Here is a 96,383-nt window from a genome sequence, read left to right as displayed (position 1 = left end):
TGGGCGGTCGAAAAGTATGGCGACCGCCTTCAGGCATCTTCAACGCTAAAGTCCTGCCATTTCTATGCAATGGCCTTATGCATGGCTATCATGCCTGCCTCATTGTGAGGCGAGACTTGCATGCTGACGTTGTTGAAACTTCTAAAAGATGGTCGATTCCACTCCGGGGAAGCGCTTGGTGCTGCCCTGGGTGTCAGTCGCAGTGCTGTATGGAAGCAGCTTCAGCATCTCGAGGCGGAATTGAATCTACCTATTCATAAGGTCCGCGGCAGGGGGTATCAGTTGGCTTCGCCTCTGGTGTTGTTAAGCGCCGATGAAATTGCTCGGCATGTGCCGGTTCCTGCATGGCCTGTTCGTATCTTTGACTCCATTGACTCTACCAATGCCGAAGCATTGCGCCTAATCGAGGCGGGTCGCGCCGCGCCGTTTCTCGTGCTTTCAGAGCAGCAAACTGCCGGCCGGGGAAGGCGAGGGCGAAAGTGGGTCAGTCCTTTCGCTCAAAACGTCTACTACAGTCTCGTGCTGCGGATCGATGGCGGTATGCGCCAGTTGGAGGGCTTAAGCCTGGTAGTCGGATTGGCGGTTCTGCAGGCCCTGAGGGATGCGGGTGTTCGTAATGCCGGGTTGAAGTGGCCAAATGATGTATTGGTAGGGCAGAAAAAGATCGCCGGGATTCTCCTGGAGCTGGTTGGGGATCCTGCCGATGTGTGCCATGTCGTCCTTGGTATCGGCATTAACGTGAATATGCAGAAGGCGGATGAGGTTGATCAGCAATGGACTTCTCTCCAGTTGGAGGGTGGCAGTGCTGTTGATCGTAACTACCTGGTAGCGCGCCTGAGCGCACAATTGCAGGCTTATCTTGAGCGTCACCAGGCATCTGGCTTTTCCGCTATCCAGGGTGAATGGGAGCAGAACCATTTATGGCAGGGACGGCCTGTATCGCTCATTGCCGGCGTGAATCAGGTTGACGGAGTGGTAGTGGGGATCGACGGGCATGGTGCGCTACGGTTAAGCGTGGGTGGTGTTGAAAAAGTATATAGCGGTGGTGAGTTAAGCCTGAGGCTGCGTGATGATTCTTGAGCTCGACTGTGGGAATAGCTTTATAAAATGGCGAGTGCTTGAGTCGGATAGGGCGCGCATCTTTGCAGAGGGTGTCGTTGGGTCGGATGCCTCTCTGATCGATAGCCTGTTCGCGCTCACGGGGCTTGCGTTAAAGGATTGTCGTTTGGTGAGTGTTCGTGCCTCGGATGAGACGAATCAACTGGTCGCTACCCTGGTAGAAGCGTTTGGCGTCAAAGTTTTCTGTGCTGCCTCAGCAAGGCAGATGGGCGGGGTGCGGAACGGGTATGAAGACTTTGAGCGCCTGGGCCTGGATCGTTGGCTCGCTATGTTGGGTGGTTTTCAGTTGGCGTCGGGCGCGTGCCTGGTGCTCGATTTTGGCACCGCAGCGACCGCGGACTTTATTTCCGCGGACGGCGAGCATCTCGGAGGCTTTATTTGTCCCGGTATGCCGCTTATGCGTAACCAGTTACGAACGCATACCCGCAAAATACGCTATGACGATATTGCTGCTGAGCGTGCCCTTGAGGCCCTGTCTCCGGGCCGTACAACTGTAGAGGCGGTAGAGCGCGGCTGTACGCTTATGCTGAGAGGGTTTGTGCTCACTCAGTTGGAGTTGGCTCGTAGCTATTGGGGCGCCGACTTCACCGTCTTCCTTACCGGTGGAGATGCCGAGCTGGTGGCGGATGCGGTGCCTCACGGAAGGCTCGTCCCTGATCTGGTTTTTGTTGGCCTGGCGATGGCTTGCCCTTTGTCCTGAGGTTTTTATGCGTTGGCTGTTTCTGCTTTTGCTGGTCCTCAATGTCTTCTATTACATCTGGCATCAGCAGGAAGCCCCGTTGAGGGCTAAAGATGTCACGCCTTTGGCGCTCTACCGTGGTTCTCAGCAAGATATTCGGCTGTTAAGCGAGTCGGCTGATGCCATGGTGCGGCGAGACAGGGCAAAAGCTCCCGAGGCGCAGGCGGCGTGCCTGTACATCGGCGGCCTGACTGATCAAAAAGAGGTTCAGTCCGTTGAGCAGCGCCTCACAAGCCTGGATATCAAGGTCAAGCTGCAATCTCTGAACCTGCCGGACGCTTCGGGATACTGGCTGCGAGTAGCCCCAGAAAGCCGGCGTCTGGCCGATGATCTGCCCTTCGAAAACCTTGCTAATGAATTCAATGAGTTAAAACATAAAATAATGCCGTGCGAAGGCATTGCAACCTTCGAATAGTTTGCATAGAATGGCGCCCGCTTCGCAGTGAAGACCTCTTGGGTCGACAGGGTGAAGCGAAGGTCAACGCAGCTAACCTCATATTTTTTAATGAGAAAATGCTTGACAGAAGGCTGGCATGATGTAGAATGCCGGCTCGCTTAGGAGGGGTTCCCGAGCGGCCAAAGGGATCAGACTGTAAATCTGACGTCTACGACTTCGAAGGTTCGAATCCTTCCCCCTCCACCATTTTAGCGTGAGCTGCAAGCTCCGCGGGTATAGTTTAGTGGTAGAACCTCAGCCTTCCAAGCTGATGATGCGGGTTCGATTCCCGCTACCCGCTCCAAGTTTGCAGGTTGTGCAAGTTGTTTCGCTCTTGTAGCTCAGTTGGTAGAGCACACCCTTGGTAAGGGTGAGGTCAGCGGTTCAAATCCGCTCAAGAGCTCCATATAACAAGGCAGATATGAAAATATCTGCCTTTGTTTTAACAGCTTCCTCTGGTTGATTCTGCTCTCTTTCGTTGTCTTGTCTGGGTTCGTTTCAGGTCTGCAGGGGTTTGTTGTTGTAAAGTCTTTTTCAGATCGGCATAATTGTCGGCCTGATTTTGTTTTAGGTCAGTAGCTCAATTGGCAGAGCGACGGTCTCCAAAACCGTAGGTTGGGGGTTCGATTCCCTCCTGACCTGCCAGATTCACTTGGTGTATCTGGCTTTCTTTTCACAGGATCTTCATAGATGACTCCTAAGGCTGAAGCTCAAGGCTCTCGCTTCGATCTGCTCAAGTGGCTGGTAGTAGTCGCTATTGTGGTCGTAGGCGTTGTTGGCAACCAGTACTACTCTGCGTCGCCGATCCTGTACCGCGTTCTCGCATTGCTCGCCCTTGCTGCTGTCGCTGCCTTTGTTGGCCTGCAGACTGCAAAAGGCAAGTCGTTTGCGGTACTGGTAAAGGAAGCTCGTACCGAGATCCGTAAAGTCGTTTGGCCGACTCGCCAAGAAACCACGCAGACCACGTTGATCGTGGTAGCTGTTGTTCTGGTTATGGCGTTGCTGTTGTGGGGGCTTGATTCCCTGCTCGGCTGGCTTGTTTCCTTGATTGTTGGCTAAGGGTGTCCCGTGGCTAAGCGTTGGTACGTTGTGCATGCTTACTCGGGTTACGAGAAGCATGTCATGCGCTCTTTGCTAGAGCGCGTAAAGCTGGCAGGCATGGAAGATGGCTTCGGCGAAATTCTGGTTCCCACTGAAGAAGTGGTTGAAATGCGTAATGGCCAGAAACGCAAAAGCGAGCGCAAGTTCTTCCCTGGCTACGTGCTGGTTCAAATGGACATGAATGAGGGTACTTGGCACTTGGTCAAGGACACTCCTCGCGTCATGGGTTTCATCGGCGGTACCGCTGATAAGCCTGCTCCGATCACCGATAAAGAGGCAGAGGCGATTCTGCGTCGTGTTGCTGACGGTAGCGACAAGCCTAAGCCGAAGACGTTGTTCGAGCCGGGCGAGGTTGTTCGTGTCACAGATGGTCCGTTTGCAGATTTTAACGGCACTGTCGAAGAAGTTAACTACGAAAAGAGCCGGATCCAAGTGGCGGTGCTCATTTTCGGTCGCTCTACTCCGGTAGAGCTAGAGTTCAGCCAGGTCGAAAAAGTCTAGCTGAGCAAGCATCCCAACCCCGCAGCCTTAGGCTGTGGGGTTTTGTCGTCACTGGGATAAACGCGCAAGTAACCGGGGAGCCTTTCGAGGCGTTCGAACCCGTAATTGGAGTGCCTCATGGCCAAGAAGATTACCGCTTACATCAAGCTGCAAGTGAAGGCCGCTCAGGCCAACCCAAGCCCACCTGTTGGTCCAGCTCTGGGTCAGCACGGCGTGAACATCATGGAATTCTGCAAGGCCTTCAACGCCCGTACTCAGGGTATTGAGCCAGGTCTGCCGACTCCAGTGATCATCACTGTATACAGCGACCGTAGCTTCACCTTCGAAACCAAGTCGACCCCGGCTTCGGTTCTGTTGAAGAAAGCTGCTGGTCTGACTAGCGGTTCCGCTCGTCCTAACACCGTTAAGGTTGGCACCGTGACCCGTGCTCAGCTGGAAGAAATCGCGAAAACCAAAAACGCGGATCTGACTGCAGCTGATATGGATGCAGCCGTGCGTACCATCGCCGGTTCTGCTCGTAGCATGGGCCTTAACGTGGAGGGTGTGTAATGGCTAAGCTGACCAAGCGCCAAAAGGCTATCGCCGGCAAAATCGAAGCGGGCAAGTCCTACAACTTTGTAGACGCTGCTGCTCTGCTGACCGAGCTGTCGACTGTCAAGTTCAGCGAGTCTGTTGACGTTGCTGTAAACCTGGGCGTTGACCCACGTAAATCCGACCAGGTCGTTCGTAGCGCTACTGTGCTGCCACACGGTACTGGCAAGACTGTACGTGTTGCTGTCTTCACCCAAGGCCCAGCAGCTGAAGCTGCTCTGGCCGCCGGCGCTGATCGCGTTGGCATGGACGACCTGGCTGCCGAAATGAAAGGCGGCGACCTGAACTATGACGTCGTAATTGCTTCCCCGGATGCAATGCGCGTTGTAGGTCAGTTGGGCCAGATCCTCGGTCCACGTGGTCTGATGCCTAACCCTAAAGTCGGCACCGTAACTCCAGACGTAGCTACCGCGGTTAAAAACGCCAAGGCTGGTCAGGTTCGTTATCGCACCGACAAAAACGGCATCATTCACACCTCCGTTGGCAAAGTCGGCTTTGATGCCGTCAAGCTGAAGGAAAACGTTGAAGCCCTGATCGCTGATCTGAAGCGTATCAAGCCAGCTTCCTCGAAAGGTATCTACGTCAAGCGCGTTACCCTGAGCACCACTATGGGCCCAGGTCTGGTCATCGACCAAGGCTCGCTGGACGTATAAGACACAAACTGGCGCAAGTAATTGCGTGAGTTGAAAGATTGGGGTCCCTGCCTGGCGGGGGCTATCCAAGACCGTAGGCGGCGAAAGTCTTAAACCACAAGCCTACGCAGATGGTGCTCCCGGTTCCTTACCGAATCAGACACCAAAACGACATCCGGCCCAGGCCAGATGAAACGGTAACAAGCAGGAGTTAAACCCGTGGCAATTAATCTCGAAGACAAGAAGGCCATCGTCGCTGAAGTCAACGAGGCTGCCAAAGCTGCTCTGTCCGCTGTCGTGGCTGATGCCCGTGGTGTGACAGTAAGCGCTATGACCGGACTCCGTAAAGAGGCTCGTGAAGCTGGCGTATACGTACGTGTTGTACGTAACACCCTGCTCAAGCGCGCTGTTGCTGACACTGAATACAGTGTCCTCAACGACGTGTTCACCGGCCCGACCCTGATTGCGTTCTCCACTGATCATCCAGGCGCTGCTGCCCGTTTGTTCAAGGAATTCGCCAAGGGTCAGGACAAGTTCGAGATCAAGGCAGCTGCGTTCGAGGGCAAGTTCCTCGCAGCTAACCAAATCGACGTACTGGCAACACTGCCGACCCGTAACGAAGCTATTTCTCAGCTGATGAGCGTGATTCAAGGCGCTACCAGCAAGTTGGCTCGTACTCTGGCCGCAGTTCGCGAGCAAAAAGAAGCTGCCGCAGCCTAAGGCTGAGCAACTCCTCTCGCGTATTTTTGTTTATTTCGATGGCCGCGTAGGCCGTCCCCCAATTCAGGAATTACAGCAATGTCTATCTCCCAAGACGATATCCTCAACGCCGTAGCTGAAATGTCGGTTCTGCAGGTTGTTGAGCTGATCAAAGCTTTCGAAGAAAAATTCGGCGTTTCCGCTGCCGCTGCTTCCGCCGGTCCAGCTGCTGCTGCTGCCGTTGTTGAAGAGCAAACCGAATTCAACGTCATGCTGCTGGAAGCTGGCGAGAAGAAAGTAAACGTGATCAAGGCAGTACGTGAACTGACCGGTCTGGGCCTGAAAGAAGCCAAGGCAGTAGTTGACGGCGCCCCTGCCCAGGTTCTGGAAGCAGTGTCGAAAGACGCAGCTGACAAAGCTAAAGCAGTGCTGGAAGAAGCAGGCGCTAAAGTCGAGCTGAAGTAAGCATCGACCTTGCGTCTCCAGCCCAAGCGTTAAGCTGAAGGCTGATGGCTGGTGGCTCTTGCCACCGGCCTTTTTCCGTTATTGGCAATCGACTCGGTCGTCGCCTCTAACGCGCTGTAACCACCCGATGCGGTGGCGCAAACCATGGGGTTTGCAAGATTTTCTGGCTGCTCCCGTCGGGAGGGGCCAAACAAGCAGGTGACCAAGCTGGGGAACGCTGATGGCTTACTCATATACTGAGAAAAAACGTATCCGCAAGGACTTTAGCAAGTTGCCGGACGTCATGGATGTCCCGTACCTTCTGGCTATCCAGCTGGATTCGTATCGTGAATTCTTGCAGGCGGGAGCGACCAAAGATCAGTTCCGCGACGTGGGCCTGCATGCGGCCTTCAAATCCGTTTTCCCGATCATCAGCTACTCCGGCAATGCTGCGCTGGAGTACGTCGGTTATCGCCTGGGCGAACCGGCATTTGATGTCAAAGAATGCGTGTTGCGCGGTGTTACGTACGCCGTACCTTTGCGGGTAAAAGTCCGCCTGATCATTTTCGACAAAGAGTCGTCGAACAAAGCGATCAAGGACATCAAAGAGCAAGAAGTCTACATGGGTGAAATCCCCCTGATGACTGAGAACGGTACCTTCGTTATCAACGGTACCGAGCGCGTTATCGTTTCCCAGCTGCACCGTTCCCCGGGCGTGTTCTTCGACCACGACCGCGGCAAGACGCACAGCTCCGGCAAGCTCCTGTACTCCGCGCGGATCATTCCGTACCGTGGTTCGTGGTTGGACTTCGAGTTCGACCCGAAAGACTGCGTGTTCGTGCGTATCGACCGTCGTCGCAAGCTGCCGGCCTCGGTACTGCTGCGCGCGCTCGGCTATACCACTGAGCAAGTGCTGGATGCCTTCTACACCACTAACGTATTCCACCTGAGCGGCGAAACCCTCAGCCTGGAACTGGTGCCTCAGCGCCTGCGTGGTGAGATTGCGGTCCTGGACATCCAGGACGAAAAAGGCAAGGTCATCGTTGAAGCCGGCCGCCGTATTACCGCGCGCCACATCAACCAGATCGAAAAAGCCGGTATCAAGACGCTGGAAGTGCCTCTGGACTACGTCCTGGGTCGCACCACCGCCAAGGTCATCGTGCACCCGGCCACTGGCGAAATCCTGGCTGAATGCAACACCGAGCTGAACACCGAGATCCTGGCAAAAATCGCCAAGTCCCAGGTCGTTCGCATCGAGACCCTGTACACCAACGACATCGACTGCGGTCCGTTCGTCTCCGACACCCTGAAGATCGACTCCACCAGCAACCAATTGGAAGCGCTGGTCGAGATCTATCGCATGATGCGTCCTGGCGAGCCACCAACCAAAGACGCTGCCGAGACCCTGTTCAACAACCTGTTCTTCAGCCCTGAGCGCTATGACCTGTCTGCGGTCGGCCGGATGAAGTTCAACCGTCGTATCGGTCGTACCGAGATCGAAGGTTCGGGCGTGTTGTGCAAGGAAGATATCGTCGCGGTACTGAAGACCCTGGTCGACATCCGTAACGGTAAAGGCATCGTCGATGACATCGACCACCTGGGTAACCGTCGTGTTCGCTGCGTAGGCGAAATGGCCGAGAACCAGTTCCGCGTTGGCCTGGTACGTGTTGAGCGTGCGGTCAAAGAGCGTCTGTCGATGGCCGAAAGCGAAGGCCTGATGCCGCAAGACCTGATCAACGCCAAGCCAGTGGCTGCGGCGGTGAAAGAGTTCTTCGGTTCCAGCCAGCTCTCGCAGTTCATGGACCAGAACAACCCGCTCTCCGAGATCACCCACAAGCGCCGTGTTTCCGCACTGGGCCCGGGCGGTCTGACTCGTGAGCGTGCAGGCTTTGAAGTTCGTGACGTACACCCGACTCACTACGGTCGTGTATGCCCGATTGAAACGCCGGAAGGTCCGAACATCGGCCTGATCAACTCCCTGGCCGCCTATGCGCGCACCAACCAGTACGGCTTCCTCGAGAGCCCGTACCGTGTGGTGAAAGACGCACTGGTCACCGACGAGATCGTGTTCCTGTCCGCCATCGAAGAAGCCGATCATGTGATCGCTCAGGCCTCGGCCACGATGAACGACAAGAAAATGCTGATCGACGAGCTGGTAGCTGTTCGTCACTTGAACGAGTTCACCGTCAAGGCGCCGGAAGACGTCACCTTGATGGACGTATCGCCGAAGCAGGTAGTTTCGGTTGCAGCGTCGCTGATCCCGTTCCTGGAACACGATGACGCCAACCGTGCGTTGATGGGTTCCAACATGCAGCGTCAAGCTGTACCGACCCTGCGTGCTGACAAGCCGCTGGTAGGTACCGGCATGGAGCGTAACGTAGCTCGTGACTCCGGCGTTTGCGTCGTGGCTCGTCGTGGCGGCGTAATCGACTCCGTTGATGCCAGCCGTATCGTGGTTCGTGTTGCCGATGACGAAGTTGAAACTGGCGAAGCCGGTGTCGACATCTACAACCTGACCAAATACACCCGCTCCAACCAGAACACCTGCATCAACCAGCGTCCGCTGGTGAGCAAGGGTGATCGGGTTCAGCGCAGCGACATCATGGCAGACGGTCCGTCCACCGATATGGGTGAGCTGGCACTGGGCCAGAACATGCGCATCGCGTTCATGGCCTGGAACGGTTACAACTTCGAAGACTCCATCTGCCTGTCCGAGCGTGTGGTTCAGGAAGATCGCTTCACCACGATCCACATTCAGGAACTGACCTGTGTGGCGCGTGACACCAAGCTTGGGCCAGAGGAAATCACTGCAGACATCCCGAACGTGGGTGAAGCTGCACTGAACAAGCTGGACGAAGCCGGTATCGTTTACGTAGGTGCTGAAGTTGGCGCAGGCGACATTCTGGTGGGTAAGGTCACTCCGAAAGGCGAGACCCAACTGACTCCGGAAGAGAAGCTGTTGCGTGCCATCTTCGGTGAAAAAGCCAGCGACGTTAAAGACACCTCCCTGCGCGTACCTACCGGTACCAAGGGCACTGTCATCGACGTACAGGTCTTCACCCGTGACGGCGTTGAGCGTGATGCTCGTGCACTGTCCATCGAGAAGACTCAACTCGACGAGATCCGCAAGGACCTGAACGAAGAGTTCCGTATCGTTGAAGGCGCGACCTTCGAACGTCTGCGTTCCGCCCTGGTAGGCCACAAGGCTGAAGGCGGCGCAGGTCTGAAGAAAGGTCAGGACATCACCGACGAAGTACTCGACGGTCTTGAGCACGGCCAGTGGTTCAAACTGCGCATGGCTGAAGATGCTCTGAACGAGCAGCTCGAGAAGGCCCAGGCCTACATCGTTGATCGTCGCCGTCTGCTGGACGACAAGTTCGAAGACAAGAAGCGCAAACTGCAGCAGGGCGATGACCTGGCTCCAGGCGTGCTGAAAATCGTCAAGGTTTACCTGGCAATCCGTCGCCGCATCCAGCCGGGCGACAAGATGGCCGGTCGTCACGGTAACAAAGGTGTGGTCTCCGTGATCATGCCGGTTGAAGACATGCCGCACGATGCCAATGGCACCCCGGTCGACGTCGTCCTCAACCCGCTGGGCGTACCTTCGCGTATGAACGTTGGTCAGATCCTTGAAACCCACCTGGGCCTCGCGGCCAAAGGTCTGGGCGAGAAGATCAACCGTATGATCGAAGAGCAGCGCAAGGTTGCTGACCTGCGCAAGTTCCTGCACGAGATCTACAACGAGATCGGCGGTCGCAACGAAGAGCTGGACACCTTCTCCGACCAGGAAATCCTGGATCTGGCGAAGAACCTGCGCGGCGGCGTTCCAATGGCTACCCCGGTGTTCGACGGTGCCAAGGAAAGCGAAATCAAGGCCATGCTGAAACTGGCAGACCTGCCAGAAAGCGGCCAGATGCAGCTGTTCGACGGCCGTACCGGCAACAAGTTTGAGCGCCCGGTTACTGTTGGCTACATGTACATGCTGAAGCTGAACCACTTGGTAGACGACAAGATGCACGCTCGTTCTACCGGTTCGTACAGCCTGGTTACCCAGCAGCCGCTGGGTGGTAAGGCTCAGTTCGGTGGTCAGCGTTTCGGGGAGATGGAGGTCTGGGCACTGGAAGCATACGGTGCTGCTTACACTCTGCAAGAAATGCTCACAGTGAAGTCGGACGATGTGAACGGTCGGACCAAGATGTACAAAAACATCGTGGACGGCGATCACCGTATGGAGCCGGGCATGCCCGAGTCCTTCAACGTGTTGATCAAAGAAATTCGTTCCCTCGGCATCGATATCGATCTGGAAACCGAATAACACGTGACGCGAATCGAGAGCGGGGCTGTTTAGCCCGCTCTCTGCTCCGCCAGGAGGAAAGGCCTTGAAAGACCTACTGAATTTGCTGAAAAACCAGGGTCAAGTCGAAGAGTTCGACGCCATCCGTATTGGATTGGCATCGCCTGAGATGATCCGTTCGTGGTCGTTCGGTGAAGTTAAAAAGCCGGAAACCATCAACTACCGTACGTTCAAACCAGAACGTGACGGCCTGTTCTGCGCCAAGATCTTTGGCCCGGTAAAGGATTACGAGTGCCTGTGCGGTAAGTACAAGCGCTTGAAGCACCGTGGTGTGATCTGCGAGAAGTGCGGCGTTGAAGTTGCACTGGCCAAGGTTCGTCGTGAGCGCATGGCGCACATCGAACTGGCTTCGCCGGTTGCCCACATCTGGTTCCTGAAATCGCTGCCGTCCCGTATCGGCTTGCTGATGGACATGACCCTGCGTGATATCGAACGCGTTCTCTACTTCGAGAGCTATGTCGTTATCGATCCAGGCATGACCACCCTTGAAAAAGGTCAGCTGCTCAACGACGAGCAGTACTTCGAAGCGCTGGAAGAGTTCGGCGACGATTTCGATGCCCGCATGGGTGCCGAAGCTGTCCGTGAACTGCTGCACGCTATCGACCTGGAACACGAGATTGGCCGTCTGCGTGAAGAAATTCCGCAAACTAACTCCGAAACCAAGATCAAGAAGCTGTCCAAGCGTCTGAAGTTGATGGAAGCCTTCCAGGGTTCCGGCAACCTGCCAGAGTGGATGGTGCTGACCGTTCTGCCGGTTCTGCCGCCAGACCTGCGTCCGCTGGTACCGTTGGATGGTGGTCGCTTCGCGACTTCCGACCTCAACGACCTGTACCGTCGCGTGATCAACCGTAACAACCGCTTGAAGCGCCTGCTTGATCTGTCCGCTCCGGACATCATCGTGCGCAACGAAAAGCGTATGTTGCAAGAAGCTGTCGATGCCTTGCTCGACAACGGTCGTCGTGGCCGCGCTATCACCGGTTCGAACAAGCGTCCTCTGAAATCCCTGGCTGACATGATCAAGGGTAAGCAAGGCCGTTTCCGTCAGAACTTGCTCGGTAAGCGTGTTGACTACTCCGGTCGTTCGGTAATTACCGTAGGCCCGACCCTGCGTCTGCACCAGTGCGGTCTGCCTAAGAAGATGGCTCTGGAGCTGTTCAAACCGTTCATTTTCGGCAAGCTGGAAATGCGTGGTCTCGCGACTACCATCAAAGCCGCCAAGAAAATGGTCGAGCGCGAACTGCCAGAGGTTTGGGACGTTCTCGCTGAAGTGATCCGTGAACACCCGGTTCTCCTCAACCGTGCACCGACCCTTCACCGTCTGGGTATCCAGGCGTTTGAACCGGTACTGATCGAAGGTAAGGCTATCCAGCTGCACCCTCTGGTCTGTGCTGCGTACAACGCCGACTTCGACGGCGACCAAATGGCCGTGCACGTACCGCTGACACTGGAAGCCCAGTTGGAAGCGCGTGCGTTGATGATGTCGACCAACAACATTCTGTCGCCAGCCAACGGTGAGCCAATCATCGTTCCGTCGCAGGACGTTGTATTGGGTCTGTACTACATGACTCGTGAAGCGATCAACGCCAAGGGCGAAGGTCGTGTGTTCGCGGATCTGCAGGAAGTTGACCGTGTGTTCCGTGCCGGCGAAGCCGCACTGCACGCCAAGGTTAAAGTCCGCATCCACGAAACCATCAACGATCGTGACGGTGGCAGCGTCAAGAACACCCGTATCGTCGACACCACTGTCGGCCGTGCGCTGTTGTTCCAGGTTGTTCCACCTGGCCTGTCGTACGACGTGGTCAACCAGCCAATGAAGAAAAAGGCGATCTCCAAGCTGATCAACCAGTGCTACCGCGTGGTTGGTTTGAAAGAGACCGTTATCTTCGCTGACCAGTTGATGTACACCGGTTTTGCTTATTCGACCATTTCCGGCGTTTCCATCGGTGTTAACGACTTCGTTATCCCGGACGAGAAAGCCGCCATCATCGGTGCTGCTACCGATGAAGTGAAAGAGATCGAAAGCCAGTACGCCTCCGGCCTGGTAACCCAGGGCGAGAAGTACAACAAAGTGATCGACCTTTGGTCCAAGGCCAACGACGAAGTGTCGAAGGCAATGATGTCGAACCTCTCGAAAGAGCGCGTTATCGACCGTCATGGCGTGGAAGTCGATCAAGAGTCGTTCAACTCGATGTACATGATGGCCGACTCGGGCGCACGGGGTTCTGCTGCGCAGATCCGTCAGCTCGCCGGTATGCGTGGCCTGATGGCCAAGCCGGACGGTTCCATCATCGAAACGCCGATTACTGCGAACTTCCGTGAAGGCTTGAGCGTACTTCAGTACTTCATCTCGACTCACGGTGCTCGTAAAGGTCTGGCGGATACCGCGTTGAAAACCGCTAACTCCGGTTACCTGACTCGTCGTCTGGTAGACGTTGCGCAAGACTTGGTTGTGACTGAAGTCGACTGCGGCACCGAGCACGGTCTGCTGATGACTCCGCACATCGAAGGCGGCGACGTTGTAGAGCCGTTGGGTGAGCGCGTACTGGGTCGAGTAATCGCCCGTGACGTATTCAAGCCAGGTACCGAGGAAATCATCGTTCCTGCCGGCACACTGGTAGACGAGAAGTGGGTAGAGTTCATCGAACTCAACAGCATCGACGAAGTGATTGTTCGCTCGCCGATCAGCTGCGAAACCCGCTACGGCATTTGCGCCAAGTGCTACGGCCGTGACTTGGCTCGTGGTCACCAGGTGAACATCGGTGAAGCGGTCGGCGTTATCGCTGCCCAGTCCATCGGTGAGCCGGGTACCCAGCTGACCATGCGTACGTTCCACATTGGTGGTGCGGCAAGCCGGACCTCCGCAGCCGACAGCGTTCAGGTGAAGAATGGCGGTACCGTCCGTCTGCACAACCTGAAGCACGTTGAGCGAGTGGATGGCCACCTGGTTGCTGTGTCCCGTTCCGGTGAGCTGGCAATCGCTGATGACTACGGTCGTGAGCGTGAGCGTTACAAGCTGCCGTACGGTGCTGTGATTTCGGTTAAAGAAGGTGACAAGGTCGACGCTGGCGCAATCGTGGCCAAGTGGGATCCGCACACTCACCCAATCGTTACCGAAATGAAAGGTACCGTGACCTACGTGGGCATGGAAGAAGGCATCACGATCAAGCGTCAGACTGACGAATTGACCGGTATGACCAACATTGAAGTACTCGACGCAAAAGACCGTCCAGCTGCAGGCAAAGATATCCGTCCTGCTGTGAAGATGGTTGATGACAACGGCAAGGATCTGTTGCTGCCAGGCACTGACGTTATCGCTCAGTACTTCCTGCCAGCCAACGCCCTGGTCGGTGTTGCGGATGGTGCGAAGATCGCGATCGGTGATGTTATCGCTCGTATCCCGCAAGAAACTTCGAAGACCCGTGACATCACCGGTGGTCTGCCGCGTGTTGCCGACTTGTTCGAAGCTCGTCGTCCGAAGGAAGCGTCGATTCTGGCTGAAGTCAGCGGCACCATCGCGTTCGGTAAAGAGACCAAAGGCAAGCGCCGTCTGGTTATCACCCCGAACGACGGTAGCGATCCGTATGAAGAGCTGATTCCGAAGTGGCGTCACCTGAACGTCTTCGAAGGCGAACAGGTAAACCGCGGCGAAGTTATCTCCGACGGCCCGAGCGATCCACACGACATCCTGCGTCTGCTGGGTGTGAGTGCGCTGGCCAAGTACATCGTTAACGAGATCCAGGACGTTTACCGTCTGCAAGGCGTGAAGATCAACGATAAGCACATCGAGACCATCCTGCGTCAGATGCTGCGTAAAGTTGAAATCGCTGAATCCGGCGATTCGAGTTTCATCAAGGGCGACCAGATGGAACTGACTCACGTACTGGTAGAGAACGAGCGTCTGGCTGGCGACGAGAAATTCGTTTCCAAATTCACTCGTGTGTTGCTGGGTATCACCAAGGCGTCGTTGTCCACTGAGTCGTTCATCTCGGCGGCCTCCTTCCAGGAGACTACCCGCGTACTGACCGAAGCAGCGGTAACCGGCAAGCGCGATTACCTGCGCGGCCTGAAAGAAAACGTGGTTGTGGGTCGTCTGATCCCGGCCGGTACCGGTTTGGCCTACCACAGCGAGCGTAAGCGTCGCCGTGAACTCGACAAGCCGTTGCGCGTAAGCGCCAGTGAAGTGGAAGCTGCACTGACCGAAGCACTGAACTCAAGCGGTAACTGAGTTCTGCAGTAAATAAGACCGGGCCCTGGCAGCCCCGTTCGTCGGACCGAGACAGATTTGTCCCGGTTCGATGGAGGGGGAGGTCGGGGCCTTGCCTTGACTGGGGACAAGATCCTCTTTAGACTCTTGTACCCCTAAATTTGGCGGGAATTCGTTCCTGCCATTTTGCTTTTCTTGCAAGACAATAGCGTCGCAAGACAACAGTGGAGCTAGTAGATGGCAACTATCAACCAGCTGGTACGTCAGCCGCGTAAGCGTATCGTCGAGAAATCCGACGTGCCTGCGCTGCAGAACTGCCCGCAACGTCGTGGCGTATGCACTCGCGTGTATACCACTACGCCGAAAAAACCTAACTCGGCACTGCGTAAAGTATGCCGTGTGCGCCTGACCAACGGTTTCGAGGTTTCCTCGTACATCGGTGGTGAAGGTCACAACCTGCAAGAGCACAGCGTGGTACTGATCCGCGGCGGTCGTGTAAGAGACTTGCCAGGTGTTCGTTACCACACCGTACGCGGCTCCTTGGATACTTCCGGCGTTAAAGGTCGTAACCAGGGTCGTTCGAAGTACGGTACCAAGAAGCCTAAGTAGTAGCGGCTTTTTGTAAAACTGAATCATCTTATTTTCTGAGTCGATAAGAGTAAGGTCGGAGGCGTCCCGAAAGGGCACTAATTCCGAGCGAACCTGAAGACCGTTTGAGGGCTTATCCATGCCAAGAAGACGCGTAGCAGCCAAGCGCGAAGTGCTTGACGATCCAAAATACGGAAGCCAAATTCTGGCCAAGTTCATGAACCACGTGATGGAAAGCGGCAAGAAAGCCGTTGCCGAGCGTATCGTTTATGGCGCGCTGGAAAAGGTTAAAGAACGCAAGAACAGCGACCCCCTGGAAATCTTCGAGAAAGCTCTCGACGCCATCGCTCCGCTGGTCGAAGTGAAGTCGCGCCGTGTAGGCGGTGCTACTTACCAGGTTCCGGTTGAAGTTCGCCCGTCCCGTCGTAACGCTTTGGCAATGCGCTGGTTGGTAGACTTCGCCCGTAAGCGCGGCGAGAAGTCTATGGCCCTGCGTTTGGCTGGCGAACTGTTGGACGCTGCTGAAGGTAAAGGTGCTGCTGTTAAGAAGCGTGAAGACGTGCACCGTATGGCTGAAGCTAACAAAGCTTTCTCGCACTACCGCTTCTAATTCTAGCTTCACTAATTTTGCGAGGGCTTTATGGCTCGTACTACTCCGATTAGTCGCTACCGTAACATCGGTATCGTCGCTCACGTGGATGCTGGTAAAACCACCACCACCGAGCGCGTCCTTTTTTACACCGGCAAAAGTCACAAGATGGGCGAGGTGCATGACGGCGCCGCGACCACAGACTGGATGGTTCAGGAGCAGGAGCGTGGTATTACCATTACTTCTGCTGCTATTACCGCCTTCTGGAAAGGTTCTGAGAAGCAGTACAAGGATGAGCACCGCTTCAACGTAATCGATACCCCGGGCCACGTAGACTTCACCATTGAAGTTGAACGTTCCCTGCGCGTACTCGACGGCGCTGTCGTTGTGTTCTGCGGCACCTCGGGTGTTGAGCCTCAGTCGGAAACCGTATGGCGTCAAGCCAACAAATACGGCGTTCCACGTCTTGTTTACGTAAACAAGATGGACCGTGCTGGTGCGAACTTCCTGCGCGTGATCGGTCAGATCAAGCAGCGCCTGGGTCACACTCCAGTGCCAATCCAGTTGGCTATCGGTTCCGAAGACAACTTCCAGGGGCAGATCGATCTGCTGACCATGGAAGCTGTTTACTGGAACGATGCTGACAAAGGTATGGTTCCTGTTCGCAAGCCTATCCCTGCTGAACTGCAGGAATTGGCTGACGAGTGGCGCAACAACATGGTTGAAGCTGCGGCCGAAGCCAACGAAGAGCTGATGAACAAGTACCTCGAAGGTGAAGAGCTCACCAACGCGGAAATCAAGGCCGCTCTGCGTCAGCGTACTATCGCTGGTGAGATCGTCTTGGCTGTTTGCGGTTCCTCGTTCAAGAACAAGGGTGTTCCCCTGGTTCTCGATGCTGTGATCGACTACCTGCCGGCACCAGTGGATATTCCTGCCATCAAGGGTACTGACCCGGATGACGAGACTATCGAGCTGGAGCGTCATGCAGACGACGCAGAACCGTTCTCCGCTCTGGCATTTAAAATTGCCACTGACCCATTCGTGGGTACCTTGACCTTCGTCCGCGTTTACTCGGGCGTGTTGAACTCCGGTGACGGCGTGATCAACTCGGTTAAAGGCAAGAAAGAGCGCGTGGGTCGTATGGTGCAAATGCACGCAAACGCCCGCGAAGAGATCAAGGAAGTGCGCGCTGGTGACATCGCGGCCTTGATCGGCATGAAGGACGTCACCACTGGTGAAACTTTGTGCAACGCTGACAAGCCAATCATCCTGGTTCGCATGGACTTCCCGGAGCCGGTTATTTCGGTTGCCGTTGAGCCTAAGACCAAGGATGACCAGGAAAAAATGGGTATCGCTCTGGGCAAGCTTGCTCAGGAAGATCCATCTTTCCGCGTCAAGACTGATGAAGAGACTGGTCAAACGATCATCTCCGGCATGGGCGAGCTTCACCTGGACATCCTGGTTGACCGGATGCGCCGTGAGTTCAACGTCGAAGCCAACATCGGTAAGCCTCAGGTTTCCTATCGTGAGCGCATCACGAAGAACTGTGAAATCGAAGGCAAATTCGTTCGTCAATCCGGCGGTCGTGGCCAGTTCGGCCATTGCTGGATCCGTTTTGCTCCTGCTGATGAAGGTCAGGAAGGTCTGCAATTCGTGAACGAAGTAGTGGGCGGTGTTGTTCCTAAGGAATACATCCCGGCTATCCAGAAGGGTATCGAAGAGCAGATGAAGAACGGTGTTGTTGCCGGCTATCCGCTCATCGGCCTGAAGGCGACCGTTTTTGACGGTTCTTACCACGACGTCGACTCCAACGAGATGGCGTTTAAGGTGGCTGCTTCCATGGCTACCAAGCAACTGGCCCAGAAGGGCGGTGGTGAGTTGCTTGAGCCAATCATGGCAGTAGAAGTCGTTACGCCTGAAGACTACATGGGTGACGTGATGGGCGACCTTAACCGTCGTCGCGGCATGATCTTGGGTATGGAAGATACGGTTTCCGGCAAAGTGATTCGTGCCGAGGTTCCGTTGGGCGAGATGTTCGGTTATGCGACCGACGTTCGTTCCATGTCTCAGGGTCGCGCAAGCTACTCTATGGAATTCAAAAAATACAACACAGCTCCGGCGCACATCGCTGAAACTGTATCCAAAAAACAAGGCTGATTCAGTCCTTTAGGCAAGGAGTTAATTGTCGTGGCTAAAGAAAAATTTGATCGTTCCCTACCGCACGTCAACGTTGGCACCATCGGTCACGTTGACCACGGTAAAACTACGCTGACTGCTGCTCTGACTCGTGTTTGCTCCGAAATTTTCGGTTCGGCTATCGTTGACTTCGACAAGATCGACAGCGCGCCAGAAGAAAAAGCTCGTGGTATCACCATCAACACCGCTCACGTTGAATACAACTCGCTGATCCGTCACTACGCTCACGTTGACTGCCCAGGTCACGCTGACTATGTGAAGAACATGATCACCGGTGCTGCCCAGATGGACGGCGCGATCCTGGTTTGTTCGGCCGCTGATGGTCCGATGCCGCAAACCCGTGAGCACATCCTGCTGTCCCGTCAGGTTGGCGTTCCGTACATCGTGGTTTACCTGAACAAGGCTGACCTGGTAGACGACGCTGAGCTGCTGGAACTGGTTGAGATGGAAGTGCGCGATCTGCTGAGCACTTACGACTTCCCAGGCGACGACACTCCGATCATCATCGGTTCTGCTCGTATGGCTCTGGAAGGCAAAGACGACAACGAAATGGGCACCACTTCCGTACGGAAACTGGTTGAGACTCTGGATAGCTACATTCCAGACCCGGTTCGTGTTATCGACAAACCGTTCCTGATGCCAATCGAAGACGTATTCTCGATCTCCGGTCGCGGTACTGTTGTGACTGGTCGTATCGAGCGCGGTATCGTTAAGGTTCAAGATCCACTGGAAATCGTTGGTCTGCGTGACACTACCGTCACCACCTGCACCGGTGTTGAAATGTTCCGTAAACTGCTCGACGAAGGTCGTGCAGGCGAGAACTGCGGCGTTCTGCTGCGTGGTACCAAGCGTGACGACGTTGAGCGTGGCCAGGTTCTGGTCAAGCCAGGTTCGGTTAAGCCGCACACTACCTTCGAAGCTGAAGTGTACGTGTTGAGCAAAGAAGAAGGCGGTCGTCACACTCCGTTCTTCAAAGGCTACCGTCCACAGTTCTACTTCCGGACCACTGACGTGACCGGTAACTGCGAACTGCCGGAAGGCGTTGAAATGGTAATGCCAGGCGACAACATCAAAATGGTTGTCACCCTGATCAAAACCATCGCAATGGAAGATGGTCTGCGTTTCGCTATCCGTGAAGGCGGTCGTACCGTCGGCGCTGGCGTCGTAGCCAAAATCATCGCTTAATAAGTGATGACTTGAAAAAGCCCCCGCTTAGCGGGGGCTTTTTTATTGAGTTGACACCCATATGGGGCGTCTATAGAATTGCGCCTCCTTTTAACGGGCGTGTTGCGCTCGCTGGGAATAGCAGCCGGAGTCTGAAATCCAATGGCAAATCAGCAAATTCGTATCAGGTTGAAGGCTTTTGACCACAAACTGATCGACCAATCCACCCAGGAAATCGTGGAAACCGCGAAACGTACTGGTGCTCAAGTGCGTGGTCCAATTCCACTGCCTACCCGTAAAGAACGGTTCACCGTTCTGGTCTCCCCGCACGTCAACAAAGACGCGCGTGACCAGTACGAGATCCGTACTCATAAGCGCGTGCTGGACATCGTCCTGCCAACGGATAAAACCGTTGATGCACTTATGAAGCTTGATCTGGCGGCCGGTGTGGAAGTACAGATCAGCCTCGGCTAAGACTTGGGTCTTAGTCGTGTAACGCTCTGAAATGGGCGGCCATAGCGGGTGAAAGCCCCGTACACTCATGAGGTTTACAACATGACTATTGGTGTAGTCGGTCGTAAATGCGGTATGACCCGTATTTTCACCGAAGAAGGTGTCTCCATTCCGGTCACGGTCATTGAGATCGAACCGAATCGCGTCACCCAGTTTAAAACTGAAGAAACCGATGGCTATCGTGCAGTGCAAGTCACTGTCGGCGAGCGTCGTGCTTCGCGTGTGACTGCTGCTCAAGCAGGTCACTTCGCTAAAGCAAACGTTGCAGCTGGTCGTACTGTTATGGAGTTCCGTCTTGAAGACGGCGACTACCAGGCTGGCGATCTGATCAACGCTGAAATCTTCGCCGCTGGTCAACTGGTTGATGTAACCGGTCAGTCCAAGGGTAAAGGCTTCCAGGGTACGATCAAGCGTTGGAATTTCCGTGGCCAAGACAACACTCACGGTAACTCCGTTTCCCACCGCGTCCCGGGCTCTATTGGCCAGTGCCAGACTCCTGGTCGTGTATTCAAGGGCAAAAAAATGTCCGGTCATATGGGCGCTGAGCGCGTGACCGTGCAGTCCCTCGAAGTAGTGCGCGTCGACGCTGAACGCAATCTGTTGTTGGTCAAGGGTGCTGTTCCTGGCGCTACTGGCGGCAACCTGGTTGTACGTCCAGCGGCCAAGGCTCGCGGTTAAGGGGAAGCTGACATGCAATTAAATGTAAATGACGCTCAAGCGATCGAAGTTTCCGAACTGACATTTGGCGGCGAATTCAACGAGACGCTGGTTCACCAAGCAGTCGTGGCCTACATGGCCGGCGGCCGTCAAGGTAGCAAGCAGCAAAAGACCCGTTCCGACGTACGTGGTGGCGGTAAGCGCCCTTGGCGTCAGAAAGGCACTGGCCGTGCTCGTGCCGGTACTATCCGTAGCCCAATCTGGCGTGGCGGCGGTACCACTTTCGCAGCTCGTCCACAGGATCACACTCAGAAGCTCAACAAGAAGATGTACCGCGCAGCACTGCGCTCCATCCTTGCTGAACTCGTGCGTACTGATCGTCTGGTCGTGGTTCAGGACTTCGCTGTTGAAAGTCCAAAAACCAAAGATCTGCTGGGCAAACTGAACAACATGAGCCTGACCGATGTTTTGATCGTGTCTGAAGCTGTTGATCAGAACCTGTACCTGGCTGCTCGCAACCTGCCACACGTTGATGTACGTGACGTGCAAGGTTCCGATCCAGTTAGTCTGATCGCATACGACAAGGTGTTGATCACCGTGTCGGCCGTGAAGAAATTCGAGGAGCTGCTGGGATGAACCAGGAACGCGTATTTAAAGTTCTGCTTGGCCCGCACGTTTCCGAAAAGGCTACGGTTCTGGCTGACAAGAAAGGCCAGTTCGTTTTCAAGGTTGCAACTGACGCAACCAAGCTGGAAATCAAGAAGGCCGTCGAAAGCCTGTTCAGCGTGAAAGTAGAGCGTGTTACTACCCTGAATGTTCTGGGTAAGAGCAAGCGCACTGCTCGCGGTCTGGGCAAGCGTAATGACTGGAAGAAGGCAGTTATCTCCCTTCAGCCAGGCCAAGATCTCGATTTCAGCAGCAGTGCTGAGTAAGGAAGGGGTGCATCATGGCAATCGTTAAATGCAAACCGACTTCCCCTGGCCGCCGTTTTGTGGTCAAGGTGGTCAACCAGGAGCTGCATAAAGGCGCTCCTCACGCACCGCTGCTCGAGAAGAAATCGAAGACTGGTGGTCGTAACAACAATGGTCGCATTACCACTCGTCACATCGGTGGTGGCCATAAGCAGCATTATCGTCTGGTCGATTTCCGTCGCAACGACAAAGATGGCATCACTGCCACTGTCGAGCGTATCGAATACGATCCAAACCGTACTGCTCACATCGCTCTGCTGCTGTACGCAGATGGCGAGCGTCGCTACATCATCGCCCCTAAAGGCGTGAGTGCTGGTGACCAGCTGATCGCAGGTGCCTTGGCGCCGATCAAGCCGGGCAACGCTCTGCAACTGCGCAACATTCCAGTTGGTAGCACCGTACACGGCATCGAATTGAAGCCGGGTAAAGGCGCGCAAATCGCTCGTTCCGCTGGTGCTTCGGCTCAGCTGATCGCTCGTGAAGGTGTCTACGTGACCCTGCGTCTGCGCTCTGGTGAAATGCGTAAAGTACTGGCTGAGTGCCGTGCGACCCTGGGCGAAGTCTCGAACTCCGAGCACAGCCTGCGTTCGCTGGGTAAAGCTGGTGCCAAACGCTGGCGTGGCGTTCGCCCAACCGTTCGTGGTGTTGCCATGAACCCGGTTGACCACCCACACGGTGGTGGTGAAGGTCGTACCTCTGGTGGTCGTCATCCGGTATCGCCATGGGGCTTCCCGACTAAGGGCGCGAAGACTCGTGGTAATAAGCGTACCGACAAAATGATCGTCCGTCGTCGCAAGTAAATAGAGGGATACGACAGTGCCACGTTCTCTGAAAAAAGGTCCTTTTATTGATCTTCACCTACTGAAGAAGATCGAAGTGGCGGCGGAAAAGAACGATCGCAAGCCGGTGAAAACCTGGTCGCGTCGTTCGATGATCCTGCCACAAATGGTCGGTTTGACCATTGCAGTGCATAACGGTCGCCTACATGTTCCAGTTCTTGTGAACGAAGACATGGTCGGCCACAAACTAGGCGAGTTTGCCGGTACCCGCACATATCGTGGGCACGTGGCAGACAAGAAAGCCAAGCGTTAAGGGGTAAGGAACGATGGAAGTAGCCGCTAAGTTGTCGGGCGCTCGAATCTCCGCCCAGAAAGCCCGCTTGGTCGCCGACCAGATCCGCGGGAAGAAGGTGGGCGAAGCGCTCAACCTGTTGGCTTTCAGCAGTAAGAAAGCCGCCGAGATCATCAAGAAAGTGCTGGAGTCGGCCGTAGCCAACGCCGAGCACAACGAAGGCGCAGACGTTGATGACCTTAAGGTCAGCACCGTTTTCGTCAACGAAGGGCGTTCGCTGAAGCGCATCATGCCTCGTGCCAAAGGCCGAGCTGATCGCATCGTCAAGCGGTCTTGCCATATCACTGTCAAGGTTGCTGACAAGTAACGGAGTCGAAGAGATGGGTCAGAAAGTACATCCCATTGGCATTCGCCTGGGAATCGTCAAGGAGCACACCTCCGTCTGGTACGCAGACGGTCGGACTTATGCGGACTACTTGTTCGCTGATCTGAAGGTGCGTGAGTATCTCCAAGACAAACTAAAAAGCGCGTCCGTGAGCCGTATCGATATCCATCGTCCTGCTCAAACTGCACGTATCACCATCCACACCGCTCGTCCAGGTATCGTTATCGGGAAGAAAGGTGAAGATGTTGAGAAACTGCGTCAGGACCTGACCAAGCAAATGGGTGTGCCTGTGCACATCAATATCGAAGAGATCCGCAAGCCGGAGCTCGACGGTATGCTGGTTGCGCAGAGCGTAGCTCAGCAGCTGGAGCGTCGTGTAATGTTCCGTCGCGCTATGAAGCGCGCAGTACAGAACGCCATGCGCATTGGTGCCAAAGGCATCAAAATCCAAGTGAGCGGTCGTCTCGGCGGTGCTGAAATCGCACGTACTGAATGGTATCGCGAAGGTCGTGTGCCGTTGCACACCCTGCGTGCCGACATCGACTATGCCAACTACGAAGCTCACACCACTTACGGTGTGATCGGTGTAAAGGTTTGGATCTTCAAAGGCGAAGTAATTGGTGGTCGCCAAGAAGAACTGAAACCACAAGCACCAGCGCCTCGTAAAAAAGCTGCTAAGTAAGGGGTACGCCAAATGTTGCAACCAAAGCGTACGAAGTTCCGCAAGCAGATGACAGGCCACAACCGTGGTCTGGCTCAGCGCGGTAGCAAAGTCAGCTTCGGCGAATATGCGCTGAAGTCTGTAGCTCGTGGTCGTCTCACCGCTCGTCAGATCGAGTCAGCGCGTCGTGCTCTGACCCGTCACGTTAAACGTGGCGGCAAGATCTGGATCCGTGTATTCCCGGACAAGCCTATTTCCAAAAAGCCCCTCGAAGTTCGTATGGGTAAAGGTAAGGGTAGTGTGGAGTACTGGGTTGCCCAGATTCAGCCAGGTAAAGTCCTGTATGAAATCGAGGGTGTAACTGAAGAGCTGGCGCGTGAGGCTTTTGCCCTGGCTGCTGCAAAGCTGCCGCTCGCCACCGCCTTTGTTAAACGGACGGTGATGTGATGAAAGCGAATGAACTTCGTGAAAAAGACGCGCCGCAGCTTAACGAGCAACTGCTCGGCCTGCTGCGCGACCAGTTCAATCTGCGCATGCAGAAAGCAACTGGCCAGTTGGGGCAGTCTCACCTGCTCCGGCAAGTTAAGCGTGACATCGCTCGCGTGAAGACTGTGCTCAAACAGCAGGCAGGTAAGTAATCATGGCTGAAGCCGAAAAAACCGTCCGTACGCTGACTGGCCGTGTTGTCAGCGACAAAATGGACAAGACCATCACCGTTCTGATCGAGCGTCGCGTAAAGCACCCGATCTACGGTAAATACGTTAAGCGTTCGACTAAGCTGCACGCGCACGACGAAACCAATCAGTGCCACATCGGCGACAAGGTCACTATTCGTGAAACTCGTCCGCTGGCCAAGACCAAGTCTTGGGCGCTGGTTGATGTTCTCGAACGCGCTGTGGAAGTCTAAGGACTAGGGGTCGGAGAAATTATATGATTCAGACTCAATCCATGCTCGATGTGGCCGATAACAGCGGCGCACGCCGCGTTATGTGCATCAAGGTGCTGGGTGGCTCCCATCGTCGTTACGCTGGTATCGGTGACATCATCAAAGTTACCGTGAAGGAAGCAATTCCTCGCGGTAAAGTGAAAAAAGGCCAAGTGATGACTGCTGTTGTAGTCCGCACTCGTCACGGCGTACGTCGTGCTGATGGCTCCATTATCCGCTTTGATGGCAACGCTGCTGTTCTTCTGAACAACAAGCAAGAGCCGATCGGCACCCGTATCTTTGGGCCAGTGACCCGTGAACTTCGTACTGAGAAGTTCATGAAGATCGTCTCGCTCGCCCCAGAAGTGCTGTAAGGAGATCCGACATGCAAAAGATTCGTCGTGACGACGAGATCATCGTGATCGCCGGCAAAGACAAAGGTAAGCGCGGTAAGGTGCTTAAGGTTCTCGCTAATAACCGTCTGGTTATCGGTGGTTTGAACCTGGTTAAGCGTCATACCAAGCCTAACCCGATGTCGGGCGTGCAAGGCGGTATCGTCGAAAAAGAAGCTCCACTGGACGCTTCTAACGTCGCCATTTTCAACGGCGAAACCAACAAGGCTGATCGCGTTGGTTTCAAAGTAGAAGACGGCAAGAAAATTCGTGTCTTCAAGTCGACCCAAAAAGCGGTTGATGCTTGAACACTGCTAGGTAGAAGACCATGGCACGACTAAAAGAGATTTACTGGAAGGAAATCGCACCGAAGCTTAAGGAAGAACTTAAGCTTTCGAACGTGATGGAAGTTCCACGCGTTACAAAAATCACCCTGAACATGGGTCTGGGCGAAGCGGTCGGTGACAAAAAAGTCATCGAGCACGCTGTTGCCGACCTGGAAAAGATCACCGGTCAGAAAGTCGTTGTGACTTACGCTCGGAAATCCATCGCTGGCTTTAAAGTCCGTGAAGGTTGGCCGATCGGCGTCAAAGTGACTCTGCGCCGTGAGCGTATGTACGAATTCCTGGATCGTCTGCTGTCGATCTCCCTGCCTCGGGTCCGCGACTTCCGCGGCCTGAATGCCAAGTCCTTCGATGGTCGTGGTAACTACAGCATGGGCGTTAAAGAGCAGATCATCTTCCCGGAAATCGACTACGACAAGATCGATGCTCTCCGCGGTCTGGACATCACCCTGACCACCACTGCCAAGAACGATGATGAAGGCCGCGCTCTGCTGCGTGCGTTCAAATTCCCGTTCCGCAACTGATTGGAGTAGGACCATGGCCAAGATGAGCATGAAAAACCGCGAGCTGAAGCGTCAGCTCACGGTTGCCAAGTACGCCAAGAAGCGTGCAGCACTGAAAGCAATCATCGTTGATCTGAACGCAAGTCCAGAAGCGCGTTGGGAAGCTACAGTTGCTCTGCAGAAGCAGCCACGTGACGCAAGCGCTTCGCGCATGCGTAACCGCTGCCGCCTGACCGGTCGTCCACACGGCGTTTACCGCAAGTTCGGCCTCGGCCGTAACAAACTGCGTGAAGCGGCAATGCGTGGTGACGTACCAGGTCTGGTTAAAGCCAGCTGGTAAGTACTTTCGAAGTCTCGGTGGCCAGGATCGCAAGATACTGACCACCGGTGGCCTTGAATCTGGAACAAGCCCCTTTTGGGGCTTGTTTCATTTCCGGAGTGTGTCTAAAATACGCGGCTCGCCTGAGCCCGTGTGTTTTGTGCTCGGAGATTCTCGGCGACACGTAATGGCCGCAAGGCTAATTTTTTTGTATTAGGAGCGTCTAGCCATGAGTATGCAGGACCCGTTAGCGGACATGCTAACTCGTATCCGTAATGCCCAGATGGCTGAAAAGTCCGTCGTAAGCATGCCATCTTCCACGTTGAAGGTAGCTGTTGCCAAAGTCCTGAAAGACGAAGGCTACATTGCGGGTTATCAGATCAGCAGCGAAATCAAACCACTGCTGTCCATCGAGCTGAAGTACTTCGAAGGCCGTCCGGTCATCGAGGAAGTGAAGCGCGTTAGCCGTCCAGGCCTGCGTCAGTACAAGTCCGTCGACGATCTGCCAAAAGTTCGTGGCGGTCTCGGTGTGTCTATCGTCTCCACCAACAAAGGTGTGATGACGGATCGTGCTGCGCGCGCTGCCGGTGTCGGCGGCGAAGTTCTTTGCACTGTGTTCTAAGGGGGGATAAGCATGTCACGCGTCGCTAAGAACCCCGTTAAGCTGCCAGCCGGTGTCGAAGTAAAATTCGCAGGCCAACAGCTTTCGGTGAAGGGTGCCAAGGGCACTCTGGAACTGAACATCCATTCGTCCGTTGAGATCGTTGAAGAAGCTGGTGAGCTGCGTTTCGCTGCTCGCAATGGCGATCAACAAACTCGCGCAATGGCCGGTACCACTCGTGCGTTGGTAAACAACATGGTCCAAGGCGTAAGCCAAGGCTTCGAGCGTAAGCTCCAGCTGGTCGGTGTTGGTTACAAAGCGCAAGCAAAAGGCACGGTTTTGAACCTGGCCCTTGGCTTCTCGCACCCAGTGGATTACGAACTGCCGGAAGGCATCACCGCTGAGACCCCTAGCCAAACCGACATCCTGATCAAGGGTATCGATAAGCAGCTGGTAGGTCAGGTGGCCGCTGAGATCCGCGACTTCCGTCCACCAGAGCCGTACAAAGGCAAAGGTGTGCGCTACGCGGACGAAGTCGTCCGTCGTAAAGAAGCCAAGAAGAAGTAGGGCATAGCAAATGACCGACAAAAAAGTTACTCGACTGCGTCGCGCTCGCAAAGCACGCCTGAAAATGCACGAACTCGAAGTCGTGCGTCTCTGCGTGTTCCGCTCGTCGCAGCACATCTACGCCCAGGTCATCTCGGCCGACGGCAACAAAGTCCTGGCAAGCGCCTCGACTTTGGATAAAGAACTGCGTGATGGTGCCACTGGCAACATCGACGCGGCCACTAAGGTTGGCCAGCTGGTCGCTACGCGTGCTAAGGCCGCTGGCGTCTCGCAAGTGGCTTTCGACCGCTCTGGCTTCAAGTACCACGGTCGCGTGAAAGCGCTGGCTGATGCTGCTCGTGAAGCTGGGCTGGAGTTCTAAGTTATGTCAAATAACGACCAAAAGCGCGACGAAGGCTACATTGAGAAGCTGGTTCAAGTTAACCGCGTAGCCAAAACCGTTAAAGGCGGCCGTATCTTCACTTTCACCGCGTTGACCGTGGTGGGTGATGGTAAAGGGCGCGTTGGCTTCGGCCGTGGCAAGTCACGTGAAGTGCCTGCCGCGATCCAGAAGGCAATGGAAGCTGCTCGTCGCAACATGATCCAAGTTGATCTGAACGGCACCACTCTGCAGTACGCAATGAAGTCCGCTCACGGCGCTTCGAAGGTGTACATGCAGCCTGCCTCTGAAGGTACCGGTATCATCGCTGGCGGCGCTATGCGTGCTGTCCTCGAAGTTGCTGGCGTTCAGAACGTTCTGGCCAAGTGCTACGGCTCGACTAACCCGGTAAACGTGGTTCACGCCACTTTCAAGGGTTTGAAAGCTATGCAGTCTCCTGAATCCATTGCCGCCAAGCGTGGCAAAAGCGTCAAGGAGATCTTCTGATCATGGCTACCGTTAAAGTAACGCTGATCAAAAGCATGACCGGCCGCATCCCTAACCACAAATTGTGCGTTAAGGGTTTGGGTCTGCGTCGCATCGGTCACACTGTAGAAGTACTTGATACTCCCGAGAATCGCGGGATGATCAACAAGGCTTACTACATGCTGCGTGTCGAGGGTTAATCGATGAAACTCAATGATCTGAGTCCAGCGCCGGGTTCCCGTCGCGAAAAGCATCGTCCGGGCCGTGGTATCGGTAGTGGTTTGGGCAAGACCGGTGGCCGTGGCCACAAAGGTCAGTCTTCCCGCTCCGGTGGCACCATCGCTCCAGGCTTTGAAGGCGGTCAACAGCCGCTGCATCGTCGCCTGCCGAAGTTCGGTTTCGTTTCCCTGAAAGCCATGGACCGCGCAGAAGTGCGTTTGTCCGAGCTGGCCAAAGTGGAAGGCGACATCGTTACCGTGCAGACCCTGAAAGATGCCAACGTGATCAACGTCAACGTACAGCGTGTGAAAATCATGCTGTCCGGTGAAGTGACTCGCGCTGTCACTATCGGCAAGGGAATCGGCGCCACCAAAGGTGCGCGTTCGGCTATCGAAGCAGCTGGCGGCAAGTTCGAGGAATAAATGGCTAAGCAAGGTGCTCTCTCAGCGCTCGGCAAAGGCGGTATGTCTGAACTTTGGGCTCGTCTGCGTTTTCTGTTCCTGGCGATTATCGTCTACCGAATAGGCGCACACATCCCGGTTCCAGGTATCAACCCGGACCGACTCGCAGACCTGTTTCGACAGAATGAGGGGACCATTCTTAGCTTGTTCAACATGTTTTCCGGCGGCGCGCTGGAACGGATGAGCATCTTTGCACTGGGGATCATGCCGTACATCTCGGCATCGATCATCATGCAACTGATGACCGCCGTCAGCCCGCAGCTGGAGCAGTTGAAGAAGGAAGGTGAAGCTGGCCGTCGCAAGATAAGCCAGTACACCCGCTACGGCACTGTCATCCTTGCCCTGGTCCAAGCTATCGGCATGTCCGTTGGCCTGGCTGGGCAGGGTGTTGCGTTCACTGGTGACTTTGGCTTCCATTTCGTCGCGGTATCCACTTTTGTGGCTGGTGCGATGTTCATGATGTGGCTGGGTGAGCAGATTACTGAGCGTGGTGTTGGTAACGGTATCTCGATGTTGATTTTCGCAGGTATCGTTGCCGGTCTTCCGAGAGCGATTGGGCAGTCTTTCGAGTCTGCACGTCAGGGTGATATCAATATCTTCGCCCTGGTTGCCATCGGTTTGTTGGCAGTAGCGATTATCGGTTTTGTGGTGTTCATTGAGCGTGGCCAGCGTCGTATTGCTGTTCACTACGCCAAGCGTCAGCAGGGCCGTAAGGTCTTTGCCGCGCAGACCAGCCACTTGCCGCTGAAAGTGAACATGGCCGGGGTTATTCCTGCCATTTTCGCGAGCAGCATTTTGCTGTTTCCGGCTTCGTTGGGTGCCTGGTTCGGTCAGTCTGAAGGTATGGGCTGGTTGCAGGACATCTCGCAGTCGATCGCTCCTGGTCAGCCGTTGAATATTCTGCTGTTTAGTGCAGGGATTATTTTCTTCTGCTTCTTCTATACGGCGTTGATGTTCAATCCGAAAGACGTAGCGGAAAACCTGAAGAAGTCCGGTGCCTTTATTCCGGGCATTCGTCCAGGTGAGCAGTCTGCGCGCTACATTGATGGCGTTCTGACTCGCTTGACCATGTTCGGTGCTCTATATATGACGGCCGTGTGCTTGTTGCCCCAGTTCCTGGTGGTTGCAGCAAACGTTCCGTTCTACCTTGGCGGGACCTCGTTGCTGATCGTCGTCGTGGTTGTGATGGACTTCATGTCCCAAGTACAATCGCACCTCGTTTCGCACCAGTACGAATCCCTGATGAAGAAAGCCAACCTGAAGGGCTACGGCAGCGGCATGTTGCGCTGAGTACCCCATAAGGTTCGAGGAGTTGGTGATGAAAGTTCGTGCATCGGTGAAAAAGCTGTGCCGTAACTGCAAGATTATTCGCCGCGAAGGTGTTGTTCGAGTAATTTGCAGCGCGGAACCGCGTCACAAACAGCGCCAAGGCTGAGTGTGATCCGCTTGAAGCCCGGCAGCTAGTGCGCTGCCGGGTTGATTATTTGTTATTACAGCGATATTATCTCGCGCCCTATTTCTTGGCTTCCGGGGCGTAGGTAGCTGTCAATTGGAGTCCCACTGAATGGCCCGTATTGCAGGCGTTAACATTCCAGATAACAAGCACACTGTTATCTCGCTGACCTACATCTATGGTGTTGGTCGCACTACTGCGCAGAAAATTTGCGCAGATACTGGGGTAAACCCAGCCGCAAAGATCAAAGATCTGAGCGACGAGCAGATTGAGCTGTTGCGTGGCGAAGTGGCGAAGTTCACCACTGAAGGTGACCTGCGTCGCGAAATCAACATGAAAATCAAGCGTTTGATGGACCTCGGTTGCTACCGTGGTCTGCGTCATCGTCGTGGTCTTCCAGTACGCGGTCAGCGTACCAAGACTAACGCGCGTACCCGTAAAGGTCCGCGTAAGCCGATCCGCAAGTAATCGCCCACGCGAATCGACAGGAAATTAATCATGGCAAAACCTGCTGCTCGTCCTCGTAAAAAAGTTAAAAAGACAGTGGTTGATGGCATCGCCCACATCCATGCATCTTTTAACAACACAATCGTGACCATCACCGACCGTCAAGGTAACGCGCTTTCTTGGGCTACCTCCGGTGGTTCGGGTTTCCGCGGTTCCCGCAAGTCCACCCCGTTTGCTGCTCAAGTAGCTGCTGAACGTGCTGGTCAAGCTGCGCTGGAATATGGCCTGAAAAACCTCGACGTTAACGTCAAAGGTCCAGGTCCAGGTCGTGAGTCTGCTGTCCGTGCATTGAACGGCTGTGGCTATAAGATCGCCAGCATCACCGACGTGACGCCAATCCCGCACAACGGGTGCCGTCCGCCGAAGAAGCGCCGCGTGTAATCCAGGAGATTGTAAAGAATGGCTCGTTACATTGGTCCAAAATGCAAACTCGCTCGTCGTGAAGGCACCGATCTCTTTCTGAAGAGCGGCGTGCGCGCGATCGAATCGAAGTGCAACATTGAAGCAGCACCTGGTATCCACGGCCAACGCCGCGGTCGCCAGTCCGATTACGGCACCCAACTGCGTGAAAAGCAGAAGGTCCGTCGTATCTACGGCGTTCTCGAGCGTCAGTTCAGCGGCTACTACAAAGAAGCTGCTGGCAAGAAAGGTGCAACCGGTGAAAACCTGCTGCAACTGCTCGAATGCCGTCTGGACAACGTTGTATACCGTATGGGCTTTGGTTCGACTCGTGCCGAATCCCGTCAGCTGGTATCGCACAAATCCGTCAGCGTAAACGGCCAAACCGTTAACGTGCCGTCTTACCAGGTTCGTGCTGGTGACGTGGTCGCGATTCGCGAGAAAGCAAAAAATCAACTTCGCATTGTCCAAGCTCTCGATCTGTGTGCCCAACGTGGCCGCGTAGAATGGGTAGAAGTAGACACTGAGAAGAAGTCGGGCGTTTTCAAGAACGTTCCTGCTCGCAGTGATCTGTCCGCCGACATCAACGAAAGCCTGATTGTCGAGCTCTACTCCAAGTAAGGGCTAGAAAATAGGTGCATCCATGCAGATTTCGGTAAATGAGTTCCTGACACCCCGTCACATTGATGTGCAGGTTGTCAGTCCAACCCGCGCCAAGATCACTCTCGAGCCTCTCGAGCGTGGTTTTGGCCACACCCTGGGCAACGCGCTGCGCCGCATCCTGTTGTCCTCAATGCCCGGCTGTGCAGTAGTCGAGGCCGAGATTGACGGTGTGCTCCACGAGTACAGCGCCATCGAAGGTGTACAGGAAGACGTAATTGAAATCCTGTTGAACCTTAAAGGTCTGGCTATCAAGCTGCACGGCCGTGACGAAGTTACGCTGACCTTGTCGAAGAAGGGTTCGGGGGTGGTTACCGCTGCCGATATTCAGCTGGATCATGATGTCGAGATCGTTAATCCCGATCACGTAATCGCTAACCTGGCGTCTAACGGCGCCCTGAACATGAAGCTCACCGTAGCTCGTGGTCGTGGTTATGAACCGGCCGACTCGCGTCAGAGCGATGAAGACGAAAGCCGCAGCATTGGTCGCTTGCAGCTTGACTCTTCGTTCAGCCCGGTTCGCCGTATCGCATACGTGGTGGAAAACGCCCGTGTCGAACAGCGTACTAACCTGGACAAGCTGGTTATTGATCTGGAAACCAACGGTACTCTGGATCCTGAAGAGGCTATCCGCCGCGCTGCAACCATTCTGCAACAGCAGTTGGCTGCGTTCGTCGACCTCAAGGGTGACAGCGAACCAGTGGTAATCGAGCAGGAAGACGAGATCGATCCGATCCTGCTTCGCCCGGTTGACGATCTGGAACTGACTGTACGTTCGGCTAACTGCCTTAAGGCGGAAAACATTTACTACATCGGCGATCTGATTCAGCGCACCGAAGTAGAACTGTTGAAGACTCCGAACCTGGGCAAGAAATCCTTGACCGAAATCAAGGACGTTCTGGCCTCCCGCGGTCTGTCCCTCGGCATGCGCCTCGACAACTGGCCGCCTGCAAGTCTTAAGAAGGACGACAAGGCGACTGCCTGATCGTCGTAATCACCGAACGTGAGTTTGGTAAGGAATGAACCATGCGTCATCGTAAAAGTGGTCGTCACCTGAGCCGTACCAGCTCGCACCGTAAGGCTATGTTCCAGAACATGGCGGTGTCGCTGTTCGAGCACGAGCTGATCAAAACTACACTGCCGAAAGCTAAAGAACTGCGTCGCGTTGCTGAGCCGCTGATCACTTTGGCCAAGACAGACAGCCTGGCTAACCGCCGTCTGGCTTTCGACCGTACTCGTTCGAAAGCTATCGTTGGTAAGCTCTTCAACGACCTGGGCAAGCGTTACGCTACCCGTGAGGGTGGCTACCTGCGCATCCTCAAGTGCGGTTTCCGCGCTGGTGACAACGCGCCTATGGCGTACGTTGAGCTGATCGATCGTCCAGTTGGCGGTGAAGCTGTATCCGCTGAGTAAGACGTCAGTCTGTAACGAAGAACCGGGCCTAGTGCCCGGTTTTTTGTGCGCGCTGGAAAATTGGAAGTACCTCAAGCAACCGCGCGTTCGGTTCATTAAGGCGACTTTATCTATCGGCTTGGTTAGTTAGTTAAATTCTATCGAAGCTCATGATTTAATGAATTTGAAGGTGTCACCTTCCTGGTTAATACTCCCTTCAAGCCGATTAGCCGGCAGTTTCGAGTCTGACCTGAGGAAGATTGAGCATGAGTCAAAATAAAACCCTTACTACCGCCAGCGGTGCCCCCGTTGCCGATAACCAGAACTCCCGCTCCGCCGGCCCGCGCGGCCCATTGCTGCTCGACGATTTTCACCTGATCGAGAAGCTTGCCCATTTCAACCGTGAAAACATTCCTGAGCGTCGTGTCCACGCTAAAGGTTCGGGCGCTTACGGTACCTTCACCGTCACCCAAGACATTACTCAGTACACCAGTGCCAAGCTGTTCGAGTCCGTAGGCAAGCAAACCCCAACCTTCCTGCGCTTCTCTACAGTTGGCGGTGAGCGCGGCTCGGCTGATACCGAGCGTGACCCACGTGGTTTCGCCTTGAAGTTCTATACCGAAGAAGGCAACTGGGACATCGTTGGCAACAACACCCCCGTGTTCTTCATCCGAGACCCGCTGAAATTCCCGGACTTCATCCACACCCAAAAGCGCTTGCCCCAAAGCAACCTGAAAAGTGCACAGATGATGTGGGACTTCTGGTCGCACTCACCCGAGGCGCTGCACCAGGTCACCATCCTGTTTTCGGACCGTGGCATCCCGGACGGCTACCGTCACATGCACGGCTTCGGCAGCCACACCTACAGCCTGATCAACGCCAAAGGCGAGCGGCACTGGGTGAAGTGGCACTACAAGACCCAGCAAGGTATCAAGAACCTGGCGCCTGCTGATGCTGCGCGCCTGGCGGGTACCGATCCTGACTACGCTCAGCGCGACCTGTTCGGCGCTATCGAGCGCGGTGACTTCCCGAAATGGCGCGTGTGCATCCAGATCATGACGCAAGCGCAGGCCAATGCTCACTACGAGAACCCCTTCGACGTGACCAAGACCTGGTCGCAGAAAGAATTCCCGCTGATCGAAGTCGGCGAGCTTGAGCTGAACCGTAACCCGCTGAACTACTTTGCTGAAGTCGAGCAAGCCGCTTTCGGTCCAAGCAACATGGTCCCGGGTGTTGGTTTGTCGCCAGACCGTATGCTGCAAGGTCGCGTGTTCGCTTACGCTGATGCCCACCGCTACCGTGTCGGCACCAACCACCAACAGCTGCCGGTGAACGCGCCACGCAGCCCGGTCAACAGCTACCAGCGTGACGGTTCGATGGCATTCGGTGCAAATGGTGGTGCGGCGCCAAACTACGAGCCAAACAGCTACGCCGATGCTCCGAAGCAGGCTCCGCAATACGCTGAGCCAGCCTTGGCCCTGAGCGGCGCGGCAGATCGTTACGATCACCGTGAAGACACCGACTACTTCAGCCACGCGGGCGCTTTGTTCCGCCTGATGAATGATGAGCAGAAGACCCTGCTGATCAACAACATCGCCGGCGCGATGGCGGGTGTTTCCAGCGACGTGGTCCAGCGCCAGTTGCAGTACTTCTTCAAGGCAGATCCGGCTTATGGAGAAGGGATCGCATCTGCACTGGGTGTATCGCTTAACTAACTCTAAACGATAAGCAGAACCGCCCTCATTTGGGCGGTTTTTGCGTTATTTCAGCTACTTTTCACCGGAAATCTTCACTTTTCTGCCGTTGGTCCCGTGACCTCCGGGTCATCATGGTTCAAACTACAGACTTTCAAGCAGGGAGATGTAGGGCGATGCAAGGTCACCCCGACGTAATCGATTACCTCAACACGTTGCTGACGGGCGAACTGGCTGCTCGTGACCAATATTTCATTCACTCGCGGATGTACGAAGACTGGGGCTTTACCGAGCTCTACGAGCGCATCAACCACGAAATGGAAGAAGAGGCACAGCACGCCGACGCACTGATGCGCCGAATCCTGATGCTCGAAGGCACGCCACGTATGCGTCCCGACGACCTGGACACCGGCACCACGGTCCCTGAGATGCTCGCCAGCGACTTGCGCCTGGAATACAAGGTCCGTGCTGCGCTCTGCAAGGGCATCGAGCTCTGCGAGCAGCACAACGACTACGTCACGCGGGAAATCCTGCGGGTGCAGTTGAATGACACCGAAGAAGATCACACCTACTGGCTGGAGAAGCAGCTGGGTCTGATCAAGTTGATTGGCCTGGAGAATTACCTGCAATCGCAGTTCTGATTCTTCTGGCTACAAAAAAGCCCCTGTCACTTACACGGTGACAGGGGCTTTTTCGTGGGCCTGAACAATCAGTCCTTGTCGCGGGCCAGCAGAGGCTTGAGGTAGAAGCCGGTGTGAGACTGCTTCATCTCAGACACTTGCTCCGGTGTGCCGACCGCAATGATCTGCCCACCTTTTGAGCCGCCTTCCGGCCCCAGGTCCACCAGCCAGTCGGCGGTCTTGATCACGTCCAGGTTGTGCTCGATCACCACCACCGTGTTGCCGTGGTCACGCAGGCGATGCAGTACGTCCAGCAGTTGCTGAATATCCGCAAAGTGCAGGCCCGTGGTCGGCTCATCGAGGATATACAGGGTCTTGCCGGTATCGCGCTTGGACAGCTCGCGAGACAGCTTGACCCGCTGCGCCTCACCACCCGATAACGTGGTCGCCGACTGGCCCAGCTTGATGTACGACAGGCCAACATCCATCAGCGTCTGCAGCTTGCGCGCCAGCGCCGGGACCGCATCAAAGAACACCCGCGCTTCCTCGATCGTCATCTCGAGGGTTTCGTGGATGCTTTTGCCCTTGTACTTGATCTCCAGGGTTTCGCGGTTGTAGCGCTTGCTCTTGCACACGTCGCACGGCACGTAGATGTCCGGCAGGAAGTGCATCTCCACCTTGATCAAGCCATCGCCCTGGCACGCCTCGCAGCGCCCGCCCTTGACGTTGAACGAGAACCGGCCCGGCCCGTAGCCACGAGAGCGCGACTCCGGCACGCCGGCAAACAGCTCGCGAATTGGTGTGAACAGCCCGGTGTAGGTCGCCGGGTTGGAACGTGGCGTGCGACCAATCGGGCTCTGGTCGATATCGACGACCTTGTCCAGATGCTCAAGGCCTTTGATGCTGTCGTGAGCGGCGGCTTCCAGGGTGGTCGCACCGTTCAGCGCGGTGGCGCTCAATGGAAACAGCGTGTTGTTGATCAGCGTCGATTTGCCCGAACCGGATACACCGGTCACACAGGTCAGCAGACCCAACGGGATCTCCAGGTCGACGTTGCGCAGGTTGTTGCCACGCGCGCCCTTGAGGTGCAGCGCCATCTTCTTGTTGCGCGGCGTGCGCTTGGCGGGAACGGCGATCTTCACGCGGCCGGACAGGTATTTGCCGGTCAGCGAGTCAGGATGCGCCATCACTTCGGCAGGCGTGCCCTCGGCGACAATATGCCCACCGTGCACACCGGCACCCGGGCCGATATCTACCACGTAGTCCGCAAGACGAATGGCATCTTCATCGTGCTCGACCACGATCACCGTGTTGCCGATGTCTCGCAGGTGTTTCAGCGTACCCAGCAGGCGATCGTTGTCCCGTTGATGCAAGCCAATCGATGGCTCATCGAGGATGTACAGCACGCCCACCAGGCCGGCGCCAATCTGGCTGGCCAGGCGAATCCGCTGGGCCTCGCCACCGGAAAGTGTGTCGGCACTGCGGTCCAGCGACAGATAGTCCAGTCCCACGTTAACCAGGAACTGCAGCCGCTCACGAATTTCCTTGAGGATCTTGTCGGCAATTTCCCCACGGCGACCGGTCAGCTTCAGTGTGCCGAAGTATTCACAGGCATCGCCAATCGGCAGGTTGGTCACCGCCGGCAGTGTCTTCTCGCCAACCCACACGTGCCGCGCTTCACGGCGCAGGCGGGTGCCACGGCAATCCGGGCAGGGCTGGGTGCTGAGGAACTTGGCCAGTTCCTCGCGCACGCTGGCCGACTCGGTCTCGCGGTAGCGACGCTCCAGGTTCGGCACGATGCCTTCGAACGGGTGCGAGCGTTTGACGATGTCGCCACGGTCGTTCAAATACTTGAAGTCGACGTTTTGCGAACCGCTGCCGTGCAGGATGAATTTCTGATGTTCGGCGGTCAGCTCGTTGAAGGGCACTTCGAGGCTGAACTTGTAGTGAGACGCCAGCGAGCCCAGCATCTGGAAGTAATAGACGTTACGCCTGTCCCAGCCGCGTATCGCGCCTTCCGCCAGCGTGAGGTCGCCATTGACCAGTCGTTTGATATCAAAGAATTGCTTAACCCCCAAACCATCACAGGTCGGGCAGGCGCCAGCCGGGTTGTTGAAGGAAAACAGCTTTGGTTCCAGCTCGCTGATGGCATGGCCGCAGATCGGGCAGGCGAAGCGCGCGGAGAAGATGATTTCTTCTCCGGGCTCGTCGTCCATGGGCGCCACCAGGGCGATACCGTCTGCGAGCTTCAGTGCGGTCTCGAAAGACTCCGCCAGCCGCTGCTGCAAGTCGGCACGCACCTTGAAGCGGTCGACCACCACATCAATCGAGTGCTTCTTCTGTTTATCCAGCTTCGGCGCTTCGTCCAGTTCATAGAGCTTGCCGTTGATCCGGGCCCGCACGAAACCTTGTGCTCGCAGCTCTTCGAAGACGGAAAGGTGCTCGCCTTTACGCTCGCGAATCACCGGCGCCAGCAGCATCAGCTTGGCGCCTTCCGGCTGGGCCAGCACCAGGTCGACCATCTGGCTGACGGTCTGTGCTTCCAGGGGAATATCGTGGTCCGGGCAGCGGGGAATACCTACGCGGGCATACAGCAGGCGCAGGTAATCATAGATCTCTGTGATGGTACCCACGGTGGAGCGTGGGTTATGGGACGTCGATTTCTGTTCGATGGAAATCGCTGGCGACAGGCCTTCAATGGTGTCGACGTCGGGTTTTTCCATCATCGACAGGAACTGCCGGGCATAGGCCGACAGCGATTCCACATAGCGGCGCTGGCCTTCGGCGTACAGCGTGTCAAACGCCAGGGACGACTTGCCGGACCCGGACAAGCCGGTGATGACGATCAGTTTGTCCCGTGGCAGGGTCAGGTCGATGTTCTTCAGGTTGTGGGTTCGAGCCCCACGAATCAGGATCTTGTCCAAGATGGCCTCGCACGGCGGGCGTAAATAATGCAGGAGTATACGGCTAAAGACTGGATGAATATACACTGTCAAAGTGCCGGGTGCAGCCTTACATGAAAGCTGCGCGGCAAAGCGCCGCATATACCCTCTCAATCGATGGGACTGGTAGAATCGCCGCCGGTTCACACGAGGTTTTTCCATGCACGATCCCCACAGCGAACGCATGAGTGGCAGCGAGACCCGCGCAGCAAGCGGTCTGGCCCTGGTGTTCGCATTCCGTATGCTTGGCATGTTTATGGTGTTGCCGGTGCTGGCGACCTATGGAATGGATCTCGCAGGAGCGACCCCGGCCCTGATCGGCCTGGCGATTGGCGCCTATGGCCTGACCCAGGCGCTGTTTCAGATTCCGTTCGGGATCATTTCCGACCGCATTGGCCGCCGGCCGGTGATCTACCTGGGGCTGATCGTGTTCGCCCTGGGCAGCGTGCTCGCCGCCAATGCCGACTCGATCTGGGGCGTGATCGCCGGCCGGGTCCTGCAAGGCGCGGGGGCGATTTCCGCCGCCGTCATGGCGCTGCTTTCCGACCTGACCCGCGAACAGCACCGTACCAAGGCCATGGCCATGATCGGCATGACCATCGGGCTTTCGTTCGCCGTGGCGATGGTGGTCGGTCCGCTGCTGACTCGCGCGTTCGGCTTGCACGGCCTGTTCCTGGCCACCGGTGGCATGGCGTTGTTCGGCATCGTGATCGTCGCTTTCATGGTGCCGCATTCCACCGGGCCATTGCAGCACCGTGAGTCGGGGGTGGCGAAACAAGCGCTATTGCCCACGCTCAAGCACCCGGACCTGTTGCGCCTGGATTTGGGTATCTTCGTATTACACGCGATGCTGATGTGCAGCTTCGTCGCCTTGCCCCTGGCCCTGGTGCAAAAAGCCGGGCTGCCCAAGGAGCAGCACTGGTGGGTGTACCTCACTGCGCTGCTGATTTCGTTCTTCGCCATGATCCCGTTCATCATCTACGGCGAGAAGAAACGCAAAATGAAACGAGTTCTGCTGGGCGCCGTCGCGACATTGATGCTCACTGAGCTATTCTTCTGGCAGTTCGGCGACAGCCTGCGGGCGCTGGTGATCGGCACGGTGGTGTTCTTCACCGCGTTCAACCTGCTGGAGGCTTCATTGCCGTCGCTGATCAGCAAGGTTTCACCGGCCGGCGGCAAAGGCACGGCGATGGGCGTTTATTCCACCAGCCAGTTCCTCGGTTCTGCACTGGGCGGGATCATGGGTGGCTGGATGTTCCAGCATGGCGGTTTGTCGGTTGTGTTCCTTGGATGCGCCGGGCTGGCTGCACTTTGGCTGGCCTTTGCTGTTACCATGCGCGAACCCCCGTACGTCACAAGCCTGCGTCTGCCGTTATCGCCCGAAGCGATTCGTGAAGCTGGTCTGGTAGAGCGCCTGAAGGCCGTCGTTGGGGTAACAGATGCAGTCGTGGTTGCTGAAGAGGCGGCCATTTACATCAAATTGGACACCGAATTATTGGATCGCGCGACGCTCGAGCAACTGGTCAACCCAGTGCCGACAGCGCGCCCAGCCTAGGAGAACGTTATGGCCCGTGGGGTTAACAAAGTCATATTGGTCGGTACATGCGGCCAGGATCCCGAAGTTCGCTACCTGCCGAACGGTAACGCCGTGACCAACCTGAGTCTGGCGACCAGCGAACAGTGGACCGACAAGCAAACCGGCCAGAAGGTCGAAAAAACCGAATGGCACCGTGTGTCGATGTTCGGCAAGGTTGCAGAGATCGCCGGTGAATACCTGCGCAAAGGTTCGCAGGTCTACATCGAAGGCAAACTGCAAACCCGCGAGTGGGAAAAAGACGGCATCAAGCGTTACACCACCGAAATCGTGGTCGACATGCAAGGCACCATGCAACTGCTGGGCGGCCGTCCACAGGGCGACCAACAGGGCCAGGGCGGCATGTCCAACTCGGCACCGCGTCCACAGCAGTCGCGTCCGCAGCCAACCCAGCAGCCACAGCGTGAGTCGCGTCCAGCGCCACAGCAGGCGGCTCCTCAGCCGGCAGCCGACTTCGACAGCTTTGATGACGATATCCCCTTCTAGGGCATACCGAAGCTAAATGTTGCACACTGAAAAACCGCGCCGCCAACAAGGCCGCGCGGTTTTTTTGTGGGCCACACCCAGCTCTAGGCTTGTGCGAAGCGCAACATATCCTCGTTGGCCTGCTGCTTGTGTGTGTCGGTCAACCCGTGGGGGGCTCCCGGATACACCAGCAACTGGGCGTGGGGGATCAAGCGCTTGCTCTCCAGAGCAGATGCCTGGATGGGTACGATTTGATCATCATCGCCATGGATGATGAGCGTGGGCATAGTGAAGTGAGTCAAATCCTCTCGAAAGTCGGTCTCCGAAAATGCCTTGATGCTGTCAAAGGTGTTTTTGTGCCCACCCATAACCCCTTGCATCCAGAATGAATTGATCAAACCTTGCGAGGTTTCGACGCCCGGACGGTTGAAACCGAAGAACGGGCCACTTGCCACGTCCAGGTAGAGCTGTGAACGGTTGGCGATGGAGTCAGCCCGCATACCGTCAAAGACTTCAATCGGCGTTCCATCGGGATTGCTGGGGGTTTTCAGCATCAGTGGCGTTACGGCGCAGATCAGGCCCGCCTTGGCCACGCGCGCGGTGCCATGGCGGGTGATATAGCGTGCGACTTCGCCGCCTCCTGTGGAAAAACCGAAGAGGATCATGTTCTCCAGATCCAAGTGTTCGATCAGTTCCGCGAGGTCATCTGCATAATGGTCCATGTCATTGCCATCCCACGGCTGACTTGACCGACCATGCCCTCGGCGGTCATGCGCAATTGCGCGAAAGCCGTTGTTGGCGAAATGCAGCATCTGCGATTCCCAACTGTCGCTGTTCAGCGGCCATCCGTGGCAAAACACAACGGGCTGCCCGCTGCCCCAGTCCTTGTAGTAGAGATCATTACCTTCACGAGTTTTTAGATAAGCCATGGCGTAGCTCCATTGGATGGATTTGGCTGGGGTTGGCCAGAAAAATCGTCCGTGGACACTGCGCTGGCATTTGTTTTAACGACCATCACAAGGCTAAAGCCTTTACGGGTCGACGATGAGTTTAGTCGGGTTTGTCGAGCGGTGTGCCGTCAGGGCGCGTGTCTTGCGATGCGGCGCTGATGACCAGCGCTCGAAACCTTTCGAGCACCGGCGACGTATCGCCCGTGCGCGTGGCCAGATGCAAAGGTGCCACCAGGCTTTGGCAGTCCGTCAGTTCCCGATACACGATGCCATCTCCGCGCAACCGTCGCATCGACGCTGGCACTATGGATACTCCAAGGCCTGCAGCCACCAGGCTCAGGGTCGCGGTCATGCGCGGCGCCTCCTGTACCACCTGTGGGCTGAATCCGGCTTCACTGCAGGCCACCAGAATGGCGTCATACAAGCCCAACCCCACGCGACGGCGATAAAGCACGAAAGACTCCATCGCCAACGCTGCCAATGGTAGGGGAGATCCGGCATCAAGTGCCAGCGGATGATCCGTGGGCAGCGCCAGCAACATCGGCTCCACCAGAATCGGCTCATCCTGCAACGCCTGCGTTCCACTCAGGGGCGAACGAATAAACGCCGCGTCGAGTTTTTCATGGAGCAACGCGTCCAGCAGTTCGCCGGTGCCGGCTTCTTCCAGCACTACGGAAACACCCACAAAGGTTTCCCGAAACAGGCGCAACACGCTGGGCACAAATGGATGCAAGGCGGCAGAACTGGTAAAGCCAATGGCCAGCCGCCCGCGTTCACCACGGGCGGCGCGGCGCACGATGTCGGCCACACCGTCGACACTGGCCAGAATATGTCGAGCTTCCTCCAGCAAGGCCAAACCCGCCGTGGTCGGGCGCACGCCCCGTGGCAGGCGCTCCATCAGGACCACGCCTAACTCTGCTTCCAGACTTTGCAGCAGGCGCGTCAGGGGCGGCTGCTGCATACCCAGTCGTTCTGCCGCGCGTGTGATATAGCCTTCTTCGGCAATCGCGACGAAGGCCTTGAGCTGCCTGAGTTCCAGCATAGGAATACTTTTAAGGTATGGGAGATGGTCAATCCTGGCATTTGTTCTCATGGATCACAAGATTTAGGCTGTCGTCACTCCTCACAGAAGAAGGAATGCCGCAATGACCTGGTCAGCCAAGCAATACTCGATGTTCGAACAACAGCGTACCCGTCCCGTCCGGGATCTGGTGGCGGCCATTCCTGATGGCGATGTACGCAGCGCCGTCGACCTGGGATGCGGCCCGGGCAATTCCACCGAGGTGCTGGCCGAGCGTTTTCCGAAGGCATTGGTCACCGGCATGGACAGCTCCGATGACATGCTGGTCGATGCCCGCAAGCGCCTGCCCACCCTGAACTTTGAATTAGCTGACATCGGCGCCTGGAACCCTGCGCAGCAATTCGACGTCATCCTCGCCAATGCATCCCTGCAATGGCTGCCTGACCACGCCACGTTGTATCCGCACTTGGTCAATCAGCTGACCGAAGGCGGCACGCTGGCAGTGCAGACGCCCGACAATTTGGATGAACCCGCCCACAGGCTGGCGCGGGAAATCGCGGCCGACGGCCCATGGGCGGCCAAGATCGGAGCGGTGAAACACAACGAGCGCCATACCGCGAGCTACTACTTTGATCTGCTGAGCAAGCACTGCTCCACCGTGGATATATGGCGCACCACTTACCACCATCCGCTGGCAGGCTCTGCTGCGGTGGTGGAGTGGTTCAAGGGGTCGGCATTGCGCCCGTTCCTGGCGCCCCTGACTGACTCAGAAAAGAGCGCCTTCCTCGATGAGTACCTGGCGCGGATCACCCAGGCCTACCCAGCGCTGGCCGATGGCACCGTGCTGCTGCCATTCCCTCGGCTGTTTATCATCGCGACCCGTTGAACAACCCGGCCACCCGCTCGCTGTATTCCGCCGCCACTTCCTGAAGCAAGTGGCGCATCCAGCGGTGCGCCGGGTCGCTGTCGAGCACTTTGTTCCATAAGGTGAATTCGCGCAGCAGCGGCAGTTCAAAGGGTGGCGCCAATGCGCGCAATGACAGGAAATCGCCATACAGGGTCGCCAGGCTTCGCGGGATCACCGCGACCCGTTGGGTGCCCACCAGCAGATGCGGCACCGTGTTGAAGCTGCTGGTGGTCAACTCGACCCGGCGCGCCTGGCCATAACCCTGAAGGATTTTTTCACTGAAGCTGGGTTCGCGGGCACTGCCGAAGTTGACCGCAATGTGCCCCAGGCCCAGGTACTCCTCCAGGCTGAGCTGATCGCCTACCAGGCTGTTCTGCGACCAGACCACACACTGGTAGTCATCCTCGAATAGCAGCTCTTTGGCATGCAGGTCCGACAGGTACTGATCGGGCATGATCACAAAGTCCACTTCGCCCTGGGTCAGCATCTGGTTGTAGTGATCGGAGGCGTGCTGGATGTCGAGGGTGATGTGCGGCGCCCGTTGCTGCAGGCGCTGGGTCAGCGGGCCGAGAATGACCGTGGTCACAAAGTCGGTGGCGATCAGTTTGAAGTGGCGCTTGCAGGTCAGCGGGTCAAACTCGGGTTTGTTGACGATCGTCGATTGAATATCCAGCAGCACCCGACGCACCGGCTCGGCCAGGCCTTGGGCGAGTGGCGTCGGCAACATCTTGCGCCCCACCTGCACCAGCAACTCATCATCAAAGTAATCGCGCAACCGCGCCAGCAAGCCGCTGGCCGCTGACTGGCTGACGTTCAGGCGCTGCGCTGCGCGCGTGATGTTCTGTTCGGTGAGCAGGGTGTCGAGGACCACCAGCAAATTCAAATCCAGGTGATGAAAACGCATGGCCTTGCCTCCAGATGAGCATGGCGCGTTGTATCACTTTTTTTGGATGGATGGCATCCCGATAATCGATTGTTCGGATTGTTTGGCCCTCCCTATTATCGATTCCAGAAGCGGCAGGAGCGCCGGTTCTCAAAAGACCTTTCAAGACAAAAATAACAAGTCAGAGGTTGGTATTGATGAAACGGGAACGTATGAGCAGCGTCCGGCCGCCTTGCCATTGGGCCACTCTCGCGGCGGCGCTTGCCGCAGTGGGCTGGGTTCATCACGCGGGTGCATTTGAAATCGACACCGGCGATTCAGACTTGCGTCTGCGTTGGGACAACACCCTCAAGTACAACGCTGCCTGGCGCGTCAAAGACCGGGACAGCAAGCTCGTCAGCACGGTCAACCAGGACGACAGCGACCGTAACTTCAACAAAGGCCTGATCTCCAACCGGCTGAATATCCTGTCCGAATTTGATGCGCGCTATAACAACTTCGGCGCCCGCGTCAGTGCGGCCGGCTGGTATGACAGCGTGTATGAAAGCAGCAACGACAACGATTCCCCGGCCACCGCCAATCAGCGGTCAGTCAGCTATGACCGCTTCACGGACGACACCCGCAAGCTGCATGGCAGCGATGCCGAGATCCTCGATGCGTTTGTCTTCGGCAAGGGCAACCTGGGCGACCTGCCCACCAGCTTCCGCCTGGGCCGGCACACCGTGCTGTGGGGCGAAAGCCTGTTCTTCGGGGCCAACGGCATTGCGGGCGGGCAAGCACCGGTGGACATCATCAAGGCCACCTCGGTACCCAATACGCCGTTCAAGGAATTGATTCGCCCGGTCAATCAATTCTCCGGGCAGGTCCAGTTGCGGGCGAATGTCTCGGTGGCGGCGTACTACCAGTTTGCGTGGGAAGAGAACCGCATCCCCGCCGTAGGCAGTTATTTTTCCACCTCGGATGTGGTGGGCGAGGGGGGTGAGCGCTTGATTGTGGGTGGCCCGATCGGCCCCAACCAACAACCGCTGGCGTTCTTCCACGGCAAGGACATCAAGGCAGACGACAAGGGCCAGTACGGTCTGTCGCTGCGGTTTTCGCCTGAAGACTGGAACACCGATTTTGGTCTCTATGCGATCCGCTACCACGCCAAGGACCCGATGATTTACACCCGCGCCAATCCCGGCGGGCCCAACCCGTTGACCGGTCAACTGGGCGAATACCAACTGGTGTACGCCGAAGGGATTCGCGCATTTGGCGCCAGCTTCAGCACCTCGGTGGGCGATGCCAACGTTGCCGGTGAAGTCTCGGTACGGCGCAATACACCGCTGGTGAGCGTGTCCCAGGCCAACCCGACAGGCCTGGGAGACAACGACAGCCATGCCCTGTATGCCGTGGGCAACTCGCTGCACGCCCAGCTCTCCAGCCTCTACTCGTTCAACAGCAATGGCATTTGGGATTCCGCCAGCCTGGCGGGTGAAGTGGCCTGGCACCGGCGCACCAGCATCACCAAAAACGCTACCGCGCTCGACCCCAACAGCGAGCGCGATGCCTGGGGCCTGCGCATGAGCTTCACCCCCAACTTCTTCCAGGTGTACCCCGGCGTCGACCTGAGTGTGCCGCTGGGCCTGGGCTACAACCCGAAAGGGCGCTCGTCGGTGATCAGCAAATTCAACAACGGCGTGGGCGACAAAGGCGGCGATGTGAGCATCGGCCTGCAGCTTGAGTACCTGCAAACCTGGAAGGCCGGCCTCAACTACACGCACTACATCGGCGGCAGCGACAACTTCCTCGATAGCCGTAACGCCAACACCTATGGGCAACCGCTCAAGGACCGCGACTTTATCGCCTTTACCGTCCAGCGATCATTTTGACCGTGGCTGCATAACAACAATAAACAGAGGTGCGTTTCATGAAACTCCAACCGTTGATGCTCGCGGGTCTGTTGGTGGCCGTCGCGCCCGCAGGCTGGGCTGCAACCGACGCCCAGGCCCAGCAACTCAAGTCCACGCTCACTCCCTTGGGCGCCGAGCGCGCCGGCAACGCCGATGGCAGTATTCCCGCGTGGGACAAGGGTTTTACCCAGGTGCCGGCTGGCGTCAACCCGGGCCCGCGCCTGCCGGACTACTTTGCCAGCGACAAACCGCTGTACTCGGTCACCCCGCAAAACGTCGCGCAGTACGCCGACAAGCTCAGCGACGGGCAAAAAGCGCTGTTCGCCAAATACCCGACCTACCGCATCGACGTGTACCCGAGCCGGCGCACCGCCGCCGCGCCCCAATGGGTCTACGACAACACCCTGAAAAACGCCACGGCCGCGCACCTCACCCATGAGGGAAACACCCTGGAAGGCGCCAGTGGCGGCATTCCGTTCCCGATCCCGACCACCGGCGCCGAAGTGATCTGGAACCATCACCTGAGCTGGCGCGGCGTGGCCTGGAAGAACGACTACAACGTGTACGTGATCACCGCCAGCGGCCAGCGCATTCTGTCGGCCACCGTACAGGCGCAGCGCGAGATGCCGTATTACTTCCAGGACGGTAAACCCGAATACAAAGGGGTGTACTGGATGACCCGCCTGGTCAACCTCGGCCCGCCGCAACGTGCCGGTGAAGCCTTGCTGGGCCGTGAGCCGCTGGATTATGCCAACGGCGGCCCGCAATCCTGGGTCTACCTGGCCGGCCAGCGCCGTGTGCGCAAACTGCCGGTGTCGTCTTACGACACGCCCACGCCCACCAGTTCCGGTGTGGCCAACTTCGACGAGGTCTCGGTATTCACCGGCCCGCTCGACCGCTATGACTGGAAGATCGTCGGCAAGCAGGAAATGTTGATTCCCTACAACAGCAACAAGATCCTGCAACCGGCCAAGGACGACGCGATCCTCGGCGAACGTTTCCTCAACCCCGATCACATGCGCTGGGAACTGCATCGCGTGTGGGTGATTGAAGGCAACCTGGTCGCCGGCAAACGCCACAGCATGCCCAAGCGCCGCTTCTACGTAGACGAAGACACCTGGATGGCCGTACTCGGCGACAGCTGGGACGCCAACCACCAATTGTGGCGCACCTACTTTCAACTGCCGTACCTGATGCCGCAATTGCCCGGGCTGGTGCGTGGTTTATACGGCCAATACGACCTGCAGACCGGTGCCTGGATGGCCCACAACGTGGTCACCGAAAAACGCGTGCACAACGATGTGGTTGCACCGTTCCCCGACAGTGACTTCAGCCCGGACGGCCTGGCGGCCGATGGTGTGCGTTGATGCGTGGGCAACCCGTATGGCTGGCGCTGGGCGTGCTGGGCATTTGCCTGGCAGCCCATGCTGCCGAGGCGCCCGTCAGTGATGTACTGCAGCGCCCGGCGTTGCAGGTGGCGGCGCCCACCCAGGCAGTGCTCATCGATATCACCCAGGCTGGTGGAAAACGCCTGGTGGCCGTCGGTGAGCAGGGCTTGATCGTGCTTTCGGACGACGGCGGCCAACACTGGCGTCAGGCCCCGGTGCCCACCAGCGCAAGCCTGACCTCGGTCAGCTTTGCCACCGCCTCGCAAGGCTGGGCAGTGGGGCATGCCGGCGTGGTCCTGCACACCGTGGACGGTGGTGAAAGCTGGCAGCTCCAACTGGACGGCAACGCCGCCGCCCAACGCGTACTCGATGCCGTGCGTGCGGCGCCGGAGGCCTCCGCGCGGCAACTCAAGGTGGCCCAGGGGTTTGTTGCAGACGGTGCCGACAAACCCTGGCTGGCCGTGCATTTCAGCAACGAACGGCAAGGCACTGTGGTGGGGGCTTTCGGCCTGATCCTGCATACCGAAGACGGTGGCGTGAGCTGGCAGTCCTGGGTCGACCGCCTGGACAACCCGGCGGGCAATCACCTGTACGCGATCGCTGTTCAAGGCCCACGGATTTTCGTCGCGGGAGAACAGGGCACGTTGTGGACATCCGCAGACGGCGGCGCGCATTTCTCGCGGTTGCCGAGCCCGTACGACGGCAGTTTTTTTACCCTGAACCTGGCAGCCGATGGTTCGGTTCTGGTGGCGGGATTGCGCGGGAATGTCTGGCGCAGTAGCGATCAGGGCCGGCAATGGCAGGCGGTGAATAACCCGTTCAACAGCAGCGTGGTCGCAGCGCGTTCAACCCGCGCCGGTGTGATGCTCGCTGACCAGAGTGGCCACCTTTTACTCAGCGCCGAGGGCGATGCTTTACGCGAGCAAGGGCTGCCGGCCGTTGGCGCGGTGGCGGCCCTCAGTCAGGCGGGCGACGGCCAGTGGGTCGTGGTGGGCGCGCGCGGCATCAAACGATTGGAACAGGTGAACGGGCAATGACGCATCTTCGTAATCCGCTCGACCTGCGGCGTGGCCCCGAGCACAGTCTCCAGGCCTTCGACCGCCATTCCGGCTCGCTGATTGAGCGGGCACTGTTCAACCATCGCAGCCTGGTGCTGTGGCTGTGCCTGCTGTTGACCCTGGGCCTCGGCGCCGCCAGCACCCGCCTTGGGCTCAACGCCAGCTTTGAAAAAATGATCCCCACGGGGCATCCCTACATCGCCAATTACCTGGCCAACCAAAAGGAACTCACCGGGTTGGGCAACGCGGTCCGCATCGCCGTCGAGGTGCCCGGCACCACGATTTACGACGCGCATTACCTGGAGTTGCTGGCCCGTCTTAACGACAAAGTATTTTTGCTGCCGGGTGTCGACCGGCCCTTCATGAAGTCCCTGTGGACCCCCAACATGCGCTGGATGGCGGTGACCGAGGAGGGCGTGGAAGGCGGCCGGGTGATCCCTGATGACTACGACGGTTCGGCCAGCAGCCTGGAAACGGTGCGCCGCAATGCCACGCGCTCCGGTGAGATCGGCCAGACCATCGCCCTGGACGGCCGCTCCAGCCTGATCTTCGTGCCCTTGATGGACATCGATGCGCAAACCGGCAAAGCCCTCGACTACAGCGCGTTGTCCCAACAGCTGGAGCAACTGCGCAGCGAGTTCCAGGCTCAGGGCCTGACGATTCACATCACCGGTTTCATCAAAGTGGTAGGCGACCTGATCGACGGGTTGCGCCAGGTGCTGCTGTTTTTCGCGGCGGCGATTCTGATCGCCACCCTGATGCTCTACGCATTCACCCGCTGCCTGCGCAGCACCTTGCTGGTGATGGCCTGCTCGTTGATTGCGGTGGTCTGGCAACTGGGCCTGGTGGCATTGCTGGGGTTCGAGCTCGACCCCTATTCGGTGCTTGTACCGTTCCTGGTGTTGGCCATCGGCATGAGCCATGGCGCACAGAAAATGAACGGCATCATGCAAGACATCGGGCGCGGCATGCACCGGCAAGTGGCGGCGCGCTTCACCTTTCGGCGGTTGTTTCTCGCCGGCCTTACCGCCTTGCTGTGTGACGCGGTGGGGTTTGGCGTGTTGATGCTGATCGACATCAGGGTCATCCAGGACCTGGCATTGATCGCCAGCATTGGGGTGGCGGTGCTGGTGTTCACCAACCTGATCCTGCTACCGATTCTCCTCAGCTATTGCGGCGTCAGTGCCCGGGCCGCCGCGCGCAGCCTGCGCAGTGAAGAGGCTGACCGGCACGGGCGCAAGCATCCGTTGTGGGCGTTCCTCGACCGGTTTACCCAGCGCCGTTGGGCCACCGGCACGTTGATGGTCAGTGCATTGCTGGCCGGCGGCGGCTGGTGGATCAGCCAGCAGTTGCAAGTCGGTGATCTCGACGCCGGCGCCCCGGAGCTGCGGGCCGACTCGCGCTATAACCGCGACAACGGATTTATGGTCACCCACTACGGCGCCAGCAGCGATGTGTTCGCGGTGATCGTGCGCACACCTGACGGCGCCTGTTCCGACTACACCACCTTGATGCGCGTGGATGCGTTGGAGTGGCGCTTGCGCCAACTGCCGGGCGTGGAGTCCACGGCGTCGCTGGCCAGCCTCAACCGCAGCCTGTTGGTGGGCATGAGCGAAGGCAACCCGAAGTGGTATGACCTGACCCGGAACCAGGCGTTGCTCAACTCCATCACCGGGCGGGCACCGCGTGAGCTGTTCAACCAGAGTTGCAACACCCTCACGCTCTACGCCTACTTGCGTGACCACAAAGCCGTGACGTTGACGCGGCTGGTGAACGAAGTCGAGGCCTTCGCCCAGGCCAATGACACCGCCGACGTGAAGTTCCTGCTGGCGGCCGGCAATGCGGGCATCGAAGCCGCGACCAATATCGTGGTCAAGCAGGCCAATCACGACATGTTGTACTGGGTCTACGGCGCGGTGATCGTGCTGTGCCTGCTGACCTTCCGCTCCCTCGCGGCGGTGGTCTGCGTGATCCTGCCGCTGATGCTCACTTCGATCCTGTGCGAGGTGCTGATGGTGTGGCTGGGCATCGGCGTCAAGGTGGCGACCTTGCCGGTGATCGCCTTGGGCGTCGGCATCGGCGTGGACTACGCGCTGTACGTCATGAGCATTTTGCTGGCGCGGCGCAAGGCAGGTGACAGCCTGTCCCAAGCCTATTACCAGGCGCTGCTGTTCACTGGCAAAGTGGTGATGCTGACGGGTGTAACCCTGGCAGTCGGTGTTGCCACCTGGGCGTTTTCACCGATCAAGTTCCAGGCAGACATGGGCATTCTGCTGGCCTTCATGTTCCTGCTGAACATGCTCGGTGCACTGGTGTTGCTGCCGGCCCTGGCGCACTTCCTGCTGCCTGATGCACCTTCCGAACACCCCATAACAACAATAGGAAACCCCGCATGAACCCGTCCTCGCAAGCTGCCCCCGCGCCTCGCCCGCGCGGATCAGGCCCGTTGTTGTTGCTCGGCAGTTGCCTGCCGATTCTCGGTGGAGTGTTGATTGCCCCGGTGTTGCCACGCATAGCCGAACACTTTTCCGGTACCGCCAATGTGGGGCTGATGGTGCCCATCGTGCTGACGTTGCCGGCGCTGATGATCGCGTTGTTTTCGCCGTTCGCCGGCTGGCTCTCCGATCGCATCGGGCGCAAGCGTCTGCTGGTGCTGGCGATGCTGCTGTATGGCATCTGCGGGCCGCTGCCGCTGGTGCTGGATAACCTCGACGCGATCCTGCTCAGCCGCGCCGGCCTGGGCCTGGCGGAGGCGGCGATCATGACCTGTTGCACCGCGCTGATCGGCGACTACTTCGACGGCCGCGACCGGGTGCAATTACTCTCGTGGCAAACCATTGTCACGTCACTGTCGGCCACCGCGTTTTTCATGCTGGGCGGAATCATCGGCGAGCACGGTTGGCGCCTGCCGTTTGCGGTGTACATCGTGGGCCTGCTGCTTGCTCCGTTGATGCACCTGGCGTTGCGCGAATCGTTGCGGGGCGCCAGCGCGGCGGTCGAGGTAGCGCACAGCACAGGTTTTCCCTGGCGCTCGCTGTCGGTGATTTGCGGCATGACCGTGCTGGCGTCCCTGGGCTTCTTCATTGTTCCGGTACAAACCGGTTTCCTGTTGGAACACATCGGCATTGATTCGCCGCAGCGCATTGGCATGGCCATCGGCCTGGGCCATTCGGCGGTGTTTGTCGGTGCCCTGTGCTTCCGGCGCCTGAGCCGGTTCGGCCCGGGCTTGCTGCTGGCGCTGGCGTTTGTGGTCTCCGGGATCGGCATTTTGCTGCTGGCCAACGCGGTCGACTACCGCACGGCGGTCATTGCCGTGATGGTCAACGGCCTGGGCGGTGGGCTGGCGTTGCCCACGGTCCTCAGTTGGGCACTCTCCACCCTGAGCTTCGAACACCGCGGCAAAGGCACCGGCCTGTTCAACGCGGGCTTTTTCGGCGGCCAGTTTGCCAGCCCGTTATTGGTCATGGCGTTGTCCGGTGTGTCCGATGGGCGTGTAGGCGCGGTGGCCATGGTCGGCTGGGGATTGCTGCTGGCGGTCCTGGTTTCGCTGATCGCACCGAGGCTGGCCGGCGTGCGGCTGCTTGATCCGATTCAAGTGTCGGACGACATGGTCCTGCATTAACCGTTTTATTCCCTGAGGAATGCTCGATGAAACTCGCTACGTTGAAAAACGGCCATCGCGACGGCCAACTGGTGGTGGTCTCCCGAGACCTGCGCCGCGCGGTCATCGCTGCGTCTTTTGCGACCTTGCAACAGGCGCTGGAGAATTGGGCCGAGGCCGAACCGGTGCTGAGCCGGCACTACCAGTTGCTTAACCTGGGGCAAGCGCCCGAGTCGTTTGCGTTTGACCCTACACACGCCGCAGCGCCATTGCCCCGGGCTTATCAGTGGTGCGACGGTTCGGCGTTTCTTAACCACGCGCACTTGCTGCAAAAAGCCTTCAGCCTGCCGCCCATGGCCGACGAGCGCATTCCGTTGATGTACCAGGGCGCCGGCGACGACTTCCTCGGGCCTTGCGACGATGTGCCCTTGCCGGATGTGAATCACGGGATCGATTTCGAGGGCGAATTCGCCGTGATCGTCGATGAGGTGCCGATGGGCTGCCCCGCTGACCAGGCGTTGCAATACGTGAGGCTGGTGCTGTTGGTCAACGACGTCAGCCTGCGGGGTTTCCTGCTGCATGAAGTCAGCACCGGCTTCGGGTTTTTCCAGGCCAAGCCCTCGTCGAGTTTTTCGCCGGTGGCCGTCACCCCGCACGCGCTTGGCGCTGCCTGGCACAACGGGCGGGTGTGCCTGCCCCTGAGCGTCACCTGGAACCAGAGCTGGTTTGGCGCGCCCCATGGCGCCGAGATGAGCTTCAGCTTCGCTGACCTGATCGCCCACGCCGCGCGCACCCGGCGCTTGCGTGCGGGCACCATCATCGGCTCCGGCACCGTGTCCAACGTCGACCGCGCAGTGGGTTCGGCGTGTATATCGGAGCGCCGGGCCATCGAGATGATTGACCATGGGCAGCCGCTGACCGGGTTCATGAAATTCGGCGACCGCATTCGCATCGAGGCACTGGACAGCGAGGGCGAGTCGGTATTCGGCGCCATCGACCAGCGCCTGGTGGATTCCACCTTGCTGACTCAAGAGGCGCTTTCATGACTGAACGCAAACGTCGTCTGGTGGACCTGTCGGTCACCCTTGAAAACAATCCCTACACCGACCCGCCACCGCTGCTGCCGAAGATCGAGTACGTCGACCACCAGGGCGGCATCCAGGAGCTCCTCGCGATGTTTCCGGGCCTGTGTATCGACGACATGCCCGGCCAGGAAGCCTGGGCGGCCGAGCGCCTGAACATCACCACCCACAGCGGCACGCACATGGATGCGCCGTGGCATTACGCCTCGACCACCGACGGCGGCAAGCCGGCGTACGGTATTGATGAAATCCCGCTGGACTGGTGCCTGCGCCCTGGCGTGAAGCTCGATTTTCGCCATTTGCCGGACGGCCATGTGGTCAGCGCTGCACAAATCGAGGCGGAGCTGCAGCGTATCGGCCATGTGTTGCAGCCGCTGGACATCGTGCTGGTGAATACCCGGGCCGGTGCCTTGTTCGGCCAGCCGGGCTACCTGGACGCGGGCGTGGGGATCGGCCGTGAAGGCACCTTGTATTTGCTGGAGCGCGGGGTGCGCGTGGTGGGCACCGATGCCTGGAGTTGGGACGCACCGTTCAGCCATACCCGGGCGCGGTTTGCGGCGAGCGGTGACAGCTCGATCATCTGGGAAGGGCACAAGGCGGGACGGGATATCGGCTATGGGCAGATGGAAAAGCTGGCCAACCTGGACGCGCTGCCGGCCCACGGTTTTGAAGTGTCGTGTTTCCCCTACAAAATCAAACACGCCTCTGCCGGTTTTGTGCGGGCGGTAGCGATTTTCGAGGAAACCCTTTGATCGGCGGCCTCCTTGTGAGGCCGCACGGTTTCCGGTTTAGCCCTGTGCGCTCAAATACGCTTCAGCTGACACCACGCTCGCATAAGCAAACCCCAGCGACGACATAAACGCCGCATGCACCTGGGCCGCCGGCACGGTGGTGCCATTGAATTCCAGGTCCCGAGTGGCGCAGGCATCGTGGATCACGGTCACTGTGTAGCCCAGGTCCGCCGCCGCACGCACCACGCCGTCGATGCACATGTGGCTCATGCTGCCCACCACCACCAACTCGGTGATGCTGCGTTGTTCCAGCAGCGCTCGCAGGTTGGTTTCGCGGAACGCATTGACGAAATGCTTGAGCACCACCGGCTCGTCCGCCTGGTTCAGAACCTTGGGGTGCAAATGTGCACCTTCCGAGCCGGGGGTGAAGAAGGGCGCGTCGTCGGAGGTGAATTCGTGCCGCACGTGAATCACCGCATCGCCCGCCTGGCGGAACGCCTGGAGCACTTGCTGCGCCTTGTCTGCTGCTGCGTCCACACCGTCAAGCGGCCACTTGCCCTCGGGGAAGTAGTCGTTCTGGATATCGATTAGGATGAGCGCTTGCTTGGCCATGTTGGTTTTCCTTGTGATGGTTGATGCGTCCAGTATCTTGGCTGGCGTGGCGCCTGGGGATTGGCCGCACCGACAATAACAGAGGGAAAACTGACAATGGCAATCGTCGAACTGGGCGTGCTGATCTACAGCGGTGCGCAAATGGCCGCCGTGCATGGCTTGACCGACCTGTTCGCGGTGGCCAACCGGATTGCGGCCGAGCATCAGTCCGCGCAATTGCCGTCGCTGCGCATCAGCCATTGGCAGGCTGAAACCGGCCAGGCGCCGACCCGTGTGTTCGACACTCAGCCCGGTACCGTGCAAGCGCTTACGGCCTTGCTGATTCCACCTTCCATCGCCGGCTTTTCCGAGGGCCAGGCCTCCTCCGAATTGCTGGATTGGCTACGCCAGCAACACCGCACCGGGACGATTCTGGGCGGGGTGTGCGTGGGCTCGATCCTGCTGGCGGAAAGTGGCCTGCTGGACGGGCGCAGCGCCACCACTCACTGGACCTCGGCCAAGTCTTTCGCTGAGCGCTATCCGGCGATTCGCCTGGAAGCTGACAAGCCTATCGTCGACGACGGCGACCTGATCACCACCGCCGGGCTGATGGCCTGGTCCGAACTGGGCCTGCGCCTGGTAGACCGTCTGCTCGGCCCGAGCATCGCCGCGAGCACCGCGCGGTTCCTGGTGATCGAACACAGCGACAGCGCCAGTGAGTGTGGCAGCAACTTTGCGCCAATCCTCGCCCATGGCGACGCGGCGATTCTCAAGGTGCAGCATTGGCTGCAGGCCAGCGGTGCGGTGGATGTTTCATTGGCTGCGATGGCGCAGGAGGCGGGGCTTGAAGAGCGCACGTTCCTGCGGCGGTTCCGCGCTGCCACGGGGTTGAAACCCACCGAGTACTGCCAGCACCTGCGGGTCGGCAAGGCGCGGCAGATGCTCGAGTTCACCAACGGCACCATTGACCACATAGCCTGGACTGTCGGCTACCAGGATCCGGGCGCCTTTCGCGCCACCTTCAAGAAAATCACCGGGCTGGCGCCAAGCGATTACCGCAGCCGTTTTGGGGTGACACCGACCAAGACCCAGGGCTGAATCGTGCAGAACGCCGCGACACCGCAAGCCCTTCGTGCAGAATAAAACAGGCCAAGTGCCATCGCTTTTTCCGCAACTGTTTGATTCCCGGCGGGTTTAACTAAACCCCGCCTTGGCTTGATCCCTGCAACCTTCTCCCTACACACATGGCAGGACAGCCAAGGGGGACGCATGACCCCGACAAATCGCAAGAAAATCGTGGTGGCGCATTCAATCCGACCGCAAGCGCCGTTGCACGAAGTCGAAACCAACCGCGCACTGGCGCGCTGGCTGGCGCATATCCTCGGGCTCAAATATGGCGGCAGCTATAACCCCGAGCTGCACAGTGGGCGCGATCTCTACCTGTTACCCACCCAGACCCTGGTCGGCGCGGCCCAGGCCCGGCAATTGGGCGTCAAAGGCCCCGAAGACTTATGGGGCGGTTATGTCGACCACGACTTCATCTGCACCAAGGCCATCAGCCACGGCTTGCTGAATAAAAATGCGGTGGCGCCGCAAGGCTGGTCGCCGTTGTTTTCCGAGCGCATCCGCAATGTGGTGCTGGATGGCTTGAGCGTGTTCGCCCTCGAAGACGCTCGGCCGGCGGCCACCCACTTGCTGTACACCGGCCCGATCCGCCTCAAGCCCGTGCATGCCTGTGCCGGTCGCGGCCAGGAAGTGATCCGCAGCCTCGATGAATTCGACGCCATCCTCGCGCGCCCTGATGCAGCGCAATTGTTCACCGACGGTGTGGTGCTGGAGCAAGACCTGCATGAGGTGGTCACCCACAGCGTCGGCCAGAGTTTTATCGGCGAGCACGTCATCAGCTACTGCGGTGATCAATACCTGACCCGGGACGGGCAGGGCGAAGAGGTCTATGGTGGTTCCAACCTGTTGGTGGTCCAGGGTTACTACGAAGACCTGCTCAAGCTCGACCTGCACGATGACGTGCGCCTGGCCATCGAGCAGGCGCAAACCTTCGATAACGCGGCGGACGAGGCTTATCCCGGGTTCTACGCCTCGCGGCGCAATTACGACATCGCCCAAGGCCTGGACAGCGACGGCCAGCGCCGCAGCGGCGTGCTGGAGCAATCCTGGCGCATGGGCGGGGCCAGCAGCGCGGAAGTCGCGGCGCTGCAAAGCTTCGTCAACAACGCCGGGCTGCGGGCGATCTATGTGTCTTCGGTAGAAACCTACGTCGACCAGCCGCTGCCGGCGGACGCGATCGAGGTGTACCGGGGGCCGGCGGAAAACAGCGACTTTCTTCTCAAGTACGTGACGGTTAAATCTTATGACGGCTAGAAGCGAAACCATCGCCATTGATATCGACGACGAACAGATGAGCGGGACCTTCCTCAGTCCCAAATCGAAAGTGCCGGGGGTGTTGTTTGTGCACGGCTGGGGCGGTAGCCAGGAGCGCGACCTGGAACGCGCCAAGGGCATCGCCGGGCTCGGTTGTGTGTGCCTGACCTTCGACTTGCGCGGCCACGCCGGCACCGGCATTCCGCTGTCCCGCGTCACCCGCGAAGACAACCTGCGCGACCTGCTGGCCGCCTACGACCGCCTGCTGTCACACCCGGCCATCGACACCTCGGCGGTGGCGGTGGTGGGCACCAGCTACGGCGGTTACCTGGCCGCCATCCTCACCTCGCTGCGGCCCGTGCGCTGGCTGGCGCTGCGGGTGCCGGCGCTGTACCGCGACCAGGAATGGCTCAAGCCCAAGCGCGACCTCGACAAGGTCGACTTGATGGATTATCGCGGGACCTTTGTGCACGCCGAAACCAATCGTGCGTTGCATGCCTGCGCGGCGTTTACCGGCGATGTGCTGATCGTCGAATCGGAAACCGACGACCACGTGCCCCACGCCACCATCATGAGCTACCGCGCCGCGTGCCAGCACACGCACTCGCTGACCCACCGGATTATCGACGGTGCGGATCACTCCCTGAGTGACCCGGTTTCCCAGCAAGCCTACACCTCGATCCTGGTGGACTGGATCACCGAGATGGTGGTGGGCGAGCGCTTGAGCATCATCCAGTCGTAGGCGTCTTCTTCACCTGTAGCGCCTTGGCCTTGGCTTCCACCGCGAGGTACATCACCAGGGCCACCAGCAGCGGCAGGATGAAGTAGATCGCGCGATAGGCGATCAATCCGGCGAGCAGGCTGCCGCGGGAGGCTTCGTGCTGCAGCAGGGCGATAAATACCGCCTCCAGCACCCCAAGCCCCGCCGGGATATGCGTGACTACCCCGGCGATGCTGCTGATCAACAACACCCCGAGCACCACCGGGTAATCCAGTTGCTTGGGCAGCAGGGTGAAGATCACCGCCGCCATCAGCGACCAGTTCAGCGCGCCGAGTGCCAACTGCAACACGGCCATGCGCAACGACGGCAGGCTGATTTCAATCCCGCGTACCGACCACGCGCGCTTTTTCGACAAGCGACAGGCCAGCAGATAACCCAGGCTCGCCAGTACCAACAGCGCGCCAACGCCTTGCAGCGCGCCACTGCTGAGCTTCCACCCTGGCGGCAAGGTCACCAGCCCGCTGCTGAACACCGCGCCGGCAATCGCCATGTAGCCGAACCAATTGGTGGCCAGGCTCAGCCCGAGAATCTTCGCGATGTTCCCGCTGCTCACCCCCAACCGTGAATACAGCCGGTAGCGCATGGCGATGCCGCCGACCCAGGCGCTCAGGTTGAGGTTGAAGGCATAGCTGATGATGCCCACCGGCAGGATCTGCTTCCAGCGCAACGACTGGCGGATGTAGGTGCGGCCGATCAGGTCGAAGCATGAATACACCAGGAAACTGCACAGGGTCAGCGCACCCGCGATCAGCAGGGTGCGAAGCTTGAAATTCCCGAGGGTGTCGAACACTTCGCTCCAGTCGATACGCCGGGCGAGCAGGGTGAACAACACGATCAGCACCAGGAAAAACACCACCGTCAGCGGTTTTTTCCAGCGCTTCAAAAAGCCGGGTTGGGCGCTTTCTTCAGCGGTGCGAGCTTGGGTCATGGTCCGGGCGCTCCTCATGGACGAAGGGTTTCAACCTCGGCTTGTGGGCCGGCAACCAGCCGGTCCACGAGGGAAAATGCCGCAGCACATGGAACACCACAAACCCCACCGTCACCCGCCAGAACCAGCCGCGAGGCGTGCGGTTTTCCGGCATGGTCTTGCAGTGGTTCCGGCTCAGGTATTCCAGGCGTTCGAACAACTGTTGATTGAAGCCGCGATCCCGAATCAGCACATTGGCCTCAAGGTTCAGCGACAGGCTCAGCGGGTCGAGGTTGCTCGAACCCACGGTGCTCCATTGCTCGTCCACCAAAGCCACCTTGCCGTGCAACGGGCGTTGGCAGTACTCGTGGATCACCACGCCTTCCTTGAGCAAATAGTCATACAACATGCGTGCCGCCAGCTTCGCCAGCAGCACATCCGGCTGGCCCTGCATGATCAATTGCACCTGCACGCCACGGCGCGCGGCATTGCGGATTTCCCGCAGCAGGCGGTAGCCGGGGAAGAAGTACGCGTTGGCGATGACTACCCGCCGCTGAGCCTTGCGCAGGGCGTGCAGGTAGGCTTCTTCAATGTCGGTACGGTGTTGCAGGTTGTCCCGGTAAATCAGCCGCACCAGGCCATCGCCTTCGCCTGCCGCCCATGGCGACGGCCGTTGCTCGCGCCGCCAGCCACGGCGCTTGCGCACGCGCCGGCCACTTTGTGCGAGGGCGAAATGATGCAGGTCGGCCACGGCCGGGCCTTGTACCTGCACGGCATAATCCTGCTTGGCCTCGGGGCCGAAATCCCCCAGGTGATCGGCCGAAAAATTGATCCCGCCGATAAACGCCACGCTGGCATCTACCACCACAATCTTGCGGTGCAGGCGGCGAAACCAGTTGGTGCGAAAGCCCAAAGTCTTGCTCGCCGGGTCGAACATCTGCACGGTCACGCCGGCCTGGCTCAGCTCGCCGAGAAACCCCGGGCTCAGCTCGCCGCAACCAAAGCCATCGAGGCTCGCGACCACCTTCACGCCACGCTGCGCCGCCTCGATCAAAATGCCTTTTAGTTCGTGGCCGACCTTGTCTTCGAACAGGATAAAGGTCTCCAGCAAGATCTCCCGCTGGGCTTGGCGCATCGCCTCGAACACCTTGGGGAAGTAGGCCTCGCCGTTCTCCAGCAACTCAATCTGGTTGTCGCTCTGCCAGCCGTAATCCAGGTCCTTGGCCACTGCGTCGTCCGGCGGCTGATCGGTGGCGATGTGTTCCACCGCGACCTTTTCCAGTGGTGCGCTGTTCATAGCTCGATCTCCACCGACAGCGGCGCGTGATCCGACAAATGCGACCACGGACGGCTGGTCAGCACCTGCGGCTGATGCACCTTGAGGTTGCGCACATAGATGCGGTCCAGGGGCAGCAACGGCAAGCGCGCCGGGAAGGTGCGGGCCGGCTTGCCCTGGGTTTCGATAAACACTTCCCGCAGGCCGCAGTGGGCAAGATCCGCGCGCTGGCGCCAGTCATTGAAGTCACCGGCGACAATCACCGGCGCGTCGGCTGGAATCTCGGCGATCCGCTGCGCGATCAGGCGCAGTTGCTGCTGGCGATGTACTTCCCGCAGCCCCAGGTGCACGCAGATAGCATGCACCTCCTGCACGTTGCCCGGCAGGCGCAGCACACAATGCAGCAGCCCGCGGCTTTCGTGACCGCTCTGGGAAATGTCGAGGTTGTCATAGCGGATGATCTGGAATTTCGACAGCAATGCATTGCCGTGGTCGCCATGGGGATACACCGCGTTGCGGCCGTAGGCGAACTGCGGCCAGATGCTGTCGGCGAGGAACTCGTACTGCGGCATGCTCGGCCAGTTGCTGTAGCGCTTGGGATGGCGCTCGTGGGTGCCGTGGATTTCCTGGAGGAACACCACGTCGGCGGCCACGCTGCGAATCGCCTCCCGCAGCTCGGGCAGGATGAAACGCCGGTTGAGCGCGGTGAAGCCCTTGTGGGTGTTGACCGTCAGCACCCTGAAGCGGGTGATGGTTTCGGTGGGCGTAATGGGCATCAGCTCCGGGTGGGTCATGGTTGCTCCCGTGGGTTGGGTGTCGAGTGACCTCCGTTTTTGGATGACTGTGGAATTTGGCAGAAAGTTTCGATGGTCCTACAGACGGCACCTACCCACTGTGGGAGCCGGGCTTGCCCGCGATTGCGGAGTGTCAGCAGACATTGATGCCACTGATCCACCGCCATCGCGGGCAAGCCCGGCTCCCACAGGTGTTTTGTGTTTGTCCTGCTGGATCAGTGCCCGCCAACCACCCGGGTCGAGCTCTCGGCATACACCGGGCCCAACCGGTCAAGTCGACCGCTCCAGGCCGTCAGCGCCAACGCCACCAACACTACCGAGCCACCAATCCACGCGGTGTGGATCAAGCCCATGTGAGCGACGATCAAGCCGCCGGCCCACGCGCCACCGGCGATCCCCAAATTGAACGCTGCGATGTTCAAGCCCGAGGCCACGTCCACCGCGTTCGGTGTGTGATGTTCCGCCTGGCGCACCACATACACCTGCAAGCCGGGCACGTTGCCGAAAGCGACCGCGCCCCACACCAGCACCGTGGCCAGGGCCAGCCATGGGTTGCCGGCGGTCAGGGTCAGTACGAACAGCACGGCAGCGAGCAGGGCGAAGATGATTTTCAGGGCGCTGATCGGGCCGCGTTTGTCGGCCAGTTTGCCGCCCCAGATATTACCCACGGCCACCGAGATGCCGTACACCAGCAACACCAGGCTGACGGTGCCGGCGCTGAACCCGGAGATGTCCTGGAGGATCGGCGCCAGGTAAGTGAACGCGATGAACGAGCCGCCGTAACCAACTGCTGTCATGGCGTACACCAACAGCAACCTTGGTTGTTTAAGCACTTGCAGTTGCTGCAACAGCGACGCCGGTTTGCTGTGGGCGATGGTGTTAGGCACATAGAGCAGGCTGCCGATAAACGCGATCAAGCCCAGGGCCGAGACGGCGAGGAAGGTTTCGCGCCAGCCGAAATGCTGGCCGATAAACGTCCCCAGCGGCACACCGGTCACCAGCGCCACGGTGAGGCCGGTAAACATGATGGCAATCGCGCTGGCGGCTTTTTCCTTGGGCACCAGGCTGGTGGCGATGGTGGAACCAATCGAGAAAAACACCCCGTGGGCCAGGCCGGTGACGATCCGTGCCAGCACCAGGGATTCATAACTCGGCGCCTGCCAGGCCAGCAGGTTGCCGAGGGTGAACAGCACCATCAGCGACAACAGCAGCAATTTGCGCGGCACTTTGCCGGTGAGGGCGGTGAGCACCGGCGCGCCGATGGCCACGCCCAGGGCGTAGAGGCTGACCAGCAGGCCGGCAGACGGCAGGTCTACGCCAAGGTCGGCGCCGATGGTAGGTAACAGGCCAACGATGACGAACTCGGTCGTCCCGATGGCAAAAGCGCTGAGGGTCAGCGCGAGCAAGGCAATGGGCATGGCTGCAACTCCGGTGGGTTTCAATCAGGAGCGCAGTCTCGGCGTTTGGCTTGTGCGGAAAAAGACAGGTATTGGCATTTGATATTTGCCTGTAGCGCACGGATCCACGTGCTGGGGGAACGATCGCGCCTCAAACCCGTCAGTTCCTTACAGACCCTTCTGAAGGAGCCCGGTGTTTTGTTGAATTTAAAGACTGTGCTACTGCTTGGTACGCTGCTGTTTTGCAGCAGTGGCGCGCTGCAAGCGGCCACCGCTCCCGCGGCTCCAGAGCCTGCCACCCCGGCCAAGCCGGAACTGTTGGTGGAAGGCGGCCTGCTCGGCGCCATCAGTTCCAGCATCGATGGTGTGCAGGACAAACTCGACCTCAACCAGAACCTGATCGACGCCTGGCGCCTGCGGGCCGACAGGGCGGCGGACGAGGTGGACAGGCTGGTCAACCAGCCGTCCGAGCGTTCCTCATGGAGTGTGGCCGGGGATTTCCTGGTGTTGTCGGGCGTGTGGATCGGCGCTTTTGTTGTGCTGACGCTTCTTGGGCGGTTTCTCGTCAAACGCCTGAGCCTGCAGCGGTATATCGCACCACGCCAGCGCCTTCAGGCGTTGCTGGGTTACCTGATTCCCTACACGATCCCCGCCTTGATCTGCCTGCCATTGACGCTCTACGTCAGTCACTTCCTACCCACTTCTGTGGGCCGCGCGCTGGCGCTGTGTTTTGCCTACGCCACCAGCAGCGGTATTTTTTCCACCTCGATGCTGCTGTGCGTCATCGTCATGTTCAACGTCGGCCACAAGCGCCCGGCCGTGCGGATTATTCGTGACTACTGCCCCAAACCGCTGTTCCTGATCGGCTTCCTCGCCGCCCTCAGCGATGCGCTGACCAGCCCGCAGATCGCCCGCCAGCTGGGGGGCAATATCACCGCCAGCGTCGCGATCTTCACCGGGCTGTTTGCTTCGGTGATCTTCGGCATGCTGGTGATTCGCCTGCGTCGGCCGGTGGCGCATTTGATCCGTAACCGGCCTTTGGCCCAACGCTTGAAACACCCGGCGGTGCAGCAATCCCTGCGGGTGTTTTCCGGGCTGTGGTATTGGCCGATTCTGTTGATGGTGCTGGTGTCGGCCATCAACCTGATCGGCGCTGGTGACGACAGCCAGAAAGCCCTGCGTTGCGCGCTGTTCACCACGATTTTGCTGATTGGCACGGTGTTTCTCAGCACGGTGTTGCAGCACCTGTTCCAGTCCCGCAGCACGGTGGCGGTGCAGCGCAGCAGCGCCTACAAGGAGCGGTTCCTCAGCCTGCTGCATGCGCTGTTGCGCATCGTGATGGCCATCGCCTTTATCGAAATCCTCGGGCGGATCTGGGGTGTTTCGTTGTTTGAGTTTGCCCAGCGTAACTCCGTGGGCCGGGCCATCAGTGATTCGCTGAGCAGCATCGGTTTGATCCTGCTGGTGACCTGGCTGTTCTGGGTGGTGCTCGACACGGCGATCCAGGAAGCGTTGAAACCGCCGGTCAACAAACGCTCCAGCCGCCAGCCCAGCACGCGGGTGAAAACCATCCTGCCGCTGTTGCGCAACGCGGTGAAAATCATCCTGGTGGTGATCTGCGCGATCACCACCATGGCCAATCTGGGGATCAACGTCGCACCGCTGCTGGCGGGTGCCGGGGTGGTGGGGCTGGCCATTGGTTTTGGCTCCCAGCAACTGGTGCAGGACGTGATCACCGGCCTGTTCATCATCATCGAAGACACCCTGTCGATTGGCGATTGGGTGGTGCTCGACTCCGGCCACGCCGGCACGGTCGAGGGCCTGACCATCCGCACCCTGCGCCTGCGGGACGGCAAGGGTTTTGTGCACTCGGTGCCGTTCGGGCAGATCAAGGCCGTCACCAACCAGTCGCGGCAGTTCGCCTATGCATTCTTCTCGGTGCAGTTCACCTATGACACCGATGTCGACAAGGCCGTGGAATTGATCCGCGAGGCGGGGCAGTCGATCCGCGATGACGTGTTCCTCAAGTACAACCTGCAAGGGCCGCTGGAGGTGTTTGGCGTCGACAAGATGGACCTTAACGGTGTGGTGCTGACGGCGCAGTTCCGGACGGTGTCGGGCGGGCAATATGCGGTGAGCCGTGCGTTTAACCAGCGCTTGAAAAAGCTTGTGGATAACTGTGCCTTTGTTCACTTCGCGCAAACTTATCCACAGCAGGTGATGTTGCCGCCGCGGGTGGGGCAGCAGGTGGATGAGCCGGAAGAGGAGGCGCCTTCGTCGGTGGTGCTGACGGAGCAGCCGCGCACCCAATAGTTTCGGGGTGGCAGGGCCGGCCTCATCGCAGGCAAGCCAGCTCCCACATTTGAAGATGTTCACAAATCAAAATGTGGGAGCCGGGCTTGCCCGCGATGAGGCCAGTACATGCACTAAACAAGTCAGTGCCTGACCAACTTCTCCCGCACCAACCCCGCCACCTGCTGATCCAGCTCCAACAACACCTGCTGCTTCCCGGCAATCTCCACCGCCGCCGGCACGCCATCCCGGTACACCAGCCGGTTGCCGCTCAACGCCGGCACCTTGCTACCCGGCAGCAGCGTGCCCACCAGGTTCAGCGGGTCGGCGCCGCACACGGCAATCAAGCTGCCGTCATGAGGCCGCCGGCGAACTTCCCTCAGCAGCGGGATCGCTTCCGGCAACGCAAACTGTTCCCCCGCCAAACCACTCACAAACCGCCCGCCGCGAATCTCGCCCCGGGCCTCCAGCCGATGAAAGGTGCGCAGCAGTTCCCGCCAACTGGGCAGCCAATCCGCCTCACGCTCCAGCAGGCGCCAGAACACCACGCCGTAGCGGCGCAGCAAGGTCATCGCCACATGCTCCAGGGTTTCTGCCGAATGCGGCCCGACAGTTCCCGGCGCGCGCCGTACCAGGGCCCAACGCCCTGCGTCGTCCATCCCGCCCACAAATGCCCCGCGTCCACGCCGACTGCTACGAGCCTGGCGCTTGCTCGCGGGCGTGGTCAGGGCGCGCAGGCCGGCGAAGCTGTCGGCGTTCGCAAGCCCGGCGCCCACCAGTTCCTGCAAGGCGGTTTCCAGTTCGCTGCGCAGCAGGTGGGCTTCGTGGACCAATTCATCGAAAAACAGCGCGCCGTTTTCCCGCAGCGCCTGATGGACTTTCTGCGCCTTTGGCGACAGCTCGGTGCTGTCCGGTGCTTCGGTCAACCCACTCCACAACGGCACCTGGCTGCGAGGCAGCAACACCACCGGCGTGCTGCGCAGGGCGGTCGCGCCGGCCTTGTTGCTCAGGCGCGTCCACACCACCTTGCCACTGCGGCACAAATCATCGAGCCAGCTCGGCGAGTAATCCTTGATCCGCGCGCTGAGCAAATCGCTGTCCCAGGCTGACGTGGCCGCAGCGTACCCTTCGAACTGCGCGACGATCTGCGGCAACACCGCGCTGCCCTGGCCGCGGGTGCCGTCCGACAGATGCTGCCAGTCGAACAGGAACCGCATGAAATCCTGCAACGCCACCGGTTCGATTTCCCGGCGCAGGCGCTTGACCGTGTAGCGGTGAATGCGCGCCAGCAGGTGGCGCTCGCACCATTGTTCGTCGCTGGCGCCCGGGCTGAAGCGGCCGCGCAGCACGTAGCCCTCGCTTTCCAGCCGTGCGAGTGCCTGGGACACGTCGGCCACCGGCAAGGCCAGGGGCGCGGCGATCTGGATCAAGGTCAACGGGCCGAAGCCGCTCAGGCGCGCCCGCAGCACTTCCACCAGGGCTTCCTCGAAGGTCCATGGTTCATCAAAGCCGGGCAGCAGCGGCAGGTCATTCGGATAGATCGCGGTCAAGCAACTCAAGCGTTCCACGGCCACCCAAACCGCCTGGTCGGTGCCAATCTGCAAACGGCTGGCGCGTCCACCGTCGGCCAGGGCTTGCAGCCATTCGGCCCACTGCGGCGTGACTTCCGATTCAGCGATGCACGCGAGGCTCATCAACGCCTCATGCATCTCGTCCAGGCCATTGGGCGCCGGCCAGGCTTCCTCGCGCACACCGGCAATCGCCTCGGCATCCAGGGCGCCGAGGTCGTCGGTGCTTTGCGGGTCGCTCCAGCGCCGGTTGAGCACGGCCTGGGTGCGGCGCTCTTCCAGTGGAGCGTCATCGAGAAAGGTGTAGGGGCGGGCGCTGAGAATCTCTGCCGCCAGCGGCGACGGCGCCGGCAGGTCGCGGCTGATCAGGCGGATTTCACCGCGCTCCATGCGCCGCAGCAGGGCCAGCCAGCCTTCGCTGTCCATGGCCTCGTGCAGGCAGTCGTCGAGGGTTTGTTCCACCAGCGGATGCTCGGGCACTTCGCGCTCGCCGGCGAGGTTTTCCAGGCAGGCGATCTGGTCGGGGAACACACTGGCGATCAGGTCTTCACTCTTCATGCGCTGGATCTGCGGCGCCACCTTGCGCCCGCCGGTATAACGCGGCAGCGCCAGAGCGACGCCCGCATTCCAGCGCCAGCGCACGCCGAACAGCGGTGCATCCAGCACCGCCTGGATCAGGATGTGTTCGGCCGTGTTGCTGTTCAGGTAACGCCACACCTCGTCGAGCTCGAAGCTGTGGCTGGTGGACAGCGACAACACGATCGCATCCTCGCTGGCAGCGGCTTGCAGTTCGAAGTTGAAGGTGCGGCAAAAACGCTTGCGCAACGCCAGGCCCCAGGCGCGGTTGATACGACTGCCGAACGGCGTGTGGATGATCAGTTGGGTGCCGCCGGACTCGTCGAAAAACCGCTCCATGATCAACGTGTCCTGGGACGGCAGCGCGCTCAATGCCAGCCTTGCCCGTGCCAGGTAATCCACCAGTTGCTCGGCGCTGGCCAGGTTCAATCCGAGGGTGCCGGTGAGCCAGTCGAGTGCCGGTTGCAGGTTGCTCGGCATGGCGGCCAGCAACTCGTCCAGTTGCCCATGCAAACGTGCCACGGCAAACGATAACTCCACACTGCGCCCCGGTGCTTCACCGAGCCAGAACGGAATGGTCGGCGGCTGGCCGTGTGCGTCTTCGACCCGCACCTTGCCGGCTTCCACCCGCAGGATGCGGTAGGAGGTATTGCCCAACTGGAAGATATCCCCGGCGATGCTTTCCACCGCGAAGTCTTCGTTGACGCTGCCGATGTTCAGGCTTTGCGGCTCCAGCAGCACGCTGTAGTCGGCGTTGTCGGGGATGGTGCCGCCGCTGGTCACCGCAGTGAGCTTGGCACCACGCCGGCCGCGCAGGGTGCGGGTGATGGCGTCGCGGTGCAGGTAGGCACTGCGGATGCCCTGGCGGCCGTTGTAGCCTTCGGCGAGCATTTGCAGCAGCGCCTGGTAGTGGCGCTCGTCCAGTTCGGCGTAGGGCGCGGCACGGCGAATCAGAGTGAGCAGGGCCTGTTCTTGCCATTCCTGGCAGCTGACTTCGGCGATGATCTGCTGGGCCAGTACATCCAGCGGCGCGACCGGGATCAGCAAGGTATCCAGCTCGCCCCGGCGCACGCAGTCGAGCAGGGCGGCGCATTCGATCAGATCGTCGCGGGTGGTGGCGAACAACCGGCCCTTGGGCGTGCCGCCGACCTGGTGCCCGGAGCGTCCGACTCTCTGCAGAAAACCATTGATCGAGCCCGGCGAGGCGATCTGGCACACCAGGTCGACATCACCGATATCAATCCCCAGTTCCAGGGATGCGGTGGCGATCAGCACTTGCAGTTCGCCGGCCTTGAGCCGTTGTTCGGCGTCCAGGCGCAGTTCCTTGGCGAGGCTGCCGTGGTGGGCGGCGACGGCAGTTTTGCCCAGGCGCTCGCTCAAGTGCCGGGCCAGGCGTTCGGCCAGGCGCCGGGTGTTGACGAAAATCAGCGTGGTGCGGTGTTGCCTGGCCAGTTCGGCGAGGCGGTCGTAGACCAGGTCCCACACGTCGTTGGCCATGACGGCCGACAGCGGCACCGGTGGTACTTCGATATCCAGGTCCCGAGGGCGTGCGTGGCCGATATCGACGATTTCACAGGAGCGGTCGGTGCCCACCAGGAAGCGCGATACCGCTTCGATCGGCTTTTGCGTGGCCGACAGGCCGATGCGGGTCAGCGGTTCGCGGCACAAACCCTGCAGCCGCTCCAGCGTCAGGGCCAGGTGGCTGCCGCGTTTGCTGGCGGCGATGGCGTGGATTTCGTCGACGATCACCGTGCGGATGCTGGCGAGCATCTGTCGGCCGGAGTCCGAGCCCAGCAACACATAGAGCGATTCCGGGGTGGTGACCAGGATGTGCGGCGGCTGCTTGCGCATCAGGGCGCGGTCTTTCTGCGGGGTGTCGCCGGTGCGCACGGCGGTGCGGATCGCCAGCGGCGGCAGGCCCAGCCGTTGCAGGTGCTCGGTGATGCCGGCCAGCGGGGTTTGCAGGTTGATCTGGATGTCGTTGGACAAGGCCTTCAGCGGCGAGACGTACACCACCAGCGTCTGGTCCGGCAGTTGGCCGCCATTGGCCAGGCCTTGGTGGACCAGGTCGTCCAGCACCGCGAGAAAGGCCGTCAGGGTCTTGCCTGAGCCGGTGGGCGCGGCGATCAGCGTGGAGCGGCGCTGGCGAATCAGCGGCCACGCCTGGGCCTGGGCGGCGGTCACCGAGGGGAACGTGCTGCGGAACCAGGCGCTGACGGCGGGGTGGAAACCGTGCAGGACCGTGTCCGTTGATTCAGGAAGGTTCATACCCAATTTATGCGGCCAGCCCCGGCAACTTGCAACCCCGCACTTTATAAGTGACGGTTGCGCTACAAACCCGCAAAATGCAACGATTCTGGCAAATGCCAACGGCATGGCTCACAAGCCTGTCGATAATAACCATCGTTCCAAACAGACCGGGCCTGCTCAATCTATGCGAATGCGCCTTATGTTACTGGGCGGCGGGAATGCCCTCGGGCAGGCGCTGATTCGCCTCGGTGCGGAGGAAGACATCGGTTTCCTCGCCCCGCGTCCGCCCCAAGACGGCTGGGATGCCGCGAGTCTCACGCAACTGCTCGACGACACCCGTCCCGATGCCTTGATCAATCTCGCCTATTACTTCGACTGGTTTCAGGCGGAGACAGTCAGCGAGACACGCCTGGCCGCACAGGAATATGCGATCGAGCGCCTGGCCGAACTGTGCCAGCACCACAGCATTACCTTGCTGCAACCGTCCAGCTACCGGGTGTTCGATGGCTCCCGCGCCACCGCCTACAGCGAAAAAGACGAACCCGTACCGTTAGGCCTGCGTGGCCAGGCCTTGTGGCGCATCGAGCAGAGCGTACGCGCCACCTGCCCGCAGCACGTGCTGTTGCGCTTTGGCTGGTTGCTGGATGACAGCGTCGACGGCACCCTCGGGCGTTTCCTGGCCCGCGCCGAAAAGCCTGATGAACTGTTGATGGCTGACGACCGCCGGGGCAACCCGACGCCGGTGGATGACGCCGCGCGGGTGATCATTTCGGTGCTCAAGCAACTCGATTGCGCCGCGCCGTTGTGGGGCACCTACCACTACGCCGGCCAAGAGGCGACCACTGCGCTGGCGCTGGGTCAGGCGATCCTCACCGAAGCGCGCAACTTCCACCCGCTGGCGGTGGAAGCCCCGACCGCCCAGGCCCACGCCGCCCGCCCGGATGCCGCCGACGAGCCGCAACACGCGGTGCTGGCGTGCAAGAAAATCCTCCACACCTTCGGTATCAAGCCGCGGGCCTGGCGGGCCGGTTTACCGGCGTTGCTCGACCGGTTTTACCGGCATAGCTGAGAACAACACAAAACAAAATGTGGAAGCGGGGCTTATGTGGGAGCCGGGCTTGCCCGCGATGCAGGCAACTCGGTTTTTCAGTCTCACCGAGGTGATGCTATCGCAGGCAAGCCAGCTCCCACACAAGCCAGCTCCCACATTTGGATAGGCTGCGTTGCTTAGCGCGTGTTTAGAACTTGTAGCCAATCCCCACCATGTAAACCATCGGGTCCACATCCACGTTGACCTTGGCCCGAGTGCCCTGGCCCAGCGCGTTATTGTCCACAGTGGCCTTGGTGCTGATGTCGATGTAGCGCGCCTGGGCGTTGATCATCCACTTGTCGTTGATCATGTAGTCCGCACCGATCTGCGCGGCCCAGCCCCAGGAGTTTTCAGCCTTGAAGTTGCTGAAGCCGGCCTCTTGGGCGCGACCGCCGACGTGTTCGTCGTAGATCCAGGTGTAGTTGATACCGGCGCCCACATACGGCTGGAACGCCGACTTGCTGTCCAGCGGGTAGTACACGACGCTCAGGGTCGGCGGCAGGTGTTTGAGCGAGCCGAGCTTGCCGTTGGCGGCGCCCAGGGCGGTGTTCTTGATCTTCACGTCGTGTTCGAACGGGGTGGCCGCCAGCAGTTCGATACCCCAGTGGCTGGTGAACATGTAGGCGAAGTTCAAGCCCAATTGAGTGTCACTGCTCATGGTCGCCTTGCCGCCCAGGTTGGTCCCGGCCAGCGGGCCCTGGTCAACCTTGACGCTGCTGCTGTCCGCTTTCGGGTTGACGGTGATGGCGCCGGCGCGAATCAGGATATCGCCCGCTTCGTGAGCGTGGGCAACGGGGGCGACGAGGGCGAGCGCGACAAGCGACGCGCCGAGCAGGGACTTGTTCATGGGAGCTCCAAAGGACGTTATTAATTGCTTGTGTCCAATGGTAAAGATCGTAACGTTCGAGCTTTTGACTCAGCTCAATGAAAGCGCAATCACGGGTTATTCCTGCAACTCGTACACGTAGATTTTGTCGGCATCCATCTGGTAACCGGCATCGGCCAGTTCGCTGCTGGACGGTTTGACCTGCATCTGGCCTTCGATCCAGTACGGCTGGTACAGCTCGTCGAGCTTCACGCCGATCTCGCTTTTCACATGCACGATCTGGTTCGACGGCGGTGGCGGCACGTGGATGCACGCGCCGAAATACGGCACCAGCAGAAACTCCGTGGTGCGGCCTTCTTCGCTGACTTCCAGCGGCACGATATAGCCCGGCAGGCGAATGTGCTTACCGTCCAGGCTTTGTACGACTGGCGCGTTGGGCAGGTCTTGCTTGGCGGCAGGCGCAGACTCCACCGACAGCGCATCCGCCATGCCCGACAAGTCGTGCAACGGTTTCATGTTGGGAATTTCCGGTGGCGCGTCCGGCGGGATCATCTCCTGCCACGACAGGTCCTTGGGCTGCTCTTCAGCCCAGGCAGGCAGGGCCACCAGCAGTAACAGTGCAAGCACGACGCGACGCATCAACAGCTTCCTCATAAACGTATCGACAGGCCATCGGCCAACGATTGCCGGTAGGCGCGCCAGGCCGGCACGCTGCCCATCAGCAGGGCTGCGACGAGAATACCGCCGAGCAGGGTCCATTCATATTCGCTCGGCAACGACAGCGGCAGGTCCAGGCCGTAGTTGGCCTGCAAATACCCGCGAGACGCGGCGATGCACACATACAACAGGCCGACGCCGGCGATCACGCCCGACAATGCCAGGGCGAACGCCTCGAAGATCAGCAAGGTCGCGATGTGCCAGGGCCGCGCGCCCACCGACCGCAGGATCGCCATTTCCCGGCGCCGCTCGTTGAGGCTGGTGAGGATCGCGGTGAGCATGCCGATCAAGCCGGTCAGCACCACGAACAGCGAGATCACGAACAGCGCCTTTTCGGCGGTGCCCATCATGCTCCACAGCTCTTGCAGCGCCACGCCCGGCAGGATCGCCAGCATCGGCTCGCCACGGAATTCGTTGATCTCCCGTTGCAGGGCGAAGGTGGAAATCTTGTTGTTCAGGCCGAGCATGAACGCGGTGATGGCTTGCGGCGTCAGGTCCATGTTGCGGGCCTGATCGGCGCTGATCCGGCCTTTGCCCTGGGCCGGTACGCCGTTGTGCCAGTCGATATGGATCGCTTCCATGCCGCCGAGGCTGATATGCAGCGTGCGGTCCACCGGGGTGCCGGTGCGCTTGAGAATGCCGACCACGGTGAACGGCTTGTCATCGTGCTTGACCAGGCTGACCACCGCCACGCCATGGGCCAATACCAGCTTGTCGCCGAGTTTGTAATGCAGGGCGTCGGCCACTTCGGCGCCGAGCACCACTTCGAACGGGTCGGTGGCGAAGGCGCGACCGCTGGCGAGTTCGAGGTTTTGCCGGCGGCCATATTGGTAGTGTTCGAAATAGGATTCGTTGGTGCCCATCACGCGGTAGCCGCGGTGGGAGTCGCCGAGGGAAATCGGGATCGCCCATTTCACCTGGGGGCTGGCGGCGAAGTGCTCGTAGCTGTCCCAGCGAATGTTGTTGGTGGCGTTGCCGATGCGGAACACCGAATACAGCAGCAAATTCACCGAGCCGGAGCGCGCGCCGACGATCAGGTCGGTGCCGCTGATGGTGCTGGCGAAGCTGGCGCGGGCTTCGGTGCGTACCCGTTCCACCGCCAGCAACAGGCACACCGACAGGGCGATGGCGAAGGCGGTGAGGATCGCGGTAAAGCGGCGGTTAGCCAGGCTGGCCATGGCTAGACGAAACAAATACATCTCAAACCTCTACGGGCGTGGCGGCGCGATTGAGTTCGGCCAGCGACAGGTTGCGGTCGAACAGCGGCGCCAGGCTCTGGTCATGGCTGACGAACAACAGGCTGGCGCCTGCTTCGCGGCACTCGGCGAACAGCAGCTGAATGAAGGCTTCCCGGGCGTCGTAGTCCAGGGCTGAAGTCGGCTCGTCGGCGATTACCAGTTCCGGTTGGCCAATCAGCGCGCGGGCGGCGGCCACCCGTTGTTGCTGGCCGATGGACAGGGAATCGGCGCGGCGTTCCAGCAGGCTTTTGTCCTTGAGGCCCAGGTGGGCGAGCAAGGTCGCGGCGGCCTGGTCGACGCTGCCGTGGCGCTGGATCGCCCTTTGCGCCCGCAGCTTGGAGAAGTGACAGGGCAACTCGACGTTCTCGCGCACCGAAAGAAACGGCAGCAGGTTGAACTGCTGGAAGATGTAGCCGGTGTGGTCGACGCGAAAGCGGTCGCGGGCGCCGGCCGAGAGTTCGGTCAGCTCCTGGCCCAGCAGGCGAATGCTGCCGCGACTGGGCTTTTGCACACCGCCCAACAGGCCCAGCAAGGTGGTCTTGCCACTGCCGCTGGGGCCCTTGAGGAACAGGGTTTCACCCGGCTCCAGGCGAAACGCCGGGATGTCCAGCAACTGCGGGTGACCGGGCCAGTTGAAGCCCAGGTCAGACAGTTCGATAAGTGCTTGGGTCATAGGAAATCAGTGGTCTGGCTCGATTTGAATGATGACACCGATCAACTGTAGGAGCTGGCTTGCCTGCGATGGCAGCACCGCGGTGTTTCTGGAGCACCGCGGTGTCTGCATCGCTGGCAAGCCAGCTCCTACAGAAGGGGGGTTACATCAGAATTTCAGCGTAGCTGCCTGCGCCGTCGCTTCTACACCCTGCTGGCCGCTCGGGCCAATGAGTTGTACCTGAATTTTCTGGGTGGCGGGGAAGGTCTTGAACACCTGGGTCAGGTCGAGGTTGCTCAACGCAGTCGGGGTGGCGCAGTTGAACTGGTAGTGAGCGTGGATTTCGCTGTGGTCGTGATGATGCTCGTGGGCGGCGGCACCTTTGCCATCGGTGGCGTGGTCGTCATCGTCGTCGTCATGGTCGGCTTCAGGCTTGTCGCCGAACAGCGGGCTGTTCAGTTCCTGGGTGCTGATCACGCAACCGGCGGCCTTGGGCAGGCTGAACAGCACCAACGGTTGCTCAAGTTGCTTGCGCGCAGCAGCGACCTTGGCCTTGTCGCCAGCGGTGGTGGCCAGGTGTTCGAAACCCACCAGGTTCATCGCCGGGCTGTCCAGCTCCAGCTCCAGGGCCTGGCCGTCGAGCACCGCATTGAGGCGGCCGACACCGTGTTCGTGAGCACCCAGGCTGCCGTGCTCGTGATCATGGTCGTGCTCGTCGGCAGCCTGGGCGATGGCCAGTGGCAACAGGGCAAAGGGCAAAGCGAGCAGCAAACGGCGCATGGTGGAGCTCCCGGATAAAGATGAAAGTTTTGTTATGTGATCTTATAACAATTTTGCGACGAGTTTGACCGCCTGCTTGGCGTAGCGCAAGACGCGTGGGAGCATGCTCGTCAGAAAAGTGCGGGAGTGAGTGCGATGTTGAGAATTCGTGGAACCGTCGGCGACCTGCCGGTGGACTTGACCCTGGAGCTGGATGACGGCGACTGGGCCCGGCTGGGCGCGCAGTTGCAGGCCAGCAAAACCCCGAGTGCCGAGCCCGTGATGGCACCGGCGGCGGGGAACCTGGACGAGAGCCTGTGGCAAGCCGCGCAGGACTTGCTGCGCAAGGCCGGCCAACTCAACGGGCTGGAACTGCTTGATCAACTGGAAGGATTGGCCGGCAGCGCCTCGGCGGGCAAGCGCCTGCTGGTGCGCCTGCGCCATAGCGCCAAGGTCAAGGTGGCCAGCGGCGGGGATACGCCGCTGTACAGCTGGATCGAGTAAGGGTCAGTACAACGCGGCGAACAGCTTGCGGCGGTAAACCGTGACAAGCGGGTGCTCGTTGCCGAGTAATTCGAACACCTGCAGCAGTGTTTTGTGGGGCAGGCCTTCGCTGTAGCTGCGGTTGCGGATGAACAGCTTGAGCAAGCCATCCAACGCGGCGTCGTATTGCTGGCGCGCCAGTTGCTGCACGGCCAGTTGATACGCCGCCTCGTCATCCTGCGGGTTTTGTGCGAGACGGGCTTTCAAGTCGGCAGCGTCCGGCAGGTCGGCGGCCTGGCGCAGGAAGGTGATCTGCGCCTTGGCGCCGGCCAGTGCGGCCTTGTGCTCATCGCTCTTGACCGCATCGAGCACGCTTTGCGCTTCGCCCAGCTCACCGCGTTCGGCCAGGCAGCGTGCGTACAGGATCAGCGCGGCGGCGTTGGTGTTGTCTTCGCCCAGCAAGGTCACCAGCACGGCTTCGGCGTCGATGATACGGCCTTCGGCAAACAACGCCTGGGCCTGCTCCAGCGGATCAGCCGCAGCAGGTGGCGGCATCTGCACATGGGGCTCCAGCATCGCGCGCACGGCGGATTCGGGCTGCGCACCGGCAAACCCGTCCACTGGCTGGCCGTCCTTGAACAGCACCACCGTCGGCAGGCTACGAATGCCAAAGCGCGAGACCACGTCTGGCTCGGCGTCGCAGTCGACCTTGGCCAGCAGCAACTCACCCTGATAACTCTCGGCAATCTTCGCGAGCATCGGCATCAACGCCTTGCACGGCGCGCACCACTCGGCCCAGAAATCCACCAGCACGGGTTTTTCGAAGGAATTCTGGATCACCGCCTGGTCGAACGTGGCGGTGGTGGCGTCGAAGATGTACGGCGTGGGCTCACTCATGGGGTATCTCGAAGAAAGCGGGGAATGGGGCAACTATAAGGGTTGGTGGGGTTGGCTGAAAGCGGGGCGGTCTCAGGATCGCTATCGCAGCCAAGCCAGCTCCCACATTGACTGCATTCCAAAGGTGGAACTCGGTCAATGTGGGAGCTGGCTTGCCTGCGATGGTCTCAACGGCGCCGCGAATGGTACAGGCTCACCTTGCGAAACTCCCAGGGCTCGGCCAGGTCGGGCAGTGTGAGGGCATCGAGGATTTCCAGGCGCTGGTAGTCCGGGTGCTGGAAGTCCCGAACCCGGGAATCGGCGACCAGCGCTTCGCGGCCCCGGGTGAGGAACTGGTCCAGCAGCGGCAGGTTCGCCCGGTCGTACAGCACATCGGCGACCAGGATCAGGTCAAACCGGTCGGCTTCGGCGAAGAAGTCTTCTGAATAATCCAGTGTTACGCCGTTGAGTTCGGCATTCGCCCGGCAGGCGGCCAGGGCCAGCGGATCAAGGTCGCAAGCCACCACTTCCAGCGCGCCGGCTTTTACCGCGGCTATCCCGGCAACACCCGAGCCCGCGCCGAAATCCAGCACCCGCTTGCCCGCAACCCACTCGGGATTGGCCGCCAGGTATCGCGCCAGCGCCAAACCGCTGGCCCAGCAAAAGCTCCAGTACGGTGGCTCATGCAGGATGCGCCGGGTTTCTTCGGGGCTGAAGGCGCGGTCCATGTTGTCGGCGTCCAGCAGCCACAGCGACAACGCCGTGCCCGGCAGCGGGTAGGGCACCAGTTGGGCGTCGCCGATCAGTTCGCTGAGGGCGCGTTGCAGGTCCAGCGGTGGCGTCATGGTGCGGGAACGAGTTGCAGCGGGCCGGTGGTCTGGGTGATCGCTTGGGTGATGCGCACGGGCGGCAGGTGCAGGATCAACTGGCCGGACTGGCTGGCGCGGCCACGCAGTTCAACGCGTCCGCCTGCGGGGAAGGCTTCGGGGTTGAAGCGCAGGCGGAAGGCCAACGGCTTGTTGTTGCCGATCAGCACGCTGCTGGCGAGCAGTTGTTGCGGGCGCGAGCGGTCGTCGATCACCAGCAGTGCCAGTTCAACTTCCGCACCGGCAGGTACGCCGTTCAATTGGCCGCTGACTTCACGCTGGAAGGCGGGCAACGGGCCCAGGTCTTCTTCCACGCCAGGGATTTTTTTCTCTTGCTGAGGGGCAGCAACGGGCGCGGCAGGTTTTGGGGTATGGCTGCTGCAGGCGACCAGGAAACCAAGCAACGTGAGCAAAACAAGTGGTCGTAACTGCATGTACGGCTCCAGAAAGGACAAAATCCGTGGCTTAAAAAATATGAAACATAATAGTCAGCCTATATACCGTAAAGGCTATGGCTTGTCTTGCCACGGGGATGCGCTACCATGGCCCTCCCATTTTTTGTTGCCTGCCACCATGCACTGTCCCTTCTGCGGTGCCAACGACACCAAGGTCATTGACTCGCGTCTGGTCGCCGAGGGCGAACAGGTGCGTCGCCGGCGTGAATGCCTGGCCTCTGGCTGCGGTGAACGTTTCACCACCTTCGAAACCGCCGAACTGGTATTGCCACGTCTGATCAAGACCGACGGCAGTCGCCAGCCTTTCGACGAAGAAAAACTGCGCGCCGGAATGCAGCGCGCCCTGGAAAAACGCCCGGTGAGTGTCGAGCGGCTGGAAGCGGCGCTGGTGCACATCAAGCATAAGCTGCGGGCTACCGGCGAGCGCGAAGTCAAATCCCTGGTCGTTGGAGAACTGGTGATGGCCGAGCTGCAAAAGCTCGACGAAGTCGCCTATATCCGTTTCGCCTCGGTGTATCGACGCTTCCAGGACCTCAACGAGTTCCGCGAAGAGATCGACCGCCTGGCCCGTGAGCCGGTAAAAGAATGAACCCACCTTCGGCAGAACAAGCGGTGCTCGACGCCCATTACATGGCCCGTGCCCTGGAATTGGCGCGCAAGGGCCTGTACACCACGCACCCCAACCCACGGGTTGGCTGCGTGATCGTGCGTGACGGGCAGGTTGTCGGCGAAGGCTGGCACGTGCGCACCGGCGAGCCCCATGCGGAAGTCCACGCCCTGCGGGCAGCGGGCGACAGGGCCCGGGGCGCCACCGCCTATGTGACCCTTGAACCGTGCAGCCACCACGGGCACACGCCACCATGCGCCGATGCACTGGTGAATGCCGGCTTGGCCCGCGTTGTCGCCGCGATGCAGGACCCGAACCCGGAAGTCGCCGGGCGTGGCATGCGCCGTCTGGCCCAGGCCGGGATCGAGACTTACAGCGGCTTGCTGGAGAATGAGGCGCGGGCGCTTAACCCGGGCTTCCTCAAGCGCATGGAACATGGCCTGCCGTTTGTGCGGGTCAAGTTGGCCATGAGCCTGGACGGTCGCACCGCGATGGCCAACGGCGAAAGCCAGTGGATCACCGGCCCGGCCGCCCGTGCCGCTGTGCAGCGTTTGCGGGCCCAGGCCAGTGTGGTGCTGACCGGCGCCGACACGGTGTTGGCCGATGGCGCTCGCCTGACGGTGCGCGCCGCCGAACTGGGCCTGGACGAAGAGACCACCGCCCTGGCGATGTCCCGCCCGCCGCTGCGTGTATTGATCGACGGCCGCCTGCGGGTGCCGTTGAATGCGCCATTCTTCAAGGCCGGCCCCGCGCTGGTCATCACCTGCGTGACGCCGGACAACCAGTACCCCACCGGCCCCGAGTGCCTGGTGGTGCCGGGTGTCGACGGCCAGGTCGACCTGCGTTCCGCGCTGGTGGCCCTGGCGGCCCGTGGCGTCAACGAAGTGTTGGTGGAAGCCGGCCCAAGCCTGGCCGGTGCCTTCGCCCAGCAAGGCCTGGTGGACGAGTACGTTATATTCGTCGCCGGCAAGTTCCTCGGCTCCGCTGCCCGCCCTTTGTTGGACTGGCCGCTTGAGAAACTGGCCGACGCCCCCCAACTCAAGATCACTGAAATGCGCGCTGTGGGCGACGACTGGCGAGTCACTGCCATTCCTGTGCCATCAGCGAGCGTATAATTCCCGGCCTGCGCCACGTCTTCAGGAGAACGGCATGTTCACCGGCATCATCGAATCCATCGGCAGCATCCGTGCAATGACCGCAAAAGGCGGCGACGTACGCCTGCTGGTTGAAACCGGCAAGCTCGACCTGAGCGACGTCAAACTGGGCGACAGCATCGCCGTCAGCGGTGTGTGCCTGACCGTCATCGAGTTGCCTGGCAACGGCTTTGCCGCCGATGTCAGCCGGGAGACCCTGGACTGCACTGCGATGAACGACCTCAAGAGCGGCAGCCCGGTGAACCTGGAAAAAGCCCTGACCCCGACCACCCGTCTCGGCGGGCACCTGGTCAGCGGCCACGTCGACGGTGTGGGCGAAGTCGTCGCCCGCAGCGAAAACGCGCGTGCCGTGGAATTCCGTATCCGCGCGCCCAAAGAGCTGGCCAAGTACATCGCCCACAAAGGCTCGATCACCGTCGACGGCACCAGCCTGACCGTGAACGCCGTGAATGGCGCCGAATTTGAACTGACCATCATTCCCCACACCCTGAGCGAAACCATCATGGCGTCGTACCAGCCAGGTCGCCGGGTGAACCTGGAAGTCGACTTGCTTGCCCGTTACCTGGAGCGCCTGTTGTTGGGCGATAAGGCCGCAGAGCCGACCGGGAGTAACATCACTGAAAGTTTTTTAGCCGCTAACGGCTACCTTAAATCCTGACCCAAGGGGGTGCCGCGTGGCGCTCAACAGCATCGAAGAACTGGTTGAAGACATCCGCCAAGGCAAGATGGTCATCCTCATGGATGACGAAGACCGCGAGAACGAAGGCGACCTGATCATGGCCGCCGAGTGCTGCCAGCCGGAACACATCAACTTCATGGCCAAGCACGCCCGTGGCCTGATCTGCATGCCGATGAGCCGCGAACGTTGCGAGCTGCTCAAGCTGCCGCTGATGGCACCGCGCAATGGTTCGGGGTTTGGCACCAAGTTCACCGTGTCCATCGAAGCCACTACCGGTGTGACCACCGGCATCTCCGCTGCTGACCGCGCCCGCACCGTACAAGCCGCCGCCGCGAAAGACGCCAAGGCTGAAGACATCGTCAGCCCGGGCCATATCTTCCCGCTGATGGCCCAGCCGGGTGGCACCCTGGCTCGCGCCGGCCACACCGAAGCTGCCTGCGACCTGGCGCGCATGGCCGGTTTCGAGCCGAGCGGGGTGATCTGCGAAGTGATGAACGACGACGGCACCATGTCCCGTCGCGCCGAACTGGAAGAATTTGCCGCGCTGCACAACATCAAGATCGGCACCATTGCCGACCTGATTCACTACCGGATGATCCACGAACGTACCGTTCAGCGGATTGCCGAGCAGCCCCTGGACAGCGAACTGGGCCAGTTCAACCTGGTGACCTATCGTGATTCCGTGGAAGGCGACGTGCACATGGCCCTGACCCTGGGCACCATCTGCGCTGAAGAGCCGACCCTGGTGCGAGTGCACAACATGGACCCGCTGCGCGACCTGCTGATGGTCAAGCAGCCGGGGCGCTGGAGCCTGCGGGCCGCGATGTCCGCGGTGTCCGAGGCTGGCAGCGGTGTTGTATTGCTGCTGGGGCATCCGCTGGATGGCGACGTGTTGCTGGCGCATATCCGCGAAACTGCCGACCATGCGCCGGTGAAAAAACCGACCACCTACAGCATCGTCGGTGCCGGTTCGCAGATCCTGCGGGACCTGGGCGTGCGCAAAATGCGCCTGATGAGTGCGCCAATGAAATTTAATGCCATATCCGGTTTCGACCTGGAAGTAGTAGAATACGTGCCCTCCGAATAAAGGCCGGCGTTGTTTACCCCTTGTTCGCGGTTCAAATATCACTGAGGGGCGCGCACCAAGCGCGTCCCGGCTCTTTAAGAGATTTGTCGAATGACCCTGAAGACCATCGAAGGTACCTTCATCGCCCCCAAAGGCCGCTATGCCCTGGTGGTTGGCCGCTTCAACAGCTTCGTGGTTGAAAGCCTGGTAAGCGGTGCCGTGGATGCCCTGGTTCGCCACGGTGTGAGCGAAAGCGACATCACTATCATCCGCGCTCCTGGCGCCTTCGAAATTCCACTGGTTGCGCAGAAAGTTGCACAGCAGGGTGAATACGCGGCGATCATCGCCCTGGGCGCGGTCATTCGTGGCGGTACTCCGCACTTCGAATACGTGGCTGGCGAATGCACCAAGGGCCTGGCCCAGGTGTCCATGGAGTTCGGCGTGCCGGTTGCCTTTGGCGTGCTGACCGTTGATTCCATCGAGCAAGCCATCGAACGTTCCGGCACCAAGGCCGGTAACAAAGGTGCTGAAGCTGCCCTGTCCGCCCTGGAAATGGTCAGCCTGCTGGCACAGTTGGAGGCCAAGTGATTAGCGACGACAGCGATCAGTTCAACCCCCAGGACCCGCGCCCGGCAGACGCCGGCAAGCCCTCGAAAAGCGAAAAGCGTCGTGCGGCCCGCCAGCTTGCGACCCAGGCCCTGTACCAGCGCCACATGGCTAAAACCTCGCTGAACGAAATCGAGGCGCAGTTTCGCGTCGACAACGATTTCAGCGCGGCCGATGCCAGCTACTTCCACGACATCCTGCACGGCGTTCCGGCCAACCTGCCGGAGATCGACGCTGCACTGACGCCGTGCCTGGACCTGGCGATCGAAGAGCTGGACCCGGTGGAACTGGCCGTATTGCGCCTGTCCACCTGGGAACTGCTCAAGCGCGTCGACGTGCCGTACCGCGTGGTGATCAACGAAGGGATCGAACTGGCGAAAGTCTACGGTTCCACCGACGGTCACAAGTTCGTCAATGGCGTGCTCGACAAGCTGGCCCCGCGCCTGCGTGAAGCCGAAGTGAAGGCGTACAAGCGCTAACTGGCGCTTGCTGACGCAATGGGCGAGTTTGAGCTGATCCGCAACTACTTCGCCGCCGCGCCTTGTGCGCAGGGCGGTGCAGGCATTGCACTGGGGATTGGCGACGACTGCGCCTTGCTGGCGGTTCCCTCCGGGGAACAGCTGGCGATTTCTACCGATACCCTGGTGGCCGGCGTGCATTTTGCCGACCCCTGCGATCCGTTCCTGCTCGGCCAGCGCTCGCTGGCGGTGGCAGTCAGCGACCTGGCGGCCATGGGTGCCAACCCCCTCGCGTTTACCCTTGCCCTTACCACCCCGACGGTTGATGCCGATTGGCTGCAACGCTATGCCCAGGGTTTGAACGCCATGGCCCAGGGTTGTGGCGTGGTGTTGGTGGGCGGCGACACCACCCGTGGGCCGCTGAGCCTGACCATGACCGTGTTTGGCCGGGTGCCGGCGGGCCAGGCCTTGACCCGCAGCGGTGCGCGGCCTGGCGACTTGCTGTGTGTGGGCGCAGAGTTGGGCAACGCCGCCGGTGCATTGCCGCTGGTGCTGGGGCAGCGCACGGCAGAGGCGGCGATCGCCGAGCCGCTGCTGGCCCATTACTGGTCGCCGCAACCGCAGTTGGCGCTGGGCTTGGCGCTGCGAGGCAAGGCCACGTCTGCCATGGATATTTCCGACGGCCTTCTGGCTGATTGCGGGCATATCGCCAAGGCGTCGGCTGTCAGTTTGTTGATCGAGCAGCAAAAGCTGCCGTTGTCGGCGGCCTTGCTGGCGTTCGTCGGTGAGGCGGATGCCCGTGTGGCCGCGCTGAGCGGTGGTGATGACTACGTATTGGCGTTCACGTTGCCGCCCGCCGAACTGGCGCCGCTGTTGGCTGCCGGTGTGCCAGTGCATGTGATCGGCCGGGTCGAGGCGGGGCAGGGCGTTGCCCTGCTGGATGCGTCTGGGCAGGACATCACGCCGGTCATTCGTGGCTATCAACATTTCTGAAAGGCATAGAACCAAGCTGAAGGCCAATCGAACCTATTGATCTTTATCAGCGATAATTCAGCTTAAGCGTCTGTAGGAACCTACTGTTACAATCCCACCCCTGTGAAATCTGAAATCAGGAGCACAAGGTGCCCGTCGTTTTCGTCGCTGCTTCCAAGCTGCCAACCCCTTTTGCCACGTTCACCATGAATGGCTTTCTTGAAGAAGCCACCGGGCGCGAACACGTTGTTCTCAGCCTCGGTGACGTGGCGGACGGCGCCCCGGTGCTCGGCCGTGTGCACTCCGAATGCCTGACCGGCGACGCCCTGTTCAGCCAGCGCTGTGACTGTGGCTCGCAACTGGAAGCTGCCATGCAAGCCATCGCCCGCGAAGGCCGTGGCGTGTTGCTGTACCTGCGTCAGGAAGGCCGTGGCATTGGCCTGCTGAACAAGATCCGCGCCTACGAGCTGCAAGATGGCGGCGCCGACACTGTAGAAGCCAACGAGCGCCTGGGTTTTGCTGCTGACCAGCGCGACTACGCCATCTGCCTGCCGATGCTCCAGCACCTGGGCGTCAAATCCCTGCGCCTGATGACCAACAACCCGCGCAAGGTCAAAGCCTTGACCGACATGGGCATCACCGTCGCCGAGCGCGTGCCGCTGCACACCGGCCACAATCCGCACAACAAACTGTATCTCGCCACCAAGGCCAGCAAGCTCGACCACATGATGGGCAACGAGCACCAGGGCGAGGTCGACCGGGCGTGACGCGCGGCCAGGTCAAGCGGCGACTGTCATTTAACTGGTGGCAATACCTGGCGTTGGCGCTGGCCCCGTTGTTTGTGATCAACCTGGTGTTTGGCAAGGTCGAGCCCTTGCTGCCGGTGCTGGCGATGCCGTTTTTTATCGCAGGCGTAGCCTCGATGTTTGTCAGCCTGCGGTACTTCCATGGCTATAAACACGCGCTGATCGCCACCGGCAAAGCCCTCGATACCCCCGAAGAACCGGCTGCCTGGATCACCCTCGCGGCCCGTCGGCGCGTGGCGTTGCTGGTGGCCGCGCTGCCGGCCTGGGTCGGCGCGCTGGCGGTGTTTGTCGGGCTGGAAGCGGTGCCGCTGTTTCTGCTGGCGCTGTCGACTCTGGTGCTGTTCTACCTCTACCGCATCCCGCGTCAGTTGGGTTGATGCGCGCCTGGCTGGCGGTGTGGCTGCTGGTCGTCGCGGCCCAGGCAGCGGCGGTCGAGCGGGTTGTGAGCCTTGCACCGTCGTTGTCTGAAATCGTCGTTGAACTGGGCGCCGCCGATTTGCTGGTGGGCGTACTGGACGGCGGCGAGCGGCCACAGGCGTTGGCTAAGGTGCCGTCGGTAGGCAATTACGGGCAGTTGGACATGGAGCGGCTGCTCAGCCTCAAGCCGGATTTGATCCTGCTGTGGCCCGGCAGCGTCGGCCCGGCCCAGCGTGAACAGCTTCAACGCCTGAACATCCCGGTGTTTGTCGCCGAACCCCACAGCCTCGAACAACTCACCTCACAGGTCGAAACCATTGCCCGGCAACTCGGGCGGGCGGAGGCTGGCCGGCAATTGGCCGCGCAGCTGCGTCAGCGCTTGGCCGAGCTGCGCTTGCGCTATCACCGGGCCGAGCCGTTGCGCGTGTTTTATCAGGTGTGGAACCAGCCGCTGTACACCGTGGGCGGCGGGCAGATCATCAGCGATGCGCTGGATGTGTGCGGCGCGCGCAACGTGTTCGACGACCTCAAATTGCCCGCGCCGCAGGTCAGCATCGAGTCGGTGCTGCAGCGCAATCCCGAGGTGATTCTGGCGGGTGATCAGGCGCAGCGGGATGCCTGGAAGGCCTGGCCCCAGGTGGCGGCGGTGGCTGGCGGGCGTTTGCTGCTGGTGCCTGACAAGGGCCTGGAACGGCCCAGCGGGCAGATGCTGGAGGCGGTGGCGCGGTTGTGTCAGGTGATTGCACCGGGGCTGTGAGACCGCTATCGCAGGCAAGCCAGCTCCCACATTTGACCGAGTCGTCTGGATAAACACCGTCCCTTGTGGGAGCCGGGCTTGCCCGCGATAAGGCCGGTGCAGACGACCTAGATTTCCGGCGTCCAGGTCACCCCGAACATCAACGCACGGCCTTCTTCCCGATAGCCATATTGCTGGCCTTGGTACTGATACAGCGCCCGGCTGTAGTCTTTGTTCAGCAGGTTATCGAGCTTCATTTCCAGGGTGATCTCGTGATTCACCGCCCAACTGCCCCGTAGACCGAGCAACCCATACCCGCCCAGGCGTTGCTGGTTCGCCGGATCGTCGTAGCTGCTGCTCACCGCCTGCCAACTGGCGCCGACGCCGAACTGGTCGAATTGGCGGTCCAGGTCCAGGCTCACGGTGCGCCGGGCTCGACGCGCCAGTGTGCGCCCAGTGTCGCGGTCCCGTGGATCGATCAGGGCGACGCCCAGGCTGCTTTGCCAACCGAACAGTTCTTGCTTGAGCGCCGCTTCGAAGCCGTTGATACGTGCTGAACTGACGTTTTGCGGGCCGCCGCTGGCGAACACGATCGCGTCCTGAATGTCGGTGCGGTACAGCGAGGCTTCGAGCCGGCTGGCGTCGCTGAGTTGGCTGCGCCACTGTACTTCGTAGCTTTTCGAGGTTTCGGGTTTCAGGTTCGGGTTACTGTTTTTGAAGCCGAATTCGTCCGGGTAGTAAAGGTCGTTGAACGTCGGTGCCCGGAAGCCTTCGCTGTAGCTCAGTAGCAAATCATTATCCGGGTTCAACGGCAGAGTGAACGTGCCGCTCCAGCTATTGTGGCCGCCGAATTGCTGGTTATCGTCGCGGCGCAGTCCCAGTTCCGTGGAGAAAGATTGCGCCTGGAAACGGTGCTGGATAAACGCCGCGCGGTTCCAGCGACTGTCTTCGGCGAACGCTGTGCTGCTGTTGACCTGGTCCTCGTACCAGTCGCCGCCCAGGATCAGGCTGTTCTGGTCGTTCAGCGTCAGGTCGTTCTGCCAGTTCAGCGAGTTGCGGTAGGTGTTGAACACGCTGCGTTCGATGCTGAGCTTGTCCAGGGTCTGTTCGCGGTTTTCGCTGTGGCCCGCTTCCAGCCGCGATTTCCACACGTCATTGATCCGGGCGTCGACGTAGCTGCTGACGCTGCTCACGGTGAAGTCGGTGTAGGGCTTTTGCGGGGAGAACGAGTTGTCGAATTCACTTTTGCCGCGGTTATCCAGCACGTTCACGCCTGCTTCGATGTCATCGTTGAAGGCATGGCTCAGGCTGAAACTGAGGGCCTGGTTGCGATAGGCATCATGGTCGCGGTCGCTGGGGTACGAGGTGCGCGTACGATTGATCCCGGCCGTGTCATCCAGGCTGGCGCCCAGGTTGAAGCGGGTTTGCGCGTCGCCGCCGGACAGGCCCAGGCTGCGTTCCCACGTCTGGTTGCTGCCGAATCCCACATGCAGCCGGGGTTGCACGCCGGACTCGGTATTGCGCCGGGTGAAGATCTGGATCACCCCGCCAATCGCATCGCTGCCGTAGATCACCGAGCGCGAACCGCGCAGCACTTCCACGCGCTCAACCTGCTGGATATTCAGGTATTGCAGGTTGCTGGTGCCGCTGGTGGAACTGCTAATGCGCTGGCCGTCCACCAGCACCAGGCTCTGGGCGGTCGAGGTGCCGCGAATGTACACGTTCGTCTGGCTGCCACGACCACCACTTTGCGCCACCTGCACGCCGGGTACGCGGCTGAGCAAGTCGCTCACGCTGGTGGGTTGCAGGCGGTCGATGTCGTCGCGGGTGAAGACGGTGTTGGCGGCGCTGCTGTCGTTGCGCGCCTGGACCTGGCGGTTGGCGCTGATCACCACGTCGGGCAGCTTGAGGGCTTCGTCGCGTTCGAAGCTGTCGGCGAGCAGGTCGGTGGCGGGCAGTAACAGAAGGGGCAGGGCAAGGCGAAGGCGGATCATGGGCTGTCCGTAGCTTTTGAAGTTGGCATAGAACAAATGTGGGAGGGGCTTGTGTGGGAGCCGGGCTTGCCCGCGATGCAGGCACCTCGGTGTGTCAGTTACACCGAGGTGGGGCTATCGCAGGCAAGCCCGGCTCCCACAGAAGCCAGCTCCCACATTTTTAATCGCGTTCCTACAGGCCCAGCAGGGTCATGCGCTGACGAACCGAAGCTTCAATCCCCGCTTCATCCAGCCCGCACTCAGCCAGCATCTGCGCCGGCTTGGCATGCTCGACATACACGTCCGGCAAGCCCAGGTGCAGCACCGACTTGAGGATGTTCTCCCGCGCCAGGAACTCACTGACTGCCGCACCGGCACCGCCCATGATGGCGTTTTCTTCGATGGTTACCAGCAGCTCATGGCTACCGGCGATCTCGCGCACCAACGCTTCGTCCAGCGGTTTGACGAAACGCATGTCCACCACGGTGGCGTCGAGCTTCTCGGCCACTTTCAAAGCTTCGGCCAGTTGTACGCCGAACACCAGCAAGGCAACGCCACTGCCCTGGCGACGAACGATGCCCTTGCCGATCTCGATAGGCTCAAGGTCCTTTTCGATCACCGCATTCGGGCCATTGCCGCGCGGATAACGCACGGCCGCCGGGCCGTTGTACAGGTGGCCGGTGCTGAGCATCTTGCGCAGTTCGTTCTCATCGCTCGGGGTCATCACCAGCATGCCGGGGATGCAACGCAGGTACGACAAATCGAAGCTGCCGGCGTGGGTCGGGCCGTCTTCGCCCACCAGGCCGGCACGGTCGATGGCGAACAGCACGTCGAGGTTCTGCACCGCCACGTCATGAATCAGTTGGTCATAACCGCGCTGCAGGAAGGTGGAATAGATCGCTACCACCGGCTTGGCGCCTTCACAGGCCATGCCGGCGGCGAAGGTCACGGCGTGTTGTTCGGCGATGGCCACGTCGAAATAGCGCAGCGGGAAACGCTCGCTGAACGCCACCAGGTCGGAACCTTCCTTCATCGCTGGAGTGATGCCCACCAGGCGCGGGTCGGCGGCGGCCATGTCGCACAGCCATTCGCCGAACACACCGGAATACTTCGGCCCGCTGGGTTTCTTCGGCGCGGCGGCCGGGGCGTCCAGGGGTTCAAGCTTGGTGATCGCGTGGTAACCAATCGGGTCGACTTCCGCCGGAGCGAAGCCTTTGCCTTTCTTGGTGACGATGTGCAGGAACTGCGGGCCCTTGAGATCGCGCATGTTGCGCAGGGTGGCGATCAGGGTTGGCAGGTCGTGGCCATCGATCGGGCCGATGTAGTTCCAGCCCAGCTCTTCGAACAGGGTGCCGGGAACCAGCATGCCCTTGGCATATTCTTCGGTACGACGGGCAATTTCCCACGCGCCGGGCAGACGCGAGAGCACCTTCTTGCTGCCTTCACGCATGCTGGCGTAAGTACGGCTGGAGAGGATCTTTGCCAGGTAATTCGACAGGCCGCCGACATTGCGCGAGATCGACATGTCGTTATCGTTGAGGATCACCAGCATGTTGGCGTCCACTTCCGGCGCATGGTTCAGCGCCTCGAAGGCCATGCCGGCGGTCAACGCGCCATCACCGATCACCGCAATCGCCTTGCGATCACTGTTCTGCAGCCGGGCGGCGATGGCCATGCCCAGCGCTGCACTGATGGAGGTGCTGGAGTGGCCGACGCCAAAGGTGTCGTACTCGCTCTCGGAGCGGCGCGGGAAGGCGGCGATGCCGTCCTTCTGGCGCAGGCTGGCCATGCGCTCGCGGCGTCCGGTGAGGATCTTGTGCGGATAGGCCTGATGACCCACGTCCCACACCAGCCGGTCGTCCGGGGTGTCGAACACGTAATGCAGCGCAATGGTCAGCTCGATGACGCCCAGGCCGGCACCGAAATGCCCACCGGTCTGGCCGACCGTGTAGAGCAATTCCAGGCGCAACTCATCGGCCAGGGTTTCCAGCTCGGCTTCACCCAGGCGGCGCAGGCCGGCCGGCGTGTTGGCGCGGTCCAGCAGGGGCGTGGCCGGGCGCTTGCGGGGAATCTCTTGGAACGTCGTGGGCATCAGGCGAATCGTTATAGGTATAGAAGAGGCGGCAGTTTACCTCAAGCATCGCAAACTGCCCACGCAGAGCGCCGAACTTGGCTGATATGCGGTGGAAAAGGCCAGTGCTGTCAGTGGCGGCGTTCGACGATATACCGCGCCAGATCACGCAGTGGCTCGGCAGCCGCGTCGAAAGGTCGCAGGGCATCGAGTGCCTGGTCCCGCAGTTCCAGGGCGTAGGCCTTGGCGGCTTCCAGGCCGAGCAGCGAAGGATAGGTCGGCTTGTCCCGTGCGATATCGGCACCCTGGCGCTTGCCGAGGGTCGCGGTATCACTTTCAACGTCGAGAATATCGTCCTGCACCTGGAACGCCAGGCCGATGGCCCGCGCGTAGGTCTGCAAGGCTGCCAGTTGTGCGGCGTCGGCACGGCCACTGGCCAGGGCGCCGAGGTGCACGGCGGCCTCGATCAGCGCACCGGTCTTGTGGCGGTGCATGTATTCCAGGGCTTGTTGATCGAGCTTGAGGCCGACCGAGCCCAGGTCAATCGCCTGGCCGCCTACCATCCCGGCCGGGCCTGCCGCTAATGCCAGCGCGGTGACCATACGCAAGCGGATCTCGGCGTTGACGCGGCTCAAGCGCGGGTCCAGCAGGGCGCTGAACGCCAGGCTTTGCAGGCCGTCACCGGCGAGAATCGCACAGGCTTCATCGAAGGCTTTATGGGTGGTGGGCTGTCCGCGACGCAGATCGTCGTCGTCCATCGCCGGCAAATCGTCGTGTACCAGGGAATAAGCGTGAATCAACTCCACCGCACAGGCGGCGCCGTTGGCTTCCTCCGCCTGGGCGCCGAGTGCTTCGCAGGCCGCGTAGGCGAGCAACGGGCGCACGCGCTTGCCGCCATTCATCACGCTGTAGCGCATGGCCTCATACAGGCGGGCCAATTCAGGAGTAGGCGCAACAAACAGCGGCTCCAGCGCAGCATTGACCCGGGCCTGGCTGCCGGCCTGATAAGCGTCGATCATTCAGGCTGTTCCGCATCGAAAGGTTCTTCGGCCAACTCCCCGTCGCGTTCCAGCAACACCTGGACCTTCTGCTCCGCCTGCGCCAGGGCGCTCTGGCAGTCACGGGTCAGGCCGATGCCTTGCTCGAATGCGGTCAACGAGTCTTCCAGCGACAACTCGCCGTTCTCCATACGCTCGACCAGCGCTTGCAGGTCGGCGAGGGATTGTTCGAAATCGAGTGCAACTTTTTTGCGGGCCATGGCGGCTATTCCGGTAGACGGTAAACCGGCGCGACACTAGCAGACATGGGGGATTGGGGCAAATGAGTGGGGGGAATTGCCTTGTAAATCAGTCACCTTGGGTGTTGATTTGGTAACGGGTGCTGCGCCCGCCGCCGGGTAACCGAACCAGGCAGTTTTTTTCCAGAAGATCGGCCAGGTGTCGAGTCGCCGTGGCCTTGGACACTTCGGCCACGGCCTGATACTGGGCGGCGCTGATCCCGTGCTCAAAGCTCTTGTCGCCGCCGTCGAGCAAGCGATTCAAGACTTTGGTCTGTTCAGCGCTGAGTGCGTGGTCCCGATGCCGTTGCCAGAAGCGACTTTTGCCCAGCACCCGGTCAATCCGCGCCATGGCCTGCTGCAGGCTACGAAGCAGGGTTTGCAGGAACCACTCAAACCAATCGGTCACATCCAGCGTGGCTTTTTGACCGGTTTCCAGTGCGCCGTAATAGCCCGCCCGGTCTTCAAGGATGCTCGCCGACATCGCGTAGAAGCGGATGGCCTGGTTCTCTGCCTGGGCGAGCGCGAGGTCAGTAATCGCCCGCGTCAGACGACCGTTGCCATCATCGAAGGGGTGCAGTGTGACGAACCAGAAATGCGCCAGGCCTGCGCGCAGCAATGGGTCGAGGGCCGCATGATTCCGGCTGGCTTCAAACCATTCGATGAAATCGCCCAGAGACTGCTCCAGCCCTTGGCGAAGTGGCGCCTCGAAATGCACAGTGGGCCGGTCCAGTCGTCCCGACACAACCTGCATCGGCTCATCGCCCCTTAGCGCGCCTACGTTCAAGGCGTGCGTGGAAAAGCGGGCTTCCTCGGCGGGAAACAACCATCGATGCCAGTTAAATAGACGGGTTAGGGTAAACGGCTGAGCAAACTGTTGTGTGGCGTCCACCATCAAGTCCGCCAGGCCCTCGCTGCGCCGGCTCACGGAGCCATCCTGCAATTGCTCAAGGCCCAGGCGGCGGGCCAGGGAAGATCGTACCGAGCCGACGTTGAGTTGCTCACCCTCGATTGCCGAGGACGTCAGGATATTTTGCAGCAAGGCATCCAGTTCATTCTCCGAACTCTGCGCCTGGCTGACCGAACCGAGCATGCCCAGCAACTTTCCCTGCGCCTGTGTGCACTCACGCAACAAGGCTGCAAGGCGCTCTGGTTGCCAGTGAAAGTGCGGCCAGTCAGGTTGCTGCCAGATCCAGTTCGGGTGATCCATGGCGGTGTGCTCGGTGGGTGAGCCGAATAGAAGGCTTATTCGGCTCATCGTCCAGTCAGCCGCGCACGATCAAGATGCGACGGGTGAGGGCTGTGGTGCGCAGTTTTTGGGTGCTGATCAGCGCGTCCAGGGCACTGTCGACCTGATTCAGATTGAAGCTGGCGTTGATGGTGCGTTGTCCGACTTTATCGTCGAGCCAGATCACGTGGCCACCTTGATAGCGCACCAACTCCTCAAGCACCTCGCGCAAGGGTGCGTCTCGCACGCTCAGCAGCCCTTTGCGCCAGGCCAGCAGGCGTTCGGCGTCGACGGCTTGGGGGGCTTGCACATATCCGCTCACCACGCGCAACTGTTCGCCCGGCTGCAGCGTTTGGTGTTGCCCGGAGGCGGCTACTTCAACACTGCCGCGCAACAGAATGACCTCGTCGGATTTGTCGTTATGTGCGATGGAAAACTCGGTGCCCAGCGCCCGAACCCGAGTGCCGCCGGCTTGCACAATAAATGGTCGGTCGTCGTGGCTGACTTGCAGGTACACACGGCCTCTTCGCAGATTTACCCGGCGCTCATCTGAGGTGAGGTCGATATCGAGCGCGCTGTCGCTGTCCAGATGCAGGTGTGAACCGTCGGCCAGGGTGATGTCCTGTTGTTGCCCTATGCGGGTGGTGTAGTCACTGCCCCAACTGCAGATCGGCGGGGTACCCAGCCATATCGCGCCGGCGGCGAGTATCAGGCAGGCAGCGGTGGCGTAGGTTCGGCGTCGGGAAATCGGCTGACGGCGATCTGGTTTGTGTGCTGCTCGGGAGGGGCGATCCAGCAACTGCCAAAGCGTCTCGGCGTTTTGGTAGGCGTGGGCATTCAGCGGGTCTTCGCGCCACTGCGCAAACGCGGTGAGCTCCTGAGACGTCACGGTTTCCCCACGCAGGTGGGTAAACCAGTCCAGGGCTTGCTGATCACGTTCGGACGGCGAAGGGGTGGGTTGATCGTTCATCGGGACTCGGTTGCTTGCAGGGCTGCGGTGCAATGGGCCATGGCCTTGTTCAAATGTCGCTCCACCGCCCGGGCATCAATATTCAGACGGACGGCAATCTCCTTGTAGCTCAATTGCTCAACCCGGGCCAGCAGAAACACTTCGCGAGTCGGCGAGGGCCGCCCGTCGATCAGGCGTTGCAGGTGTTCCAGAGTATTGCCGGCGATTGCACTGTTCTGCGGGTCAGCGTCGCCGGTCAGGGTTTGCAATTCATGGTCATCGTTGATGCCACGCACGCGATTGCGCCGGGCGTGGTCGATGCTCAGGTTATTGGCGATGCGGTAGAGAAAAGCGCGTACGTTGCCCATCTTGGCGACTTCGCTGTTCATCAGCCGGATGAAAGCGTCTTGCAACAGGTCGTTGGCGGTTTCACGGCAGTTTACCCGGCGGGTCAGGTAGGCCAGGAGTTCGCCGCGGTGCTGGCGGTAGAGCGGGCCGAGGTTGCGGTTGCCAGGGGAATCGGGCATGGCGGCGCTTTTGGGGGAGTGGTTGAGGTGGGGATGGTATAGGGGATGAGAATTTGTCGTAAGAATGAGGAGTTGTCTGAGCGGCTGTTTGTTCTGCAGATCTTTAATGTTTGGATGTTGGTGTTTCAGAAAAAGAAGAATATACCTGTGTTGTTTTTCAACGCGGTATTAGTGAGTTTTATAAGCTTTTTTAATAGCTCGGGATTCTCAGGGATTGCAGCGCTCATTAGGATGGCGAGCGTATTCGTCAGATCGTTTGCACCCTGAATGCTTTCATCTTCATAATCGTCAATTATTTTTCCAAGCTTTGAGTTTATATCCACAATTATTCCTGATTTTGTTAGTTGTTGGTGTTCTGCTTCGCTCAGGTGCAGTTGTTCTAGTTTGCTCTCAGGGCATACGTCCAAGTCGAGAAGTTTTAAGGCTTCTTGGGTCAGGGGGACGGTTATCAGCTTCATTCAAAAGATTTCATTTGGAAGTGAGTGACTTGTAGTGTTAACTGTTTGCTGTGTATCTAGTTGCTTGATCGCAGTTTTTGGTGTTCCAGTATAGGGCTGATTGAACTTAAATGTACCCTTGGGGTGGAGTTGGATGAGAGTCTAGTGGTTCTGCGTTGATCGGCAGTGGGTTTTAGCTTACAGATTTGTTGGGTAGAAGTAGATGGCGGCTGTTGTCAAATGCACATGGGCTGGTTTTTGTTTGGGAGCCTTGTTTAGCTCAATAAGGGCGATGGAGCCATTAATACGTATAGCTGCGTGTTCGTCATCCATTGATATCAGTTCGGCTGTTACGTATGTTCTACCCGCTGCTGAGTAAATCTGATCAACGTTTTTGGACGATGGTTTGATATTTTTGCCCCAGCAAAAAATATCATCCAGACTAACCTCAACCTCGCATTCCTTTCCGATTTCTGGACACGTTCCCACCCATAAGGCTACTCCGTTGCCGACAAGTGAGTGAAAACTAACCTCTAAAACGTCGCCTTTCGAAACTACATTAGTTATTTTTACTAGCATATTTTTCCTTCAGTGAGTATGTTTATTTGATCGTGCTTTATACGTATTAAGCGTCAGCTATACCAGGCTATAAGTAAAGCTGTCACTTATTCAGGGTTTCATCGGTCGGCTTCCAGAACTCAAGGTCTTGCATATGACGTTCCAAGTCATCCATGTCGTCTTCCCCCAAGGTAGTATCAAAGCCTTCGCATATTAACCTTCGGACCTTTGCCAGGCGGCCAGTGATGCCGAAGTTGTCTATGAATTTAGTGGTGGCATCTTGGTATTCATTTTGCGGTTTTCCGATATAGTATGTTCCCATTTTTCGCAATGAAACTAGCATGAATTCGATTTCTTTTAATGCTTCTAAAGCGTTTTTTCCGGATATGGTTATTTCTTTGTTTTGTTTTAACATATTATTTTCTCTTTACAAATTTAGGGTTAATTAGCTTTAGGTTTCCTTCGACGGTTAGCTCCAAGTAACCATAGCGCGGATTTTTCAGCCATTCCAGCATGTGTTTCGGAGCATCTGTCTCTACATAGTCTCGTCCTCGACTCAAGTCAACCTGATAGCGGTCTTGGACGTCGGCAGCACTTAGAACCTTATTTTTTGCTGGTTCCATGTAAACACGATTGTTGTCATGCGCGAAAATCTCTCCTGCTTGTTCTATTCCGGTTAATCCTTTTCTGTTGGTGTAGTGCCTAACCCTGACAGTTTGTTCTTTTTTTACGGCTGCGCTTGGCGAGCGTGGGGAGTTGTGATTGACGCTTGCACTGCTTGCTGGATTTCCGACCTTGACGTCCGGTTTACAACCATCCGCAGCCGGACAGGTATTCAACCCCAACGGATCCACCCACCCCGTCGGGTTGGGCACGTACTGGTATCCGTTCAGCCCACCCGCCAGTTTCACCGGATCAGGCGTCAGATAGCGACCAACGTCCGGATTGTAGTAGCGATGGCGGTTGTAGTGCAGGCCGCTTTCGGGGTCGAAGTATTGGCCCTGGAAGCGCAACGGGTTGGTGACGGTGTTGACGTCCAGCTTCGCGAGTTGGCCGTAGGCGCGGTAGTGGGCGGACCAAACGATTTCGCCGTCGGGCGCGGTGAGTTCTTGTGGGGTGCCAAGGTGGTCGAGTTGGTAGTGGAAGGGTTTTGCGTCTTCCGGGCCGTAGCCTTTCAGCAGCGCTAGCGGGCGGAAGCTGTTGGGTTCGTAGAGATAGCTCTGATGATGATTGGCGCTGTGTTCGGCGATCAGCGTGTCGCCTTGCCAAAAAAACTCGGTGGTTTGGCCTTTTATCGTTTTGGTGATGCGCCGACCGAACGGGTCGTAGCGGTAGCTGGCCTGTGTGCCGTCCGGTTGGATGACACTGATCAGTCGATGCTGGCAGTCGTAGCGGTACTCGGTGACCAGTTGCTGGGCTCGGCCCCGACGTTCGCGCAGGAGGTTGCCGAAGGCGTCGTAGTCGTAATGACGGTCGCCTTGCATCAGCAGGCGGTTGCCTTTGACTTCGCTCGGGCCGACGCGGTCTTGCATCAGCAGATTGCCCGCCGGGTCGTGAACGAAGCGTTCCTGCAGGTCGTGCGAGTGGTCGGCGCGGGTCAGGCGGTCGAGCGGGTCGTAGTGGTAGTCGTGCTGGCCTTTGCGGGTGTCGAGGATGCGGGTGAGGTTGCCGCGTTTGTCGTAGTCGTATTGGCGGCGTTGGTGGCGTTGTTCCTGTTGGGTGATGGCGTGGGCGTGCAGGCGGCCCTGTTCGTCGTAGTGATAGTGGCTGAGGAGCTGGCCTTGTTGGCGCTGGTGTTCGCGGCCGGATTTGAACAGGTGCGAGGTGAGCGGGTTGCCATTCAGTTCGACGGTGGCGAGGTCGCCTCCTTTGTCGTGGTGGAAGGCGAGGCGGTTGTTATCCGGAAGGCGTAATTTTTCGAGTTGGCCGCATTCGTCATAGCCATAGCGCAAGGTGCCCCAGCCCTGATGTTCGGCGGTGAGGCGGTTTTGCAGGTCGTATTCGTAGTGCAGCGGCCAGTGGCCGTCGTCGACGCTGAGGAGGTTGCCGAGTCGATCGTAGGTGTAATCGACAATGCTGCGGTCGTGCAGGGTTTTTCTTACGAGGCGACCGGCTGCATCGCGCTCATATCGGGTAACCAACTGACTCCCATCGTCACCGTATTCGGTCTTTTCCAGCAGATGCCCGGCGAGGTCGTAGACGTAGGCGGTACGTCGGCCATCAAAGCCGGTTTCCTGCTGGATCAGGCCGTTGGCGTGATAGTCGAGCCGATAGGTTTCGCCGACTTCATTTTCAATCTCAGTCAGTAACAACCGGGCATTGTCGTAACGGTATTTGAGCTGCGTGCCGTCGGGATTAATCCGACGGCTGATCAGGTGCAAACCGTCTGCATACTCATAGCGAGTAACCCGACCCAGTTCATCGCGCTCGGCAGTGATTTTTCCGTACGGGTTGTAGCTGAATTCGCGGGTTGCCCCACCGGGCTGAATCACCTTCAGCAAACGACCTACGGCGTCCCACTGATACTGGGTCAGCGCACCATACTCATCCACGCAGGCAACCTGCCGGCCCAGGTCGTTGTAGCGATAACGCCGTACACCGCCATTCGCCAGCTTCTCCTCGATTAGCTGGCCACGTTCATTCCAGATAAAGCGCTGACTGCTGTTGTCCGGATGCCAAACGCCGCTGAGCTTGCCGTGTTTGGTGTAGGTGTATTCGGTGTAGTTACCGTCCGGATCGGTCTTGCGGGTGATATCGCCCTGGTCGTTACGCTGGTATTTCCAGACCGCCTCACCACGGCGTACAACTCGAACGAACCCGTTGTCATGCTCGTAGGACGTGGGTGCATCGTCCCCGGGAAACAGCGCAATCAACCGACCGGCTTCGTCGTACTGATACGCCGTCACCGACCCCAGCGGATCCTGCTCAACCGTCAGCCGGCCTTTTTCATCGTAGGATTTGAAGTGCTCGGCACCGTCCAGATCAATCCGCTGCACCAGCCGTGCGCGCTGGTCGTGGACGTAGACTTCCTGGCTGCCATCGGCGTTGTGCACGGTGACGC

At 59.5% G+C, this 96,383-nt stretch carries 100 protein-coding genes and 4 tRNA genes; 75 read left to right on the top strand and 29 right to left on the bottom strand.

Annotated elements, in window-relative coordinates:
- Positions 1 to 120: 120 nt before the first annotated feature.
- The 49 genes from birA (at position 121) to bfr (ending at position 35,536) form a co-directional block, all read left to right on the top strand.
- Positions 121 to 1,080, top strand: a complete 960-nt coding sequence (gene birA / locus V3W39_RS28450; protein ID WP_330213797.1) for a bifunctional biotin--[acetyl-CoA-carboxylase] ligase/biotin operon repressor BirA — start codon at positions 121 to 123, stop codon at positions 1,078 to 1,080.
- The gene (locus tag V3W39_RS28445; protein WP_177046159.1) at positions 1,070 to 1,819 is read left to right on the top strand and encodes a pantothenate kinase; all 750 of its coding nucleotides are present in this window, start codon (positions 1,070 to 1,072) and stop codon (positions 1,817 to 1,819) included. Before birA ends, V3W39_RS28445 begins: the two co-directional genes overlap by 11 nt.
- Positions 1,820 to 1,826: 7 nt before the next feature.
- The gene (locus V3W39_RS28440) at positions 1,827 to 2,273 is read left to right on the top strand and encodes a hypothetical protein (protein WP_177046157.1); all 447 of its coding nucleotides are present in this window, start codon (positions 1,827 to 1,829) and stop codon (positions 2,271 to 2,273) included.
- A gap of 143 nt (positions 2,274 to 2,416) precedes the next feature.
- Positions 2,417 to 2,501 (top strand) — tRNA-Tyr (locus tag V3W39_RS28435).
- Positions 2,502 to 2,524: 23 nt separating this feature from the next.
- Positions 2,525 to 2,598: transfer RNA gene (locus tag V3W39_RS28430), tRNA-Gly, on the top strand.
- 26 nt (positions 2,599 to 2,624) lie between these two features.
- Positions 2,625 to 2,700: transfer RNA gene (locus V3W39_RS28425), tRNA-Thr, on the top strand.
- A gap of 163 nt (positions 2,701 to 2,863) precedes the next feature.
- Positions 2,864 to 2,939, top strand: a tRNA-Trp gene (locus tag V3W39_RS28420).
- Positions 2,940 to 2,984: 45 nt separating this feature from the next.
- Positions 2,985 to 3,353 carry a preprotein translocase subunit SecE gene (gene secE / locus V3W39_RS28415; RefSeq protein WP_010174463.1) on the top strand — a complete coding sequence of 123 codons (369 nt, stop codon included), beginning with the start codon at positions 2,985 to 2,987 and terminating at the stop codon, positions 3,351 to 3,353.
- Between the two features lie 9 nt (positions 3,354 to 3,362).
- On the top strand, positions 3,363 to 3,896 hold the full coding sequence (nusG, locus tag V3W39_RS28410; RefSeq protein WP_003176436.1) for a transcription termination/antitermination protein NusG: 534 nt from the start codon (positions 3,363 to 3,365) through the stop codon (positions 3,894 to 3,896).
- 117 nt (positions 3,897 to 4,013) lie between these two features.
- The gene (rplK, locus tag V3W39_RS28405; protein WP_003210097.1) at positions 4,014 to 4,445 is read left to right on the top strand and encodes a 50S ribosomal protein L11; all 432 of its coding nucleotides are present in this window, start codon (positions 4,014 to 4,016) and stop codon (positions 4,443 to 4,445) included.
- Positions 4,445 to 5,140, top strand: a complete 696-nt coding sequence (rplA, locus tag V3W39_RS28400) for a 50S ribosomal protein L1 (RefSeq protein ID WP_003176434.1) — start codon at positions 4,445 to 4,447, stop codon at positions 5,138 to 5,140. The genes rplK and rplA overlap by 1 nt, the downstream gene beginning before the upstream one ends.
- 198 nt (positions 5,141 to 5,338) lie before the next feature.
- Entirely contained in the window at positions 5,339 to 5,839 is a 501-nt protein-coding gene (rplJ, locus tag V3W39_RS28395; protein WP_015886139.1) for a 50S ribosomal protein L10, read from the top strand.
- 78 nt (positions 5,840 to 5,917) lie between these two features.
- Positions 5,918 to 6,283 (top strand): 50S ribosomal protein L7/L12, encoded by a 366-nt coding sequence (rplL, locus tag V3W39_RS28390; RefSeq protein WP_177046155.1) that lies wholly within the window; start codon positions 5,918 to 5,920, stop codon positions 6,281 to 6,283.
- Positions 6,284 to 6,503: 220 nt separating this feature from the next.
- A complete protein-coding gene (gene rpoB / locus V3W39_RS28385; protein ID WP_017476319.1) occupies positions 6,504 to 10,577 on the top strand; it encodes a DNA-directed RNA polymerase subunit beta in 4,074 nt (1,357 codons plus the stop codon).
- A 64-nt stretch (positions 10,578 to 10,641) separates the two neighbouring features.
- A complete protein-coding gene (gene rpoC / locus V3W39_RS28380) occupies positions 10,642 to 14,841 on the top strand; it encodes a DNA-directed RNA polymerase subunit beta' (protein ID WP_076016467.1) in 4,200 nt (1,399 codons plus the stop codon).
- Positions 14,842 to 15,057: 216 nt separating this feature from the next.
- Entirely contained in the window at positions 15,058 to 15,429 is a 372-nt protein-coding gene (rpsL, locus tag V3W39_RS28375) for a 30S ribosomal protein S12 (protein ID WP_005745987.1), read from the top strand.
- Between the two features lie 118 nt (positions 15,430 to 15,547).
- The gene (gene rpsG / locus V3W39_RS28370; protein WP_002555493.1) at positions 15,548 to 16,018 is read left to right on the top strand and encodes a 30S ribosomal protein S7; all 471 of its coding nucleotides are present in this window, start codon (positions 15,548 to 15,550) and stop codon (positions 16,016 to 16,018) included.
- A 30-nt stretch (positions 16,019 to 16,048) separates the two neighbouring features.
- Positions 16,049 to 18,154 (top strand): elongation factor G, encoded by a 2,106-nt coding sequence (gene fusA / locus V3W39_RS28365; RefSeq protein ID WP_057724826.1) that lies wholly within the window; start codon positions 16,049 to 16,051, stop codon positions 18,152 to 18,154.
- A gap of 30 nt (positions 18,155 to 18,184) precedes the next feature.
- Positions 18,185 to 19,378 (top strand): elongation factor Tu, encoded by a 1,194-nt coding sequence (tuf, locus tag V3W39_RS28360; RefSeq protein WP_048724879.1) that lies wholly within the window; start codon positions 18,185 to 18,187, stop codon positions 19,376 to 19,378.
- 141 nt (positions 19,379 to 19,519) lie between these two features.
- Positions 19,520 to 19,831, top strand: coding sequence for a 30S ribosomal protein S10 (gene rpsJ / locus V3W39_RS28355; protein WP_003210084.1), 312 nt, complete (start codon positions 19,520 to 19,522; stop codon positions 19,829 to 19,831).
- 81 nt (positions 19,832 to 19,912) lie between these two features.
- Positions 19,913 to 20,548: a 50S ribosomal protein L3 gene (rplC, locus tag V3W39_RS28350; RefSeq protein ID WP_003194649.1), complete on the top strand. Its 636-nt coding sequence runs from the start codon at positions 19,913 to 19,915 to the stop codon at positions 20,546 to 20,548.
- A gap of 12 nt (positions 20,549 to 20,560) precedes the next feature.
- The gene (gene rplD / locus V3W39_RS28345) at positions 20,561 to 21,163 is read left to right on the top strand and encodes a 50S ribosomal protein L4 (protein ID WP_017135963.1); all 603 of its coding nucleotides are present in this window, start codon (positions 20,561 to 20,563) and stop codon (positions 21,161 to 21,163) included.
- The gene (rplW, locus tag V3W39_RS28340) at positions 21,160 to 21,459 is read left to right on the top strand and encodes a 50S ribosomal protein L23 (protein ID WP_002555488.1); all 300 of its coding nucleotides are present in this window, start codon (positions 21,160 to 21,162) and stop codon (positions 21,457 to 21,459) included. The genes rplD and rplW overlap by 4 nt, the downstream gene beginning before the upstream one ends.
- A 14-nt stretch (positions 21,460 to 21,473) precedes the next feature.
- Positions 21,474 to 22,298: a 50S ribosomal protein L2 gene (gene rplB / locus V3W39_RS28335; protein WP_032884535.1), complete on the top strand. Its 825-nt coding sequence runs from the start codon at positions 21,474 to 21,476 to the stop codon at positions 22,296 to 22,298.
- A gap of 16 nt (positions 22,299 to 22,314) precedes the next feature.
- On the top strand, positions 22,315 to 22,590 hold the full coding sequence (gene rpsS / locus V3W39_RS28330) for a 30S ribosomal protein S19 (protein WP_003232420.1): 276 nt from the start codon (positions 22,315 to 22,317) through the stop codon (positions 22,588 to 22,590).
- A gap of 13 nt (positions 22,591 to 22,603) precedes the next feature.
- Complete coding sequence (gene rplV / locus V3W39_RS28325) at positions 22,604 to 22,936, top strand: 50S ribosomal protein L22 (RefSeq protein ID WP_003210077.1); 333 nt, start codon at positions 22,604 to 22,606, stop codon at positions 22,934 to 22,936.
- A 13-nt stretch (positions 22,937 to 22,949) separates the two neighbouring features.
- The gene (gene rpsC, locus V3W39_RS28320) at positions 22,950 to 23,636 is read left to right on the top strand and encodes a 30S ribosomal protein S3 (protein WP_003176422.1); all 687 of its coding nucleotides are present in this window, start codon (positions 22,950 to 22,952) and stop codon (positions 23,634 to 23,636) included.
- Between the two features lie 12 nt (positions 23,637 to 23,648).
- On the top strand, positions 23,649 to 24,062 hold the full coding sequence (gene rplP / locus V3W39_RS28315; protein ID WP_045057467.1) for a 50S ribosomal protein L16: 414 nt from the start codon (positions 23,649 to 23,651) through the stop codon (positions 24,060 to 24,062).
- Positions 24,062 to 24,253: a 50S ribosomal protein L29 gene (gene rpmC / locus V3W39_RS28310; protein WP_008030901.1), complete on the top strand. Its 192-nt coding sequence runs from the start codon at positions 24,062 to 24,064 to the stop codon at positions 24,251 to 24,253. Before rplP ends, rpmC begins: the two co-directional genes overlap by 1 nt.
- A gap of 2 nt (positions 24,254 to 24,255) precedes the next feature.
- The gene (gene rpsQ, locus V3W39_RS28305; protein ID WP_003176419.1) at positions 24,256 to 24,522 is read left to right on the top strand and encodes a 30S ribosomal protein S17; all 267 of its coding nucleotides are present in this window, start codon (positions 24,256 to 24,258) and stop codon (positions 24,520 to 24,522) included.
- A 23-nt stretch (positions 24,523 to 24,545) separates the two neighbouring features.
- A complete protein-coding gene (gene rplN, locus V3W39_RS28300; RefSeq protein WP_002555479.1) occupies positions 24,546 to 24,914 on the top strand; it encodes a 50S ribosomal protein L14 in 369 nt (122 codons plus the stop codon).
- Between the two features lie 11 nt (positions 24,915 to 24,925).
- A complete protein-coding gene (gene rplX, locus V3W39_RS28295; protein WP_003176416.1) occupies positions 24,926 to 25,240 on the top strand; it encodes a 50S ribosomal protein L24 in 315 nt (104 codons plus the stop codon).
- A 20-nt stretch (positions 25,241 to 25,260) separates the two neighbouring features.
- Positions 25,261 to 25,800, top strand: a complete 540-nt coding sequence (rplE, locus tag V3W39_RS28290; protein WP_003176415.1) for a 50S ribosomal protein L5 — start codon at positions 25,261 to 25,263, stop codon at positions 25,798 to 25,800.
- 13 nt (positions 25,801 to 25,813) lie between these two features.
- Entirely contained in the window at positions 25,814 to 26,119 is a 306-nt protein-coding gene (gene rpsN, locus V3W39_RS28285; RefSeq protein ID WP_003176414.1) for a 30S ribosomal protein S14, read from the top strand.
- Positions 26,120 to 26,327: 208 nt separating this feature from the next.
- Positions 26,328 to 26,720, top strand: a complete 393-nt coding sequence (gene rpsH, locus V3W39_RS28280) for a 30S ribosomal protein S8 (protein ID WP_003186040.1) — start codon at positions 26,328 to 26,330, stop codon at positions 26,718 to 26,720.
- Between the two features lie 12 nt (positions 26,721 to 26,732).
- Complete coding sequence (gene rplF, locus V3W39_RS28275) at positions 26,733 to 27,266, top strand: 50S ribosomal protein L6 (RefSeq protein ID WP_003176412.1); 534 nt, start codon at positions 26,733 to 26,735, stop codon at positions 27,264 to 27,266.
- A gap of 10 nt (positions 27,267 to 27,276) precedes the next feature.
- Entirely contained in the window at positions 27,277 to 27,627 is a 351-nt protein-coding gene (rplR, locus tag V3W39_RS28270) for a 50S ribosomal protein L18 (RefSeq protein ID WP_003186037.1), read from the top strand.
- A 3-nt stretch (positions 27,628 to 27,630) separates the two neighbouring features.
- Positions 27,631 to 28,131, top strand: coding sequence for a 30S ribosomal protein S5 (gene rpsE / locus V3W39_RS28265; protein WP_003186035.1), 501 nt, complete (start codon positions 27,631 to 27,633; stop codon positions 28,129 to 28,131).
- A gap of 2 nt (positions 28,132 to 28,133) precedes the next feature.
- Positions 28,134 to 28,310 carry a 50S ribosomal protein L30 gene (gene rpmD / locus V3W39_RS28260; protein ID WP_003186033.1) on the top strand — a complete coding sequence of 59 codons (177 nt, stop codon included), beginning with the start codon at positions 28,134 to 28,136 and terminating at the stop codon, positions 28,308 to 28,310.
- A gap of 3 nt (positions 28,311 to 28,313) precedes the next feature.
- The gene (gene rplO, locus V3W39_RS28255; RefSeq protein ID WP_003210066.1) at positions 28,314 to 28,751 is read left to right on the top strand and encodes a 50S ribosomal protein L15; all 438 of its coding nucleotides are present in this window, start codon (positions 28,314 to 28,316) and stop codon (positions 28,749 to 28,751) included.
- Positions 28,752 to 30,080, top strand: a complete 1,329-nt coding sequence (gene secY, locus V3W39_RS28250; protein WP_003210064.1) for a preprotein translocase subunit SecY — start codon at positions 28,752 to 28,754, stop codon at positions 30,078 to 30,080. It begins immediately after the preceding gene.
- Between the two features lie 28 nt (positions 30,081 to 30,108).
- Entirely contained in the window at positions 30,109 to 30,225 is a 117-nt protein-coding gene (gene rpmJ / locus V3W39_RS28245; protein WP_002555468.1) for a 50S ribosomal protein L36, read from the top strand.
- A 129-nt stretch (positions 30,226 to 30,354) separates the two neighbouring features.
- Positions 30,355 to 30,711 carry a 30S ribosomal protein S13 gene (rpsM, locus tag V3W39_RS28240; RefSeq protein WP_003210063.1) on the top strand — a complete coding sequence of 119 codons (357 nt, stop codon included), beginning with the start codon at positions 30,355 to 30,357 and terminating at the stop codon, positions 30,709 to 30,711.
- Between the two features lie 30 nt (positions 30,712 to 30,741).
- The gene (gene rpsK / locus V3W39_RS28235; protein WP_002555466.1) at positions 30,742 to 31,131 is read left to right on the top strand and encodes a 30S ribosomal protein S11; all 390 of its coding nucleotides are present in this window, start codon (positions 30,742 to 30,744) and stop codon (positions 31,129 to 31,131) included.
- A gap of 18 nt (positions 31,132 to 31,149) precedes the next feature.
- Positions 31,150 to 31,770: a 30S ribosomal protein S4 gene (rpsD, locus tag V3W39_RS28230; protein WP_003210056.1), complete on the top strand. Its 621-nt coding sequence runs from the start codon at positions 31,150 to 31,152 to the stop codon at positions 31,768 to 31,770.
- Positions 31,771 to 31,792: 22 nt separating this feature from the next.
- The gene (locus V3W39_RS28225) at positions 31,793 to 32,794 is read left to right on the top strand and encodes a DNA-directed RNA polymerase subunit alpha (RefSeq protein WP_003176403.1); all 1,002 of its coding nucleotides are present in this window, start codon (positions 31,793 to 31,795) and stop codon (positions 32,792 to 32,794) included.
- Positions 32,795 to 32,835: 41 nt separating this feature from the next.
- Positions 32,836 to 33,222: a 50S ribosomal protein L17 gene (gene rplQ / locus V3W39_RS28220; protein WP_003210053.1), complete on the top strand. Its 387-nt coding sequence runs from the start codon at positions 32,836 to 32,838 to the stop codon at positions 33,220 to 33,222.
- Between the two features lie 245 nt (positions 33,223 to 33,467).
- Entirely contained in the window at positions 33,468 to 34,916 is a 1,449-nt protein-coding gene (locus V3W39_RS28215; RefSeq protein ID WP_330213796.1) for a catalase, read from the top strand.
- Between the two features lie 155 nt (positions 34,917 to 35,071).
- The gene (bfr, locus tag V3W39_RS28210; protein WP_003210048.1) at positions 35,072 to 35,536 is read left to right on the top strand and encodes a bacterioferritin; all 465 of its coding nucleotides are present in this window, start codon (positions 35,072 to 35,074) and stop codon (positions 35,534 to 35,536) included.
- A gap of 68 nt (positions 35,537 to 35,604) precedes the next feature.
- Here the strand turns inward: bfr and uvrA are convergent, their stop codons facing one another.
- Positions 35,605 to 38,439, bottom strand: coding sequence for an excinuclease ABC subunit UvrA (uvrA, locus tag V3W39_RS28205; RefSeq protein ID WP_010174605.1), 2,835 nt, complete (start codon positions 38,437 to 38,439; stop codon positions 35,605 to 35,607).
- Between the two features lie 178 nt (positions 38,440 to 38,617).
- Between uvrA and V3W39_RS28200 the strand changes: the two genes are divergently transcribed.
- Entirely contained in the window at positions 38,618 to 40,012 is a 1,395-nt protein-coding gene (locus V3W39_RS28200; protein WP_177046152.1) for an MFS transporter, read from the top strand.
- Positions 40,013 to 40,021: 9 nt separating this feature from the next.
- The gene (locus V3W39_RS28195) at positions 40,022 to 40,537 is read left to right on the top strand and encodes a single-stranded DNA-binding protein (RefSeq protein ID WP_177046150.1); all 516 of its coding nucleotides are present in this window, start codon (positions 40,022 to 40,024) and stop codon (positions 40,535 to 40,537) included.
- Between the two features lie 83 nt (positions 40,538 to 40,620).
- Here the strand turns inward: V3W39_RS28195 and V3W39_RS28190 are convergent, their stop codons facing one another.
- A complete protein-coding gene (locus V3W39_RS28190; RefSeq protein ID WP_177120314.1) occupies positions 40,621 to 41,445 on the bottom strand; it encodes an alpha/beta fold hydrolase in 825 nt (274 codons plus the stop codon).
- Between the two features lie 121 nt (positions 41,446 to 41,566).
- Positions 41,567 to 42,508 carry a LysR family transcriptional regulator gene (locus V3W39_RS28185; RefSeq protein ID WP_177078094.1) on the bottom strand — a complete coding sequence of 314 codons (942 nt, stop codon included), beginning with the start codon at positions 42,506 to 42,508 and terminating at the stop codon, positions 41,567 to 41,569.
- A 103-nt stretch (positions 42,509 to 42,611) separates the two neighbouring features.
- On the opposite strand from V3W39_RS28185, the gene tam reads away from it, so the two are divergent.
- The gene (gene tam, locus V3W39_RS28180; RefSeq protein ID WP_330213795.1) at positions 42,612 to 43,373 is read left to right on the top strand and encodes a trans-aconitate 2-methyltransferase; all 762 of its coding nucleotides are present in this window, start codon (positions 42,612 to 42,614) and stop codon (positions 43,371 to 43,373) included.
- On the opposite strand, the gene V3W39_RS28175 is transcribed toward tam, so the two are convergent.
- Positions 43,357 to 44,298, bottom strand: a complete 942-nt coding sequence (locus V3W39_RS28175) for a LysR family transcriptional regulator (RefSeq protein WP_259196632.1) — start codon at positions 44,296 to 44,298, stop codon at positions 43,357 to 43,359. The genes tam and V3W39_RS28175 overlap by 17 nt on opposite strands.
- 176 nt (positions 44,299 to 44,474) lie before the next feature.
- Here V3W39_RS28175 and V3W39_RS28170 point away from each other — a divergent pair, with 176 nt between their 5' ends.
- The 7 genes from V3W39_RS28170 to V3W39_RS28140 are packed head-to-tail and all read left to right on the top strand — an operon-like array spanning position 44,475 to position 54,050.
- Positions 44,475 to 46,148 carry a DUF1302 domain-containing protein gene (locus V3W39_RS28170; protein WP_330213794.1) on the top strand — a complete coding sequence of 558 codons (1,674 nt, stop codon included), beginning with the start codon at positions 44,475 to 44,477 and terminating at the stop codon, positions 46,146 to 46,148.
- A gap of 38 nt (positions 46,149 to 46,186) precedes the next feature.
- Entirely contained in the window at positions 46,187 to 47,536 is a 1,350-nt protein-coding gene (locus V3W39_RS28165; protein ID WP_330213793.1) for a DUF1329 domain-containing protein, read from the top strand.
- The gene (locus V3W39_RS28160; protein ID WP_330213792.1) at positions 47,536 to 48,594 is read left to right on the top strand and encodes a WD40/YVTN/BNR-like repeat-containing protein; all 1,059 of its coding nucleotides are present in this window, start codon (positions 47,536 to 47,538) and stop codon (positions 48,592 to 48,594) included. The genes V3W39_RS28165 and V3W39_RS28160 overlap by 1 nt, the downstream gene beginning before the upstream one ends.
- Complete coding sequence (locus V3W39_RS28155) at positions 48,591 to 51,011, top strand: efflux RND transporter permease subunit (protein WP_330213791.1); 2,421 nt, start codon at positions 48,591 to 48,593, stop codon at positions 51,009 to 51,011. The genes V3W39_RS28160 and V3W39_RS28155 overlap by 4 nt, the downstream gene beginning before the upstream one ends.
- Complete coding sequence (locus tag V3W39_RS28150; RefSeq protein WP_330213790.1) at positions 51,008 to 52,237, top strand: MFS transporter; 1,230 nt, start codon at positions 51,008 to 51,010, stop codon at positions 52,235 to 52,237. The genes V3W39_RS28155 and V3W39_RS28150 overlap by 4 nt, the downstream gene beginning before the upstream one ends.
- 26 nt (positions 52,238 to 52,263) lie before the next feature.
- On the top strand, positions 52,264 to 53,262 hold the full coding sequence (locus V3W39_RS28145; RefSeq protein WP_330213789.1) for a fumarylacetoacetate hydrolase family protein: 999 nt from the start codon (positions 52,264 to 52,266) through the stop codon (positions 53,260 to 53,262).
- Positions 53,259 to 54,050 carry a cyclase family protein gene (locus V3W39_RS28140; RefSeq protein ID WP_177132414.1) on the top strand — a complete coding sequence of 264 codons (792 nt, stop codon included), beginning with the start codon at positions 53,259 to 53,261 and terminating at the stop codon, positions 54,048 to 54,050. The genes V3W39_RS28145 and V3W39_RS28140 overlap by 4 nt, the downstream gene beginning before the upstream one ends.
- 36 nt (positions 54,051 to 54,086) lie before the next feature.
- Here V3W39_RS28140 and V3W39_RS28135 read toward each other — a convergent pair whose 3' ends face one another.
- Complete coding sequence (locus V3W39_RS28135) at positions 54,087 to 54,641, bottom strand: cysteine hydrolase family protein (protein ID WP_330213788.1); 555 nt, start codon at positions 54,639 to 54,641, stop codon at positions 54,087 to 54,089.
- A 96-nt stretch (positions 54,642 to 54,737) separates the two neighbouring features.
- Between V3W39_RS28135 and V3W39_RS28130 the strand changes: the two genes are divergently transcribed.
- The 3 genes from V3W39_RS28130 to V3W39_RS28120 all read left to right on the top strand — a co-directional run bounded on the left by V3W39_RS28130 (position 54,738) and on the right by V3W39_RS28120 (position 57,741).
- On the top strand, positions 54,738 to 55,718 hold the full coding sequence (locus V3W39_RS28130) for a GlxA family transcriptional regulator (RefSeq protein ID WP_259196644.1): 981 nt from the start codon (positions 54,738 to 54,740) through the stop codon (positions 55,716 to 55,718).
- Positions 55,719 to 55,889: 171 nt separating this feature from the next.
- Positions 55,890 to 56,999: a DUF3182 family protein gene (locus tag V3W39_RS28125; RefSeq protein ID WP_330213787.1), complete on the top strand. Its 1,110-nt coding sequence runs from the start codon at positions 55,890 to 55,892 to the stop codon at positions 56,997 to 56,999.
- Positions 56,989 to 57,741: an alpha/beta hydrolase family protein gene (locus V3W39_RS28120; RefSeq protein ID WP_330213786.1), complete on the top strand. Its 753-nt coding sequence runs from the start codon at positions 56,989 to 56,991 to the stop codon at positions 57,739 to 57,741. Before V3W39_RS28125 ends, V3W39_RS28120 begins: the two co-directional genes overlap by 11 nt.
- Here the strand turns inward: V3W39_RS28120 and V3W39_RS28115 are convergent.
- The 4 genes from V3W39_RS28115 to V3W39_RS28100 form a co-directional block, all read right to left on the bottom strand.
- Positions 57,728 to 58,708 carry a lysylphosphatidylglycerol synthase domain-containing protein gene (locus tag V3W39_RS28115; RefSeq protein WP_330213785.1) on the bottom strand — a complete coding sequence of 327 codons (981 nt, stop codon included), beginning with the start codon at positions 58,706 to 58,708 and terminating at the stop codon, positions 57,728 to 57,730. The genes V3W39_RS28120 and V3W39_RS28115 overlap by 14 nt on opposite strands.
- Positions 58,686 to 59,984 (bottom strand): cardiolipin synthase ClsB, encoded by a 1,299-nt coding sequence (clsB, locus tag V3W39_RS28110; RefSeq protein ID WP_177046133.1) that lies wholly within the window; start codon positions 59,982 to 59,984, stop codon positions 58,686 to 58,688. Before clsB ends, V3W39_RS28115 begins: the two co-directional genes overlap by 23 nt.
- A complete protein-coding gene (locus V3W39_RS28105; RefSeq protein ID WP_177046132.1) occupies positions 59,981 to 60,757 on the bottom strand; it encodes an endonuclease/exonuclease/phosphatase family protein in 777 nt (258 codons plus the stop codon). The genes clsB and V3W39_RS28105 overlap by 4 nt, the downstream gene beginning before the upstream one ends.
- A 215-nt stretch (positions 60,758 to 60,972) precedes the next feature.
- Positions 60,973 to 62,175 (bottom strand): MFS transporter, encoded by a 1,203-nt coding sequence (locus V3W39_RS28100; protein ID WP_177046130.1) that lies wholly within the window; start codon positions 62,173 to 62,175, stop codon positions 60,973 to 60,975.
- Between the two features lie 177 nt (positions 62,176 to 62,352).
- On the opposite strand from V3W39_RS28100, the gene V3W39_RS28095 reads away from it, so the two are divergent.
- A complete protein-coding gene (locus V3W39_RS28095; protein WP_330213784.1) occupies positions 62,353 to 64,467 on the top strand; it encodes a mechanosensitive ion channel family protein in 2,115 nt (704 codons plus the stop codon).
- A gap of 122 nt (positions 64,468 to 64,589) precedes the next feature.
- Here V3W39_RS28095 and V3W39_RS28090 read toward each other — a convergent pair whose 3' ends face one another.
- Complete coding sequence (locus V3W39_RS28090) at positions 64,590 to 68,858, bottom strand: Lhr family helicase (protein WP_330213783.1); 4,269 nt, start codon at positions 68,856 to 68,858, stop codon at positions 64,590 to 64,592.
- A 166-nt stretch (positions 68,859 to 69,024) separates the two neighbouring features.
- On the opposite strand from V3W39_RS28090, the gene V3W39_RS28085 reads away from it, so the two are divergent.
- Positions 69,025 to 69,909: a sugar nucleotide-binding protein gene (locus tag V3W39_RS28085; protein WP_177046124.1), complete on the top strand. Its 885-nt coding sequence runs from the start codon at positions 69,025 to 69,027 to the stop codon at positions 69,907 to 69,909.
- Positions 69,910 to 70,078: 169 nt separating this feature from the next.
- Here V3W39_RS28085 and V3W39_RS28080 read toward each other — a convergent pair whose 3' ends face one another.
- From V3W39_RS28080 to V3W39_RS28060, 5 genes are all read right to left on the bottom strand, one after another.
- Positions 70,079 to 70,777, bottom strand: a complete 699-nt coding sequence (locus V3W39_RS28080) for an OmpW/AlkL family protein (RefSeq protein WP_010174644.1) — start codon at positions 70,775 to 70,777, stop codon at positions 70,079 to 70,081.
- Between the two features lie 96 nt (positions 70,778 to 70,873).
- Positions 70,874 to 71,395, bottom strand: coding sequence for a DUF3299 domain-containing protein (locus V3W39_RS28075; protein WP_177046122.1), 522 nt, complete (start codon positions 71,393 to 71,395; stop codon positions 70,874 to 70,876).
- An 11-nt stretch (positions 71,396 to 71,406) separates the two neighbouring features.
- Positions 71,407 to 72,672, bottom strand: a complete 1,266-nt coding sequence (locus tag V3W39_RS28070) for an ABC transporter permease (RefSeq protein WP_177046120.1) — start codon at positions 72,670 to 72,672, stop codon at positions 71,407 to 71,409.
- A gap of 1 nt (position 72,673) precedes the next feature.
- Positions 72,674 to 73,384: an ABC transporter ATP-binding protein gene (locus tag V3W39_RS28065; RefSeq protein WP_177115686.1), complete on the bottom strand. Its 711-nt coding sequence runs from the start codon at positions 73,382 to 73,384 to the stop codon at positions 72,674 to 72,676.
- 147 nt (positions 73,385 to 73,531) lie between these two features.
- Positions 73,532 to 74,143: a DUF2796 domain-containing protein gene (locus V3W39_RS28060; RefSeq protein ID WP_330213782.1), complete on the bottom strand. Its 612-nt coding sequence runs from the start codon at positions 74,141 to 74,143 to the stop codon at positions 73,532 to 73,534.
- Between the two features lie 135 nt (positions 74,144 to 74,278).
- Here V3W39_RS28060 and V3W39_RS28055 point away from each other — a divergent pair, with 135 nt between their 5' ends.
- The gene (locus tag V3W39_RS28055) at positions 74,279 to 74,626 is read left to right on the top strand and encodes a hypothetical protein (RefSeq protein WP_177078069.1); all 348 of its coding nucleotides are present in this window, start codon (positions 74,279 to 74,281) and stop codon (positions 74,624 to 74,626) included.
- 3 nt (positions 74,627 to 74,629) lie between these two features.
- Here the strand turns inward: V3W39_RS28055 and trxA are convergent, their stop codons facing one another.
- The 3 genes from trxA to V3W39_RS28040 all read right to left on the bottom strand — a co-directional run bounded on the left by trxA (position 74,630) and on the right by V3W39_RS28040 (position 76,781).
- Positions 74,630 to 75,502, bottom strand: coding sequence for a thioredoxin (gene trxA / locus V3W39_RS28050; RefSeq protein WP_330213781.1), 873 nt, complete (start codon positions 75,500 to 75,502; stop codon positions 74,630 to 74,632).
- A 167-nt stretch (positions 75,503 to 75,669) separates the two neighbouring features.
- Positions 75,670 to 76,326 carry a class I SAM-dependent methyltransferase gene (locus V3W39_RS28045; RefSeq protein ID WP_177120305.1) on the bottom strand — a complete coding sequence of 219 codons (657 nt, stop codon included), beginning with the start codon at positions 76,324 to 76,326 and terminating at the stop codon, positions 75,670 to 75,672.
- Positions 76,323 to 76,781, bottom strand: coding sequence for a YbaY family lipoprotein (locus tag V3W39_RS28040; protein WP_177046108.1), 459 nt, complete (start codon positions 76,779 to 76,781; stop codon positions 76,323 to 76,325). Before V3W39_RS28040 ends, V3W39_RS28045 begins: the two co-directional genes overlap by 4 nt.
- Before the next feature lie 139 nt (positions 76,782 to 76,920).
- Here V3W39_RS28040 and nrdR point away from each other — a divergent pair, with 139 nt between their 5' ends.
- From nrdR to V3W39_RS27990, 10 genes are all read left to right on the top strand, one after another.
- Positions 76,921 to 77,391: a transcriptional regulator NrdR gene (gene nrdR, locus V3W39_RS28035; protein WP_010174661.1), complete on the top strand. Its 471-nt coding sequence runs from the start codon at positions 76,921 to 76,923 to the stop codon at positions 77,389 to 77,391.
- Complete coding sequence (gene ribD, locus V3W39_RS28030; protein ID WP_259196670.1) at positions 77,388 to 78,524, top strand: bifunctional diaminohydroxyphosphoribosylaminopyrimidine deaminase/5-amino-6-(5-phosphoribosylamino)uracil reductase RibD; 1,137 nt, start codon at positions 77,388 to 77,390, stop codon at positions 78,522 to 78,524. Before nrdR ends, ribD begins: the two co-directional genes overlap by 4 nt.
- A 34-nt stretch (positions 78,525 to 78,558) precedes the next feature.
- Complete coding sequence (locus V3W39_RS28025) at positions 78,559 to 79,221, top strand: riboflavin synthase (protein WP_177046104.1); 663 nt, start codon at positions 78,559 to 78,561, stop codon at positions 79,219 to 79,221.
- Positions 79,222 to 79,237: 16 nt separating this feature from the next.
- Entirely contained in the window at positions 79,238 to 80,329 is a 1,092-nt protein-coding gene (gene ribBA, locus V3W39_RS28020; RefSeq protein ID WP_003209987.1) for a bifunctional 3,4-dihydroxy-2-butanone-4-phosphate synthase/GTP cyclohydrolase II, read from the top strand.
- A 90-nt stretch (positions 80,330 to 80,419) separates the two neighbouring features.
- Positions 80,420 to 80,896: a 6,7-dimethyl-8-ribityllumazine synthase gene (gene ribH, locus V3W39_RS28015; protein ID WP_003209986.1), complete on the top strand. Its 477-nt coding sequence runs from the start codon at positions 80,420 to 80,422 to the stop codon at positions 80,894 to 80,896.
- Positions 80,893 to 81,393 (top strand): transcription antitermination factor NusB, encoded by a 501-nt coding sequence (gene nusB, locus V3W39_RS28010; protein ID WP_177046102.1) that lies wholly within the window; start codon positions 80,893 to 80,895, stop codon positions 81,391 to 81,393. Before ribH ends, nusB begins: the two co-directional genes overlap by 4 nt.
- An 18-nt stretch (positions 81,394 to 81,411) precedes the next feature.
- Entirely contained in the window at positions 81,412 to 82,365 is a 954-nt protein-coding gene (gene thiL / locus V3W39_RS28005; protein WP_330213780.1) for a thiamine-phosphate kinase, read from the top strand.
- 128 nt (positions 82,366 to 82,493) lie between these two features.
- A complete protein-coding gene (ribA, locus tag V3W39_RS28000; RefSeq protein ID WP_177046098.1) occupies positions 82,494 to 83,111 on the top strand; it encodes a GTP cyclohydrolase II in 618 nt (205 codons plus the stop codon).
- Positions 83,108 to 83,527 (top strand): MFS transporter, encoded by a 420-nt coding sequence (locus V3W39_RS27995; RefSeq protein WP_330213779.1) that lies wholly within the window; start codon positions 83,108 to 83,110, stop codon positions 83,525 to 83,527. Before ribA ends, V3W39_RS27995 begins: the two co-directional genes overlap by 4 nt.
- The gene (locus V3W39_RS27990) at positions 83,527 to 84,324 is read left to right on the top strand and encodes a cobalamin-binding protein (protein WP_330213778.1); all 798 of its coding nucleotides are present in this window, start codon (positions 83,527 to 83,529) and stop codon (positions 84,322 to 84,324) included. The genes V3W39_RS27995 and V3W39_RS27990 overlap by 1 nt, the downstream gene beginning before the upstream one ends.
- Positions 84,325 to 84,431: 107 nt before the next feature.
- Here V3W39_RS27990 and V3W39_RS27985 read toward each other — a convergent pair whose 3' ends face one another.
- The 11 genes from V3W39_RS27985 to V3W39_RS27935 form a co-directional block, all read right to left on the bottom strand.
- Entirely contained in the window at positions 84,432 to 86,297 is a 1,866-nt protein-coding gene (locus tag V3W39_RS27985) for a TonB-dependent receptor domain-containing protein (protein ID WP_330213777.1), read from the bottom strand.
- Between the two features lie 172 nt (positions 86,298 to 86,469).
- Positions 86,470 to 88,368 (bottom strand): 1-deoxy-D-xylulose-5-phosphate synthase, encoded by a 1,899-nt coding sequence (gene dxs / locus V3W39_RS27980; RefSeq protein WP_177046092.1) that lies wholly within the window; start codon positions 88,366 to 88,368, stop codon positions 86,470 to 86,472.
- 110 nt (positions 88,369 to 88,478) lie between these two features.
- The gene (ispA, locus tag V3W39_RS27975; RefSeq protein WP_177046090.1) at positions 88,479 to 89,366 is read right to left on the bottom strand and encodes a (2E,6E)-farnesyl diphosphate synthase; all 888 of its coding nucleotides are present in this window, start codon (positions 89,364 to 89,366) and stop codon (positions 88,479 to 88,481) included.
- The gene (locus tag V3W39_RS27970; protein ID WP_010174693.1) at positions 89,363 to 89,605 is read right to left on the bottom strand and encodes an exodeoxyribonuclease VII small subunit; all 243 of its coding nucleotides are present in this window, start codon (positions 89,603 to 89,605) and stop codon (positions 89,363 to 89,365) included. Before V3W39_RS27970 ends, ispA begins: the two co-directional genes overlap by 4 nt.
- An 88-nt stretch (positions 89,606 to 89,693) precedes the next feature.
- Complete coding sequence (locus V3W39_RS27965) at positions 89,694 to 90,833, bottom strand: Fic family protein (protein WP_330213798.1); 1,140 nt, start codon at positions 90,831 to 90,833, stop codon at positions 89,694 to 89,696.
- Between the two features lie 55 nt (positions 90,834 to 90,888).
- Complete coding sequence (locus V3W39_RS27960; protein ID WP_330213776.1) at positions 90,889 to 91,821, bottom strand: FecR family protein; 933 nt, start codon at positions 91,819 to 91,821, stop codon at positions 90,889 to 90,891.
- On the bottom strand, positions 91,818 to 92,327 hold the full coding sequence (locus V3W39_RS27955) for an RNA polymerase sigma factor (protein WP_177132448.1): 510 nt from the start codon (positions 92,325 to 92,327) through the stop codon (positions 91,818 to 91,820). The genes V3W39_RS27960 and V3W39_RS27955 overlap by 4 nt, the downstream gene beginning before the upstream one ends.
- A gap of 125 nt (positions 92,328 to 92,452) precedes the next feature.
- Positions 92,453 to 92,785 carry a hypothetical protein gene (locus tag V3W39_RS27950; protein WP_177132450.1) on the bottom strand — a complete coding sequence of 111 codons (333 nt, stop codon included), beginning with the start codon at positions 92,783 to 92,785 and terminating at the stop codon, positions 92,453 to 92,455.
- A 177-nt stretch (positions 92,786 to 92,962) separates the two neighbouring features.
- Positions 92,963 to 93,343, bottom strand: a complete 381-nt coding sequence (locus V3W39_RS27945) for a hypothetical protein (protein ID WP_259196678.1) — start codon at positions 93,341 to 93,343, stop codon at positions 92,963 to 92,965.
- An 82-nt stretch (positions 93,344 to 93,425) separates the two neighbouring features.
- On the bottom strand, positions 93,426 to 93,737 hold the full coding sequence (locus V3W39_RS27940) for a hypothetical protein (protein ID WP_177132454.1): 312 nt from the start codon (positions 93,735 to 93,737) through the stop codon (positions 93,426 to 93,428).
- A 1-nt stretch (position 93,738) separates the two neighbouring features.
- The coding region (locus V3W39_RS27935) for an RHS repeat-associated core domain-containing protein (protein WP_330213775.1) at positions 93,739 to 96,383 on the bottom strand (2,645 nt) is incomplete at its 5' end.

The sequence above is a fragment of the Pseudomonas sp. Z18(2022) genome (assembly GCF_036346535.1).
Taxonomy (GTDB): Bacteria; Pseudomonadota; Gammaproteobacteria; order Pseudomonadales; family Pseudomonadaceae; genus Aquipseudomonas; species Aquipseudomonas yamanorum_A.
The sequence above is the reverse complement of the archived record's forward strand: the minus strand, read 5'-3'. Positions and strand labels throughout refer to the sequence as shown.

Bases quoted from the DNA above. Each gene is read 5' to 3' on its own strand.
- birA (WP_330213797.1), top strand. From the start codon at position 121: ATGCTGACGTTGTTGAAACTTCTAAAAGATGGTCGATTCCACTCCGGG.
- V3W39_RS28445 (WP_177046159.1), top strand. From the start codon at position 1,070: ATGATTCTTGAGCTCGACTGTGGGAATAGCTTTATAAAATGGCGAGTG.
- V3W39_RS28440 (WP_177046157.1), top strand. From the start codon at position 1,827: ATGCGTTGGCTGTTTCTGCTTTTGCTGGTCCTCAATGTCTTCTATTAC.
- secE (WP_010174463.1), top strand. From the start codon at position 2,985: ATGACTCCTAAGGCTGAAGCTCAAGGCTCTCGCTTCGATCTGCTCAAG.
- rplK (WP_003210097.1), top strand. From the start codon at position 4,014: ATGGCCAAGAAGATTACCGCTTACATCAAGCTGCAAGTGAAGGCCGCT.
- rplA (WP_003176434.1), top strand. From the start codon at position 4,445: ATGGCTAAGCTGACCAAGCGCCAAAAGGCTATCGCCGGCAAAATCGAA.
- rplL (WP_177046155.1), top strand. From the start codon at position 5,918: ATGTCTATCTCCCAAGACGATATCCTCAACGCCGTAGCTGAAATGTCG.
- rpoB (WP_017476319.1), top strand. From the start codon at position 6,504: ATGGCTTACTCATATACTGAGAAAAAACGTATCCGCAAGGACTTTAGC.
- rpsL (WP_005745987.1), top strand. From the start codon at position 15,058: ATGGCAACTATCAACCAGCTGGTACGTCAGCCGCGTAAGCGTATCGTC.
- rpsG (WP_002555493.1), top strand. From the start codon at position 15,548: ATGCCAAGAAGACGCGTAGCAGCCAAGCGCGAAGTGCTTGACGATCCA.
- fusA (WP_057724826.1), top strand. From the start codon at position 16,049: ATGGCTCGTACTACTCCGATTAGTCGCTACCGTAACATCGGTATCGTC.
- rpsJ (WP_003210084.1), top strand. From the start codon at position 19,520: ATGGCAAATCAGCAAATTCGTATCAGGTTGAAGGCTTTTGACCACAAA.
- rplC (WP_003194649.1), top strand. From the start codon at position 19,913: ATGACTATTGGTGTAGTCGGTCGTAAATGCGGTATGACCCGTATTTTC.
- rplD (WP_017135963.1), top strand. From the start codon at position 20,561: ATGCAATTAAATGTAAATGACGCTCAAGCGATCGAAGTTTCCGAACTG.
- rplW (WP_002555488.1), top strand. From the start codon at position 21,160: ATGAACCAGGAACGCGTATTTAAAGTTCTGCTTGGCCCGCACGTTTCC.
- rplB (WP_032884535.1), top strand. From the start codon at position 21,474: ATGGCAATCGTTAAATGCAAACCGACTTCCCCTGGCCGCCGTTTTGTG.
- rplV (WP_003210077.1), top strand. From the start codon at position 22,604: ATGGAAGTAGCCGCTAAGTTGTCGGGCGCTCGAATCTCCGCCCAGAAA.
- rpsC (WP_003176422.1), top strand. From the start codon at position 22,950: ATGGGTCAGAAAGTACATCCCATTGGCATTCGCCTGGGAATCGTCAAG.
- rplP (WP_045057467.1), top strand. From the start codon at position 23,649: ATGTTGCAACCAAAGCGTACGAAGTTCCGCAAGCAGATGACAGGCCAC.
- rpmC (WP_008030901.1), top strand. From the start codon at position 24,062: ATGAAAGCGAATGAACTTCGTGAAAAAGACGCGCCGCAGCTTAACGAG.
- rpsQ (WP_003176419.1), top strand. From the start codon at position 24,256: ATGGCTGAAGCCGAAAAAACCGTCCGTACGCTGACTGGCCGTGTTGTC.
- rplN (WP_002555479.1), top strand. From the start codon at position 24,546: ATGATTCAGACTCAATCCATGCTCGATGTGGCCGATAACAGCGGCGCA.
- rplX (WP_003176416.1), top strand. From the start codon at position 24,926: ATGCAAAAGATTCGTCGTGACGACGAGATCATCGTGATCGCCGGCAAA.
- rplE (WP_003176415.1), top strand. From the start codon at position 25,261: ATGGCACGACTAAAAGAGATTTACTGGAAGGAAATCGCACCGAAGCTT.
- rpsN (WP_003176414.1), top strand. From the start codon at position 25,814: ATGGCCAAGATGAGCATGAAAAACCGCGAGCTGAAGCGTCAGCTCACG.
- rpsH (WP_003186040.1), top strand. From the start codon at position 26,328: ATGAGTATGCAGGACCCGTTAGCGGACATGCTAACTCGTATCCGTAAT.
- rplF (WP_003176412.1), top strand. From the start codon at position 26,733: ATGTCACGCGTCGCTAAGAACCCCGTTAAGCTGCCAGCCGGTGTCGAA.
- rplR (WP_003186037.1), top strand. From the start codon at position 27,277: ATGACCGACAAAAAAGTTACTCGACTGCGTCGCGCTCGCAAAGCACGC.
- rpsE (WP_003186035.1), top strand. From the start codon at position 27,631: ATGTCAAATAACGACCAAAAGCGCGACGAAGGCTACATTGAGAAGCTG.
- rpmD (WP_003186033.1), top strand. From the start codon at position 28,134: ATGGCTACCGTTAAAGTAACGCTGATCAAAAGCATGACCGGCCGCATC.
- rplO (WP_003210066.1), top strand. From the start codon at position 28,314: ATGAAACTCAATGATCTGAGTCCAGCGCCGGGTTCCCGTCGCGAAAAG.
- secY (WP_003210064.1), top strand. From the start codon at position 28,752: ATGGCTAAGCAAGGTGCTCTCTCAGCGCTCGGCAAAGGCGGTATGTCT.
- rpmJ (WP_002555468.1), top strand. From the start codon at position 30,109: ATGAAAGTTCGTGCATCGGTGAAAAAGCTGTGCCGTAACTGCAAGATT.
- rpsM (WP_003210063.1), top strand. From the start codon at position 30,355: ATGGCCCGTATTGCAGGCGTTAACATTCCAGATAACAAGCACACTGTT.
- rpsK (WP_002555466.1), top strand. From the start codon at position 30,742: ATGGCAAAACCTGCTGCTCGTCCTCGTAAAAAAGTTAAAAAGACAGTG.
- rpsD (WP_003210056.1), top strand. From the start codon at position 31,150: ATGGCTCGTTACATTGGTCCAAAATGCAAACTCGCTCGTCGTGAAGGC.
- V3W39_RS28225 (WP_003176403.1), top strand. From the start codon at position 31,793: ATGCAGATTTCGGTAAATGAGTTCCTGACACCCCGTCACATTGATGTG.
- rplQ (WP_003210053.1), top strand. From the start codon at position 32,836: ATGCGTCATCGTAAAAGTGGTCGTCACCTGAGCCGTACCAGCTCGCAC.
- V3W39_RS28215 (WP_330213796.1), top strand. From the start codon at position 33,468: ATGAGTCAAAATAAAACCCTTACTACCGCCAGCGGTGCCCCCGTTGCC.
- bfr (WP_003210048.1), top strand. From the start codon at position 35,072: ATGCAAGGTCACCCCGACGTAATCGATTACCTCAACACGTTGCTGACG.
- V3W39_RS28200 (WP_177046152.1), top strand. From the start codon at position 38,618: ATGCACGATCCCCACAGCGAACGCATGAGTGGCAGCGAGACCCGCGCA.
- V3W39_RS28195 (WP_177046150.1), top strand. From the start codon at position 40,022: ATGGCCCGTGGGGTTAACAAAGTCATATTGGTCGGTACATGCGGCCAG.
- V3W39_RS28190 (WP_177120314.1), bottom strand. From the start codon at position 41,445: ATGGCTTATCTAAAAACTCGTGAAGGTAATGATCTCTACTACAAGGAC.
- V3W39_RS28185 (WP_177078094.1), bottom strand. From the start codon at position 42,508: ATGCTGGAACTCAGGCAGCTCAAGGCCTTCGTCGCGATTGCCGAAGAA.
- tam (WP_330213795.1), top strand. From the start codon at position 42,612: ATGACCTGGTCAGCCAAGCAATACTCGATGTTCGAACAACAGCGTACC.
- V3W39_RS28175 (WP_259196632.1), bottom strand. From the start codon at position 44,298: ATGCGTTTTCATCACCTGGATTTGAATTTGCTGGTGGTCCTCGACACC.
- V3W39_RS28170 (WP_330213794.1), top strand. From the start codon at position 44,475: ATGAAACGGGAACGTATGAGCAGCGTCCGGCCGCCTTGCCATTGGGCC.
- V3W39_RS28165 (WP_330213793.1), top strand. From the start codon at position 46,187: ATGAAACTCCAACCGTTGATGCTCGCGGGTCTGTTGGTGGCCGTCGCG.
- V3W39_RS28160 (WP_330213792.1), top strand. From the start codon at position 47,536: ATGCGTGGGCAACCCGTATGGCTGGCGCTGGGCGTGCTGGGCATTTGC.
- V3W39_RS28155 (WP_330213791.1), top strand. From the start codon at position 48,591: ATGACGCATCTTCGTAATCCGCTCGACCTGCGGCGTGGCCCCGAGCAC.
- V3W39_RS28150 (WP_330213790.1), top strand. From the start codon at position 51,008: ATGAACCCGTCCTCGCAAGCTGCCCCCGCGCCTCGCCCGCGCGGATCA.
- V3W39_RS28145 (WP_330213789.1), top strand. From the start codon at position 52,264: ATGAAACTCGCTACGTTGAAAAACGGCCATCGCGACGGCCAACTGGTG.
- V3W39_RS28140 (WP_177132414.1), top strand. From the start codon at position 53,259: ATGACTGAACGCAAACGTCGTCTGGTGGACCTGTCGGTCACCCTTGAA.
- V3W39_RS28135 (WP_330213788.1), bottom strand. From the start codon at position 54,641: ATGGCCAAGCAAGCGCTCATCCTAATCGATATCCAGAACGACTACTTC.
- V3W39_RS28130 (WP_259196644.1), top strand. From the start codon at position 54,738: ATGGCAATCGTCGAACTGGGCGTGCTGATCTACAGCGGTGCGCAAATG.
- V3W39_RS28125 (WP_330213787.1), top strand. From the start codon at position 55,890: ATGACCCCGACAAATCGCAAGAAAATCGTGGTGGCGCATTCAATCCGA.
- V3W39_RS28120 (WP_330213786.1), top strand. From the start codon at position 56,989: ATGACGGCTAGAAGCGAAACCATCGCCATTGATATCGACGACGAACAG.
- V3W39_RS28115 (WP_330213785.1), bottom strand. From the start codon at position 58,708: ATGACCCAAGCTCGCACCGCTGAAGAAAGCGCCCAACCCGGCTTTTTG.
- clsB (WP_177046133.1), bottom strand. From the start codon at position 59,984: ATGAACAGCGCACCACTGGAAAAGGTCGCGGTGGAACACATCGCCACC.
- V3W39_RS28105 (WP_177046132.1), bottom strand. From the start codon at position 60,757: ATGACCCACCCGGAGCTGATGCCCATTACGCCCACCGAAACCATCACC.
- V3W39_RS28100 (WP_177046130.1), bottom strand. From the start codon at position 62,175: ATGCCCATTGCCTTGCTCGCGCTGACCCTCAGCGCTTTTGCCATCGGG.
- V3W39_RS28090 (WP_330213783.1), bottom strand. From the start codon at position 68,858: ATGAACCTTCCTGAATCAACGGACACGGTCCTGCACGGTTTCCACCCC.
- V3W39_RS28085 (WP_177046124.1), top strand. From the start codon at position 69,025: ATGCGAATGCGCCTTATGTTACTGGGCGGCGGGAATGCCCTCGGGCAG.
- V3W39_RS28080 (WP_010174644.1), bottom strand. From the start codon at position 70,777: ATGAACAAGTCCCTGCTCGGCGCGTCGCTTGTCGCGCTCGCCCTCGTC.
- V3W39_RS28075 (WP_177046122.1), bottom strand. From the start codon at position 71,395: ATGCGTCGCGTCGTGCTTGCACTGTTACTGCTGGTGGCCCTGCCTGCC.
- V3W39_RS28070 (WP_177046120.1), bottom strand. From the start codon at position 72,672: ATGTATTTGTTTCGTCTAGCCATGGCCAGCCTGGCTAACCGCCGCTTT.
- V3W39_RS28065 (WP_177115686.1), bottom strand. From the start codon at position 73,384: ATGACCCAAGCACTTATCGAACTGTCTGACCTGGGCTTCAACTGGCCC.
- V3W39_RS28060 (WP_330213782.1), bottom strand. From the start codon at position 74,143: ATGCGCCGTTTGCTGCTCGCTTTGCCCTTTGCCCTGTTGCCACTGGCC.
- V3W39_RS28055 (WP_177078069.1), top strand. From the start codon at position 74,279: ATGTTGAGAATTCGTGGAACCGTCGGCGACCTGCCGGTGGACTTGACC.
- trxA (WP_330213781.1), bottom strand. From the start codon at position 75,502: ATGAGTGAGCCCACGCCGTACATCTTCGACGCCACCACCGCCACGTTC.
- V3W39_RS28045 (WP_177120305.1), bottom strand. From the start codon at position 76,326: ATGACGCCACCGCTGGACCTGCAACGCGCCCTCAGCGAACTGATCGGC.
- V3W39_RS28040 (WP_177046108.1), bottom strand. From the start codon at position 76,781: ATGCAGTTACGACCACTTGTTTTGCTCACGTTGCTTGGTTTCCTGGTC.
- nrdR (WP_010174661.1), top strand. From the start codon at position 76,921: ATGCACTGTCCCTTCTGCGGTGCCAACGACACCAAGGTCATTGACTCG.
- ribD (WP_259196670.1), top strand. From the start codon at position 77,388: ATGAACCCACCTTCGGCAGAACAAGCGGTGCTCGACGCCCATTACATG.
- V3W39_RS28025 (WP_177046104.1), top strand. From the start codon at position 78,559: ATGTTCACCGGCATCATCGAATCCATCGGCAGCATCCGTGCAATGACC.
- ribH (WP_003209986.1), top strand. From the start codon at position 80,420: ATGACCCTGAAGACCATCGAAGGTACCTTCATCGCCCCCAAAGGCCGC.
- thiL (WP_330213780.1), top strand. From the start codon at position 81,412: ATGGGCGAGTTTGAGCTGATCCGCAACTACTTCGCCGCCGCGCCTTGT.
- V3W39_RS27990 (WP_330213778.1), top strand. From the start codon at position 83,527: ATGCGCGCCTGGCTGGCGGTGTGGCTGCTGGTCGTCGCGGCCCAGGCA.
- V3W39_RS27985 (WP_330213777.1), bottom strand. From the start codon at position 86,297: ATGATCCGCCTTCGCCTTGCCCTGCCCCTTCTGTTACTGCCCGCCACC.
- dxs (WP_177046092.1), bottom strand. From the start codon at position 88,368: ATGCCCACGACGTTCCAAGAGATTCCCCGCAAGCGCCCGGCCACGCCC.
- ispA (WP_177046090.1), bottom strand. From the start codon at position 89,366: ATGATCGACGCTTATCAGGCCGGCAGCCAGGCCCGGGTCAATGCTGCG.
- V3W39_RS27970 (WP_010174693.1), bottom strand. From the start codon at position 89,605: ATGGCCCGCAAAAAAGTTGCACTCGATTTCGAACAATCCCTCGCCGAC.
- V3W39_RS27965 (WP_330213798.1), bottom strand. From the start codon at position 90,833: ATGGATCACCCGAACTGGATCTGGCAGCAACCTGACTGGCCGCACTTT.
- V3W39_RS27960 (WP_330213776.1), bottom strand. From the start codon at position 91,821: ATGAACGATCAACCCACCCCTTCGCCGTCCGAACGTGATCAGCAAGCC.
- V3W39_RS27955 (WP_177132448.1), bottom strand. From the start codon at position 92,327: ATGCCCGATTCCCCTGGCAACCGCAACCTCGGCCCGCTCTACCGCCAG.
- V3W39_RS27950 (WP_177132450.1), bottom strand. From the start codon at position 92,785: ATGAAGCTGATAACCGTCCCCCTGACCCAAGAAGCCTTAAAACTTCTC.
- V3W39_RS27945 (WP_259196678.1), bottom strand. From the start codon at position 93,343: ATGCTAGTAAAAATAACTAATGTAGTTTCGAAAGGCGACGTTTTAGAG.
- V3W39_RS27940 (WP_177132454.1), bottom strand. From the start codon at position 93,737: ATGTTAAAACAAAACAAAGAAATAACCATATCCGGAAAAAACGCTTTA.